The organism is Enterococcus sp. DIV1726a (assembly GCF_051710985.1).
In the GTDB taxonomy this organism is placed as follows: domain Bacteria; phylum Bacillota; class Bacilli; order Lactobacillales; family Enterococcaceae; genus Enterococcus_B; species Enterococcus_B hirae.
The window spans coordinates 2350343-2455000 of the sequence record NZ_JBIOLS010000001.1 but is presented as its reverse complement, the minus strand read 5'-3'; the positions used below and the strand labels follow the sequence as shown (position 1 = coordinate 2455000).

94 protein-coding genes, 1 rRNA gene, 1 other RNA gene, 3 pseudogenes and 1 other annotated feature are annotated in these 104658 nt (G+C 37.0%); of the genes and pseudogenes, 71 read left to right on the top strand and 28 right to left on the bottom strand.

Going from position 1 to position 104658, the window contains the following annotated elements:
* Nucleotides 1-40: 40 nt before the first annotated feature.
* The 5 genes and pseudogenes from rrf (at nucleotide 41) to IGJ27_RS11135 (ending at nucleotide 6012) form a co-directional block, all read left to right on the top strand.
* Nucleotides 41-156: ribosomal RNA gene (gene rrf, locus IGJ27_RS11155) — 5S ribosomal RNA — on the top strand.
* 624 nt (nucleotides 157-780) lie between these two features.
* Nucleotides 781-2001, top strand: coding sequence for a metallophosphoesterase family protein (locus IGJ27_RS11150; protein ID WP_096708720.1), 1221 nt, complete (start codon nucleotides 781-783; stop codon nucleotides 1999-2001).
* A pseudogene (locus IGJ27_RS11145) lies at nucleotides 1998-4717 on the top strand (AAA family ATPase). The gene IGJ27_RS11150 and the pseudogene IGJ27_RS11145 overlap by 4 nt, the downstream one beginning before the upstream one ends.
* A complete protein-coding gene (locus tag IGJ27_RS11140; RefSeq protein WP_178306373.1) occupies nucleotides 4701-5645 on the top strand; it encodes a 3'-5' exoribonuclease YhaM family protein in 945 nt (314 codons plus the stop codon). The pseudogene IGJ27_RS11145 and the gene IGJ27_RS11140 overlap by 17 nt, the downstream one beginning before the upstream one ends.
* 151 nt (nucleotides 5646-5796) lie before the next feature.
* The gene (locus IGJ27_RS11135; RefSeq protein ID WP_010720908.1) at nucleotides 5797-6012 is read left to right on the top strand and encodes a hypothetical protein; all 216 of its coding nucleotides are present in this window, start codon (nucleotides 5797-5799) and stop codon (nucleotides 6010-6012) included.
* Nucleotides 6013-6184: 172 nt separating this feature from the next.
* On the opposite strand, the gene IGJ27_RS11130 is transcribed toward IGJ27_RS11135, so the two are convergent.
* The 3 genes from IGJ27_RS11130 to IGJ27_RS11120 all read right to left on the bottom strand — a co-directional run bounded on the left by IGJ27_RS11130 (nucleotide 6185) and on the right by IGJ27_RS11120 (nucleotide 8137).
* Nucleotides 6185-7195, bottom strand: coding sequence for a peptidylprolyl isomerase (locus IGJ27_RS11130; RefSeq protein WP_178306374.1), 1011 nt, complete (start codon nucleotides 7193-7195; stop codon nucleotides 6185-6187).
* Nucleotides 7196-7371: 176 nt separating this feature from the next.
* Nucleotides 7372-7710, bottom strand: coding sequence for a YtxH domain-containing protein (locus IGJ27_RS11125; RefSeq protein ID WP_010720906.1), 339 nt, complete (start codon nucleotides 7708-7710; stop codon nucleotides 7372-7374).
* Complete coding sequence (locus IGJ27_RS11120; protein WP_010720905.1) at nucleotides 7703-8137, bottom strand: HIT family protein; 435 nt, start codon at nucleotides 8135-8137, stop codon at nucleotides 7703-7705. The genes IGJ27_RS11125 and IGJ27_RS11120 overlap by 8 nt, the downstream gene beginning before the upstream one ends.
* A gap of 135 nt (nucleotides 8138-8272) precedes the next feature.
* On the opposite strand from IGJ27_RS11120, the gene IGJ27_RS11115 reads away from it, so the two are divergent.
* From IGJ27_RS11115 to trmB, 4 genes are all read left to right on the top strand, one after another.
* Nucleotides 8273-9010 (top strand): ABC transporter ATP-binding protein, encoded by a 738-nt coding sequence (locus IGJ27_RS11115; protein ID WP_438791704.1) that lies wholly within the window; start codon nucleotides 8273-8275, stop codon nucleotides 9008-9010.
* On the top strand, nucleotides 9003-10214 hold the full coding sequence (locus IGJ27_RS11110; protein ID WP_010720903.1) for an ABC transporter permease: 1212 nt from the start codon (nucleotides 9003-9005) through the stop codon (nucleotides 10212-10214). Before IGJ27_RS11115 ends, IGJ27_RS11110 begins: the two co-directional genes overlap by 8 nt.
* A gap of 179 nt (nucleotides 10215-10393) precedes the next feature.
* On the top strand, nucleotides 10394-11176 hold the full coding sequence (locus tag IGJ27_RS11105) for a phosphotransferase family protein (protein WP_010720902.1): 783 nt from the start codon (nucleotides 10394-10396) through the stop codon (nucleotides 11174-11176).
* A 138-nt stretch (nucleotides 11177-11314) separates the two neighbouring features.
* Nucleotides 11315-11968 (top strand): tRNA (guanosine(46)-N7)-methyltransferase TrmB, encoded by a 654-nt coding sequence (gene trmB, locus IGJ27_RS11100; protein WP_010720901.1) that lies wholly within the window; start codon nucleotides 11315-11317, stop codon nucleotides 11966-11968.
* A 115-nt stretch (nucleotides 11969-12083) separates the two neighbouring features.
* Here trmB and ade read toward each other — a convergent pair whose 3' ends face one another.
* Nucleotides 12084-13814 (bottom strand): adenine deaminase, encoded by a 1731-nt coding sequence (gene ade / locus IGJ27_RS11095; RefSeq protein WP_178306376.1) that lies wholly within the window; start codon nucleotides 13812-13814, stop codon nucleotides 12084-12086.
* 130 nt (nucleotides 13815-13944) lie between these two features.
* Here ade and comGA point away from each other — a divergent pair, with 130 nt between their 5' ends.
* The 11 genes from comGA (at nucleotide 13945) to IGJ27_RS11040 (ending at nucleotide 24164) form a co-directional block, all read left to right on the top strand.
* Complete coding sequence (comGA, locus tag IGJ27_RS11090) at nucleotides 13945-14874, top strand: competence type IV pilus ATPase ComGA (protein ID WP_178306377.1); 930 nt, start codon at nucleotides 13945-13947, stop codon at nucleotides 14872-14874.
* Complete coding sequence (comGB, locus tag IGJ27_RS11085) at nucleotides 14831-15880, top strand: competence type IV pilus assembly protein ComGB (RefSeq protein WP_010737072.1); 1050 nt, start codon at nucleotides 14831-14833, stop codon at nucleotides 15878-15880. The genes comGA and comGB overlap by 44 nt, the downstream gene beginning before the upstream one ends.
* The gene (comGC, locus tag IGJ27_RS11080) at nucleotides 15877-16173 is read left to right on the top strand and encodes a competence type IV pilus major pilin ComGC (RefSeq protein ID WP_010720897.1); all 297 of its coding nucleotides are present in this window, start codon (nucleotides 15877-15879) and stop codon (nucleotides 16171-16173) included. The genes comGB and comGC overlap by 4 nt, the downstream gene beginning before the upstream one ends.
* The gene (comGD, locus tag IGJ27_RS11075) at nucleotides 16154-16612 is read left to right on the top strand and encodes a competence type IV pilus minor pilin ComGD (protein ID WP_010720896.1); all 459 of its coding nucleotides are present in this window, start codon (nucleotides 16154-16156) and stop codon (nucleotides 16610-16612) included. Before comGC ends, comGD begins: the two co-directional genes overlap by 20 nt.
* Nucleotides 16613-16640: 28 nt before the next feature.
* Nucleotides 16641-16913 carry a hypothetical protein gene (locus IGJ27_RS11070; RefSeq protein ID WP_014834442.1) on the top strand — a complete coding sequence of 91 codons (273 nt, stop codon included), beginning with the start codon at nucleotides 16641-16643 and terminating at the stop codon, nucleotides 16911-16913.
* Nucleotides 16888-17322, top strand: coding sequence for a competence type IV pilus minor pilin ComGF (comGF, locus tag IGJ27_RS11065; RefSeq protein WP_178306378.1), 435 nt, complete (start codon nucleotides 16888-16890; stop codon nucleotides 17320-17322). The genes IGJ27_RS11070 and comGF overlap by 26 nt, the downstream gene beginning before the upstream one ends.
* Entirely contained in the window at nucleotides 17291-17662 is a 372-nt protein-coding gene (gene comGG / locus IGJ27_RS11060) for a competence type IV pilus minor pilin ComGG (RefSeq protein ID WP_010720893.1), read from the top strand. Before comGF ends, comGG begins: the two co-directional genes overlap by 32 nt.
* Before the next feature lie 165 nt (nucleotides 17663-17827).
* Complete coding sequence (locus tag IGJ27_RS11055) at nucleotides 17828-18835, top strand: class I SAM-dependent methyltransferase (protein ID WP_010720892.1); 1008 nt, start codon at nucleotides 17828-17830, stop codon at nucleotides 18833-18835.
* Between the two features lie 24 nt (nucleotides 18836-18859).
* Nucleotides 18860-20044, top strand: a complete 1185-nt coding sequence (locus IGJ27_RS11050) for an acetate/propionate family kinase (RefSeq protein WP_010737077.1) — start codon at nucleotides 18860-18862, stop codon at nucleotides 20042-20044.
* A gap of 223 nt (nucleotides 20045-20267) precedes the next feature.
* Complete coding sequence (locus IGJ27_RS11045; protein WP_178306379.1) at nucleotides 20268-21482, top strand: immunoglobulin-like domain-containing protein; 1215 nt, start codon at nucleotides 20268-20270, stop codon at nucleotides 21480-21482.
* A gap of 243 nt (nucleotides 21483-21725) precedes the next feature.
* Nucleotides 21726-24164: an immunoglobulin-like domain-containing protein gene (locus tag IGJ27_RS11040; RefSeq protein WP_178306380.1), complete on the top strand. Its 2439-nt coding sequence runs from the start codon at nucleotides 21726-21728 to the stop codon at nucleotides 24162-24164.
* A gap of 184 nt (nucleotides 24165-24348) precedes the next feature.
* On the opposite strand, the gene IGJ27_RS11035 is transcribed toward IGJ27_RS11040, so the two are convergent.
* From IGJ27_RS11035 to IGJ27_RS11020, 4 genes are all read right to left on the bottom strand, one after another.
* Nucleotides 24349-24816: a universal stress protein gene (locus IGJ27_RS11035; RefSeq protein WP_010720888.1), complete on the bottom strand. Its 468-nt coding sequence runs from the start codon at nucleotides 24814-24816 to the stop codon at nucleotides 24349-24351.
* 70 nt (nucleotides 24817-24886) lie between these two features.
* Complete coding sequence (locus IGJ27_RS11030) at nucleotides 24887-25174, bottom strand: hypothetical protein (RefSeq protein ID WP_010720887.1); 288 nt, start codon at nucleotides 25172-25174, stop codon at nucleotides 24887-24889.
* A 114-nt stretch (nucleotides 25175-25288) separates the two neighbouring features.
* Nucleotides 25289-25483, bottom strand: a non-coding RNA gene (gene ssrS / locus IGJ27_RS11025) — 6S RNA.
* Nucleotides 25484-25544: 61 nt separating this feature from the next.
* Entirely contained in the window at nucleotides 25545-26840 is a 1296-nt protein-coding gene (locus tag IGJ27_RS11020; RefSeq protein WP_053766267.1) for a replication-associated recombination protein A, read from the bottom strand.
* A 265-nt stretch (nucleotides 26841-27105) separates the two neighbouring features.
* On the opposite strand from IGJ27_RS11020, the gene IGJ27_RS11015 reads away from it, so the two are divergent.
* The 13 genes from IGJ27_RS11015 to IGJ27_RS10955 all read left to right on the top strand — a co-directional run bounded on the left by IGJ27_RS11015 (nucleotide 27106) and on the right by IGJ27_RS10955 (nucleotide 43860).
* On the top strand, nucleotides 27106-27615 hold the full coding sequence (locus tag IGJ27_RS11015; protein WP_053766268.1) for a DinB family protein: 510 nt from the start codon (nucleotides 27106-27108) through the stop codon (nucleotides 27613-27615).
* A gap of 224 nt (nucleotides 27616-27839) precedes the next feature.
* Nucleotides 27840-28481, top strand: coding sequence for a DNA-3-methyladenine glycosylase (locus IGJ27_RS11010; protein WP_053766269.1), 642 nt, complete (start codon nucleotides 27840-27842; stop codon nucleotides 28479-28481).
* Entirely contained in the window at nucleotides 28478-28966 is a 489-nt protein-coding gene (locus IGJ27_RS11005) for a DUF3013 family protein (protein WP_094940554.1), read from the top strand. The genes IGJ27_RS11010 and IGJ27_RS11005 overlap by 4 nt, the downstream gene beginning before the upstream one ends.
* Nucleotides 28967-28978: 12 nt before the next feature.
* Nucleotides 28979-29926 carry a 50S ribosomal protein L11 methyltransferase gene (gene prmA, locus IGJ27_RS11000; RefSeq protein ID WP_010720882.1) on the top strand — a complete coding sequence of 316 codons (948 nt, stop codon included), beginning with the start codon at nucleotides 28979-28981 and terminating at the stop codon, nucleotides 29924-29926.
* Nucleotides 29927-30679, top strand: coding sequence for a 16S rRNA (uracil(1498)-N(3))-methyltransferase (locus IGJ27_RS10995; protein ID WP_178306381.1), 753 nt, complete (start codon nucleotides 29927-29929; stop codon nucleotides 30677-30679).
* A 206-nt stretch (nucleotides 30680-30885) separates the two neighbouring features.
* Nucleotides 30886-33099 carry a RelA/SpoT family protein gene (locus tag IGJ27_RS10990; protein WP_010720880.1) on the top strand — a complete coding sequence of 738 codons (2214 nt, stop codon included), beginning with the start codon at nucleotides 30886-30888 and terminating at the stop codon, nucleotides 33097-33099.
* A gap of 11 nt (nucleotides 33100-33110) precedes the next feature.
* On the top strand, nucleotides 33111-33557 hold the full coding sequence (dtd, locus tag IGJ27_RS10985) for a D-aminoacyl-tRNA deacylase (protein WP_178306382.1): 447 nt from the start codon (nucleotides 33111-33113) through the stop codon (nucleotides 33555-33557).
* Between the two features lie 304 nt (nucleotides 33558-33861).
* A complete protein-coding gene (locus IGJ27_RS10980; protein ID WP_178306383.1) occupies nucleotides 33862-35121 on the top strand; it encodes a cytochrome P450 in 1260 nt (419 codons plus the stop codon).
* A gap of 552 nt (nucleotides 35122-35673) precedes the next feature.
* Nucleotides 35674-36621: an aldo/keto reductase gene (locus IGJ27_RS10975; protein WP_178306384.1), complete on the top strand. Its 948-nt coding sequence runs from the start codon at nucleotides 35674-35676 to the stop codon at nucleotides 36619-36621.
* 188 nt (nucleotides 36622-36809) lie between these two features.
* Nucleotides 36810-37019, top strand: a binding site (T-box leader).
* Between the two features lie 55 nt (nucleotides 37020-37074).
* Nucleotides 37075-38367, top strand: coding sequence for a histidine--tRNA ligase (gene hisS / locus IGJ27_RS10970; protein WP_010720876.1), 1293 nt, complete (start codon nucleotides 37075-37077; stop codon nucleotides 38365-38367).
* Nucleotides 38368-38381: 14 nt separating this feature from the next.
* Nucleotides 38382-40148, top strand: coding sequence for an aspartate--tRNA ligase (gene aspS, locus IGJ27_RS10965; protein ID WP_034699943.1), 1767 nt, complete (start codon nucleotides 38382-38384; stop codon nucleotides 40146-40148).
* A gap of 447 nt (nucleotides 40149-40595) precedes the next feature.
* Nucleotides 40596-41471: a YitT family protein gene (locus IGJ27_RS10960; protein WP_010720874.1), complete on the top strand. Its 876-nt coding sequence runs from the start codon at nucleotides 40596-40598 to the stop codon at nucleotides 41469-41471.
* 442 nt (nucleotides 41472-41913) lie between these two features.
* On the top strand, nucleotides 41914-43860 hold the full coding sequence (locus IGJ27_RS10955; protein WP_010720873.1) for an acyltransferase family protein: 1947 nt from the start codon (nucleotides 41914-41916) through the stop codon (nucleotides 43858-43860).
* A 113-nt stretch (nucleotides 43861-43973) separates the two neighbouring features.
* Here IGJ27_RS10955 and IGJ27_RS10950 read toward each other — a convergent pair.
* The 6 genes and pseudogenes from IGJ27_RS10950 to IGJ27_RS10925 all read right to left on the bottom strand — a co-directional run.
* Nucleotides 43974-44240: pseudogene (locus IGJ27_RS10950) on the bottom strand (transposase); the annotation flags it as partial.
* A gap of 18 nt (nucleotides 44241-44258) precedes the next feature.
* Complete coding sequence (locus IGJ27_RS10945) at nucleotides 44259-44537, bottom strand: hypothetical protein (protein WP_081128426.1); 279 nt, start codon at nucleotides 44535-44537, stop codon at nucleotides 44259-44261.
* A gap of 46 nt (nucleotides 44538-44583) precedes the next feature.
* Nucleotides 44584-44973, bottom strand: coding sequence for a hypothetical protein (locus tag IGJ27_RS10940; RefSeq protein WP_096708731.1), 390 nt, complete (start codon nucleotides 44971-44973; stop codon nucleotides 44584-44586).
* 268 nt (nucleotides 44974-45241) lie between these two features.
* Nucleotides 45242-45349, bottom strand: a pseudogene (locus tag IGJ27_RS10935) (transposase); the annotation flags it as partial.
* Between the two features lie 227 nt (nucleotides 45350-45576).
* The gene (locus IGJ27_RS10930) at nucleotides 45577-45858 is read right to left on the bottom strand and encodes a GIY-YIG nuclease family protein (RefSeq protein ID WP_010737093.1); all 282 of its coding nucleotides are present in this window, start codon (nucleotides 45856-45858) and stop codon (nucleotides 45577-45579) included.
* Nucleotides 45848-46582, bottom strand: coding sequence for a tRNA1(Val) (adenine(37)-N6)-methyltransferase (locus IGJ27_RS10925; protein ID WP_010737094.1), 735 nt, complete (start codon nucleotides 46580-46582; stop codon nucleotides 45848-45850). The genes IGJ27_RS10930 and IGJ27_RS10925 overlap by 11 nt, the downstream gene beginning before the upstream one ends.
* Nucleotides 46583-46710: 128 nt before the next feature.
* On the opposite strand from IGJ27_RS10925, the gene IGJ27_RS10920 reads away from it, so the two are divergent.
* From IGJ27_RS10920 to IGJ27_RS10905, 4 genes are all read left to right on the top strand, one after another.
* Entirely contained in the window at nucleotides 46711-47337 is a 627-nt protein-coding gene (locus IGJ27_RS10920; protein WP_010720870.1) for a lysophospholipid acyltransferase family protein, read from the top strand.
* Nucleotides 47338-47537: 200 nt separating this feature from the next.
* Nucleotides 47538-48665 (top strand): exonuclease SbcCD subunit D, encoded by a 1128-nt coding sequence (locus IGJ27_RS10915; protein ID WP_010737095.1) that lies wholly within the window; start codon nucleotides 47538-47540, stop codon nucleotides 48663-48665.
* Nucleotides 48665-51799, top strand: a complete 3135-nt coding sequence (locus IGJ27_RS10910; RefSeq protein WP_178306385.1) for an SbcC/MukB-like Walker B domain-containing protein — start codon at nucleotides 48665-48667, stop codon at nucleotides 51797-51799. Before IGJ27_RS10915 ends, IGJ27_RS10910 begins: the two co-directional genes overlap by 1 nt.
* A gap of 15 nt (nucleotides 51800-51814) precedes the next feature.
* Nucleotides 51815-55009, top strand: a complete 3195-nt coding sequence (locus IGJ27_RS10905; RefSeq protein WP_178306386.1) for a DEAD/DEAH box helicase — start codon at nucleotides 51815-51817, stop codon at nucleotides 55007-55009.
* 119 nt (nucleotides 55010-55128) lie between these two features.
* Here the strand turns inward: IGJ27_RS10905 and IGJ27_RS10900 are convergent, their stop codons facing one another.
* Entirely contained in the window at nucleotides 55129-55836 is a 708-nt protein-coding gene (locus tag IGJ27_RS10900; RefSeq protein WP_010720866.1) for an HAD family hydrolase, read from the bottom strand.
* A 778-nt stretch (nucleotides 55837-56614) separates the two neighbouring features.
* Between IGJ27_RS10900 and spxA the strand changes: the two genes are divergently transcribed.
* From spxA to IGJ27_RS10875, 5 genes are all read left to right on the top strand, one after another.
* Complete coding sequence (gene spxA, locus IGJ27_RS10895) at nucleotides 56615-57013, top strand: transcriptional regulator SpxA (protein ID WP_002296384.1); 399 nt, start codon at nucleotides 56615-56617, stop codon at nucleotides 57011-57013.
* Between the two features lie 390 nt (nucleotides 57014-57403).
* The gene (locus IGJ27_RS10890) at nucleotides 57404-58051 is read left to right on the top strand and encodes an adaptor protein MecA (protein ID WP_010720865.1); all 648 of its coding nucleotides are present in this window, start codon (nucleotides 57404-57406) and stop codon (nucleotides 58049-58051) included.
* Nucleotides 58052-58152: 101 nt separating this feature from the next.
* Entirely contained in the window at nucleotides 58153-59148 is a 996-nt protein-coding gene (locus IGJ27_RS10885) for a competence protein CoiA (protein ID WP_178306387.1), read from the top strand.
* Between the two features lie 123 nt (nucleotides 59149-59271).
* Nucleotides 59272-61086: an oligoendopeptidase F gene (gene pepF / locus IGJ27_RS10880; RefSeq protein ID WP_178306388.1), complete on the top strand. Its 1815-nt coding sequence runs from the start codon at nucleotides 59272-59274 to the stop codon at nucleotides 61084-61086.
* Between the two features lie 542 nt (nucleotides 61087-61628).
* Entirely contained in the window at nucleotides 61629-62096 is a 468-nt protein-coding gene (locus tag IGJ27_RS10875) for a DUF4809 family protein (protein WP_010720861.1), read from the top strand.
* 221 nt (nucleotides 62097-62317) lie between these two features.
* Here IGJ27_RS10875 and IGJ27_RS10870 read toward each other — a convergent pair whose 3' ends face one another.
* From IGJ27_RS10870 to IGJ27_RS10860, 3 genes are read right to left on the bottom strand one after another with little or no spacing between them, the layout of a single operon-like run.
* On the bottom strand, nucleotides 62318-63505 hold the full coding sequence (locus IGJ27_RS10870; RefSeq protein WP_096708737.1) for a galactokinase: 1188 nt from the start codon (nucleotides 63503-63505) through the stop codon (nucleotides 62318-62320).
* Between the two features lie 2 nt (nucleotides 63506-63507).
* The gene (locus tag IGJ27_RS10865) at nucleotides 63508-64542 is read right to left on the bottom strand and encodes an aldose epimerase family protein (protein ID WP_178306389.1); all 1035 of its coding nucleotides are present in this window, start codon (nucleotides 64540-64542) and stop codon (nucleotides 63508-63510) included.
* A 15-nt stretch (nucleotides 64543-64557) separates the two neighbouring features.
* Nucleotides 64558-66015, bottom strand: coding sequence for a glycoside-pentoside-hexuronide (GPH):cation symporter (locus IGJ27_RS10860; protein ID WP_034699920.1), 1458 nt, complete (start codon nucleotides 66013-66015; stop codon nucleotides 64558-64560).
* A 194-nt stretch (nucleotides 66016-66209) separates the two neighbouring features.
* Between IGJ27_RS10860 and IGJ27_RS10855 the strand changes: the two genes are divergently transcribed.
* From IGJ27_RS10855 to IGJ27_RS10840, 4 genes are all read left to right on the top strand, one after another.
* Complete coding sequence (locus IGJ27_RS10855) at nucleotides 66210-67115, top strand: AraC family transcriptional regulator (protein ID WP_178306390.1); 906 nt, start codon at nucleotides 66210-66212, stop codon at nucleotides 67113-67115.
* A 77-nt stretch (nucleotides 67116-67192) separates the two neighbouring features.
* Nucleotides 67193-67864: an NAD(P)H-dependent oxidoreductase gene (locus IGJ27_RS10850; RefSeq protein WP_178306391.1), complete on the top strand. Its 672-nt coding sequence runs from the start codon at nucleotides 67193-67195 to the stop codon at nucleotides 67862-67864.
* 1 nt (nucleotide 67865) lies between these two features.
* The gene (locus IGJ27_RS10845) at nucleotides 67866-68036 is read left to right on the top strand and encodes a hypothetical protein (protein WP_178306392.1); all 171 of its coding nucleotides are present in this window, start codon (nucleotides 67866-67868) and stop codon (nucleotides 68034-68036) included.
* A gap of 113 nt (nucleotides 68037-68149) precedes the next feature.
* Nucleotides 68150-69040: a LysM peptidoglycan-binding domain-containing protein gene (locus IGJ27_RS10840; protein WP_161652040.1), complete on the top strand. Its 891-nt coding sequence runs from the start codon at nucleotides 68150-68152 to the stop codon at nucleotides 69038-69040.
* A 232-nt stretch (nucleotides 69041-69272) separates the two neighbouring features.
* On the opposite strand, the gene IGJ27_RS10835 is transcribed toward IGJ27_RS10840, so the two are convergent.
* On the bottom strand, nucleotides 69273-70646 hold the full coding sequence (locus IGJ27_RS10835) for an amino acid permease (RefSeq protein WP_010737111.1): 1374 nt from the start codon (nucleotides 70644-70646) through the stop codon (nucleotides 69273-69275).
* A gap of 246 nt (nucleotides 70647-70892) precedes the next feature.
* Here IGJ27_RS10835 and IGJ27_RS10830 point away from each other — a divergent pair, with 246 nt between their 5' ends.
* The 6 genes from IGJ27_RS10830 (at nucleotide 70893) to IGJ27_RS10805 (ending at nucleotide 77036) form a co-directional block, all read left to right on the top strand.
* Nucleotides 70893-71639 carry a metal ABC transporter ATP-binding protein gene (locus IGJ27_RS10830; RefSeq protein ID WP_178306393.1) on the top strand — a complete coding sequence of 249 codons (747 nt, stop codon included), beginning with the start codon at nucleotides 70893-70895 and terminating at the stop codon, nucleotides 71637-71639.
* Entirely contained in the window at nucleotides 71636-72487 is an 852-nt protein-coding gene (locus IGJ27_RS10825; protein ID WP_178306394.1) for a metal ABC transporter permease, read from the top strand. The genes IGJ27_RS10830 and IGJ27_RS10825 overlap by 4 nt, the downstream gene beginning before the upstream one ends.
* Nucleotides 72488-72534: 47 nt before the next feature.
* Nucleotides 72535-73485, top strand: a complete 951-nt coding sequence (locus tag IGJ27_RS10820; protein ID WP_178306395.1) for a metal ABC transporter substrate-binding protein — start codon at nucleotides 72535-72537, stop codon at nucleotides 73483-73485.
* 303 nt (nucleotides 73486-73788) lie between these two features.
* The gene (locus IGJ27_RS10815) at nucleotides 73789-74535 is read left to right on the top strand and encodes a hypothetical protein (protein ID WP_010720849.1); all 747 of its coding nucleotides are present in this window, start codon (nucleotides 73789-73791) and stop codon (nucleotides 74533-74535) included.
* A 24-nt stretch (nucleotides 74536-74559) separates the two neighbouring features.
* Nucleotides 74560-75732: a tRNA epoxyqueuosine(34) reductase QueG gene (gene queG, locus IGJ27_RS10810; protein WP_178306396.1), complete on the top strand. Its 1173-nt coding sequence runs from the start codon at nucleotides 74560-74562 to the stop codon at nucleotides 75730-75732.
* Nucleotides 75733-76436: 704 nt separating this feature from the next.
* On the top strand, nucleotides 76437-77036 hold the full coding sequence (locus tag IGJ27_RS10805) for a LysM peptidoglycan-binding domain-containing protein (protein WP_010720847.1): 600 nt from the start codon (nucleotides 76437-76439) through the stop codon (nucleotides 77034-77036).
* Nucleotides 77037-77172: 136 nt separating this feature from the next.
* On the opposite strand, the gene IGJ27_RS10800 is transcribed toward IGJ27_RS10805, so the two are convergent.
* Nucleotides 77173-78279 (bottom strand): NAD(P)/FAD-dependent oxidoreductase, encoded by a 1107-nt coding sequence (locus IGJ27_RS10800; protein ID WP_088775362.1) that lies wholly within the window; start codon nucleotides 78277-78279, stop codon nucleotides 77173-77175.
* Nucleotides 78280-78357: 78 nt separating this feature from the next.
* Nucleotides 78358-79731, bottom strand: coding sequence for an MFS transporter (locus tag IGJ27_RS10795; RefSeq protein WP_178305708.1), 1374 nt, complete (start codon nucleotides 79729-79731; stop codon nucleotides 78358-78360).
* A 213-nt stretch (nucleotides 79732-79944) separates the two neighbouring features.
* Between IGJ27_RS10795 and IGJ27_RS10790 the strand changes: the two genes are divergently transcribed.
* The 5 genes from IGJ27_RS10790 to IGJ27_RS10770 all read left to right on the top strand — a co-directional run bounded on the left by IGJ27_RS10790 (nucleotide 79945) and on the right by IGJ27_RS10770 (nucleotide 83429).
* A complete protein-coding gene (locus IGJ27_RS10790; RefSeq protein ID WP_178305709.1) occupies nucleotides 79945-80583 on the top strand; it encodes a GyrI-like domain-containing protein in 639 nt (212 codons plus the stop codon).
* Between the two features lie 72 nt (nucleotides 80584-80655).
* Nucleotides 80656-81111, top strand: coding sequence for an arginine repressor (locus tag IGJ27_RS10785; RefSeq protein ID WP_010737119.1), 456 nt, complete (start codon nucleotides 80656-80658; stop codon nucleotides 81109-81111).
* 18 nt (nucleotides 81112-81129) lie between these two features.
* The gene (locus IGJ27_RS10780; RefSeq protein WP_178305710.1) at nucleotides 81130-82665 is read left to right on the top strand and encodes a phosphomannomutase/phosphoglucomutase; all 1536 of its coding nucleotides are present in this window, start codon (nucleotides 81130-81132) and stop codon (nucleotides 82663-82665) included.
* A gap of 2 nt (nucleotides 82666-82667) precedes the next feature.
* Nucleotides 82668-82874 (top strand): hypothetical protein, encoded by a 207-nt coding sequence (locus IGJ27_RS10775; protein ID WP_010720841.1) that lies wholly within the window; start codon nucleotides 82668-82670, stop codon nucleotides 82872-82874.
* A 153-nt stretch (nucleotides 82875-83027) separates the two neighbouring features.
* On the top strand, nucleotides 83028-83429 hold the full coding sequence (locus tag IGJ27_RS10770; protein ID WP_010720840.1) for an organic hydroperoxide resistance protein: 402 nt from the start codon (nucleotides 83028-83030) through the stop codon (nucleotides 83427-83429).
* Nucleotides 83430-83711: 282 nt separating this feature from the next.
* On the opposite strand, the gene IGJ27_RS10765 is transcribed toward IGJ27_RS10770, so the two are convergent.
* Entirely contained in the window at nucleotides 83712-84542 is an 831-nt protein-coding gene (locus tag IGJ27_RS10765; RefSeq protein WP_010720838.1) for a manganese catalase family protein, read from the bottom strand.
* 227 nt (nucleotides 84543-84769) lie between these two features.
* Here IGJ27_RS10765 and IGJ27_RS10760 point away from each other — a divergent pair, with 227 nt between their 5' ends.
* The 8 genes from IGJ27_RS10760 (at nucleotide 84770) to IGJ27_RS10725 (ending at nucleotide 92778) form a co-directional block, all read left to right on the top strand.
* On the top strand, nucleotides 84770-86095 hold the full coding sequence (locus IGJ27_RS10760; protein WP_063627526.1) for an ABC transporter substrate-binding protein: 1326 nt from the start codon (nucleotides 84770-84772) through the stop codon (nucleotides 86093-86095).
* A gap of 40 nt (nucleotides 86096-86135) precedes the next feature.
* Nucleotides 86136-87047, top strand: a complete 912-nt coding sequence (locus IGJ27_RS10755; protein WP_010737122.1) for a carbohydrate ABC transporter permease — start codon at nucleotides 86136-86138, stop codon at nucleotides 87045-87047.
* Nucleotides 87044-87898, top strand: coding sequence for a carbohydrate ABC transporter permease (locus tag IGJ27_RS10750; RefSeq protein WP_034699894.1), 855 nt, complete (start codon nucleotides 87044-87046; stop codon nucleotides 87896-87898). The genes IGJ27_RS10755 and IGJ27_RS10750 overlap by 4 nt, the downstream gene beginning before the upstream one ends.
* Nucleotides 87899-88513 carry a DUF624 domain-containing protein gene (locus IGJ27_RS10745; RefSeq protein WP_178305711.1) on the top strand — a complete coding sequence of 205 codons (615 nt, stop codon included), beginning with the start codon at nucleotides 87899-87901 and terminating at the stop codon, nucleotides 88511-88513.
* A 176-nt stretch (nucleotides 88514-88689) separates the two neighbouring features.
* The gene (sapR, locus tag IGJ27_RS10740; RefSeq protein WP_010720833.1) at nucleotides 88690-89364 is read left to right on the top strand and encodes a two-component system response regulator SapR; all 675 of its coding nucleotides are present in this window, start codon (nucleotides 88690-88692) and stop codon (nucleotides 89362-89364) included.
* A 17-nt stretch (nucleotides 89365-89381) separates the two neighbouring features.
* A complete protein-coding gene (gene sapS / locus IGJ27_RS10735; RefSeq protein ID WP_010720832.1) occupies nucleotides 89382-90407 on the top strand; it encodes a two-component system sensor histidine kinase SapS in 1026 nt (341 codons plus the stop codon).
* Nucleotides 90408-90495: 88 nt separating this feature from the next.
* A complete protein-coding gene (locus tag IGJ27_RS10730; RefSeq protein WP_034699888.1) occupies nucleotides 90496-91362 on the top strand; it encodes a GRP family sugar transporter in 867 nt (288 codons plus the stop codon).
* Nucleotides 91363-91398: 36 nt separating this feature from the next.
* Complete coding sequence (locus IGJ27_RS10725; protein ID WP_010720830.1) at nucleotides 91399-92778, top strand: APC family permease; 1380 nt, start codon at nucleotides 91399-91401, stop codon at nucleotides 92776-92778.
* Between the two features lie 222 nt (nucleotides 92779-93000).
* Here IGJ27_RS10725 and IGJ27_RS10720 read toward each other — a convergent pair whose 3' ends face one another.
* Together IGJ27_RS10720 and IGJ27_RS10715 are read right to left on the bottom strand one after the other, a co-directional pair.
* The gene (locus IGJ27_RS10720; RefSeq protein ID WP_010720829.1) at nucleotides 93001-94188 is read right to left on the bottom strand and encodes a toxic anion resistance protein; all 1188 of its coding nucleotides are present in this window, start codon (nucleotides 94186-94188) and stop codon (nucleotides 93001-93003) included.
* A 169-nt stretch (nucleotides 94189-94357) separates the two neighbouring features.
* Complete coding sequence (locus IGJ27_RS10715; protein WP_010737126.1) at nucleotides 94358-95023, bottom strand: 5-bromo-4-chloroindolyl phosphate hydrolysis family protein; 666 nt, start codon at nucleotides 95021-95023, stop codon at nucleotides 94358-94360.
* A 225-nt stretch (nucleotides 95024-95248) separates the two neighbouring features.
* Here IGJ27_RS10715 and IGJ27_RS10710 point away from each other — a divergent pair, with 225 nt between their 5' ends.
* The 4 genes from IGJ27_RS10710 to IGJ27_RS10695 are packed head-to-tail and all read left to right on the top strand — an operon-like array spanning nucleotide 95249 to nucleotide 97378.
* Nucleotides 95249-95812: an NUDIX hydrolase gene (locus IGJ27_RS10710; RefSeq protein WP_010720827.1), complete on the top strand. Its 564-nt coding sequence runs from the start codon at nucleotides 95249-95251 to the stop codon at nucleotides 95810-95812.
* Between the two features lie 12 nt (nucleotides 95813-95824).
* A complete protein-coding gene (macP, locus tag IGJ27_RS10705; protein WP_010720826.1) occupies nucleotides 95825-96109 on the top strand; it encodes a cell wall synthase accessory phosphoprotein MacP in 285 nt (94 codons plus the stop codon).
* 16 nt (nucleotides 96110-96125) lie between these two features.
* Nucleotides 96126-96818 carry a 5'-methylthioadenosine/adenosylhomocysteine nucleosidase gene (locus tag IGJ27_RS10700; protein ID WP_010737128.1) on the top strand — a complete coding sequence of 231 codons (693 nt, stop codon included), beginning with the start codon at nucleotides 96126-96128 and terminating at the stop codon, nucleotides 96816-96818.
* A gap of 11 nt (nucleotides 96819-96829) precedes the next feature.
* Nucleotides 96830-97378 (top strand): cysteine hydrolase family protein, encoded by a 549-nt coding sequence (locus tag IGJ27_RS10695; RefSeq protein ID WP_178305712.1) that lies wholly within the window; start codon nucleotides 96830-96832, stop codon nucleotides 97376-97378.
* Nucleotides 97379-97634: 256 nt separating this feature from the next.
* Here IGJ27_RS10695 and IGJ27_RS10690 read toward each other — a convergent pair whose 3' ends face one another.
* From IGJ27_RS10690 to IGJ27_RS10675, 4 genes are all read right to left on the bottom strand, one after another.
* A complete protein-coding gene (locus IGJ27_RS10690; protein ID WP_178305713.1) occupies nucleotides 97635-98219 on the bottom strand; it encodes a biotin transporter BioY in 585 nt (194 codons plus the stop codon).
* The gene (bioD, locus tag IGJ27_RS10685; protein ID WP_034699883.1) at nucleotides 98206-98883 is read right to left on the bottom strand and encodes a dethiobiotin synthase; all 678 of its coding nucleotides are present in this window, start codon (nucleotides 98881-98883) and stop codon (nucleotides 98206-98208) included. The genes IGJ27_RS10690 and bioD overlap by 14 nt, the downstream gene beginning before the upstream one ends.
* Nucleotides 98873-99838: a biotin synthase BioB gene (gene bioB / locus IGJ27_RS10680; protein WP_034699881.1), complete on the bottom strand. Its 966-nt coding sequence runs from the start codon at nucleotides 99836-99838 to the stop codon at nucleotides 98873-98875. The genes bioD and bioB overlap by 11 nt, the downstream gene beginning before the upstream one ends.
* A gap of 746 nt (nucleotides 99839-100584) precedes the next feature.
* Complete coding sequence (locus IGJ27_RS10675; RefSeq protein WP_178305714.1) at nucleotides 100585-102492, bottom strand: M13 family metallopeptidase; 1908 nt, start codon at nucleotides 102490-102492, stop codon at nucleotides 100585-100587.
* A gap of 179 nt (nucleotides 102493-102671) precedes the next feature.
* On the opposite strand from IGJ27_RS10675, the gene IGJ27_RS10670 reads away from it, so the two are divergent.
* Both IGJ27_RS10670 and IGJ27_RS10665 read left to right on the top strand, forming a co-directional pair.
* Nucleotides 102672-103520 (top strand): dihydrolipoamide dehydrogenase, encoded by an 849-nt coding sequence (locus IGJ27_RS10670; RefSeq protein ID WP_178305715.1) that lies wholly within the window; start codon nucleotides 102672-102674, stop codon nucleotides 103518-103520.
* Nucleotides 103521-103601: 81 nt separating this feature from the next.
* Nucleotides 103602-104576 (top strand): ribose-phosphate diphosphokinase, encoded by a 975-nt coding sequence (locus tag IGJ27_RS10665; RefSeq protein WP_010720818.1) that lies wholly within the window; start codon nucleotides 103602-103604, stop codon nucleotides 104574-104576.
* Nucleotides 104577-104658: the final 82 nt, after the last annotated feature.

Sequence of the window (104658 nt, the reverse complement as noted above, 5' to 3'; positions counted from 1 at the left end):
TGAGTGAGCAAAAGCAAACTCAATAATGATAACACCACAGTGTGGTGGCGATAGCGAGAAGGATACACCTGTAACCATGCCGAACACAGAAGTTAAGCTTCTTAGCGCCGATTGTAGTGAGGGGTTGCCCCTTGTGAGAGTAGGACGTCGCCACGCAAATGGTGAAAAGCAGATGAATTTAATTCATCTGCTTTTTTGTTTGCATAAATTAAGAGAAAATAAAAAGTTAGGAATAATCGTATTTGGGATTGTTCCTAGCTTTTTTACAAACAAAGGTATATTAAAACAATGAAGATGGACAAGCGAGGCATTCCTCCTATTTAGCTGGTTTTTAGTAAAAGATAAAAGGTGACAAAATTAAATATAGTTAACAGGTTGTTTGACGAAGTGAGGCTGCCAAGTAAAAAAATTGCACTGAAATTTGCAAACAGATTAAAGATAGACAGCTGGAAATACAAGTTACGCTACATATCAAAAGACAGTGTGTTAATTCCCCATTTTCTTTTTCTATCCTTTTAGAGAAAAAGGAGTAAATAATCCTCATGCTTCTACTTTTACCATAAAATACAAAAAAGTTAGGCATAAAGCAAGGGGAGAATTGGTCGGAGTAATCTATTCGAGTGAATGCGAACAAATTTTCGGTTTTTGATGAAAAAAAGCAATGAAAATGGTATGATAAAAGGGCATATAATTTTATAAAGCAGTACCTATTTTATAAAAATTATTCAAATAAAGCCGGATAAGGCATAAATTCATCTTGAGTAAAAAGGAGGACACTCGATGGTTAAATTCATCCATGCAGCTGATTTACATATCGATCGCTCTTTTGAAGGACTAGTAAATTTAGATAAATCGGTACAGGAAAAATTATTAGAGGTTAATTTAAAAGTTTTAGCAAATATTGTAGACAAGGCTATAATAAATGAAGTTGATTTTGTTTTACTTGCGGGAGACACCTTCCATCAAAATCGTCCTTCATTAAAAATCCAAAAACATTTTTTTGATCAAATCGAACGATTGAATGAAAAAGAGATTGCTGTCTATTTGACATTTGGAAATCATGATTATTATCAATCAGAGCGCTACTGGTTTACTTTTCCCGAAAATGTCCATTTATTTACTTCGGAAGAGGTAGAAACAAAGACATTTTTATCTAAAAAAGGGGAAAAGGTCGCCATCAGCGGGTTTAGTTATTTACACCAATGGATACAGGGAGATAAAGTTGCTGAATTTCCTTTACGACACTCAGTGGATTATCATATCGGTCTGTATCATGGCGAAATAGGGAGCAATCAGAGGGGAAACTATGCACCTTTTCAGCCGTCTAAAATGCAGGAAAAAGGCTATGATTATTGGGCATTAGGACATATCCATGTGCCAATGTCTTTAAACGAAAAAGAAACAATGAATTATCCAGGGGCACCTCAAGGCCATACCCAAAAAGAGCAGACAGCTAGAAATGTTTTATTGGTTGAATTGACCTCCAGTGAATGCCAGACGATTCCGCTAGAGGTCGCAGAAGTATACTGGGAGAGTAAGACCGTGTCTTTAAAAACTGCTCGGACTACGCAAGACGTGTTACAAGTGATCCAAGAGCAGTTAACTATGGGAAATCCAAAACTGACGTTGTTAGATTTAAAGGTAACAGAGTATCATCACTTGAACCAAGAAGTGATTGATCGAATCTATTCTGGCGAATTACTTGAGTATTTAATGGAAAAAATAGCCAACCTATCTACAAATTTACTTATTTGGCGTATATCTATTAAGGAAGATGAAAGAATGAATCGAGTATCGTTGAAGGTCTCACAGACATTAGTTGACCAACTCTTTGAAACTTATCGGGTAAGTGAAGATTTCCATCAGATTTTAGGTGAGATGTACAGTCATCCTGATGCGGTTCGCTTGATGAATGATTTACCTGAATATCAGGAAGGTACCTTGACTAAAGCCAAGTCAATACTGGAGCAAGATTTTGTGTTTGAGGAGGAAAGTATATGAGAATCCTTCGAATCGAAATAGCTGCATTTGGTAAGTGGAGACAAAAAACATTTGATTTTATTTCTGGAAATCAATTGATCTACGGTGAAAATGAAGCAGGCAAGTCAACGATTTACCAATTTATTCAGGCTGTATTATTTGGCTTCCCTTCAAAAGGAAAGAAGAAAAAAGACTATACGCCGAAAGATGGGGCTGCCTATGGTGGGAAAATTTGGTTAGAACATCCAGTTCATGGAGAAATACTAGTTGAACGTTACAAACAGCAAAATCGTGGGAAATCCAAAGTCCTTTTTAATGAGCAACAGGGAAGTGATGAATTATTAGAGAAATTACTTTCTCCACTAACAAAGGATTTATTTCAGCAGGTTTTTACTTTTCAACAAGAACAGTTAACTGAACTAGATCATCTACGAGAAAAAGAATTACATGATGCACTGATCTCATTAGGGATTACGGGTAGTTCGTATGTTTTTCAAAAAAGACAAGAATATTATCAGCAAGCCCAACAGCTTTTTAAGAAAAAAGGGCAGAAACTGCTTATCAATCAGAAATTGAATGAGTGGAAGAACCTTCAAGAAAGAGTCCATCAAAAACAAGAGCAGGAATCTTTTTTCGGTGAACTCGTTCGACAAGAACAAGCCTACAGTCAAGATCAAAGAGAGCTACAAAAAAAACTCCAAGAGATAAACGAAAAAATTTCTCAGATCAAGCAGCAAGAGCTGAATTATTCTTTATACGAAGAGTGGCAAACACTTAAAGCCAATACCTTACCACAAGTTCCTGAAGAACAGTTGCTTTTAGACTTAGAGGAATTCACTAAACGCTATCAGCAGATGACGGAACGCCTAGATGAGCTCGAAGCTACTTTAGAAAAACATAGCGGAATGGATCAACAGTCGGCACGATATTATTTCTATTTGGAACAAGAGCAAGTACTAAAAGAATTGCAACAACAGCAAACACAAATCGAACATTGGCTGAATGAATGGCAAAGACTCCAAGTGGAAGAACGAGAAATTGATTCAGAATTAAAAATTTTAGAACAAAGCTGGCAATGGCAACGGACACAAGAGCCACAAGAATTTTTGCATACTGAAGAGTGGCAACAACTATTTTCTGAAAATCGTTTGTTGAAAGAACAAGTCAATCAATTATCAATCAGATCAGAAATCGTCTTAGAGCAGCAGCGGACGATTGAAGCGGAGATCAACCAATTAGAAGCCACATATCCAGAATTATTACAGTCGGCACCTTCAGAAGTTCGTTCAAAGAACAAAACACCGTTTGCTATTATCGGCGGATTCTTTTTTGTGGTGGGGATCTTCCTACCAATGCCTTGGAAACTAGGAGTCTTTTTATTAGCCTTAGGTACATTGGGGTATTCATTTTATGAAAGGAAATCACTGAATGGTCAGAAAAGTGATTTATCAGAAATCAAAGGTAAGTGGCAAGAAAAACTGGGACAATTAGACAATACGTTAGCCCAAATCGAAGAAATCAATCAAAGTAAAAACAAGCTAGTGATTGAACAACAAAAAATCCAACAAAAAGCTTTCGATTTTACAAAGGTCCATCACTTAGGAACGATGAATACCTTAGAAGCGATGAAGGAATATGGGCATGAAGTATCCGATTATCAAGACTTGTATAGCCGCTTGATCAAGAAACAAGAACGAGCAAATGAGATTCAACAAAAGTTGGTACAGCTTGATCGTCAGTTTGAATTGATTAAGGAATGGTTACCGTTACAAGATAAAGGAATCGCTGAAAAAATGGTGCTTTTAACGAACTTCATCCAAGAAATGGAACAATTGAAATTCGCTAGAAGTTATCAACAAAATACACTATTGAAACAAGAAATCAACCAATTGAAAAAGAAACAAAAAAGTTTGATCGAACACTATAGCGGACAGATGGAACAGGTCGGACTTGCTTATCCATCCGAAGTAGCTGCTTATTTGCAAAAAGCGCAACAAACAAAAACACAACTTCAACGACTAAAAGAGTTGGATGAGATTCTCGCGCCACTTTTTCCAAAAAAACGGACACGGGAGCAATTAAGTACTGAACTGTATCATAATCAAGAGAAACAACGGCAGTATCAGTTTGAAGAAAAACAATTGATCGAACAACTTCAGCGGTTAAAGATCCAAATCGAGGAATTACAAAAAGATGGTACGTTGGATGAGATGTACCAAGAAGAAAGTTTATTGAGAGCACAACTGCAACAACTGATGGAACATTGGGGCGGTCTAATGGTCGCTGGGACTTTTTTAGGGGATCTGTCTACAGAAATGAGTGAACGTCAATTACCACAATTGTTAAAAGCTGCTGGTCACTATTTAGGAGTCTTAACACAAAATCATTACCAAGAGATTTTATTGAGAAATGATACTTTGACACTAACAGACGGTGTAACTGATTTTCCCATTTATGAATTATCTACAGGAACGAAAGATCAACTGATTATGGCCATGCGCTTTGCCTATCTATCGTTAGAATCAAAACGTTCGATTTGTCCAATCATCATTGATGACGGTTGGTTGCATTATGACCATCAAAGAAAATATCAATTAGCGAAATTGTTAGCTGATTTTGGTCAAAATTATCAAGTTATTTGTTTTTCTTCTGACCAAGAAATGGTAAGCTATTATCAGGAGCTTCAACAATCTGTGAATATATTAAAGGATGTATAAAGAATGAAAAAAATTCGTGAATTAGTTGTCGATGAACAATTTGAATTGTTTGTTTTAATTAAAAATGCTGATGTCAGAGTTGCGAAAAACGGAAAAAAATTTATTGCATTTACTTTTCAAGATACGTCTGGAACGATTGATGGCAAATATTGGGATGCTTCTGAAGAAGAGATCAACAAGTTTACTGCTGGGACAGTTGTTTTCTTAAATGGGAAGCGGGAAATCTATCAAGGAAACCCACAAGTAAAGATTTTGCATATGCGATTGACTAAACTTGAAGAGCCAAGTGATCCTAGTTTTTATATGGAAAGGGCTCCTTTGAAAAAAGAAGAAATGGAAGAAGAAATCAATCAATTATTATTTGATATAACAAATGCTCATTGGAATCGGATTGTCCGTCATTTACTAAATAAATATCAAAAGCAATTTTTTGAATTTCCCGCAGCAAAACGGAATCATCATGCTTTTGCGAGTGGATTAGCTTACCACACATTGACTATGTTGCATTTAGGTAAAGCGATTGCTGATGAATATCCAGAATTGAATCGATCGTTGTTATACGCAGGAATCATTTTACACGATCTCGGAAAAGTGATTGAATTATCTGGACCGATGAGTACGGAATATACTTTAGCGGGTAATCTAGTGGGGCATTTGGTACTAGTAGATGAAGAAATCACGAGAGCATGTATCGCATTGAAAATAAATGAAGCAGATGAAGATGTTTTGGTATTAAGACATATGGTCTTAGCACATCACGGCTTATTAGAATACGGGTCGCCGGTTCGACCACGGATCATGGAAGCAGAAATCTTACATCAGATCGATAATCTCGATGCTTCAATGCAAATGATGTTGACGTCGATTCGTCAAGCAGAACCTGGAAAATACACTGAACGGATTTTTGGAATGGAAAATCGTAGTTTCTATGTTCCCAAAGAACTATAGATAACTAAAGGCACGTAGCCTAACACGAACTACTTGTGAGCCTACGTGTCTTTATTATTGGAAAATTTATTTTGTTATTGATAAAAATCTACAATAGTGTAAGATTGTAGTCAGATGAGAAACCGTTTTACTAATAGGGGGAAAATAGTTAATGAATCATTATATCCAATCTCTTGGCGTTCAAAGAGATCCGCTATTTTTCTGGGTATTGGGAATTTTCTTCTCAGTATGTTTGTTGTATATGGCTTATAAATTGAGAAACAAATCCAAGATTGCTTTGATTACTTTAACGACTACGGGCGTCTTTATTTGTATTTTTGCTATGTTTGCAACGATCGTTACACTAATGACCAGAATCAGTTACTAAAAAACAGCTCTTTGTCAAAGTGAATAGGTAGCGAAAAAACATCAAAGTCAATCATTTACTTTGGTGTTTTAATCTATGCTTATCTTTTATAAAAATAAGGTGGAAATTACGATCCTTCTTAGAAATTATAGCGTCAAAAAAAACAGACCAGGATAGGTCTGTTTTTTTCATCTTATTTGCTTGATGATTCAGTTGTTGATGATTCAGAAGATTTTGTTGATTCAGTTGTTTTAGATTCAGAAGATTTTGTTGATTTTGTTTTAGACTCAGATGTATTGGTATTAGCTGTTTCCATAGTAAATGGCGTTAATACATTTTTAAAGGCATCATCTGTGACTTTTACATTTTCTTCTTTTAATACTTTAGCGATAATTTCTTTTTGTAGGTCTTGATCACTTTCTTTTGTATCTCGGGCGATTGATTCTAATTGTTTCTTGTATTTATTCATGTCATCGCCTTTATTTTGGTTTTTGACCATTTTTACAACATAATAATCTGTTGAGTATGAAGTTGTATTTGTCGCTGAGATAACGTCAGATACTTGACCGTCTTTTAATTTGAAGGCTGCTTCTTTCACTTCAGTTGGAACATCTGTCGTTTGAGAATCAAATTTGATTTTTCCGCCATCTTTTTTAGTTGCTTCATCGGTTGATTTTTCTTTTGCCAGTTTCGCAAAATCAGTTCCATCATCTGCTGATTTTTTCACTTCTTTTGCTTCATCTTCACTGCTTACTTTAATGATTTGTGCTTCAACTTCTGGATGGAAAGTTTTCCAAGCTTCTTTTAAATCTTTTTCTGTCACTTTGACGTTAGCACTTATACCAGCTTTTAATACTAAACTGCTTCTAAGTGCTTGTTTATATGAGTCTTCTGTATAACCAGCTGCTTCTAATTGTGATTTAAAGGTGTCACCGTAAGTTTCTTCATTCTTTTTGTATTCAGCATTGACATCTTTATCCGTTACTTTATCGCCATATTTATTTTCAAAGGCTTTGTAAATAATCATATTTTGAACTAATTGTTGGTTGTTTTGCGTATGTTTTGCTTCATTATAAAAATCTTCAACCGTGATAGTTCCGCCTTTCATTGTGGCGATGTCTTTATTTGTACTACCTGAACAAGCAGCTAATGCTAATACAGCTAGCGCACTAGTTGCAGCTAAAATTATTTTTTTCTTTTTCATTAAAATTGCTCTCCTGTGATTTATTATTATTCTTACAATAATAACTATACCATATCTATTTATTAATAAAAACGTTCTCGTGATAGTTTCAAATAAAATTCAAATTTTGATCACATTCCTAACTAAAAATTAAAAAAACAATAAAATTAAAATCAAAAGTGTTATAAAATTCCGCATTATTGCATGTCTTGTGGCAAATCATTTGTTAATTTTTCAACTTGTTCTTGGATTTGTGCAATTCTTGGTTCTGCTTGAAATTTAAAATTTTCAATATCTTTTTTCATTGATTCTTGAAAAGCGGGGATCAAAGTATTAGCTGTTTCTTTTGTGTCAACTAATGCTTGTTTGAAATTATTAAGACTGTTATTTAAATCATTTGTTAATTCCGTTGCTTCGTCTAGTTCAGCGATCAATTTTTTTCTGGTTTCGTTCCCGCTTCTAGGAGCAAATAACAACCCGGATATAGCTCCAACGGTCGTTCCAAAAACGATTCCTTTTAAAAAGTTTTTAATCAATGTTCTTCACCTGCTTTACAATGGTATGTTGAATTTGTTGCAATTCTTCCGCACTATATTCTGACTGATGGTTACCAAAGTGGATCGAAAAATCATCTTCTTTACTATAGCGAGGGACCAAATGGACATGTGAATGAAATACAGATTGATAAGCCAATTCACGGTTATTATTCAAGATATTCAGTCCTTGCATCTCAGGAAAAGCTTCTTCAATTGAACGAGCGATTTTAGGGATACGTGAAAAGACATCAGCTGCTAGTACTTCGTCATATTCAAAAATATCAGAAACGTGTTGTTTTGGAATAACTAGTGTGTGTCCTTTTGTAGCTTGGGATATATCTAAAAATGCATAGACTTTTTCGTCTTCGTAGATTTTATAACTAGGGATTTCTTGCTTAATAATTTTACAAAAGATACAGTTTTCCATAGGAAACATCCTTTCCATCAAAAATATTATTTATGTTAACTTTACCATATGTTCAAAGATTTGTATGAAAAAAAATAAATTGACTTCGTTTTCTTCATGGTATAATAAAAACAATCGAACGACGGAGGAAAAATTATGAGTCTAATTGTGGAACATGTAACAGGTGGCTATGGACATCTACCTGTTTTAAAAGATACTAGTTTTAGTGTACAGCCTGGCGAAATGGTGGGATTGATCGGTTTAAATGGCGCTGGAAAAAGTACAACGATCAAACATATCATTGGCCTCTTAGAACAAAAAAAAGGATTTATCACGATTAATGATCTGAGTTTGAAAAAAAATACTGAAGAATACCGAAAACAAATCGGTTTTATACCTGAAACGCCTTCTTTATATGAAGAACTAACTTTAAGAGAACATATCGAAGTGACTGCGATGGCCTATGATATTCCAATCGATATAGCGATGCAACGAGCTGAGAAATTGTTACATACGTTTCGTTTAGAGAATCGTTTGGAATGGTTGCCAGCCAATTTTTCAAAAGGGATGAAACAAAAGGTGATGATCTTGTGTGCTTTCTTGATCGAGCCTTCTTTGTACATTATTGATGAGCCTTTTTTAGGATTAGATCCATTAGCAATCAATGCTCTTTTAGAACTAATGGTAGAAATGAAAAATGAAGGTTCAGGGATCTTGATGTCTACGCATATTTTAGCTACGGCAGAAAAATATTGTGATCGTTTTGTAGTTCTGCACAATGGAGAAATACGTGCAGATGGAACCTTAAAAGACTTACAGGAGGAATTCCGACTACCTGATTCTTCACTGGATGAAATTTATATCTCCTTGACAAAGGAGCAGGATCATGAATAATTTCTTTCAATTGCGATTAGCAAAACACCAGAAAAAAATGATGAAGTATTTGCGTTATGTACTAAATGATCATTTTGTATTGGTTTGCTTATTTCTATTTGGCGGAGTCGGCTTTTACTATTCAAACTGGTTAAAAACGTTAACGACTCCTTTTCAAATGGGTGGGATTATCCTTACGATCTTTTGGTTTATTTGTTTGTTTTTTGGTAAATTTGCCACTTTCACGCAAGCGGCCGATCTGGTTTTTCTACTACCGAAAGAAAAGGAGATGCATCAGTATCTCCAACGAGCTTTTCTTTATTCCAGTCTATTTCCTTTTCTGTTCTTAGGACTAGCTTGTGGCTTTTCAATGCCCCTCGTGGTTGTGACAACCGGGCAGCCTTTTTCTTTTTATTTCGTTTATTTACTGATTCTCTGGGGATTGAAGAGTAGTCAACTACAAATCAAACGAGTGGAGCTTTTCCGAATTGAAGAGAAAAAATTGATGGTATGGAAAGCTTCTTGGTATCTTTCGACATTGCTGATCTTGTTGCTTACGGTCTATGGATGGCTCTGGCTTGGATTGTTAGCTATGTTGATTCAATTAAATATTTACTTTTGGTTTTTATGGAAAAATATGACGTATCGGTTGGATTGGGAAAAAATGATACAAAAAGAAGAGCAACGTTTACATCAAATCTATCAATTCATCAATCTTTTTACTGACGTGCCGGAAATCACTTCTAAAGTCAAAAGAAGAAGGTATTTAGACCCGTTGCTTCAACATACGAAGAAAACGAAAGATAATACTTATTATTATCTTTATGTCAGAAGATTTATTAGAGGTTCTGATTTCAGTGGTCTTTTCTTACGCTTAGTGTTGATTGGAAGTATCTTGATTGCAGGTATTGAAGATGTTTATTTTATAACTGCTATTGGTGCGCTTTTTATCTATTTGATCGGATTCCAAGTGATTCCTTTATACAATCAATTTCGTTACATGACACTTGTCCAACTTTATCCAATCACGGAAAAGCAAAAAGAAGTTGCGCTGCAAAAGTTATTGTTAAATCTTTTGCTGATTGCCGCTAGTCTTTTTGGATTGATTGGTGCGATCGTATTAAATGGTCTAGACAAACTCATACCGATTATCAGTTATTTGATCGTCATCGGCTTGTTTATTAAAATCTATACACCGACTCGAATCAAGAAAATGAACGAATAAAAGAGGTGAAAAAACGAGAGAATAAGGCAGATTTGCTTTTTCTCTCGTTTTTTTGATAAAAGATGGTTTTTTAGAGAGGAATACAGGAAAAAAGAACGTATATGTGCTTGACGTTCGGGGCTTAGGCGACTAGAATAATAAGTACTGCAAATCATAGAGTTTAGAGGACGGGAGAATGCATGATGGAGTTTCAGTTAGACCAAGAATGGCGTTTACGCCCAATCAAAGGTGATACGGGAAAAACATACATAGGCATGCGCGATGAAGATAAGGTCTTTATTAAACGCAATACGACTCCAATGCTTGCTGCACTATCCCGAGAAGGAATTACACCAAAACTGGTATGGACGAAACGGACAGGAAATGGCGATACCTTAACAGCACAGGAATGGCTAGAAGGACGTTTATTAACTCCGACCGAGATCGGCCAGCGAAATGATGTTATTGATGTCTTGTATCATTTGCATCATTCTGCTTCACTTAAAACGATGTTGACTCGGATCGGTGGTAGAGTGATGACACCAGAAAAAATGTTGCAACAATATGAACTGGAGTTACCTGAGACACTCAGAAAGAATCGATTTTTACAAATCGTTCACCAGTTTTTGCGTCAACAAATTCCACAGATGGATAAAGAGAACTTTGCAGTTGTACACGGAGATGTCAATCATCGGAACTGGTTAGTGTGCAAAAATTATTTGTATCTAGTTGATTGGGATTCAATTATGTTTGCTGATCCAGCGGTGGATATTGCCACGATTTTAGGGAATTATGTTCCATTATCTAATTGGAATCAATGGCTCGTTACTTATGGGATTCGCCCAACGGATGAGATATTAGAAAAATTACATTGGTATGCTGCGATGAATCTTTTACAAGAGATTACCCGATATTGTCAGCGTGAAGATCATCGACGAATGAATGAAGAGATCTTACAGTTGAAAAGAATTTTTAGTGGTTGAGCAAAGAGTCAAAAAGAATGAGTACGGTGTACGAATAAAGCATTTATTGTCGATTATTTATTCAGAGTTAAGATCAGAAGAGTAGAACATCACTTGTCTGATCTTTATTTTTTTAGGAAAGAAAGGAATGGAGTTTTCATGCGTGTACGTAATCGCCCAGGTGCTGCTGAAATGCTAGCAGCGCATCCAGATCTAGTAATAAGTGAACCAACCAAGTGGAGAGGTAAGTGGAACGAACTATTTGGCAATGAGCAGCCGATTCATATTGAAATTGGTATGGGAAAAGGTCAGTTTATCACAGGAATGGCTAAGGCTCATCCTGAAATCAATTATATCGGGGTAGAAATGCAAGTCAGCGTTGTATCAATTGCTTTAGATAAATTAATTGAACAACCATTACCAAATTTAAAACTATTGCATGTTGATGGTTCAGCGTTGACGGAATATTTTGCAGATAGTGAGATTGATCAAATCTATTTGAACTTTTCTGATCCGTGGCCTAAAAAAAGACATGAAAAACGCCGGTTGACGTATCATACATTTTTAGCGGTGGATGAACAAATTCTACGCCCTAAAGGAGAAATCCATTTTAAAACAGATAACCAAGGACTATTTGAATATTCATTAGCTAGTTTTTCTCAATACGGCATGATCATCAAACAAGTATGGTTAGATTTACATCAAAGTAAATATGAAGGAAATATCATGACTGAATACGAAGAAAAATTTTCTTCAAGAGGTCAAAGAATCTATCGTGTTGAAGCTCAATTTCCAGATAAAACGAAGAAATAATGACTTCATTTAATCAAAAGCAACCGAAACATTTTTGTTTCGGTTGCTTTTTTGGTTGTAGATGCAGCTGTTCGAGCAAGGAAAAATTGTAGGACAAAATATTTTCGTATTTATTTTATATAGAAGGTTCAATCAAGTTAAATTTAGAAAATGAAAATAAGCCTTTATCTGTGATCTTTAATTCGGGGATGACAGATAATGTTAAAAATGAAAGTGTTAAAAATGGATCGAATGATTGACTGGCACCTAACGCATGTGCTTCTTTAGTTAAGGAAACTAACTGTTCATTCACAGCTAAAAAAGGTTCTTGAGACATTAAGCCACCGATTGGTAAGGGTAAACAAGCCAACTCTTGACCATCTGCAACAGCGATCATTCCGCCACCTTTTTTGATTAATTGGTTTGCTGCTATTAACATATCTTCGTCATTCGTTCCCACCACGCCGATGTTATGAGAATCATGCGCAACAGTTGTTGCAAGAGCTCCTTTCTTTAGTTGAAATCCCTTAACGATCCCAACGCCAACATTTCCTGTTCGATGGTGACGTTCGATCACAGCAATTTTTAGTTGGTCGTTGGCAATTGAAGGAACAAAGACACCGTTTTTTGTGTCTACTTCTACGAGACAATCATTGGTCAATAAACTATTAGGAATGACTTCGATCATGTGGGCTTTTTCAGTACAAAGTGGTAAAGCAAAAGAATCGACCGTTAATGGTTTCACATCCATTTTTGGTAATTTTTGAGCATAAGTATTTTTTTGTCTCGGAAATTGTTCCAGATTCAATTGTGCATTCTCTACCACGATTTTTCCATTAGAAAAGACAGTATTGATTGGAAGAGTCGATAAATCATTGGTTAAAAAGAAATCAGCTTGATAGCCAGGTGCGATGGCGCCTAGCTGACTTAAGCCAAAACATTCTGCCGCGTTTAGTGTGGCCATTTGAATAGCTTGTAATGGTTCCATTCCTAAATGGATTGCTTGGCGTATGATGTGATCGATAGAGCCTTCTGCAACCAGATCATCGATCAGTTTATCATCCGTGACAAATAAACAACGTCGTGAATTTTCTGGTGTTACAACGGGCAGGAGTGCTTCGAGGTCTTTTGCAACTGTCCCTTCTCGAATCATTAAATACATCCCTAAAGCTAGACGTTCTTTTGCTTCTTGTGCGTTAGTCGCTTCATGGTCGGTTTTTATACCAGCCGTCAAATAGACGTTTAGCTCATCTCCTTGAATACCAGCTGCATGACCATCGATTTTCATATTTTTCTCATGCATCAATTGTAATTTATCAATGATGGTTTTTTCGTTATTTGCAACAGCTTGGTAGTTCATCACTTCAGCAAGTCCCAACACTTCAGGACGATCAAGAAAAGGAATGAATGATTGGGCGTCTAGCACTGCGCCGCTTGTTTCAAAAGGTGTTACAGGAACGCAGGATGGCAGCATGATAAAAATATTCATTGGCACGGATTGGGCATCTTCAATCATAAAATCAAGCCCAATACTTCCTGCTACGTTTCCTATTTCATGAGGATCAGTAATTACCGAAGTGACGCCATGTAATAAAGAAATTTTTGCAAACTCGCTTGGAGATAAAAGTGAACTTTCGATATGCACATGCCCATCAATAAGTCCTGGTACGAGGTATTGATTTTTTGCATCATAGATTTCTTTGCCTTCGTATTGACCGATCCCTACGATTTTACCGTCACAAATCGCAACATCACCGGTTAGGATTTCTTTTGTAAAAACGTTGACGATTTGTGCATGTTTGATTACCAGATCAGCTGGTTCTTTTTTCCCAGCGACTAAAATATGCTTTGTTCGTAATGATTCCACCATGTTCCCTCCAAAATAAATTTTTAATAGTATAACATAAATTCGGATTTTGCCCATCTTTTAGCATTTAATGATACAAAAATAAAATAGTATTAGAAAAAAGACGTATGTTTTTTATGGAGGGGATAAGATGGATATAAAGGAGATATCAGATGATCTCATTAATGAAAGTTATAAAAATCGTGTTCAAGATATCTATATAATGCCTAATCAAACTGATTTCAATATTTATTACCGCTATAGTAAAAAACGAACATTCCAAAAAAGTATTGCATCAGATATTGGACAACAATTAATCTCACGCTTTAAATATTTAGGAGAGATGGATATCGGTGAGAGAAGAAAAGCGCAATTAGGTGCAATGACTTACGTCTTAAAAGAAAAAGAGGTCAGACTGAGACTGTCTTCTGTAGGTGATTACTTACAAAGAGAAAGTTTGGTGATTCGATTACTTTATGATTTGTCTGAAAAACAGTTCCGCTGTTTTTGTCCTGATGATTTAAAGGTGATCAATGAGCGGAGTAAAAATCGTGGGCTCTATTTGTTCAGCGGACCAGTTGGATCAGGAAAAACTTCTTTGATGTACTATTTGGCACAAGACAAAGAGGTACAAGTAATTACAATAGAGGACCCAGTAGAAATTGAAGAAACAGCCTTTTTACAATTACAAGTAAACGACAAAATCGAACAAACGTATGAGGAATTGCTGAAGCTTGCATTACGTCATCGTCCAGATTTATTGATCATTGGAGAAATCAGAGATAGCAAGACAGCGAATGTAGCAATTCGAGCAGCGTTGACAGGTCACCGTGTATTTGCGACGGTTCATGCCCGCCATTTAGATGGAACCGAAGCGAGAATTCTTGAATTAGTTGGCAGAAGCGATGAGTTTTTTGAATGTTTATCTGGCGTAATCTACCAAGAAATCCTTTTAGACCAAACACAAGCAGCAGCGGCTTTATGGGGTTACAACTTTACCTACAATGATTTTGAGAGGAAAGGGTGGGACCAAAGCTATGAAGAAGCAAAAAATAGTCGCTGGCGATCGTTTGCCTTCTAAGAAAATGTCACTGAACCATCAAGCAAAGTATATTCGACTGATGGGGGAGTTACTTGACCATGGATTTAGTATTCAAGAAGCAACGGAAATATTGTTGAAGATCACACCTGTCCCCCATATTTATTTACAGCAAGGACATCGTTTATTGCAAGAAGGACATTCTTTTTATGAGGTTCTACAAGCATTGGGTTTTACTCAAGACAAGCTTGTGCAAATCGAATTAGCCAGTGCGCATGGGAACTTGATCCAAACATTGAATGGGATGGCAGAACAATTTCGTCTCGTAGCAGAATTTCGAAAAGAATTAAAAAAGATGATCAGTTACCCGTGTTTACTGTGTTTGTTTTTATTAGGGATCTTAGTTGCATTACGCCAATTTATTTTGCCACAGTTATTAACTTCGGAAATGGTCATGGATACGCATTGGGGAATCCGATTCTTGCAGTCCTTTCATTGGTATGTTCTTCTTGTTTTACTATCTGTTGGTTTATTATGTCTGTTTATCAAGATCAGACTCCTAAAAATGGATATGATTCAACGAGGGGAATGGTTCAGCAACAAACCATTGATTGGTTCTCTTTTTTCCCTCTACCAGTCTTCTTATATCGCTTTAGAATTTGGAAAATTATTCTACGAGGGATTAGAATTGCGCCAAATTATTTTTTGTTTGAAAGAAACAAAACAAGGGAGTTTGATCCAACTATTAGCATTTCGTCTGACAAAAGGGTTAGAATCAGGAATTTCTTTAGCACAGCAGTTTGAGACTTATTCATTTTTAACGGCTGAATTTAGTCAAATCGTTTTACAAGGGGAAGCAAAAGGAAACTTAGGTAAAGAACTTTTGTTTTACAGTAAATTAGCAAGACAGCATTTTTTCCAAAAGGTGAACCGTGGACTTTCATGGATACAGCCAGTCCTTTTTCTAGGAATTGCCAGCTTGATTCTATTGATTTATGCAGCAATTTTACTGCCGGTTTATGGCAACATTGAGGAGGTTTTATTATGAAATATCTAGTCAATTTTAGACGAAAACAATTAAGAAATGTTGAAAGTTTTACGTTGATCGAAATGCTGATCGTCTTATTAGTGATCAGTGCATTAGTTCTCTTGTTCATCCCTAATATTTCCCGCTATCGAGATCATGTCAATCGAGAAGGCAAACAAGCAGTGATGCAATTGGTCGATGCTCAAAAAGAATTGTACTCTTTGCAAAATAATGGGAAAGTCCCAACGATCGCAGAACTCTTAAAGGAGGGATATATAAAGCAAGAACATGCAGATGCCTATAACCGCAAATAAACCAATTTGCTTTACTGGTTATACTTTGATTGAAACCTTATTTGTTTTGACGATCACTTTAGGATTATTTCTATTCCCTTCACTTTCGGTTTCAGCTTGGCAAAAGCAGATGACAATAGAGCAATTTTTTGCACAATTTGAAAGTCGGATATATGCCACTCAGAAAATAGCCATTGTCAGCCAACAAGCTACAAGAATCTTTTACGATCAATCAAAGAATCAAATTGTTTTTGACGTACCTAATCCCAATCTCGGTTGGTCAACTTTAGAGGTGCCAGATGAAATCACTGTCCAACAGATGGAAAAGCTCATATTCGCTTCGGGAACCGGCAATGAAAGTTCATTGCAAGCCTATCGGTTCTATTGGACAAATAAAAGACAAACAATCGTTTATCAATTTCAGCTAGGGAGTGGCCGATATATTAAAAAAATCGAATAGACATGCTTTTATTCTATTAGAAACAGTAATGGCTTTATCCATTACCTTATCGTGTATCTTTCTTGTCAGTCACGGGAATTTGTATTTATTAACTGCAGAAAAGCAAAATAATCAGGAAATCTTATTACTTCGCAGACTATATGAAGATGTAAAAACCTACCGAATGTATGAACAAATACCGAACCGAACGTTAAATGGACCAGATAGTCAGACAACCATAACCGCTAAAAAGAAAAAGATCGAAAAAGTGAAGCTCACACAAGGAGACAAAGTGATTGAGATTACCAAAATACCAGAATAAAGCTGCCTTTACACTGATTGAATGTTTGATTTCGCTTGCCATTTTAAGTGCTGTTTTACTTTCAATCAGTCTTTTAATCACGCAAACAACGAAAGTGGAACAATATTTACAACGAAAGGATCAAAAAGAGTGGCTGATTTTTTTAGCTCAGTTTGAAGAAGAAATAAAAAAAGGAAAAAATGTCGTCATTAAAGATAACCGTATTTATTATGAGTTGGAAAAGAAAACCTATTTATTTGAGCAATATCATGCGTTGATACGTAAACGAGAAGTATCAGGGGGACACCAACCTGTGTTGATACAAGTCAAGCATTGGGAAGTGAGAGATTCTAATGCAGCTATCACATTTTTAATCGAATTTATAAACGGAGAGAAGTATGAGGGGATTTGGACCAAGCCACTATCATAAAAAGCATAACAAGGGGTTCAGTAGTAATATCTTATTCTCAACCTTACTATTGTTTTTAGTTTGTAGTTCCTTATTGTCGATCATTGTACAAACTTATCGCTCGACAGTAGATTTGAATCAACGCACCAAAAATTATTATGTAGCAAAAATAATCAAACAAATGGTTTTATCTGAAAGTAACGAGTTGAAAGAACAGGGAATGTATCAATATAATTTAGGAAAGGTTCATTACAAAAGAAAAGCGAATCAGCTAACGATCGAAATTCAGATCGAATCTCAGCATTTTCAGTTCATGGAAATGCTTAACAGTGATACAGAAAGTAACACAGAAAGTGAGTGAATCCATGAAAACGCACTCTTTTCTGTGTTACCGCTGTTTACATAACGTTTATGTTTTTTATTTCACAAACAAAAAAGTGTGAAAACGATTGAAATTTTGCTCATAGTTCGTTAAAATTAAACAGGTAAAATAATTGTTATAATATATCTAGAAATGAGGTGCACCATGTTACCAGAAAAAATGGAACAGGGGTTTGAACAAAACCTAAAAGCGATTCAGCTTTTACAAAATGCATTGGGAACTTCCTTTTTAGAAGCCTATGTCGAAAATGCTGAAAACTTAATCGACAACTATCAAGTACGAGTGGTAGATGGAGTACCGTCTGAAGAAATCAAGCAACAGATTTCTGCTTTGTATAAAGAACTCAGTCAACTTTCCTTTGAACCAGAAGAGTGGCGCCGTCTGTCACAACTACTGTTACTAAAGGGGAGTCAGACAGAACATCTTCAAGCGAACCATCAACTTACTCCAGATAGTATTGGTTTTTTATTTGTCTTTTTAATTGAACAGCTATTCACAAATAAAGAAGAGCCAATCAAGATTTTGGACATTGCAGCAGGAATGGGCAACTTGTTATTAACAGTTCTTTTAAACCTATCAAGTGCGGGATACCAAGCGGAAGGGATGGGTGTAGATATTGACGATACGTTATTAGCGGTTGCTGCTTCAACAAGTGATCTGACTCAGGCGAATGTTCAATATTTTCACCAAGATGGCTTACAAGAATTACTGATTGATCCAGTGGATGTAGCTATCAGCGATTTACCGATTGGTTATTATCCGAATGATCAAAAAGCAAAAGAGTTTTTAACAAGCACCACACAAGGGCATAGTTATGCCCATCATCTGCTATTAGAACAGGCAATGAAGTATGTCAAACCAGATGGATTCGGTCTGTTTTTGATGCCAAGTAACTTCTTAGAAACAGAACAAAGTGAAGAAGTCAAAAGATGGTTTAAAGAAGAAGGATATCTTCAAGGAATGATCCAATTACCAGATGAATTATTCCGTAACAAGCAATCACAAAAAAGTATTTTGATCTTGCAGAAAAAAGGAACAAAGGCAAAACAAGCACAAGAAGTATTACTTGTAAAACTTGATTCACTAAAGAAACCAGAGAAGGTGACTGAATTTTTTAAAGAATTTGAAACATGGAAATCGTCTTCTCTTTAATCACGCACTAAGAAGGAGAATTATATGTCTAAAACAATTGCTATCAACGCTGGAAGTTCAAGTTTAAAATGGCAGCTATATCAAATGCCAGAAGAAACCGTAATTGCTAAAGGAATTGTCGAAAGAATCGGTTTAGAAGATTCAATTTTTACGATCAAATATGGTGAAGATCAAAAATTTGAGAAAATCATGGACATCGATGATCATGAAGTAGCAGTAAAAATGTTGTTAGATCAACTGATTGCATTACAAATCTTAAGCTCTTACGATGAAATCACTGGTGTAGGACATCGTGTGGTTCATGGTGGAGAAACTTATGCTGATTCTGTAATCGTGGATGAAGCTGTGATGGATCGCATTGAAGAATTGGCAGAGTTTGCACCATTGCATAACCCTGCTAACTTAATGGGTATCAAAGCATTTAAAAAAATCTTACCTGATATCCAAAGTGTGGCTGTGTTTGACACGTCATTCCACGCAACAATGCCAAAAAGCAGTTATTTGTATAGCTTACCTGTTTCTTACTATGAAGATTTCAAAGTAAGAAAATATGGCTTCCATGGTACAAGTCATCGCTATGTAGCAGAACGTGCGGCTAAGATGTTAGAGAAACCAATCGAAGAGTTGAAATTGATCACTTGTCACTTAGGGAATGGTGTTTCAATTACGGCAGTAGATGGTGGAAAATCAGTTGATACTTCGATGGGATTCACACCACTGGCAGGTGTAACAATGGGAACACGCTCAGGGGACATCGATCCAGCTGTTTTACCTTATCTAATGGAAAAATTAGAGATTGATATTGATGAAATGGTCAACATTTTAAACAAAAAATCAGGTTTGTTAGGTCTAACAGGTTTATCAAGTGACATGCGTGATCTTGAGAAAAACTATGAACAAGAGCATATCCATTTGGCATATGACATCTTTGTAGACCGTATCCGTAAATATATTGGTGGATATGTGACAACGATGAACGGCGTTGACGCAATTGTTTTCACTGCTGGAATTGGCGAAAATGATGGGCACGTCCGTAGTGAAATCATTAAAGGGATGACATGGTTTGGTTGTGAAATTGATCCTGAAATGAATAAAAAACGTGGGGAAGAATTAGATATCTCCACAAAAGATTCAAAAGTCAAAGTACTTGTCATTCCAACTGATGAAGAATTAATGATCGCTCGTGACGTGGAACGTTTACGTAAATAAATATTCTAATGAAATAGTTGTTAGCCTTTTTTAGGTATGAAATAGTGTAACGAACGTATCATAATTTTAAGAATAAATTTTTTCCGAAGTGAACATTGTTCACTTCGTTTTTTTGTTTTGTCTATAAAAAGTGATTGATTGAAAAAAAGAAATGTTCTTTTTTAAATCAATAAAAAATATAGAAATAAAATAAAGTATTATGAAAAAAAGGGAGGAGATTGAATTGATAAAAACAAATCGATTAACGATAACGATTATGAGTGTACTAATATTAGCTAATTCATCTATAACTGCCAGTCCATTTGTATACGCAGAACAAAATGAAGTCTCAGGAAAGAAAACAATGAAAAGTGAAATCAGCCAGGCAAATATTTCAGGTGAACATTCAGATGTGAAACAAACGAACATTCCTAATGATCAAAACGTTAAGAAAGCGACTGAGGCAGTGAAACTTCTGTTTGATGAAACAGGAGCAAAAACAAGTAATACCCAAGCAAAAATTAATGAAGTAAAGCTACAAGTAATGGAATTAACAGAAAGTGTACAAAAAACAAAATTATTTGAAAAAATTGTTCAAGCGCAAGAAATGTATGATTCAAAACAGACTAAAATGACAAATTCTAAAGAAAAAAATGGACAAAAAGAATTTGACGAAAAAACTCCTTCCTGTACAATCGACCCCTATATTTATGGAAACGTATATATGACTGGTGCTTATGAAGGGGAAATCAATCAATTTAAATTGATTGTTGGCGATAAAGAATATACCCCAGGTTTTACTTTGTTACCAAATAATCAGTTCAAACTTTATATTGGAAAGAAAATTCCGCCTTCAATTTTTTCAGTCACAGTAAAAATCTTTGATAAAAAAGGAAAAGAGACAAGTTCTCAAAACGTTTCAGTTCAAGCACCGAAACTCACCATTAACAATTACACATTAGGAGAAAACTATGTCAAAGGTGAGTTTATTGGTGATGTTGCTAAATTTAAATTGAGGGTGGGGACCACAGGAAGCACGAAAGAATACACTCCAGGTTTTAGACGATTAGCGAATAATCAATTTGAAGTCTATGCGAAAGATAAAATATTACGTGGAAGTAAAAGAGTCGTTTTGGTTGCTCTGAATTCAGAAGGAGATTTGTTAAAATCTGGTTTAGTTAGAGTCCAATCTCCCTACTTAGATATAAATGACTATAAATTAGGAAATGAATATATTACAGGTACCTATGCTGGGGCAGTAAAGAAATTTAAGTTAGTAGTGGATGGAAAAGAGTATTTTCCAGGATTTAAATTGTTAAAGGATAATCAATTTGAAGTCTACGCGAAAAACAAGGTATCGGCGCTAACTAAATCTATTACTTTGATTAGTTTAGATGAACAAGGAAAAGAAATCGTTAGTAAGCAAGTGGTTTTCATTGATTCAACGAATAAAGACTGACTATTTTTATAGCTGAAGCATTAACGACTCGTATAAAAAGTTACTTGAATAGAAATAGAAGAACAGCCAGTGTCACAAACAAAAATTTTTTTACCGAAGTGAGTAACTTTAACATTGTTTTTTATTTTATAAAATAGTCTATTTAAAAAAATGACATTTTTTTTTAAATAATTAAAAAAAATAGCGAGCCCGAATAGGTTATTATTTCCTTAAATCAAATAAACAAAAAAGGGTGGTTTTTAATTGAAAAAGGGGAACTTGAAAAAGAATTTAGTGTCGTTTTCAACTACGAGTGCATTAGTATTATCTAGTTTATCTGGAGTAGTGACACCAATGGTCCATGCAGATCAAAATGGGGCGGGAGAAGGCATCACTATTACTACTTCGGAAAAAAATGAGAAAAAAGAAGAAGCAAATCAATCAAATCAATCAAGTCAGGCGAGTGAAACAAGTCAAACACACGCTTCAGAAGAAAAAGAAAATAAAAAAGTAGAAGAAACAACAACATCTTCCACTACAAAAGAACAGAACGCATCAAGTGTGCCAGTACCGGAACAGAAGAATACACTTGCAGATGAAGTGATTCAACATGCTACTGATGCAGTCAATAATCTATTTGATGGAAATGGAGCAAAAGTAGGCAATACTAAAGCTCAAATTGATGCGGCGAAACAACAAGTCGAAAGCTTACCAGATAGTGATCAAAAAACAGCGTTGTTGGAAAAAGTCAATCAAGCACAAAAAGCATACGATACATTGATGCAAAAATGGCAAGTTGCGAATGAGACGATGGATAAACACTTTATTGATGGAGATATCGGTAATCCTAAAGGTAGTTTTACAACAGAAGAAATGATCGATCTTGCAGAAAAACTAGGTGAACTTCCTTATATAAACATTCCATTTTTAGAAGGCTATACGACCAATGAATTGCATGAAAAATACGATCAGTTAATTGCTGTATCAAACGCAACGCCAGTGGTGGATCGTCTGTTTTTTAATGGTAAACCAAGTACAAACAATACTCAAAATGATATTAATACTGCATTGAATCTTGTCCACCGTCTTGTGGATGGACCTTATAAAGACAGACTATTAGCGAAAGTACAAGAAGCACAAAAAGCTTATAATGATGCACATATTGTCCAAGATCCTGCAGAAAAACAAGCGGTAGAAGCTGTAAATCAGCTCTTTAATGGAGACACTCCCAAAGAAAGTAATACTCAAGAAGCAATAGATGAAGCTAGAAGAAAAGTAGATGCGGTAAATAATATATCTCCTGTTAAAGCACAATTATTGAAAAAATTAGAAATCGCTCAAGCAGCTTTGGATGATAGAGTAAATGCATTCAAAGTGGATGTTTATCATTATGGAAATGTCCATATGACGGGAGAATACAGTGGGAAAATCAAGAAGTTCAAGTTGATTGTTGATGGCAAAGAATACACACCAGGATTTAAATTATTAGCAAATAATAAATTTCAACTTTATATTGGGAAAAGGATTCCTTCGACAACAAAAACAGTTACAGTGAAAAGTTTTGATTCAAATGGAAAAGAAACAGGTACAAGAGAAGTTGCTGTACAATCACCTAAATTAACGGTGGAAGAATATACAGTAGGTAAAGATTACATCAAAGGTCAAATTGCAGGTGAGGCTAAACAATTCAAATTGATTGTTGATGGCAAAGAATATACACCAGGATTTAAACTTTTAGAGAATAATAATTTTGAAGTGTATGCAAAAAATAAAGTAACAGTAGATTCTAAAAAAGTGATTTTAAAAGTTTTAAATGCTGAAGGTATAGAAATCGGCATGCAAGAAATCACCCTTAACGCTCCAAGCTTAGTTGTAGATTATTATAAAGTAAACACTGATTATATTACAGGAAGCGTGACCGGCAATGTCAAGAAATTCAAATTGATAGTAGATGGAAAAGAGTACTTCCCAGGATTTAAGTTGTTAAAGAATAATCGATTTGAAGTATATGCAAAAAATAAAGTATCAGCAACGTCTAAAACAATTACTTTAGTGAGCTTAGATGAACAAGGGAAAGAAATTTTGAGCAAACAAGTTTCTATCTTGAATTCAGCAATCGAAGATGCTTTAACGATAGTAAATAATTTGTTTGATGGAAATGGAGCAAAAGTAGGCAATACTAAAGCTCAAATTGATGCGGCGAAACAACAAGTCGAAAGCTTACCAGATAGTGATCAAAAAACAGCGTTATTGGAAAAAGTCAATCAAGCACAAAAAGCATACGATACATTGATGCAAAAATGGCAAGTTGCGAATGAGACGATGGATAAACACTTTATTGATGGAGATATCGGTAATCCTAAAGGTAGTTTTACAACAGAAGAAATGATCGATCTTGCAGAAAAACTAGGTGAACTTCCTTATATAAACATTCCATTTTTAGAAGGCTATACGACCAATGAATTGCATGAAAAATACGATCAGTTAATTGCTGTATCAAACGCAACGCCAGTGGTGGATCGTCTGTTTTTTAATGGTAAACCAAGTACAAACAATACTCAAAATGATATTAATACTGCATTGAATCTTGTCCACCGTCTTGTGGATGGACCTTATAAAGACAGACTGTTAGCGAAAGTACAAGAAGCACAAAAAGCTTATAATGATGCGCACATTATTGTACTTCCTAAAGGAAATAAATAGGCGAATTGATGACAAAGAAATATTTTTATCATGAAATCGATTAGGTTAGAAAAAATGATTGATTGGATAAATAATCTAAAAAAGAGCTTGGAACAAAAGAACGTGCCAAGCTCTTTAGCATATGTAAAAATAAATAAAAGCGGTTGTGACATACTTTTGTCACAACCGCTTGTTTAGTAATTAATCATTCTTTTTCAGGTAATTTATTCTCTAAATCAGTACGTACCACTAGAACATCACAAGTGGCGTTACGAATCACATATTCTGAAACAGAACCAATAAATAGACGTTCAACAGCATTCAATCCTGTTGCACCTAACATGATTAAATCTACATGGTTATCCTCAGGAATTTCTTTAGCGATGATTTGTTTCGGCGAGCCGTATTCAATCACGGTAGTAACATTGTTCAATCCCGCTTTTTTAGCATTTGCTTCATAATCAGCTAGCGTTTGCTTCGCCATTTCAGTTGCTTGCTCTGCCAACATGCCATCAAATGATGAAACGGTTTGGAAAGAACGAGTATCAATCACGTGTGCTAATAAAAGTTCTCCATTATTTCTGATAGCAACGTTTACGGCTTTTTTAAAAGCTAATTCAGCTTCATCAGAGCCATCTACGGCAACCATAATTTTTTTGTACTGTTGTAACATAAGCATTCACTCCTTCAGATAAATCAATCATTTATAATTCTATTGTAAAACAAGTTGAACAAAAAGAGAATTATTTACTGTTTGGTTTGACCATTTTCCGAGCGAAAGTAAAACTGAAGACAGAAGCAACAATAATGACCAAGAGCAGGTAAGCCAAAGCAATAAATCGTTGATTGAAGAAGGCGACAAAAATACCTAACACCCCTAGGAAAGCGTAAATGGCACCATAGAATTGTAAATAGCCACGATTTTTCTCTGTTTCTTCTATTAATACGAAAAAGATGGGTTGTTTTTTTAATAAATAATAGCTAACAAATAATAATAATAATGCGGCAATGCCCATTAAAAGTTGAATCATAGAAATTCCTCCAAAAGTCTAAAGATTGGTCAAATAATGTTTTTCAAGGGATCTACTCGAAAAAAAAGGAGCTGTACCAAGTAATTGGCATAGCCCCTTAATCTTCAAAAAATGGTAATCTCCGTTAATGCCGTTGTTCGTCCTGTAGTATTGATCCCGCGAATTCAAGCAGGTGGGTCCCACGGTCGTAGCCTCGAACTACCAAATGATAAGGCATGTTACCAGCAGTGACACAAGACGGGTCCCAAGATATCAATAAAAATGTTCGGTCAACACACAAAGAGGACAATTCGAACATCACAGATTTCCCACCTCTATAGTAGCATATGGAAATAAAAAGAGCAATGAGAGCGCTCATGGAAAATCAAGTCTATGTCGTTGGCTTATTGCCTCCTGATTTTTTCCATTCTTTGATTCGCTGATATTGTTGCCCAAGGGCTTGTTCATATTTTCCTGTAGTCTTCGGATGATAATAAGACGCTTGTTTTAATTTGTCGGGTAAATATTGTTGGTTCACCCAGGCTTGATCAAAATTGTGAGGGTATTGATAACCAATCCCACGATTCAATGCCTTGGCTCCTTGGTAATGACTGTCTCGTAAATGATCGGGCACTTCGCCAGCGTTGCCTGAGCGGATATCAGCAATCGCTTCATCTAAAGCGGCATAAGCAGAATTTGATTTAGGAGAGAGACAAAGATCAACTACGGCATCTGCTAAAGGAATCCTTGCTTCGGGAAGTCCTAGACGTTCAGCAGCTAAGACAGCATTGACAGTTCTAGCTGCGGCAGCAGGGTTTCCTAGACCAATATCTTCATAACCAATCACCATCAAGCGCCGACAGATACTTGCCAGGTCACCAGCTTCAACCAAACGGGCTAAATAATGAAGTGCTGCATCAACATCGCTTCCTCGGATCGATTTTTGAAATGCTGAAATCACATCATAATGAGCATCTCCGTCTTTATCATGAGTGAGGGCTTTTCGTTGGATACATTCTTCAACGATCGTTAGCGTCAAGTGAATGATGCCCTGTTCATTTGGCTCGGTCGAACGAGCCGCTAATTCCAAGCCGTTAAGTGTGCTTCGAAGATCGCCGTTCGTTGCGCGTGATAGATGGAGCAAGGCGTTTTCGTCTAGTTGAATAGCTAGATGACCAAGTCCACGCTCTTTATCACTTAGTGCTGATCGAACCGCTTGCTGGATATCTAATTCGTTTAAGGGTTTTACTTCAAAAATCTGTGTTCGACTGCGAATAGCAGGATTAATCGTGATATAGGGGTTTTCAGTTGTTGCGCCAATCATGATGATCCGTCCATTTTCCAGATGAGGGAGCAAAAAATCTTGTTTCGTTTTATCAAGACGATGGATTTCATCAAGTAAGAGAATGACAGTGCCACTCATTTTGGCTTCTTCGGCAACTACTTGTAAGTCTTTCTTGGAATCAGTTGCTGCATTGAGCATGCGAAAGGCAAATTTGGTTGAGCCAGCAATCGCACTAGCAATACTGGTTTTACCAGTTCCTGGTGGACCATATAAAATCATGGAAGACAGCATTTTGGCATCAACCATTCGCCGAATAATTTTTCCTTCACCAACTAAATGTTCTTGTCCTACGACTTCATCGATCGTTCGTGGACGCATCCGATAAGCTAAAGGTTGCTGCATAAAACGGCCTCCTTTTTTTATTTTTCGTTCGTTAATTATACCATACATTAAGACAATCCACTTTATGGTAACGCTAATTTAGAACGCCGTAAACTGTAAAAGTGAAAGGAAACGAGTTTACTCATATTCAAGCTAAGTTTAACAGAGAGGATCCTTATTGAAAGGACTGGGGGACTTTTAAAATAAAGCACCAGCTTCCTCGTTTATTCTGATTTGAGGTAAAATAAAGGGAGTGAAGACATAGATGGCTTGGAGGAGGAAAAAAATGAAAGCGACACGATTATTGAGTGAAACATTGTTACGAGCACAAGAACGGTTTGAAGAAACGTTAGACCAGCTAGATGTAGCAGAAGCAAATACGATGCCGGCACCTTTGATCAAATCAGTAACTTGGCTGATCTGGCATACTGCTCGAGAATTAGACCTTCAAATATCCGATTTGAAAAATAGTGAACCACTGTGGTTTAGTCAAGACTGGTCTGGAAAATTTGCATTAGATCTGCCTGATGATACGCAAGATTGGCAACACACACCTGCGGAAGCAAAAAAAGTCGTCGTAACAGACAAAAAACTACTTACAGATTATTTAGCTAATAGTGTTTCATTGACGATTGAGTACTTGGAACAAGTCGATGAAGGAACACTTGATGAAGTCATTGATTCCAACTGGACACCTCCTGTCACACGTGAAGATCGTCTCGTGTCGATCATTGATGATGCAGTGATGCATTCTGGTCAGGGGATCTATACTCGCCGACTGGTGCTCGGTAAATAATGAATGCTAAACCTTGTTCTGGTTTGAACGGTCTATGTAAAATCCTATAAAAGGCTGTGACAGAAGTGTCTAGTTCTGAAAAATAAGCCGGAGAATCCGAAGATAGTTCTTCCTATTTTTGGGATTTTTCGGCTATTCTTATCTGCCTGTCTATTGCTGTAGGTTTTTCTTGGTTTCCATAGCTTATGCTTTCAATATTGTGTATGATAAGGGTGGTGAATAAAATGACAAATAAAGAGCAATTAGATGAACTTTTATTGAATAAAACAACACCCGAAGTTGCCAGAGATCTTTTAGGGATGTATTTAGAATATGTTACGCCAACTGGTACCGTTGGTGGTTACATCGTTGATGCAGAGGCATATCTTGGTCCAGAAGATGAAGCGGCTCATAGTTTTGGGATGCGCAGAACCCCACGAGTGGCAGCGATGTATGAAAAGCCAGGAACGATTTATCTTTATACGATGCACACCCACCGTATTTTAAATATTATTACGCAACCTGAAGGGATTCCACAAGGGGTAATGATCCGTGCAATCGAGCCTGCAACTGGTGTGGCTCAAATGAGCATTAACAGAGGTGGGAAGACTGGTCCTGATATTAGTAACGGTCCCGGAAAATTGGTAGCGGCATTAGGATTACCACAAGAACTTTATGGACAATCGATTTTAGACAGTCCGTTGCATTTTGTTTTTGAAAAAACAAAAATACCTAAGAAAATCATGGCTTTGCCAAGGATCGGTATTCCTAACAAAGGAGAATGGACAGACAAACCATTACGTTTTGTAGTGGCTGGAAATCCATATCTATCATTACAAAGAAAGAACCTGGTGGAGGAAGACTGGGGCTGGAGGAAGAAAAAATGAAAAAAACAAACTTACTAGACTACTTAGACAAAACAATCGAAAAAACGATCACTGATTATGATGTGGCATTAGACTGGGATACGAAAAACCATACGATTGAAATCATTGTCCGACTATTTGCAGAAAATAAAGCGCATTTGGAAATCGATGATGCCGAAGGTGTAGTTTCCGAAGAAGAAATCATTGAATTTGAAGATGGTATTTTATTGTTCAATCCACAAAAATCCCATTTTGATGAAAAAGATTATTTAGCGGTTATTCCTTATGAAGGAAAGAAAGGGATAGTCAAATCGGTCATTGATGCATTGATTGAGTATTTGAACGAAGTATTAGCGCAAGGGCAAAGTGATCTCTTAGATTTTCTTGATGCAGATGATGAAACAGCAGTGTTTGAGTTGAATTGGGACAATCAACAGTTAGCAAAACTAGTCGAAGAAAAACAGCAAAATGAGACGGACGTCTATTTGCCTTATCCAAGTTATTAAGGAGTGAATGTCATGAAATGGAATGAAGTAAAAGTTGAAACCGCCAGTGAAGCAGTGGAAGCTGTGGCTAATATACTAATGGAAGCAGGAGCAAGCGGTGTTGCGATTGAAGATGCTTTAGACGTTGAAAATTTCAAGTCTGATCAATATGGGGAAATCTTGAATAAAGAAGATTTTACTTCATTAACAGAAGGCGCACTGGTGATGGCTTATTTCCCTGAAACGATTTTTTTACCAGAGATTTTGCCTTTTATCAAAGACCGTGTAGCCCAACTCCCAGAATTTGGCTTGGCGATCGGTAAAAATATCATCACCGTTAGTGAAGTGGAAGAAAGCAACTGGGCAACTGCTTGGAAAAAGTATTATCACCCAGTACGGATCACCAGAATGTTAACGATCGTGCCTAGTTGGGAAGCGTATCAAACAAGTGATCCATTAGAAAAGATCATTACATTAGATCCTGGAATGGCATTTGGAACAGGGACACATCCAACTACCTCTTTAACATTGCAAGCATTAGAAACGGTATTGCGTGGCGGAGAAACACTTTTAGATGTAGGAACTGGTTCTGGCGTCTTAAGTATCGCAGCAAAATACTTAGGAGCCAAAGATGTTTATGCCTATGATCTGGATGAAGTGGCTGTTCGTGCAGCGAAAGAAAATATGGATATGAATGAAGTAGCCAAAGATGTTCACGTAGCTGCTAATGATTTATTGAACGGCATCACAATCGAAAGTGATGTTATCGTGGCGAACATCTTAGCAGATATTATTTTGTTGATGATCCCTGATGCTTGGCGCTTATTAAAACAAACGGGGCGCCTGATCGTATCTGGTATCATTGAAGAAAAAAAACAAATGGTCATTGACGCCATGAAAGAACAGGGCTTTGTCGTTGATCAAATTTTCCAACAAAAAGATTGGTATGCAATTATCTTGAAAAAGCCTGAGGTGGAATAAATGCAACGTTACTTTTTAGAAGAGGCGTATCAACCAAATACACGCTTCGAACTTTCGGGAGAGGCATTTCATCATATCGTACGGGTCATGCGCATGGCGCCAAAAGATCAAGTCTATTTAGCATTCAACGATCAAGTATCGATTCGTGCGGAAATCACAGAAATCAGTGAAGATACCGTTTATTTGAGCGAGCTTGAAAAAGAAAAAAGCCAAAAGGAATTACCCAATAACATCACGATTGCCAGTGGTTATCCAAAAGGGGATAAACTAGACTGGATCGTTCAAAAAGGAACAGAATTAGGTGCGCATGGATTTATTGGCTTTCCAGCTAAAACATCTATTGTAAAATGGGATGCGAAAAAAAGAAACAAACGTCAAGAACGTTTGAACAAAATTGCTCAAGAAGCAGCTGAACAATCTCATAGACAGATTGCGCCCCAAGTGGAATTATTGGAAAGTCAGCAAGCTCTTTTTGATCGACTATCTGCTTATGATGTGTTGTTGATTGCTTATGAAGAGTCAGCAAAACAAGGAGAACTAGCCAATTTAGCTAAGGTATTCCAAGAACTCACTGATGGTAGTCGGATTTTAGCCGTTTTTGGTCCTGAAGGAGGTCTTGCTCCTGAAGAAGTCGAAGCCTTTGTTGCAAAAGGTGGAATCTTATGTGGATTAGGACCACGGATTTTACGTACGGAGACGGCACCTCTTTATCTTTTAAGTGCGGCAAGTTATCAGTGGGAGCTCACTCACTGATAATAACTGAATAAAATCAGGAAAAATTGAAAAAATTCCGAACAATCTGTATAATAAAAACAATTATTTTATTGTAAACAACGGATGACATCAAATGAATGGTGTGCATGAGTTTGTTTCTAGTTATGTTATAAAAAAGAAGAATGGTTTTTAATATTATTCGGAGCAACAGCTGTTGTTCGTAACCTTTGAAAGGGGGATGTTCCATGCCAAAAGAAGAATTATTGACAGGTCCTGGAGTGATTAAATTGGTTAGCCAATACATGGGACCTGATCATGTAGCATTTGTTCAAAAAGCTTGCGATTATGCAACGGCTGCTCACGATGGCCAGTTTCGTAAATCAGGCGAACCATACATTATCCATCCTATCCAAGTTGCTGGGATCTTAGCTGATTTAAGAATGGACCCCCATACTGTTGCAACTGGTTTTTTGCATGATGTTGTAGAAGACACCGACGTTACTTTGGATGATTTGAAAGAAGAATTTGGTCCAGACGTTGCAATGTTAGTTGACGGTGTAACGAAACTAGGGAAAATCAAATACAAATCACATGAAGAACAATTAGCAGAAAATCATCGAAAGATGTTATTAGCTATGGCGCAAGATTTACGTGTAATTATGGTGAAATTAGCTGATCGACTACATAACATGCGTACGCTAAAACATCTTCGTGAAGATAAACAACGTCGAATCGCCCAAGAAACTTTAGAAATTTATGCACCATTAGCTCATCGCTTGGGGATCAGTCGAATCAAATGGGAATTAGAAGATACCGCACTTCGCTATCTCAATCCTAAACAATATTATCGAATCGTGCATTTGATGCAAACGAAACGAGAAGAACGAGAAAAATATGTCAACGCCACAGTCGAAGATATTCGTCTAGCAACAGAAGAACTAGATATCTATGCAGAAATCTATGGACGTCCTAAACACATTTATTCCATTTATCGGAAAATGAAAGACCAAAAGAAACAATTCAATGAAATCTATGATTTACTTGCAATACGGGTAATCGTTGACTCTATCAAGGATTGTTATGCTGTTTTAGGAGCAATCCATACCAAATGGAAACCAATGCCAGGGCGGTTTAAAGATTATATTGCTATGCCTAAAGCAAATATGTATCAATCCTTGCATACAACAGTCATTGGACCAGCTGGAAATCCGGTAGAGATCCAGATACGAACTCAAGAAATGCACGAAATCGCCGAGTTCGGGGTGGCTGCACATTGGGCATACAAAGAAGGTAAAAATGATAAGGTCGAACCAGATGGTATCACGAAACAATTAAGCTGGTTCCACGAAATCATTGAACTGCAAGATGAAAGTTATGATGCTTCAGAATTTATGGAAGGTGTCAAAGGAGATATCTTTAGTGATAAGGTCTATGTTTTCACTCCTAAAGGGGACGTGACAGAACTGCCAAAAGGTTCTGGACCTTTAGATTTTGCTTATAGTATCCATACTGACATTGGAAATAAAACAACGGGTGCCAAAATCAACGGCAAAATGGTTCAATTAGATTATAAGTTGAAAAATGGAGACATTATTGAGATTTTGACTTCACCTAATTCGTTTGGTCCAAGTCGAGATTGGTTGAAATTAGTTGCTACGAGTAAAGCTCGCAATAAAATCAAACGTTTCTTCAAAGCGCAAGACAGAGAAGAAAATATCATCAAAGGACATGAAGCAATCACAAAATGTATCATCGATCTAGGCTTTGCACCTAAAGAAATTTTAGCAAAAAGTAAGCTGCAAGATGCTTTAGAAAAGCTGAATTATCAAACGGAAGATGATATGTATGCAGCTGTGGGTTATGGTGAAGTCAGTGCATTGACGATGGCGAACCGTTTGACTGAAAAAGAAAGAAAAGAACAAAAGATCGAGCAACAAAAACAAGAAGCTGAAGAAATCATGAACCAACCGAAAAAAGAACCGGAAAAAATGAAGGTTCGCCATGAAGGTGGTGTCGTGATTCAAGGTGTCGATAACTTGTTGATTAGGATCAGTCGTTGCTGTAACCCGATCCCTGGAGATGATATCGTGGGTTATATCACTAAAGGAAGAGGAATCTCGATTCACCGAAGAGACTGTCCGAATGTCCAAGTAGACAAGCCGAATGTGGCCGAACGCCTGATCGAAGTTGAATGGGAAGATACCTCAAATACCAGAAAAGAATATGATGCTGATCTGGAAATTTATGGTTATAATCGTTCCGGCATGTTAAATGATGTCTTACAAACGGTAAATACCATGACTAAAAACTTAAACAGCGTGGAAGCGAGAACCAACAAAGACAAAATGGCAACGATCCATTTAACAGTAGGGATCCAAAATCTTGCTCACCTAAAGAGCATCGTGGATAAAATCAAAGCTGTACCAGATGTGTATAGCGTGCGACGAACCAATGGTTAGGAGGAAAACACGTGAGAGCTGTTGTCCAGCGAGTAAGTAAAGCTTCAGTGACGATCAATCAACAAGAAGTTGGGAAGATCGATCAAGGGCTGGTTATTTTACTAGGTATTCATGAAAAAGATACGCAAGATGATGTTGATTATTTAGTAAAAAAAATTGCACAAATGCGTATTTTTGAAGATGAACAAGGAAAAATGAACCGTAGTGTAGAAGATGTCGAAGGACAAATTTTGAGTGTGTCCCAATTTACGCTGTTTGCAGATACTAAAAAAGGAAATCGTCCAAGTTTCATCTCAGCAGCTCGTCCCGAAACAGCTATTCCACTATACGAGGCTTTTAATGAAGGGATTAGAAATAGAGGGATTACCGTAGCAACCGGCCAATTTGGTGCTGACATGGCAGTATCTTTGATCAATGACGGTCCGGTTACTATTATCATTGATTCTCAAAATAAATAAGAGATATTAGTGTATTCATAATTGATTGGAATAAGATAAGCATGTCTCGTCAAGTCCAACCGATCCTCAGAGATTCGCACAAGTGATGAATCTTTGAGTGATCGGTTTTTTACGTGCTTACTCAAAAAGTGTCATACAGATGGGGGAACCTATTTTTTAAGGAAAAAAGAGTGATTTTAGAGGAGAAATAGTTCTAAAATCGAGTCCATTTGGTCTTTTTGGTTTTAGAACACTTTTTTTGTCAGCTATCTAAAAAAAAGATAAGCTAATAATAGATGAAGTGTTCTATTGGAGGAGATAAAAGATGAAAGAGGTACCAGTAGTCGATATAAAGATAACCGAGATTAAAAAACGATATGAGCAAGGTTATCACTTGTTAGAGGAATTACGTAAAGAGGCAAATGCGCCAGTAGTGAAAGCAAAAATCTTCAATAAAGAAGCGATTGTGATCTATGGAAAAGAAGCCGCTCAAATTTTTTATGATCCAAGGAATTTCAAACGAAAAGGAGCAATGCCTAAATTAGTATTAAAAACGTTGTTTGGGAAAGATGGTGTTCAAACACTAGACGGTGCCCAACACCATCATCGCAAATCGATTTTTATGGATTTGATGACACCGGAAAGAATGGATACGTACCATCAAATTTTAGAAAAAAATTTGTCTCAAGCGTTAAACGAACAACATGGACAATTTGAATTATTTGATTTAAGTAAACAAGTACTATTTACTTCGATTTGTGAATGGTCAGGAATCAACTTAGCAGAATCGACCGATGAAGAAATCAATCAGTTCGCTGATTACCAAATTTCTATGATCAGTGGGACATTTACGTCGCCAATCGATCATATCAAAGGGGTTGAAAATCGTAAAAAATCTGAACAATGGGCTCAAAGGTTGATTGAGGATGCACGAGCAAACCCTGTTCCAGGTAAAGAAGATGTCGCTTTATATGCTTTTGCCCAAGCAACTGATCTTGATGGTAATTTGTTGCCAATCGAAGTGGCTGCGGTGGAATTGCTCAATATTATTCGACCAACTGTAGCATTGACAGTCTGGGCAGCTTTGATGGGACATGCTTTATTCAGTCGACCAGACTTAAAACAGCAGTTAAAAAATGACTTTACAGAACTTCAAGATCCGTTTATTCAGGAAATGCGTCGTTACTATCCATTTTTCCCAATGTTGCCAGCAATTGCTTTAAAAGATGTGTCAGTTGACGGCTATCTTATTCCTAAAGATAGTTGGGTTATTTTGGATCTATACGGGACGAATCATGATGAGCGTACAATCGATGCGCCAGATTCATTCATAATCAAACGTTATTTAGGGAAAGCAAAAGATCTTTCTTACGAAGAGGAATATGAGATGATTGCTCAAGGTGGAGGAGACTTTCGACAAATGCATCGCTGTGCAGGAGAATGGATCACTTTACACAGTTTACGGGTCTTTTCTGACCAATTAGTCAACCATTATGAATTTTCAGTACCTGAACAAGATTGGACGATCCCTAGTAATCAATTTCCAACTTATCCTAATAGTCGTGTACTCTTATATAAAGAATAGTGCGTAGAAAATAAAAAGTCTGAAATATAAATCTCATTCTGTAGCGCCCCCCCAAAAAAAAGTTAGACTAAAAAAACTAACTTTTGGGGGGCGCTTTATTTTTTATTCTAAAACAAGTAAACGGTGTTCAAAGAGCTGACCTTCGGCGATAAGTCAAAAAATCTCAAAACATGGGGAGCTGTTTCGAGATTTTCCTCCTTAACGCTCAGGTCAAAACGCTCTTTTCACAACCTCTAATTCACGGTGTTCAAGAAGCAACTCCTCAGCAATAAGCGATGATTTTCTAAAATATGAGAAGCTATTTTAAAAAATCCTCTCTTATTCGCTCGTAGCTGATCGCTTCTTTCACAACCTCTTGTTTTAAACGGTGTTCAAGCAACAGCTCCTTGAAATAAGCCTGAATTTTTCAAAATATGAGAAGCTGTTTTAAAAAATCCTTTCTTATTGTCATCGGAGCTTCCCGTTGCTTTCACAACCTCTTTTTTCAAAAGTTCTTTTAGTTTAGCTTTTTTTCTTTTTGTTTTAGACTAAAGAAAAAAGGAGGAATTGCGAATGGCAGAAATAAGAATTGGACATTCACAAGTTTACGCTGAACAACTTGGCTTAGGAGCGAATGCGATCGGTGGTCATAATCTTTTTGCTAACTTAAAAGATGAAACTGGGAAAGAAGTTGTACGAACCGCTTTGCAAAACGGCATCAATTTAATTGATACTGCTTATGCTTATGGAAATGGACGTTCAGAAGAACTGATCGGTGAAGTCTTGCAAGAAAATGAATTTGATCGTTCACGGGTGATCATTGCCACTAAAGCTGCCCATGTTCCTGGGCAAAAAGGGGTATTCAATAATTCACCAGAATTTTTGACCCGTTCTGTAGAAGAAGCACTCCGACGTTTACAAACTGATTATATTGATATTTTTTATATCCATTTTCCAGATAAAGAAACGCCAAAAAATGAAGCAGTCGCTGCGTTGCACAAACTAAAAGAAGCAGGGAAGATCCGTGCAATCGGAGTCTCTAATTTTTCAATGACTCAACTGAAAGAAGCAAATCAAGATGGCTATGTTGATGTTGTTGAAGATAAATTTAGTTTGATCCATCGTGAAGCTGAAAAAGAACGTTGGCCTTATCTTGAACAACATAACATTAGTTTTGTCCCTTATTTTCCACTTGCTTCCGGCTTGTTAACGGGAAAATATCATTTAAATAGTCTTAAAAGTATGGCGCCAGATGACCCTCGTAAGAAGAATCCGGATTTTCAAGGAGAGAGGTTTGAAAAAATCATTCAGGCTGTCGAACAACTTGCACCGATTGCGAAAAACAATCAAGCTAGTATTGCTCAACTCGTTTTAGCTTGGTATATGAAAAATCCACGGATTTCTGTCGTGATACCTGGAGCGAAAAAACCGGAACAAGTTAGAGATAATGCTCGTGCATTAGATATTCATTTATCGTCCACTGATTACCATACCATTGATCAACTCTTTAAAGATTTTTAGAAAAATACAGAGAAGGTCGTGACAGAAGAAGTTAGCTCTGAAAAAATGAGCGTGTGCTGGAATGAAGGATGCTAGTAATTAAGGAGATGTTTTATTCAGCTAGTTGGTTAGCGCTTATTAATTCTCAGTTGATTTACAGATTTTTCTTGACTTTACGCCTTGTTTTTAGTAGGTTATAGGTAATATTGAAAATATCAATGAAAGAGCGAGTAAGTTTCTGAAGCTTTACAAGAGAGGATCATCAAGGCTGAAAATGATCTAAAGTTTTAGGTTCTAAAAGACACTCTGGAGATGGACGAGTGAAAAGCCGTCCCGTGTACGAGCGTTAATCGTTAGAGGAAAGAGCAATCTTTCAAAAATAGGTGGTACCGTGTATGAATTAGTCATTCACCCTTGTTCGTAATGAATAAGGGTGGATTTTTTTTTACATAGAAAAGTAAAGGGGAGAAAAAAATGAGTTTCCAAAGACCAAAAGGAACAAATGATATTTTACCTGGTGAGTCAGAAAAATGGCAGTTCGTGGAAGAAACAGCGCGTTTATTGTTTAGAGATTATCAATACAATGAAATCCGCACGCCTATTTTTGAACACTATGAAGTCATTTCTCGAAGTGTAGGGGATACAACGGATATCGTGTCAAAAGAAATGTATGATTTCTATGACAAAGGGGAACGCCACATCACTTTACGTCCAGAAGGAACAGCACCGATCGTTCGTTCTTTTGTGGAACATAAATTATTTGGACCAGAATATGCAAAACCTTATAAAACATTTTATATGGGACCAATGTTTCGTTATGAACGCCCTCAAAAAGGTCGTTTACGTCAATTCCATCAAATAGGAGTAGAAGCTTTTGGTTCTGACAATCCAGCAACTGACGTGGAAAGTATGGTTATGGCCCTTGATTTCTTTAAACAATTAGGAATCACTCAAATTCGATTAGTGATCAACTCGCTAGGAGATAAAGAAACGCGTCAAGCATATCGTCAAGCATTGATCGACTATCTTTCACCATTTGAAAAAGAGTTGAGTGAAGATTCACAACGTCGTTTGCATGAGAATCCGTTGCGGGTGTTAGATAGTAAAGACAAACGTGATCAAAAGTTTGTTGCTGATGCACCATCGATTTTAGATTTCTTAAGCGAAACAGCACAAAAACATTTTGATATGGTCGTTGCTATGTTGGATGCACTTAATATACCTTACGAAATCGATAGCACGATGGTTCGAGGGTTGGATTACTATACACATACAATCTTTGAGATTATGAGTGATGCACCAAAGATGGGCGCACAAGCGACAATTTGTGCAGGTGGACGTTACGATAATCTGGTTGAAGAACTAGGCGGACCTCAAACACCCGGTTTTGGTTTTGCGATGGGGATCGAACGCTTGCTGTTAACAATGGAAGCAGAAGAAGTCGTGATTCCGGCATTTAATGAATTAGATGCTTATGTTGTGGCTTTAGGCGAAGAAACGAATATCGAAGCATTGAAACTGGTGCAAACGATCCGCAATTTTGGGTTTTCAGCTGATCGTGATTTTATGGATCGTAAAGCAAAAGCACAATTCAAAACGGCTGATAAAGCGAATGCTAAATTAGTGTTAGTTATTGGCGGAGATGAGCTGGAAAACCAAACGGTCACAGTCAAATCAATGGCTAATAGAAAAGAAAAAAGCTTTAGTTTAACAGAAGTTTATGAACATTTTGATGAAGTCTATGATGAAATGACTTTATTCGAGTAGGAGGAAAAAGAAAAATGGCACAAAGAACAACTTATTGCGGTTTGATTTCAGCAAAAGAACTAGATCAAACTGTTACATTAAAAGGGTGGGTACAAAAGCGAAGAGACCTAGGGGGAGTAATCTTTATTGATTTACGTGACCGAGAAGGAATCGTCCAAATCGTTTTCAACCCTGAAGTCAATAAAGAAGCATGGGAAATCGCGGATAAATGTCGGAGTGAATACGTGATTGAAATCACTGGTGTGGTTCGTAAACGTGAGGAGCTAGCCATCAACCCTAAAATGGTCACTGGTGAATATGAAGTATTCGCAAACGAAATTGTTATCTTGAACAAAGCAAAAACACCACCGTTTTTGATTGAAGACGATCAAACAGTCGGAGACGAGATCCGTATGAAATATCGTTATTTAGATTTGCGTCGTCCAAAAATGACGAAAAATATCAAAATGAGAAATGAAACAACGAAAGCAATCCGTCATTATTTAGATGATAATGATTTCATGGATATCGAAACACCTTATTTAGGAAAATCAACGCCAGAAGGGGCTCGTGACTATCTTGTTCCTTCGCGTGTTTACCCAGGGCACTTTTATGCTTTACCTCAATCACCGCAGTTGTTTAAACAATTATTGATGAACGCAGGGTTTGATCGTTACTACCAAATCGTTCGTTGTTTCCGTGACGAAGATCTTCGTGGTGATCGTCAGCCAGAATTTACTCAAGTAGATATTGAAACGACATTCTTGACGGCAGAAGAAATCCAAGATTATACCGAAGGCTTGATTGCGAAAGTGATGAAAGATGTTCGTGGAATCGACGTTACTTTACCGTTTCCTCGCATGACGTATGACGAAGCAATGAATCGCTACGGTAGTGATAAACCAGATACACGTTTTGAGATGGAGTTGATCGACTTAAGTGAAATCGTCAAAGATGTTGATTTCAAAGTCTTCCAAATGGCTCTTGAAAAAGGTGGCGTCGTCAAAGTTTTAAATGCTAAAAATGCTTCAAGCAACTACTCTCGTAAAGATTTAGATAATCTTGGGCAATACGCTAGCCAATTTGGTGCGAAGGGATTAGCTTGGCTAAAAGTAGAAGAGGACGGCTTGAAAGGTCCAATCGCTAAATTTATGGGAGATGCAACAGAAGCAATCGTTCAAGCGACAAACGCTGAAGTTGGAGACATTTTATTATTTGGTGCGGATACAAAAGAAATCGTAGCTGCAACACTAGGTGCAATCCGTACACGCTTAGGAAAAGAATTAGGCTTAATTGATGAATCAAAATTCAATTTCTTGTGGATCACAGAATGGCCACAATTTGAATATTCTGCAGAAGAAGGACGCTACGTATCCGCTCATCATCCATTTACGATGCCAAAAGAAGAAGATCTTGAACGCTTGAGTACAGATCCAGCTAGTGTCTATGCAGAAGCATATGATATCGTATTGAATGGCTATGAGCTAGGCGGTGGTTCAATCCGGATCCATACTCGTGAAATCCAAGAAAAAGTCTTAGAAACTTTAGGCTTTACGAAGGAACAAATGGAAGAACAATTTGGTTTCCTATTAACTGCATTGGATTATGGGTTCCCACCACATGGCGGTATTGCTCTTGGCTTGGACCGTTTTGTGATGTTACTTGCTGGTGAAGAAAACATTCGTGAAGTTATTGCTTTCCCTAAAAATGGTAGAGCAGCAGATGTCATGAGTGATGCACCAAGTACGGTATCAGATGCCCAATTATTTGACTTGAATATTGATGTAACCAGCATGGACTAAGTTTATTCGTATTGAACAAAAGACTAGTAACTCAATTCTATTGATCGTTTTATAAATAATAAGTACGGGAGTCTGGACTAGGTGTAAAAAGACTCTCGTACTTGTTTATGTTGTCTTGATTTAATTCCAAAACGATTTATAATTAAGCCATAGCGTATAATGTCAGTTGAGTTTTAACCCATATTTTCAATGGATGCTACGTTTAGTGATGCGATAGGCGAAGAATGAATCCTTCTTTTTGGTTAGTGTAATGATGGATCATTATAGAGTAGTCACTGAACGTAATCGTTCGTTCTTTCATTATATACTACGTATCTTTACTCACTATCCAAATTAAAATTAAGAAAGGAAATTCCGGGAAAAGAGAGAAATTGACTTCCAGCCAATGATTGTCTCTTCATACGAATTCATATGAAAGTACGAGATCGTAACCGGAAATACAAAGCAATGAAAAAAACTTTCGAAAATTGGGCGCATCATGATTATACGACCAAGCTTTCGGTATCTATCGTTTATGCATTGATTGCATCAGTAGCACTAAACTTTTTTTATCAACCAGGACATATTTATTCAAGCGGAATCACTGGCTTGGCACAAATACTGACTACTTTATCTAAATCGTTGATTGGATTCGAAGTACCCGTCTCAACGACTTTATACTTATTGAATATTCCTTTATTTGTTCTTGCTTGGGTGAAAATCGGTAAGAAGTTTACGATTTTTACATTTATCACCGTGACATTGACGTCACTTTGTATCCATATCCTTCCTCTAACGGTTCTTTCAACTGATCCAATCATCTGCGCGATTTTTGGGGGAGCTGTGATGGGGTTAGGGATCGGGTTAGCCTTAAGAAATGGCTTATCCTCAGGTGGTTTGGATATCGTCAGTATCACTATTCGTAAAAAGACAGGAAAATCGATTGGTTCAATTTCGATTTACTTCAATGCATTGATTGTTTTCGTAGCTGGTATCCTTTTTGGCTGGCAATACATGTTTTATAGCGCACTTTCGATCTTTGTCAGTGGGAAAGTAACCGACGTGATGTATACGAAACAAAAGAAAATGCAAGTGATGATCGTAACGAAGCATCCCGAACGAGTAGTCAATGAAATCCAAAACTGTATGCGTCGTGGAATCACGATCATCAATGAGGCAGAAGGAGCTTACAAGCACGATAAACAAACGGTGTTGATGACGATCGTTACACGCTATGAGTTGCCTTTGTTAAGAGAAGCGATGAAAGCTTCTGATCCACAAGCGTTTGTCAGTATCGCCGAAAATGTCCAAATTCTTGGTCGGTTTTATGAAGAGGGCGTTTAGTGCAAGTGCAACTTATTGACAGAAAAAGTGACATATCCAAATAAATGAATCGATCAGTGTGGCTGGAAACAACTTTATTCTACAAATCGTTTGATAAAGTTGGGCATTGTGTAGCTTGATTTGTATCTGGAGGGTGAGAATCTTCAAACAGTTTATCCTGTTTTGAGATTTTCACCCTTCATTTTGCTAAATTTGTCGTAACGATCTTAGTAAAGTGATTCTTTCAGTTAGATGTAATCTTACTGAGACTTCAAGGTTATTTTTAGTTATACGTTGTCCATAGTTGAATTTTTATTAAAGTTGCGGAAAAAGTTATTCTTTTTTTCAAAGTTTTATGGGAAGATAGAAATGATAGCGAAAATCACATGAATTTTTCTTGCTATTTTTGTGCAATACACGTATATTACAAATGAAAAAAGTTTATGAAAAGTTGGAATATTGAATGGAAAAACAAAAAAGGTTAAAAAATAGTCGCTACATTACTGGTTTTGACGGTATTCGTTCTTTGGCAGTAGTAGGAGTGATTTTGTACCATTTGCTCCCTACAAGTTTGAAGGGTGGTTATTTGGGCGTCCCGATATTTTTTGTTGTATCAGGCTATTTGATCACTGATTTATTACGGCAAGAATGGGAACAAAATGGCAAAATCAATATTTGGCAGTTTTATGTCCGACGAATGAAAAGGTTATATCCAGGATTAGTGTTTTTACTAATCACTGCATCTGCTTATATTACGTTATTTCAACGAGGGTTATTGAATAACTTACGAGGAACAGTCGTTAGTAGTTTATTGTATGTCAACAACTGGTGGCAAATAAAAAATGGTTTGTCTTATTTTGATCGATTTGCCAATGAATCACCGTTTACCCATATTTGGTCATTGGCGGTGGAAGGTCAAAACTACTTAGTTTGGCCCATTCTTTTTGTTTTGTTAATGGTTTTTGTACGTAAAAAGAAGTGGATCGTTTATACAGTCCTAGGAGGATCACTTATTTCTGCGATCCTCATGATGATCCTGTTTACGCCAGGCGGCGATCCAACTCGAGTATATTATGGAACAGATACGCGATTGTTTTCAATTTGGTTAGGAAGTGCTTTGGCTTTTGTCTGGCCAAGTACCCGATTGAAAAAAAATATTCCGAAGCAAGCAAAACGGGTGTTGAATCTAGCCGGATTGATTTCACTGATCGCATTGATCCTCTTCTTTTTCTTGTTAGATGATCATTATAGTTTTGTCTATTATGGGGGCATGCTGTTAGTTAGTCTCTTCTGTGTCGTTTTAGTTGCGGTAACAGCGCATCCAGGCGCAAGTGTGAACAAATGGTTAACCAATCCCGTGTTTTCTTGGATCGGTAAACGAAGTTACGGCATCTATCTGTATCAATTTCCAGTCATGATTTTTTATGAAGCAAAAGTTGCGAATATTGCGGATCATGTTTTGCTTCATACATTGATCGAGATTTCATTGATCCTGATTATTAGCGAACTTTCTTATCGCTACATTGAACGTCCTTTGGCACGATTCGATTATGGACAAACGATTCAAGTAGTCAAAGGCTGGTTCACTAAGCCGATTATCAGCAAGCAAAAACCTTGGGTTATTCCGGGAACATTGATGGTGTTGATCGCTCTTGTTGGTTTTGTTACAGCACCTAAGAATTCAGTGACTGCGGATCAAAAAAAATTACAAGCACAAATTGCTGAAAGTAAAAGATTGGCGGAGGAAAGCCAGAAAAATGAAGATAATAATTCCAACACCGTTGATCAAGCAGTTCTTGATAAATATGGGCTAACAGCTAAACAAGGAAAGAAAGCGCAGAAATTAGAATTGACAGCATTTGGGGACTCAGTCATGTTAGATGCAGCGACTGATTTGAAGGAGTTATATCCTAAAGTTGTTGTTGATGGAGACGTTGGTCGACAATTATATGCGAGTGAGCCATATATTGAAGAACTGAAAAAACAAAACTTATTGAAAGATACGGTTTTGATTGGCTTAGGAACAAATGGAGCCTTTTCTGAATCGCAATTTGATAGCATCATGAGTGCCTTAGGAGATCGTAAAGTTTACTGGGTAAATGTCCGCGTTCCTACAAAACGTTGGCAAAACGATGTGAATGCCTTGTTAGCACAAATGGCTAAAAAATACGATAATCTTACATTGATCGACTGGTATGATTATAGTAATAGCCACAATGATTGGTTTTATGATGACCAAGTACATCCAAATCCAGAAGGAATGAAACACTATATCCATTTAGTAAGTGAAACTTTATTAGGGAAAGATAAAACGAAGAAAACTGTTTCAAGTGAATCAACCCAAAATGATACAAATACTAATAGTGGTAGTGTAGCTAGTTCTGCTAATGGAAATGGTAGTACGGAATAGTTGAATAAGAGATAAGACATCTTGATTTTCCGGCTCTTTGTCAATAAGGACTGATGAGTGGTATAAAATCAAATACGGGTCAGAATGAACCTCATTCTGACCCGTATTTTTTGTTATTTCATGTTAATTAATTGATTGCTCAAAAAGATCCTAATATTCATGTTCTCAAATGATTTAAATCCGTAAGCTACACGTTTGACTGTCTTTATGTGGGGATTCTTTGCTTCTATTTTTCCATTAGAGTAAGGGTAAATCAGCGCATTGGTAATTCCTTCTTCATAAGAAAGAAGGTTTTGAAGTTTCGCTCGAAAGCGATCATCCAGCGCTTCTGGAAGTTTTTTTAATAAGGAGAAGAATAAGATAGAATCTTTGAGATGAAACATCTTCTTCTTCCTAGGTCAATTAATAGTTGAAAAAATAATAAATAAAATCAAAAGTATAATTTCAATCAGTGGTTCAATCCAAATTTTTTCTGAATTTATAAATACATTCTTTTTATTTTTAACTAGTCCACCACCATATTCTTTTGGAAGTATTAGTTCCAAGAGAAAACCAAATAATAATGGTATTAAAAATACATACTTAGATCCTTTTATTAGTAAGTAGACAGAAGAAAAACTAAGTAAGAACTGTATTACTTTGACTATTCTAATAGAACGAATCGTTTTTAATTTCAATATACTGTCACCTTTCGTTTATATAAGAATCATAACTTTATCTTTCCTATAAAGTTAATACGCCAGTGTATTGATAATATGCACCAATATGCGTGCCGTTTTTATACTTACCCGTCCACTTCACATAGCCTTGGTATTTTTTTCCGTCTTTATATTTAACTTGCCAAATTTTTGTCAAGCTTGGAATCCAACGACTTGATCCATGTGGTTTGTTTTGCATATAAACATACTCAGAAAAATTAAGCGTGCTGGCGCTACTATGTATCATTAATCCTGACATGTCATACTGTATATTATTAGTGGGTTCGGCTATAACTTCTTCAGTACCAGCCATAGTGTTTTCACTGGCAAAAGCAACTTCACCTATAATAATCATTGAACACGTCATTACCATGTATGTAGTTAAAATTAAGCCTTTTAGTATCACTTTTTTCATTATTCTTCACCTCCTTAAATTAATTTGACACCATACTTCCTATTTCAATTTATCACGTTACCTTTAAATGCTGCCGATATTTTCACAAAGTATCGTTTTAAACTCATAACTGCTAATAATTTTTGATTTTTGGTTGTAACTTTATGTAAAAATCATCAAATCCATAAAACGCCTCAACATTATTTTAATTCTTTGTCAATAAGAACCGATGAGTGGTATAAATTCAAATCCGGGTCAGAATAAACCTCATTCTGACCCGGATTTTTTGTTATTTCACGTTAATTAATTGATTGCTCAAAAAGATTCTAATATTCATGTTCTCAAATGATTTAAATCCGTAAGCTACACGTTTGATTGTCTTTATATGGGGATTCTTCTGGAAGGTTTCGTAAGCAACCTCGATACATCATCAGTCCCATAAATAATAGAGCCGATTTTCCTCTATCAATAAGTGCTGAACTCATTTGAAAGGATCTCAAGATGTCTTTTCAATTGTTTGAAGTAGGTAACAATCAACAGCCAAAAAACTAATTTTTGTGTTTTTGTTTCGTTCTCGTACATTCCCTTAAAAGGTCGATTCAGCCCCAGTAATATTGACCCAAATTATTGTTCTGGCAACATGTGAGAGGGCTGTGTCTTCAAATACCGTTCTTTTTGAGTGCGCGTGAGTTTTTTAAAGGCTGCTTCGGCTTTTGTTGCGTCACTCCTAGTTGCAAACACCTCAGCATGGATCATTTTGACGGGGCGCCTTTTTTGTAATCGGGTATATTTAGCTCCTGTCCCATGATTGTGTTCTGCTAATCTTCTTGAAAGATCTGTCGTATAGCCTCCATAAAACGTGCCATCCTTACAAGCTAAGACATAAAAATAATGCTCATTGGCCATAAAGAATTTCTCGGATTTCATTTGTATAGTTCCCATCAGGCATGTATGTGATCAACGGTGCAGCAACTTTAAAGCCATCTAACTTGCCTTCTTTGATTCCTTCGATCAACAAAATATTTGCCTCTTTCCCCATTTTTGGATAAACGAATTGAATTTTTTTAGGGGCGATACGGTGCTTTTCTAGTAACTGAATAATTTCTAAAAAGCGGTCTGGGCGATGGACCATTGCAAAGCGTCCATTGGTTTTTAATAATTTACTAGAAATTTGGATCACATCTTCAAGAGTAGTATGGATTTCATGTCGAGCAATCGCTAAATGCTCATTTGGATTTTTTTTATTGGTTGGTAATCCCTTAAAATAAGGGGGATTACAGACGACTAAATCACATGAATTATGACGAACAACGGATAAACTTTCTTTTAAATCAAGCGTATGGATGGTCATTTGGTGTGTTAGCTCGTTTAATTGGATACTACGTCTTGCCATATCCGCTAAACGTGGTTGAATTTCGATTCCATCAATCAACGCATTCGTTCGCTTGCTCAAAAAAAGACCGACTGCACCATTTCCTGCACAGAGGTCAACGATTTGTCCTTTTTTCGGTACACGTGCAAAATGAGCAAGTAAAACAGCATCTAGTGAAAAAGAAAAAACGTGAGGACTTTGAATGATTTTAATATCATTTGCATATAATTGATCGATCCGTTCATCTTCGTGAAGCATGGGTTCCCTCCAAAATGAAAAAACTAAGTGATTGTATTATACTATTTTTATAAAAAAGAACCAAGGTACCTTGTAAAGTTTCCTAAATTTAGGCATACTATGACCATACACCTAGAAAGGAAGAGACTATGTTCTATCGATTTATGAGAGGGCTAGTCCGAGTGATCTTAGCAGTGATCAACGGCAATGCCCGATATGAAAATAAAGAAGTTTTACCACAAGATGAGAATTATATTTTGGTAGCGCCACATCGAACTTGGTGGGATCCTTTATATCTTGCTGTAGCAGCTTCGCCTAAAGAATTTAGCTTTATGGCAAAAGAAGAATTATTCAAAAATCCAGTATTACGCTTTATTTTGACACATGCCCATGCGTTTCCAGTAAAAAGAGAAAATCCAGGACCTAGTGTCATCAAAACGCCAGTTAAAATTTTAAAATCTACTCATTTAGGTTTGATTATGTTCCCAAGTGGAACAAGACATGCAACGGAATTAAAAGGCGGAATGGCATTGATTTCTAAAATGTCAAAAGCAAAAATCGTTCCTGCTGTCTACCAAGGACCATTAACTTTGGGTGACTTATTCAAGCGAAAACGGGTGGTTGTGCGTTTTGGTGAACCAATCGATTTGTCTGATATCAAAAAAACGGACAAAGAAGGAATGGCAGAAATCGAACGTAGAACACAAGCCGCTTTCGATCAATTAGACAAAGAAGTCAATCCTGACTTTAAATATGAAATCAAAAATAAAAAGTAAATGATTCTTTTTCAATAAAAATCAAAGCGCAAGGTAATGATAAAAGTTGCGATTCTTTCTAAGCATGGGATTATCTATGTTTATACGGAATCAGCAACTTTTTTTCATTGCCTATTTGTTTTAGTCCGTAATGATCCTAGGTATCATGTAATGAGGGGAAGTGTTATAATAATTAGAAGGACATTTTTTGAGGTGATGAGATGCGTTTTTTACATACAGCTGATTGGCATATTGGAAAAAAACTACAAGGATACGATCGAATCAAGGAACAAGAGCATGTTTTAACCCAGATCTTAGCAATTGCAAAAGAAGAAAATGTTGATGCAATCGTGATTGCGGGAGATCTTTATGATCGAAGTGTTCCGTCAGTGGATGCCATTGAAGTGTTCAATCAATTGATGGTCGAATGGAATCTACGGGAAGGATTTCCGATTTTTGCGATATCCGGAAATCATGATAGCGGTATTCGTCTTTCGACAGGAACACCTTGGTTCAGTCAGTCCGATTATTATTTACAAACTAGATTGGCAGAAGCCTTTCAACCAATCATATTCAAGGATACGCAATTTTTCCTTTTGCCTTATTTTGAACCAATCTCAGCGAGGATATATTTTGAAGATGAGCAGATACGCACCATTCAACAAGCAATGGAAAAAGTCATTGAGAAAATGAAAACGCAGTTTGACTCAACGAAAAAACAAGTATTAGTGAGTCACTTTTTTGTGACCGGGAGTATGAAATCAGATTCAGAAACCAAAATTGAAGTAGGCGGATTAGATGCTGTTCCAGGAGATTTACTTGAACCATTTGATTATGTCGCATTAGGACACCTCCACAATCAAGCAGCATTGAATCAAAAAAATGCCCGTTACAGTGGGTCGCCTTTAAAATTTTCATTGTCAGAAATCAATCAAAAAAAAGGTGTTTGGATCGTAGATTTAGAAGAGGACGTCTCTTTGAATTTTCGAGAACTGACCCCGTTATATGATATTGAAGAAATAACAGCAAGTTTTAAAGAGCTGTTGAATCCAGATTTTTATCAGACGATCAATCGTGAAAATTATCTCCAAATTTATTTGGAAGATCGAACAATTATCCCTAACATGATGAATCAATTAAGAAAAATCTATCCACGGATACTTGGTGTGGAACGTTCAAACGGTCGAGTAGAACTGAAACAGGGAAAACAAAAAAAGATGATGACAAAGGATCCACATAAGATCGCACAAGGCTTTTTCAAAGAAATGACCAAGGAACAGTTGACGAACAAGCAGGAAATCTGGTTAAAAGAAACGCTACAAGAACTCACGGACAGGAATGATCAGTAATGAAACCCAAGAAATTACGACTAAAAAATTTTGGTCCTTTTATTGACGAGACAATTGATTTTGCGAAATTGACCGAAGCACCACTATTTTTGATTACTGGAAAAACAGGTGCAGGAAAAACGACTCTTTTTGATGGAATGACTTATGCATTGTTTGGTGAAACTTCTGGCAGAATCAGGACTGGTAAAGAAATGCGGTCTCTTTTTGCTACGCCTGAAGAAGAAACGTGTGTCTTTTTTTCATTTGAGCATCAGCGACTGAATTATGAGATTGAACGTAAGCCAGAACAACTCTTGGCCAAACGTAAAGGTGAAGGCAATCGAAAGCAAGCAGCAAAGGTTTCTTTGACGATCTTTGATGAAGCGGGCAAAGAAATGCGCCAATACACGAAACGTAGTGAAGTGGATCAATTAATCAAAGAATTAATGAATCTGGATGCGAAACAGTTTTCTCAGATCGTTTTACTACCTCAAGGAGAATTTCGTAATTTTTTAATTTCATCAAGTAGTGAGAAAGAAATTGTCTTACGTAATTTGTTTGGTACGCAATTTTTCCAACAACTTAATGAACAATTGAAAGAAAAAGCCAAAGAACATCAAAAAAAATTAGATCATCTTGAGCAAGAATTGAGTTTGCTGCAAAAACGGTTTATCCCTTTGGACACAGGAACGGTTCCTGAAACCTTAAGTTTTGATGCGTTATTCACTTATTGGCAGGCAGAGCAAACAACATTACAAGAAAGACTTCTCCAAGAAAAAAATAAACTGGTTCATTTACAAGAACAACAAAAGCAATTAGAAGATACCTATTATCATTCGCAAACATTGCAAACACGTCAGGAAGAAAAGCAAAAATTAGAGCAAAAATATGCAGAATTGATCCAGCAAGAAAGTGAAATCAATGAAATAAAACAATGGATTACTCATTATGAATTTGCTGAACGACTGGTCGATACGTTGACACGAAGCCAAGAATACCAGAAAGAACAAGCAGAACTGATTGATAAAGAACAGACTTGTTCTGAAACATTCGTTCAACAAGAACAAGCGTATGCACAGTGGCATAAAGATGAACCTGAAAGAAAAAATGCCCAACAAGAAATGGAACATGCAACGAATCGTTTGCAAGTCATGAAGTCATTGATCCCAATTGCGGAAGAATGGCAAAAAAAGCAAAATGAAAGTGAAGAGTTACAAAAGGCTAAGAAAAAAGCAGAAGAAAAAGAACAAAAAATTCTTCAAGAACAAGTCCAGTTAAAAGAAGAAGAACAAAGACTAGCCGAACAGCTGCTTGACCAAGATCGCTTGCACAGTGATCAATTGTGTTACGAACAACTTCGGCATGAGCAAGAAAAGTACCAAACTATCCTTACAGAAAATCACCAGAATACAGAACAGTTAAAAGTGAATCAAACCAAGTTGTCCGAACTGATCACGCAACTCCAAGCTCAACAAGTAATGTTAAGCAAACAAAATAATCAAGTTGATCTTTTAAAGAGTCAATGGGCAAGCCAACAAATTGCGAAGTTGCAATTGCTATTATTACCGGGGCAACCTTGTCCAGTTTGTGGGTCAACGGAGCATCCTAAACAACAAAATGAGCATGTATTGCCTAATCAAGAAGAATTTGTCCAACTGGAAGCAAACTTAGCCGAGGCAGAAACAAATCTTGAACAAATCAATCAAGAAATAGGACGTAGTGAAGCAGAAAAAGCACAAATAGAACAAAAAATAGCTGACTTGGAAAACTTCGGAACAGAAAAACAAGTAGAGATCCAAAAAAGCAAAGAACGATTACAACATTTGATCCAGCAATCGTTTAAATTTGCCATAGGAGATGATCCTCTTGTATCCTTAGAAAAAATCCAGCATGATTTGGCGTCGCGTGCAGAGGCCATCACACAGGCAAAAATCGCTACTCAAACACTAACTGAACGTTTAAGTCTTATAGAAGATCAGCGAAAGAAGATCACCGAACAAATCAGCCAAAACAAAGAAGAGCTCCAACAAGTACAAGGGGAGCTTGTTACCTTGACGAAACAGTTAGAAGGACAAAATACTCAGACTTTGATTGAGGATGTCAACCAATTAGAAGAAAATGTTGCGATGAAAGCCCAATGGTTAGCAGAAGAAAAAACAAAAGAACTTCGTTTTTCTCAAGAAATCAGTTTGTTAAAAGCGCAAATGGCTAATATTCATGAGCAACAGGCAAAAATTGAAAATAAAATTCAGCGTATCCAAGAGCAAATTTCAGCAAAAATAAAAGAGCAAGCTTACTTTAAAGAAGCAGATGAGGTATTGACATTTGCTAAACAAACAGTTGAATACCAAGAGAAGAGTCAACTGGTCAACGAATATGAGAAAGAACGATTAATCGTTGAAGACCGCTTAAGCCAGTTGAACCATTTTGCTTTAGCTGAAACACTTCCTGATTTAGAACAATTGGAGCAACAACTAGATGAGCTAAAAGCTGCGGTTCAAACACAACAGGAACATTGTTATCACTTGCAAGAGCAAGAACAGCAGAATCAGCAAATCATCGAAGAATTTTCTTCGATTTATCAAGCGAGTCAAGAACAATTAGATGAATTGATCCAACTACAACAATTATCGCAAACGATGAATGGGGAAAACCCTAGAAAAACCAGCTTGGAAAGATACGTACTACAAGTGTATTTACAAGAAGTACTACAAGTGGCAAATGTGCGATTGCAACGTCTGACGAAAAATCGTTACCAATTTGAGCTTGCAGATGAAGTGGGAAGTTACCGTGGGAAAACAGGGTTGGAGATCAATATCTATGATGATGAAGCAGGTCTGACACGTGGGGCTCATACGCTATCTGGTGGTGAAAGTTTTATTGCAGCTTTATCCTTAGCGTTGGCTTTAGCTGAAGTGATCCAGACACAAGCCGGTGGTGTGTTGATCGAAGCGTTATTCATTGATGAAGGATTTGGATCGTTAGATGAAGAAGCACTTGAAATGGCGATTGAAGCATTAGAAACAATTGAAAGTGAAGGCCGTATGATCGGGATCATCAGCCATGTGAGAGAATTAAAAGAACGAGTAGTACAACAAATCAGAATCGAAACAGAAGGTAGCGGACAAAGTAAAGTACGCTATCATCTTGGATAAGAGGGGGATTAACTGATGAAATGGAGCATTCCAGAAAAAGTCATTGCAAGAGGACGTCAATATCTGCAAGAAGGACGGGTATTATCGGTTGTCCCTGACCAAGAAGAAAAAGTTTGGCATGCGGAAGTTTTAGGCAGCGAATTGTATATGGTCGATTTAGATGGGACAGCCAAAGAAGTCGATTTCTGCCAATGCCCTTATTGGGAAGAACATCATTATTGTAAGCATACAGTGGCAGTGGAACTATACTTGCGTTCTAAGAATCTTTCACGAATAATCAAGGCAGATCAACCAGCGTTAGAACCCGTCAAAAAAAGTAGCGAAGGTGAGATTTTAACGAAAGGTTTTTCAAGATTAACTGTCAAAAACCATTCACCACGGATGCAACCATTAATTGTGGAATATCAAGTAGAAACGATTGAGACCAATCATTATCATCCGGAATTAGCTATTTTAGCCGTTTATTTGCGGATTGGCTATTTAGATCAGCCAAAGAAAACGTATATCGTTAAAAACATTTTTGATTTTTTACATTCCTATATGGAAAATGAACGTTACACTGTGAATAAACAATACCAGTTCCATCTAGATCAACGAGCTTTTCAAGGAGAAGATCAAGTAATCTTAAAAACGTTAGCTGAGTGTGCCCAAACGCAACTTCTTTTAGGTGCAAACGGCCTACAAGTCAAAGGGAAATTAGATAAACGTTATTTGTTATTACCGATCGAACAAGCAAAAACATTGTTAGAACAGATGAACCAAACGACAAAACTCCAAATGAAGATCGGAGAAGTGAATTATCAAGGGGTTCGATTTTCTGATAATGAGCCTTCCTTAGAATTTGAAGTAACAAAAAAAGAAGAGGCCTATCAATTAAGCGCACTGAATGACTTTGAGTTGTTCTTTACTCATTATCAATGGGGAATGATCCAAGGAACTTTTTATTCATTAACAAAACGTCAACAAGCAGTCTATTTAACTTGGAAACAGCTTATGAGAAGATTTGAGAAACCCGAAGTATTGTTTCTTAAGCAAGAACTATCCTCATTATTCAAAGAAATCATTCCATTGCTATCTGAAATTGGTCAAGTCAGCATAGCGGATGAAGTGAAAGCAGAAGTTGCTGACGTGCCAGTGGAATTTATTTTCTTCTTTAGAAAATCGAAAGGCAAGATCCAGGCTCGTGTTGATTTTGTCTATGATGAAGTCGTTTTTTCAACAGATAAAAAACATGAAGTTATTGCTGAAAATGCTTCTGAAGTGTTAAGAGACAAAGCCCAAGAACAACGTGTATTAGACTTGTTCAAAATGTATCGCTACCAACGAAATGATACAGGCTATGAACGTTTATTGCCAACAGGAGAAGAGTTGTATACTTTTTTCCGTACGGAGTTAGCCGTTTTTCGTCAGTTTGGTGAGGTCCGCCTTGGGAAAAAACTTCGGGAATTGTATTTAGATGCACATCGACATCAACCGAAGATCGAAGTGGAAGAAACCAGTTCATGGTTAGATATTCGTTTTGATGTGACTGGGATTGAGGAACAAGAAATCAATCAGGTCTTACAAAGTTTGTTGCGAAATGATGCTTTCTATACGTTAGAAAATGGGCAAGTACTGTCCTTTGATTCCGAAGAGTTTCAGCAAACAAGCCAAATCTTGCAACAATTCCGTGAATCGATCCGTTCAGAATCTGGAACGATCCATGTGCCTAAAAACCAAGGATTGATCATTCAAGATAAGTTAGCAGGAAGTTCAGCAACTTTTGGTGACTCCTATCAAAAAATGATCCAAGATCTAATACAACCTGAACAATATCAAGTATCCTTGCCAGCAGGTCTACAAGCTGAATTGCGTGATTACCAAAAACAAGGATTTCGATGGTTGAAAATGCTGGGAAATTACCAGTTTGGCGGAATTTTAGCAGATGAAATGGGTCTAGGAAAAACCCTTCAGACAATTGCCTATTTGCTTTCAGAAAAAGAAGAAAAAGGCGAACTCTCTGCTTTGATCGTCGCTCCTGCTAGTTTGATCTATAACTGGCAAGCAGAAGTGAAAAAATTTGCTCCTTCTTTGAGCATCCAAGTAATCAACGGGAATAAAAAGGAACGAGAAGAACTATTAGCTCGTAAGGCAGATATCAGAGTCACTTCTTATGCTAGTTTAAGACAAGATTTAGCAGATTATCAAAAACATGCGATTAATTATTTGATCCTTGATGAGGCTCAGATGGTTAAAAATAGTAGTACTAAAACAGCTCAAGCGCTACGAGAATTAAGCGTACCGCAACGTTTTGCCTTAAGCGGGACGCCAATTGAGAATAATTTAGAAGAACTATGGTCGCTCTTTGCGACGATTATGCCGGGATTTTTCCCGAATAAGACCCGCTTTAGAGAGCTGGCACCTGAAGAAATTGCCCGAATGATTCGTCCATTTGTGTTACGAAGGGATAAGCAAACCGTGTTAAGCGATCTGCCAGAAAAAACCGAGATGAATCTTTATTCTGCATTGACAGAAGAGCAAAAAACCGTGTACTTGGCTTATTTACGTCAGATGCGAGAAGAGATTTCTACTATGGACTCAGAAGCTTTTAAAAAGAATCGCATCGGTATTCTAGCTGGTTTGACACGATTACGCCAAATTTGCTGTGATCCAAGATTATTCTTGGAGAATTATGAAGGTGGCTCAGGAAAGCTAGAACAAGTCAAAGATCTACTGGTCGCAGCCAAAGAAAACAATCGGCGGGTTCTGTTGTTTTCTCAATTTACAGGTATGTTGACCATCTTACAAGAAGAACTAGCAGAATTAGGAATTTCTACTTTTTACTTAAGAGGAAGCACCAAACCGCAAGATCGTTTAACGATGGTAGATGCATTCAATGAAGGAGAACGAGATGTCTTTTTGATTTCATTGAAAGCTGGCGGAACCGGACTCAACTTAACGGGAGCAGACACGGTAATTCTGTATGATTTATGGTGGAATCCAGCCATTGAAGAACAAGCGGCAGGACGTGCGCACCGTATCGGACAAAAAAATGTGGTCGAAGTTTGGCGCATGATTGCAGAAGGAACGATTGAAGAGCGGATGGATTCGTTACAACAAGAAAAAAGAGAGTTATTCCAAAAAGTCATCCAAGGAAATGAAGACCAATTAACCAAATTAACGGAAGATGATATCCGGATGATTCTGAGTGTCGGAGACCTGGAAGACTAAAAATTTTGAAACAAAAAATAATTAAATCTTAAGACTCAATAATAAAAAACTCTCGAAACAAGATTATGTTTCGAGAGTTTTTTAGTTATTTGTTTTGCTAGGAGCTGTGCATGGATGCTTTAGCTGAAAATTACTTTCATCGTTTCTAATAATTGATCAAATGAGGTGATTTCGATGTCACAGTTCAATGGACCATCAACTTTTCGTTCACGATGGTTAAACCAAAGCGCTTGCCAACCAGCTCTTTTAGCACCTAATACGTCATTGTCGTAGTTATCGCCTACATATAGAGTTTCTTCTGCAGTTAGATTGAAACGTTCTTCAGCAAGTTGAAAAATCTCTTTTTCTGGTTTCTGAAATCCTGTTGCTTGCGAAACGATCATATGCTGTGAAGGAATCCAGTTTGCTAATTGAAGTTGATTCAATTTTTTTGTTTGATGATCGGTGGGACCATTGGTAATGATTCCGAGAGGGATATTCATTTCAGTCAAGAAGTCCAATGTTTTCTTTACTTCCTCATGAAGACAGATATTATCTAATTCTTCTTCATAAACTTGTTGGAAATAAAGACCTTCTTCTTCAGTAATATGTGGATAATCTAAGTCTTTTAGTGATTGGCTGATTCGATGTGCACGCATATACTCCAAGGTCCATTTTCCTGCCATCACTTTAGGGAAATTTTCATCACTGTGATGACGGAACCGGAGATATAATGGTCCCATATCTATATCTGAAACAAGCGGCACTACTTTTTTTACCGCATTTCTAAATGGCTGTTGTTGATCGTACATCGTATCATCAACGTCAAAAACAACTGACTTAATCAAATTCTACACGCCTTTCGGTTTTCATCATTTTTTTCATAAATCCTCGACTATTGTATCAGAAAAATACCGGTTAAAACGTTGTTAAATAAAGGTTTTTATTACTATATTTCGCTTTTCTTGACAGAATAAGCTTTTTAAGTTTCAGTTTTTTTCACTAAAATAGTAAAATTGAATATCATTTGATTATCTGATGAATAAATTAATCCTCAATGAAACGAAATTCTGACTAATTTTAATAGAATAATCCTATTTTACTTGATAAAGAATGTTTTTTTTAATACAGAAAAACGAAAATGATTAAAATATAAAATAACACTTAGTGATGACGATAAGGCGTTTTGTAGTGATTTTCATTTTATAACCATTGTAATATAAAAGGGTGCTTAATTAGCGGACAAAATAAGGGTTAGGTTCAATTAAAAGGACTGTTGTAATAGCAAACAAAATAAAGCAGACAGAAATAAAAAACATAATTTTTTCAAAGAAACCGTTTTTTTGTGGGGTGAGTAATAAAATAATAGTACAACTTTAAAGCCTGTTTCAATGGCAGGTTATATTTGAATTAAATTTGAAAACTCTCATTTTTTAATTGCTAACTAAACGTAAAGTGTTGGTTTTACGGAATATAAATCTTAGATAACTTTCATTTTTTTGATAAAATATTATGAAAAAAGCTAGCTATTTAAAAGTTGATTATGTATAATAGAAACAGATGGAAGATTATAATGATCTTCTGTTACAAAAAAGTGACATTAGTCATGAAAAGGAGTGGTGCACGTTGTTAACACTATATACTTCCCCAAGTTGTACTTCCTGTAGAAAGGCCCGTGCGTGGTTACAAGAACATCAAATTCCATTTGTTGAACGAAATATCTTTTCTGAACCATTAAATAGTTCAGAATTAAAGGCAATCTTACAAATGACTGAAGATGGCACAGAAGAAATTATTTCAACACGTTCAAAAGTTTTCCAAAAACTAAACATGGATCTTGATGATTTACCATTGCAAGAACTGTTAGAACTCGTTCAAAATAACCCTGGATTGTTGCGTCGTCCGATTATGATCGATGACAAACGCCTACAAGTTGGTTTCAATGAAGATGAAATCCGTCGTTTCTTACCACGTGATGTACGTCAATTGGAATTGCGTCAAGCACAATTAATGGCTGGATTATAGAAAATAAACGTTAACTTAGAAAAACTATTTTTGTAGTTTTTCTAAGTTTTTTTTTTTACCAGAATAGAAAGTACATATAACTAGATGTAACATGCAAAGGAATTTTACTCTTTGGGTGGTAGCGAGATTTGAGAAGACCAAAATACTTGGTATCAAAAATTCGATTTATTGTTAAGGATTACTTTTTGAATGCCGTTTATTCGTTCTCGCATTAGGAGTGGCTTTTTGTCCTAAGCTCTTTTTTACGTTTAGCTAAGTGAAAAAAATGATGTCAAGGTTAAATTAAAAACTTATTTTGATTTTAAATGGTAATTTTTTTTCTTTACATTTAAGCTTATTTCGCTACAATGAAGTTATATTGATAGTTGTGGAAAAGTGAGGTGTAGCCAGATGGAAATGGAACATATTAATGAAAATACGATCCGAGTAATGATCGGTCATGAAGATTTAGAAGAGCGAGGCGTCTCATTTTTAGACTTGCTTGGTAACCATAGAGAGATCGAAAATTTTTTCTACAGTATTTTAGAAGAAGTTGATATTGAAGATGAGTTCCGCAGTAGCGAAGCTGTTACATTTCAAGTGCTTCCTAAAGGAGACGGGTTAGAACTTTTTATTAGTAAAAACTTACCGAATGAAGAAATGCTCCAAGAAGACGAAGACTCTTTAGATTCTGATGATGTAACTGAATTTATCCAGCAACAAATCTTAAATAATGAAGAAGAAACGACTGAACGCATTTCCGATGAAACAGAACACCAAGCGATTTTTGCTTTTGAAGACTTTGAACAAATGATTCAACTAGCCAATGATGTCGAGTTGGAATCAGCCTGGACAGATTTGTATTTACTAGATGGTATCTACTATTTAGCCGTACATTTTTGGATGGAAGATTTAAACCAAACAGATGTCGCTAATGAAGTAGCTCGAATTTTAGAGTTTGCAGAAAGAAGCGATCGGACCATTGAAACATTGAACGAATATGCGCAATTACTTATGGAACGAAATGCTTTGGAACGTACAAAATTTTATTTTGCTTAAGCAGCAAATAATCAAAGAAACAATTTGAAGAATCTGATCAATGAAAATGATCAGGTTCTTTTTTTTGACGTATTTTCTTTTAGAAGGGGGGCAGCTAATTTATGATGGTTGCAATCGATAAACATGGAAAAAGATTTCTGGCTACAACATGTACGAAACGGCAAAGTCTTTTCTGCCCAGCTTGTAAGGAACCAGTGATATTAAAAACTGGGCAGCAAAAAACAGCACATTTTGCTCACAAAAATTTACAGGATTGTTTTGGTTTTAGTGAGAAAGAAACAACGGAGCATCTCCAACTCAAAAAATATTTTTTTGAGTGGTGTAGACAATTTGTTACTCATCCGCCTGTCTTAGAAGCCTATTTACCAGCCCTTCGACAAAGACCAGATATCCTTTGCGGGGATCTAGCCATAGAAATTCAGTGTTCAGTTCTCGCTTATGAACGGATGAAAGAACGAACAAAAGGATATCTAAGCAAAAACTATCGTGTTTGGTGGATCTTAGGCTCTGCTTTTTTCAAAAATGATCGTTTAAAAACGAGAGAAAAGTACTTTTGTATGTACAATGACACCATGGGTACTCATTTATGGAAAATCGATTGGCTGGAAAAAAGATTATATTTGTTTTATCATTTGGCAGAATTATTTTCTGGAACAGTAACCTATGAAACAATCAGCTGGCCTTTCTTTAGTGAATCTCCTGTAAGTCTATTAGAAAAACAGTGGGAGAATCAAAATCGGCAAAAAGTTTTTACTAATGTTGGCTGTCAAAAATGGTTACAAAAAAAGTTATACTATCGTCAGTCTAAATACGTTCATTTACAAAAACAATTCTATCTTAGAAAAAAACATTTACTTTATTTATCTCCGTGGATGTACGCAGAAAGTCGATTTTTTTTTATTTTCAAGAAAAAGTTTTCTTTTATCGTCTTTTATTTGAAGAAATCATCAGTGAACAAGCAGGCAGAAGCAAACAATGGAAGTATCTCAATTGGCTCCAAAAAATTGAACCAAATAAAACAACTTGGCTTTATCCAGTGGTTGATAAGAAAAAGATTTTCCGATTACTTTACCAGGAGTGTGAGGAGATATTCTTGATGTCAAACAGAAATAAATTATGATACACTAATTAAGAGTAGCTGATTTTAGTAGGCTTATTCATTTTTCTATTTTCAATATGAATTAGAAAAAAAGAGTGAAAACAATAAAGGAGTGTATTAAATGAGTGAAACGACCCAATTACCAAAACGAGAAGAATTGCCTGAAGAACTGACTTGGGATCTCACCAAAATCTTTTCTAGCGATCAAGAATTTGATGAAAAATACCAAGAATTAACAGAAGAATTAAAAAATTCCGATCAATATAAAGGAACATTAGCAAAGGGTGCGACAGAATTTCTGAATGCGCTTGAATTTGTTTTAGATGTTTACCGAAAAGTGGAACTCATTTATGTCTATGCTCATTTAAAAAATGACCAAGATACAGCAAATACGACTTATCAAGCGTTATATGCGAGAGCAGGAAGTTTATTTTCTAAAGTAAGTGAAGCAGTCTCTTGGTATGAACCAGAAGTCCTTCAACTTTCGGATGAGCAGATTTGGCAGTATTTTGAGCAAGAGCCGAAGTTAGAACTGTATCGTCATTACGTAAAACAAATGGTGGACAATCGTGCGCATATATTATCTGCAGAACAAGAATCATTACTAGCTGGAGCAGGAGAAATTTTTGGCGCTTCCAGTGATACATTTGCTGTTTTAAACAATGCCGATCTAGAGTTTCCTACGATCGTGGGAGAAGATGGGAAAAAAATCCAGCTTTCTCATGGTGTCTATGGTCAATTGATGGAAAGCACAGATCGTACAGTTAGAGAAGCTGCATTCAAAGGGCTTTATAGTGTCTATGATCAATTTAAAAATACGTTTGCTTCAACTTTGAGTACCCATATCAAAGGGCACAATTACAAAGCAAAAATTCGCCACTATCATTCTGCTAGAGAAGCTTCTTTGAGCAACAATCATATCCCAGAAAGTGTTTATGATACATTGATTGAAGTAGTCAATAAAAATCTTCCGCTATTGCATCGCTATATGGAATTACGCAAACGTCTTTTAAATGTAGAAAAACTGCATATGTATGATCTATATACACCAGTATTAGGAGAAGCTCCTATCAAGTTCACTTACGAAGAAGCGAAACAGAAAGCTTTGGAAGCTTTGGCACCAATGGGGGAAGAATATCTGTCAGTGGTAGAAAAAGCTTTTGCTGACCGTTGGATCGATGTGGTCGAAAATAAAGGGAAACGAAGTGGCGCTTATTCTTCAGGAAGCTATGATACCAATCCTTATATTTTAATGAACTGGCATGATACGTTGGATCAATTATTTACGCTCGTACATGAAATGGGACATAGTGTGCATAGTTACTTTACTCGTTCAAATCAACCGTTTGTTTACGGTGATTATTCCATTTTCTTAGCAGAGATTGCTTCAACAACTAATGAAAATATTTTGACAGAATACTTGCTTGAAACTGAACAAGATCCACGTGTTCGTGCATATGTCTTGAATCATTATCTTGATGGATTCAAAGGAACGATTTTCAGACAAACACAATTTGCAGAATTTGAGCATTTCATGCATGAAGAAGATGCCAAAGGTGTACCTTTGACCAGTGAATATCTAAGCGACAGTTATGGGGAATTGAATGCCAAATATTATGGATCAGCGGTAGAAAAAGATCCGGAAATCAAATATGAATGGTCTCGTATCCCACATTTCTACTATAATTATTATGTTTATCAATATGCAACAGGATTTTCAGCTGCCTCTGCTTTGGCGCAGAAAATTTGGGGTCAAGAGCCAGATGCTCTAGAAAAATACCTTACTTATTTGAAATCAGGAAATAGTGATTACCCAGTTGAAGTCATGAAAAAAGCAGGCGTCGACATGACAAAAGCTGATTATATCGAATCAGCTATGACTAAGTTTGAACAACGATTAAATGAATTAGAGGAACTAGTTGAAAAATTGTCATAAGTGTTCGAGACAAGCATGCGTTGATTATCAAGAGATAGCTTCTGTTTCTTTTATCTGATCTAAATAGCTGAAACCCACAAAAGTCCTATGTGGATTTCTGTGGGTTTTAGTTATTTACCTCATAATTAAAATAAATAAGAGCATTTTATTTTTTTATAGTTGCTTGTTTATATTGACGTAAATTTTATTTTTTCTTATGCTATAGAAAATAATTTGTCTGATAGATGTTGGGGATGCCTATCAATACTTCTAAAAATACATAGATGGTATTCAAGTGTCAACTCTATGAAATAAGCCGAAATTTTTCTTATTGTCAGAGAAGTTGCACAATATTTTTGTACCATACACATTCAAAAAAGAAATGGAAGGATGAATATGTCTTTTTGGGGATTTGAACAAGAGTCAGATGAAGTAGTGTTAACTTATGTCAATTGTCATGTACGTTGTCTGCGAGAAGCTGCTCGCTTGGAAATGAAGAAAAGAAGAGCAAAGAACGCGAAGAATAAAAAACAGAGCTATAATAGGAAGAAGGTGTCCCAGAAATGATGGAAGTACAAATCACTAGAAAAAGTGAGTTAACAGAAGGTGGTTGTAATGCCTGTGGTATCGTAGATGCTGCGATCTATTCGCTGCAATTAGGAACGAAAACAGCAATCATCGCTGATTTGACTGTGGGTTCGTTAGTTGATAGTCTAGCACTACTAGAAGGATATGAAGGTGAGGACATCTATGAAATGTTAGGAGAAGTTCGCCAGTTGAGTAGAGCGGGCAAGACGATCAATGTTTCTGAAGAATTAGGGAATGTGACTTTTTGTACAGCTGATCAGCAACTGACCGTCAAAAATAGGATGGAGCGTCCAGCTTTATTTGAGCAAGTGAATCAGATCCTTCAACAGTTTTTTGAATTAGGACCATACAAATTTAAAGAAATAGCCACTGTACCAAAACATGATCCTGAATGGCAAAAACGAATCGAAGATCAAACGGATCATGCGTATTTATTTCAATAATAGTAGATGTTTTATTGAAATGGATATGGTGAGAAAATTAGCTGCAAAAAGACCGACCGCCAAAAGTTGTTTAAATGAACTTTTGACGGTCGGTCTTTATTTTGACACTTATTTTCAGGTAGCATTTCATGTTTATTTGTTTTTTTGAAAAGTGACGATCTTAATTTTGCTTTATTCTTTTGAAACGTAACGTTGAACTACCTTACATTTCTTTCATTGGATTAAGCTGAAACACTTTCTTCCATAATCTTTGTAGTACCATTGCCGATGTGTGCCACATAAAATTCTGGGGCGTAGCCAACGACGTCTAAGTATTCATCATAGACCTTGTTTTTAAAGTTAGGGATATTTTCTTCTTTGACTAATGCGATCGCACAGCCACCGAAGCCAGCTCCTGTCATACGGGCGCCTAGAACACCTTCTTGTTTTTGAGCTGCATCGACTAATGTATCAAGCTCGATACCAGTTACTTCATAATCATGTCTCAACGAATCGTGTGAAGCATTTAATAATTGACCAAAAGCAGCCAAGTTTCCTTGTACCAGTTCAGCTTTAGCTTCTAATGTTCGTTGGTTTTCAGTAACTGCATGACGAGCACGACGAATCAATGTGTCATCACCAATCAAATCAATGTTTGCTTCAAATGTTTCTTCGTCTAAATCACCTAATGCTTGAATAGCTAATTTTTGTTGGAGACGTTTTAGTGCTTCTTCACATTCACTACGTCGTTCATTATATTTAGAATCAGCTAATTCACGACGTTTATTTGTATTCATGATTACTACTGCATAGCCATCTAATTTTACTGGAACCATTTCATATTTTAACGTATTTGTATCAAGTAGAATAGCTTTGTCTAATTCGCCAAAGCCAATCGCAAATTGGTCCATGATCCCCGAGTTGACACCGATAAATTCATTTTCTACTTTTTTACCAATTTGAACTAATTCAAGTCGATCAATGGATAAATGGAATAAGTCTTCTAAGGCAACACCGACTAACAATTCTAAGGAAGCGCTACTTGAAAGTCCTGCACCGTTCGGGATCGTCCCTTCAACTAAGAGTTCAAAACCATGTCCAATTGGGTAGCCTGCTTCGTTTAGTTTAACGATCATACCTTTGACATAGTTTGCCCATCCTGCTTGTTTGTCGTAATCAAGTTGGTCTAAAGTAAAGCTGATGACACCGTCGTCTTCAAAGTTTGTTGAGTAGACCAATACTTTATTATCCTCACGAGGTGCGGCAACTCCTTGTGTGCCATAAGTGATGGAGGCAGGGAAAACATGACCACCGTTATAATCTGTATGTTCACCAATCAAGTTGATTCTGCCTGGAGAAAAATATTGTGTGGTTTTTTTAGGTCCAAAGATTTCTGCGAATTTTGTATTTAAACTGCGTTTGATTTCCATAGTTAGATATCCTCTCTTGTGTCGATTTTAAATTCTGTAGTTGTTTCAAATGGTGTGTGTGCTGCTAAATGAATATTTCCAAAAGCTGGATACTGTTCTGCTCCGGGAGCGATTTGAGTCTCAAACGTGATACCACCGTGGTTGGCTAGTTTCTTTCCATGCATTTCTGGGGTATCTTGCCCAAAGTTAGCAGTGAAGATCACGACACTAGGTGAATCGGTCATGATGCTTACTTTGATTTGTTCATCGGGACTTAATAAATAAGCCGATACATGATTCATATCTGGGTTATTTAAAAAGAAAGGATGATCGATCCCATCAACAAGTTGTTTTTGTTCAAATTGACTAGTAAAGACGGTGGCTAATTTTTGAGGTGTTTGAAAATCAAAAGGTGTTTGAGCAACACTCGCTTTTTCGCCAGTTGGTATACTATCAGGTCGTAATGGAGCGAAAGACTCACTGTCTAGCCAAAGTGTATGTTGATCAATTGATTCTTCTACATCGCCACTTAAATTGAAATACACGTGGTTGGTCGGATTGAAAAGCGTATCCTGATCACTGATTGCTTGCGTTCTAACACGCCAAATGTTGTCTTCTGTCAAAGTATAACAAACTTCTACGGATAGATTTCCAGGAAAACCATGTTCTCCGTCGGGACTGGTAGTAGTAAATGTGACTGAGCTTTCTTCGTCTGTTTCACTTAGTTGATACGTCCATTTTTTCTGTTCAAATCCTGGTGTACCTCCATGAAGTGAATGCCCTGTCTGAGGATCGACACTCAATTGATAGGTTTGATCATTCAAAGAAAATTGTCCTTTTTCAATCCTACCTGCTGTTCGTCCGATCGTTGCTCCGATATAGGCATCTTTTGTCAAATATTCTTGTGCGGAGTCAAACCCTAAAATTAATTCCCGATCATTAGCAGTTAGTTGAACGATCCGTGCACCTAAGTCAGTGACGGCTAATTTAAGTCCGTGAGTATTGGATAATGTGATCAAATGGTACCCCTGACCAAAGTCTTTTTCTGTAATCGTCATAATATAATTCCTTTCTTAATGTTGTGGAATGATAAAGTCATCTTCTAATTCAGATGCGAGTTCTTCATGTGAAGCTAATTTATTTTCTAGTTCTTTGACGATTTGCGCATGTTTTTTCTCTGTCAAAGTGATCTTCCAAGCAAAAATGATGGCAGAAAAGAACATCAATGCTGCAGGAACATAAAATGCATACGCTTTAAAAGTCATGATCCCATGATTGGTAATATCAGCAGCAGAAGCATTTCCAGTCATACCAGCTGCGATTGCGACAAACCCAACGATCCCATTAGATAAAGCACCTGCAATTTTATCGAGCAGTGGGCGAATCGATAAAGTCACAGCTTCGTTACGAATCCCATTTTTCCATTGTCCATATTCCACAGAATCAGTGATTGTCATCAAGGCAGATAAAAAGATCAACTGTTGTGGGAAGTAAAATAAAACAAGACCAACGATCACGATCGGTAAGCTGGTGCCTGCGATAGAGAAGAAGAAGTAAGAACTGATCATCATCGCAATACCGCCGATATAGACATAGCGTCTAGAAATCAATCGTGTCAAAGCAGGGAATAAAGGCACAGCAACTAGTCCAAGCAAAGCTGCCACTAAACCGACAATCCAGAATTGAGTTGGTTGACCTAAGACATATTTGAAAAAGTAGAATAAAACGGCAGTTGTTGCTACATTGGCAATAGCATAAGCAATATAAGAAAGTGCTAACCACATTAATTGGTCATTTTGGGCAATTGCTTTGAAGACATCTTTGATACTTGCTTTTTCATTTTGTTGACGAATCGCCGTGTCGACTTCTTTTGTTCCTAAAGCTGTAATAATTGCAGTTCCTCCAGAGATCACAGCGGTAATCACACCGAACCAGAACCAACCTGAAGCGCCTTCAACATGATGAGCAGTAACTAAATAAGTGAAAAATGTGACGATTGGTACGACGACCAAAGTGGTCCCGTTTGCTCCTAAGGAAGAACCGAATCGAGCAAAAGTCGCGAATTTTTCTCTTTCTTTGGTTTCAGTACTTAAAGCTGGAATCATTGACCAAAAAGCAATATCTTTAAATGAATAAAAACTATCTAATAATACAAAAACAATGGTAAAAAGGATGATAAACAAAGTTGTATTGTGAGTAGCAAGGCCAAAGAAATTAGTAAAAAGAAAAATCAAAAGGAATGAACTAACTAAACCACCAATGACCAGCCATGGTTTAAATTTTCCATATTTTGTCCGAGTATTATCAATAATCCCGCCAATCAATGGATCGAAAACGATTTCAATCAAACGAATACCAACGACTAAACTGGTCACCGTAGCGATCATTCGAGCAGTAGTTGCTTTATCTGTACCTGCAAACATCTCGCTTGTTACAAAAACCATAAAATAAGTGCTGAGAGTAACATAAAAAGTATCATGACCGAATGCGCCTAAAGCATAAGAAACCCGTTGTATCATTTTGTTCTTCATAGTATCTAATCCCTTCTTTGTTAAATATACAATAAAAAGTTAACCGGTTACAATAAATAAAAAAAGTTCTTTTTCTACTATTGACTTTATCAAGAAAACGCTTCCTGATGAATATATTTTTGTGACTAATATTTAACTTTTTGTTGCACGTTGTAGAACAAGAAGAGTAAAGTAAAAACAAAGGAGTGAGAGCGATGGAGCAAGCAATATTTTTAAAAAAAGAACGTCAAGAATTAGTTAAAGGGTGTTATTTTGACTTTTGTGGATTTTCAAAAACTTTGCCATATCATTCTTTCGGTCCAGCAATCAGACAAGATTATGTGTTACATGTCGTGATGGAAGGTAAAGGAACTTACCATGTGAAAGAACAGCAATATCAATTGCAAAAAGGGGATCTGTTTTTGATCCGGCCAGGGGATTCTACTTTTTATTTAGCAGATGGTGAAGAGCCTTGGGTCTATTGTTGGTTGTCTTTTGGTGGGCCATTAGCGAAAGAGATCATTGAACGTTCCTTATTCAAAGAAGATCAGTATACAATGGTTTCTGCAGGTATTTCGGCATATATAGATATTATTTTGGACTGTCTTCATTATTCACAAGACGGTTTAGCAGATGAATTAGAATTGACGGCTTTGACTTATCGCTTTTTATCCGTATTACTAAAAGATGGCGGGAAAATCGGTTTGGGAAATCAAAAAGTCTCTTCGCCACTAGCAATCGAAACAGTGAAGTATATTGAAGAACACTATCCAGAAAATTTAACAGTAGAGGAAATTGCTCGACAACTGTCAGTCAACCGGAGTCATCTATCAAGAGTCTTTAAAAATCAATTAGGAACGAGTATTAAAGAATATTTGATTGGCGTGCGAATCAACCGAGCAGCATTTTTATTATCGTTGACTGATGATTCAGTGGAGAGTATTGCTTATCAAGTTGGTTTTAATAGTTTAGTTGTATTTAGCCGAATGTTCAAAAAGACAACTGGAGAAACAGCAACAAATTATCGGAAACGGATGAAAAATGAAGCGTCCAAAAACCTTTCATTAGGTGCTTTGAAGAAAGAATTAGAAGAACAAGAGATTGTTTCCTGGTCTACCTAACCATAAGGCAGGAGACTAATGACATTTTGTGTTCTGTGCTAAACTAGGAAATAGCAAGAATGAAGAGGAGTCAAGAAATGAGAACTTTGATTATCGTTAGTCATCCTACGATTGAGACATCATTGAACCAACAGTTTTTCAAAGAAGCAACTGAAAATTTAACGGTTACTTGGCATCATTTGGAAAAACATTATCCAGATTGGACGATTGATCGTGATACAGAACTTGAATTATTAAAAACACATGACCGGATCATCTTCCAATTCCCTTTGTATTGGTATAGTGCGCCAGCTCATTTAAAACTATGGGAGGACACTGTATTGGAACACGCTGACGAATTTCTTAAAGGCAAAGAATTAGGGATTGTCGTAACAACTGGCGTTTCTGAAAAAGAATATCAAGCAGGCGGGAAAGAAGAATATACCATTTCTGAATTATTAAGACCGTATCAGCGGGTTGCCCACAAGTTTGAAATGACTTTTTTACCTCCATTTGTGATGGCGCAATTCATGTATCAAACAGAAGAAAAGCGTTGGGAGCGTTTAGTGGCGTATCAACAATACCTGACATTAGTAGGCAAACCGACCTTGATCAAGCGAATAAACTGGTTTATTGAGCGACTAAGCAGCAATCATTCTTTACAACAACTAGATCAGACTAAGCAAGCATTCTTAATCGACTATTTAGAGAATGAAAAAGAAGAGATTGAAGACCTCACATTTATCTTACAAGAATTAAAGGAGCAATAAAATGGCGGAAGAATGGTTTGTACGACAATTGGAAGAATTAAGTACATCGGTAGATTATGAAACAAAAGCTGTGTTGCATGAAACAAAAAAACTTTTACTGGAAATTTCAGAACGAAAAGTCCAATTACAAGGAGAAATCGATGGAGAATCCTGGAAACATCAAAAATGGTGAGTTTTGTTTATAAATAACACAGTTTAAAATGTTCAGAATGATGATTATTTGCTACAATGGGATTAAAGTAGGATTGAGAACGCTATTTTATATACTAATGGGTGGTGAAAGAAATGAACGAAGAAAACGAGCAAAGAGTCAATGTCCGAATGGCTCGTAGACAACAACAGAAAAAAGAAACGCAACGCCGATTGATCAAAATTGGTTCGGCTGTTGCTGTTTGCTTAGTCCTTCTAGGTGCTGTTACAGCTCTTTATTTTCATGGAAAGAATAGTTCGAGTGCAGAAAGCTCGGTCGCAAAAACAAGCGAAACTACCACAAAAAAAGCTTCTTCCACAACGAAACCAAAAAATAAAGAAACTGCAAGTTCGACTCAAGAATCGAAAACAGGCACACTGACGGATCAGTTACAAACGATTATGACAGATTATACAAAGAAATTGGAAGAACAAACACCTCGTTTGATCGAAGAATACCAAGCTGAGATTCAGAACAATCAAAACGGTGTGATGGGGTTGTCTGCGATTGCTAATCAAAAGGCTCGAGCGCTACAAGCTATTTCTGATGAAGGGATCAGCAAATTACAAGCAACGTATCAAGCAGCACCAACCAAAGAAGGCGTAGATCTTGCAAATTGGATCAACCAACTTTCAGCAGATTATACGGAACAAGTAGCTAAAATTTCTGATATCTATCTCCGAACAAGTGCTTCGGTACAAGCAGAAACGTCAAGCAGTCAAACAACTAGTGAAACGGAAACTAGTGTTTCTCAGACGACTGACTCAACGACACAATCTTCCAGTCAAGCTACCCAAGGAACCGAAGGACAGACAGCAAGTGCTACTTCAAATGAACAAGCTGCTACTACTGTCGTTCAACAAGGAGAAGGTCCAAACCAGATTGCAGAACGTACAGGGATACCAGTTGATAAGCTTTTATCATTGAATGGGATGACGATGGACAGCTATTTCTTCAGTCCTGGAGAAGTATTGAAATTGAATTAAGCCACTGACAAGATGCCTTGATCAGCAAAAATAAGCTAGCGACCAATCAATTGATTGGACACTAGCTTATTTTTTTGAATTGAAATGGTTTGTTTAAGTTCATCGTGAACTGAATAAAAGATATAGATAATAGTAAGATAGTGATACATAAATAATCGTAGAAATTTTTTTATTTTAGACCATAAAAAAGCAGGGTCCCATTTGATGGGGAGCCCTGCTTTTTTGATGAAGATTAGCGACTTTTCAGTCTTCGTTCACGTAGAAAATAATGAATCGTCATGTAGCACAAAAACACGAGACCAATAATCAATGGAATTCTTGTTTCTTGATTGATAAACATAAAAATCAAGACAATGGCTAAAAATAATAAAGTAAGATAATTGGTATAAGGTGATAATGGCATTTTAAATGGATGATCTCTCATTTCTTCTGGGTGTTGTTTTTTAAATTGGATCTCACTAAGTAAGATAACTACCCAAGGAACCATCCCCGGTAAAATACTGGAACTATAGACAAAAACGAAAATATTTTCTGCATGATTCACAAACAAAGGTAACAGGTAATTTAAAACTAGGCCAATCAATATCCCGCTAGAAATCGCTACGACTGGATAAAAAGGTACGCCATGACGGGTTAGTTTTAAAAATTTCCTCGACATTTTTCCATTGATTGCTAAGGTGTAGATCATTCGACTGGCACTGAAAATACCAGAATTACACCCAGATAAGGCAGCCGTCAAGACGACGAAATTGATCAATCCGGCAGCAAATGTGATCCCGATTTTAGAAAATGTTTGAACAAATGGGGAACCTATTGTGCCTAATTGATTCCATGGATAGATACTAACGATAATAAAAATAGCACCAATGTAAAAAATCAAGATTCGTCCAATAGTTGATTGAACAGCTTCAACGATCGTTTTTTTCGGATTTGCAGCTTCTCCAGCGGCCATTCCGATCAGCTCGATTCCTTGATAAGATGCAACAACAATGGATAGCGCAAAAAAGAAACCTTTTACTCCGCCGGTAAAGAAACCGCCGTTTTTCCAAAGATTAGAGATCCCGACTGCTTGGCCTTGATTTCCTAAGCCAAATAAGATGACACCTAGCCCTACCAGAATCATCAAAACGATCGTGCCGACTTTAATCATTGAAAACCAAAATTCTAGTTCACCAAAAGCTTTAACAGAAGCTAAGTTGGCAAGCATCAAAAAGAGGATGACAACAATCCCAGGAATGATTGTTGGCAGATGAGGCCACCAATAATTCATATATTCACCGACTGCAATGACTTCACTGATCCCGACAACAATAAACTGAAAGATGTTACTCCAAGCAGTTAAATAACCAGCGACAGGATGAAGATAATTACTAGCATAATTCGCAAAAGAACCCGTTGAAGGATCGACATAAAGCATTTCGCCAAGTGCTCGCATGATCAAATAAAGAAAGAGACCTGCGACAGCATAGGCAACCATTACTGAGGGACCTGTCCAACGAATGGTTGAGGAAGCACCCATAAACAATCCTACGCCGATCGTTCCTCCTAGTGCAATCATCTGAATGTGACGGGCACTAAGGCTTCGAGTTAATTTTTCTTCTTCCATACTAAAACTCCTTTCATTTTTGAGTAAAACAAGCAAATACGAATAAATGATAGACATTAATAACAAATAAATGGTCAATAAAGACAATTTGCTTTTAAAACTCTTGATGTGATTTTACAGAAAGTTCTCACAAATTGCGAGCCTTTCTTGTAAAAAAAATCATGCGGGATACTTGAAAATGCTTTCGTCTTTAGTTAAACTATAGTTAAATAAAAAGTTAGGTAAACCTAAAAAGGAGTGGAGAATGTGTCAGAAGCGATCATTAATATCCAGCAATTAACCGTTGCTTATCAAGGGAAGTTAGCGCTAAACGAAGTTGATGTAATGATCCAACCCAAAAAAATCACTGGGATCATCGGTCCAAATGGTGCGGGGAAATCAACTTTTATGAAAGCTATACTGGCTTTGATTCCCAAAGTATCTGGAGAAATTTCTTTTGGCGGTTCATTGCTAAAAGAAGCACGTAAAAAAATCGCTTATGTTGAACAACGAAATGAATTGGATCTCTCTTTTCCAATTGATGTGTTAGGTGTGGTCTTATTGGGGACTTATCCATCATTAAGGTTGGGACAACGTCCGGGAAAAAAAGAAAAAGAACGAGCACAGCAAGCATTAGAAAAAGTCGGTATGGCTTCGTATGGGAAGCGACAAATAAGCGAATTGTCGGGTGGACAGTTACAACGTGTTTTTATTGCCCGCGCATTGGCGCAACAAGCAGAATGGATTTTTCTTGATGAGCCATTTGTGGGGATTGATGCCGTAAGTGAGAAAAAAATTTTTTCAATATTGAAAGAATTAAAAGCAGCAGGTAAAACGATCATCATTGTTCATCACGACTTGCACAAAGTAACAGAATATTTTGATGAAGTGATTTTATTGAATCAGCAATTGATCGCTGCCGGACCTATTGCAACGACATTTACTTCAGAAAATCTGAAGATTGCTTATGGTGAAGTGATCGGGCAATTAGTGAAAGGAGCAAAAGAAAAATGATCCAATCGTTTATTGAAGGAATGATGAACTACCAGTTTTTACAATATGCATTGTTCACATCAATGCTCGTTGGTTTGGCTTCCGGGGTGATCGGATCTTTTATCATCTTACGAGGGATGTCGTTGATGGGAGATGCTATTTCACATGCGGTCTTACCAGGAGTAGCAATTTCCTACATGTTTGGCTTTAGTTATATTTTAGGTGCAACGGTCTTCGGCATGTTGACGGCAGGGCTCATTGGTTTTGTCACCCAACGAAGTCGATTAAAAAATGATACAGCAATCGGTATCGTCTTTAGTTCATTCTTTGCATTAGGAGTCATTTTGATTTCTTTTGCCCAAAGTGCTACGGATCTGTACCATATATTATTTGGAAATGTGTTAGCGGTGAGAGAAAGCGACCTGCAGATGACGGCGATCGTTAGCGGTATTGTGTTATTGTTTGTGTTCATTTTCTATAAAGAACTCAAAATTACTTCTTTTGATCCGATGATGGCTAAAGCTTATGGGCTAAATATTACCTTGATCCACTATTTGCTCATGTTTTTCCTGACGTTAGTCGCAGTGGTTAGTTTACAGACAGTAGGGACGATCTTAGTGATTGCGATGTTGATCACACCAGCTGCTACAGCTTATCTATTAACGAATAGTTTAGTGAAAATGATTGCTATCTCATCAACAGTTGGTGTATTAAGTGCAATCTTGGGGGTATTTTTTAGTTATAGCTATAACTGGCCTTCCGGTGCAACCATCGTTTTAGCTTGCGCGCTATTCTTTCTGTTGGCATTTTGCTTTTCACCTTCTAAGGGAATCTTTTTTGCTCATAAACGAGTCATAAAAAACGAGTAAAAAGAATGATCATGTAAAACAAATCATTTGAAAAAAGGAGTAATGAGATGAAAACTAATAACTATCGGATTTTTTGGATAATGTTCGCAAGTTTCTTTTTGTTAGTGGGCTGTGGCAGTCAAGAAAAGCAGGAAGCTAATAAAGAAACGACTAAAGAAACATTGAATGTTGTAGCAACCAACTCTATCTTAGCGGATATGGCAAAAGAAGTAGGAAAGGAACATGTAGCTGTTCATAGTATCGTGCCTGTAGGAACAGATCCTCATGAATATGAAGTGTTACCAGAAGACATCAAAAAAGCGAGTGATGCCGATGTGATTTTATATAATGGGCTAAATCTAGAAACTGGTAATGGCTGGTTTACAAATTTAATGGAAACCACACATAAAAAAGAAGAGAAAGATTATTTTGCAGTGAGTAAAAAAGTAACACCCATTTATTTATCAGGTGGGAGTTCCAAGAGTAAAGCTGACCCTCATGCCTGGTTAGATTTATCGAATGGGATGAAGTATGTAGAAGAAATTACCCGTATTTTTTCAGAAAAAGATGCTGAAAATAAAGCAGTCTATGAAGAAAACGCAAAAAAATATATTGAAAAGTTGAGCGAATTGGATGAAAAAGCTAAAACAAACTTTCAAACAATTCCTGAAGATAAAAGATTATTAGTAACGAGTGAAGGAGCGTTCAAATATTTTTCCAAAGCTTATGGAATCCCAGCAAGTTATATTTGGGAAATCAATACAGAAAGTCAGGGAACTCCTGAACAAATGAAACGAATCATCAATCAAGTAAGAGACTCTGCAGTACCCGCTTTGTTTGTCGAAACAAGTGTTGATCCTAGAAGCATGGAACGTGTAGCGAAAGAAACAGGAGTAGCTATCTATGATCGATTATATACAGACTCTATCGATAAGGAAGGCAAACCAGGAGATTCTTATTATAAGATGATGGACTGGAATATCCGAACGATCCATGATGGGTTGACTCAAGAAAAATAAATGGTACAAAATAACTTTCATTCAAAAAAACTAGAAAAGAATGCGTGCTAATAGCCAGCCGAAGAGATCAAAATCAGTTCGTTAGATTTTGATTTCTTCGGCTTATTTATGCTAAAAATCAAGATTAAAAAAACAAGAAGCAGGAGGATTCATTTACCCTGATTTATGTGGAAAGGAAATCAAGCGAAGGCTCACTTATTTTGCAAGTAAAAAAATAAAAAAAACGTCTGCTTTTTGTTAGTTTCGGATACCTTTTTTTGTTGTTTTCCGTTATAGTTAAAGATAAGAAAGGAAGGTAAAGCTATGAATTTTACGCGTAAAGATAAACAACTAATCAAAGAAGAAATCCTTAAAGTGATCGAACAACAGGATAGCTCTGATAAAGATCAAGACCTTCAATTTCTTGAAACAGAAATGGCTAAATTATTCATAGCAAGTCCAAGTGAATCGGATGTAGAAGAACGTTATCCGGGGAAATGGCTTTTTGATGAATTTCAGCCATTAGATGAACAGACTGGAATTGGTTATTTTGTCTCGATTTCTTCTGTTGGATTTATTCCAGGAGTATTAGTGAAACAAAATAATGAAATCAATATCAAGGCATGGCCAGCATTATTTTCCACAATGGGGACAGAAGGGGTCATTGAAAAAATTCAATCGGCTTATTATAAAAGTTCGTTTATTGCAAATAGTAAACTAATGAATACATTCTATAATCGTTTGGTTTTGATTGCCCGCCCAGGAGATATTCCACAAACATTTACCTACTCGCAGCAAAAGAATCTCTACGAAGAAACATTATATTCCAGAGATTTATCCACTTTTTCTGCAGTAGAACAGGTTCGATTGCATGAATTGTTGCATACTAAGCCAGTATCGCTCAACTTTTTTCAAGCGCTAGATAACCAAAGAAAATGGTTGTCTCTCAACTATTGGGAAATCTTTGCTACTAGAAAAAGATGGATGGAAGAACGAAAGATCGCAGATCAACAGATCCAATTTGTCCAGCTAAAAAGAGATCGGCTTTATTACGGAATTTATAGTCGCTAGCAATTATTTGAATAGGTGGAAAAGATGACAAAAACCTTAAAAGAAGAAATCATTGAAGAAAGCAAACGTTTAGGTATTGATAAAATCGGATTTACGACGGCAGAACCCTTTGATTATTTAAAAGAGTCTTTAGAAGAACAAAAAGCCGCTGGACATACTTCGGGATTTGAACATCCAGTAATTGAAGAACGTTTATATTTAGAAAAAACTTTTGATCGCCCACAATCGATTATCGCTATTGCTTTAGCTTATCCAACCAAGATCCATGAAGAGGTCCCAAAAGATGAAAAAAGAGGACAATTTGCACGGGCATCTTGGGGAATCGATTACCATGATATTTTACGTGACCGTCTCAATCAATTGATCACTTTTATCCAAAGCAGAGCAAGTGTCTGGCAACAAGAAGAAGCTTGGCGGTTTGCCCCACAAGTGGATACTGGAGAATTAGTAGATGTGGCTGTTGCACAAAGAGCAGGACTAGGATTTATTGGTCGAAATGGGTTGCTGATCACAGAAGAATACGGTTCATTCGTGTATCTTGGAGAAATTGTCACCAATATCGTATTTGAACCTGATGAACCAGGTGTTTTTGGCTGTGGTGATTGTACTCGTTGTGTGACAGCTTGTCCGACAAAAGCTTTGTTAGGCGATGGCAGGATGAATGCACAAAGATGTTTATCTTATCAGACCCAAACCAAAGGGCTAATGCCAAATGAGTATCGGAAAAAAATGCGAAATGTCATTTACGGGTGCGATATCTGTCAGTTAGTCTGTCCTTATAATCAAGGGAAAGATTTCCATTTCCATGAAGAAATGGAACCAAAAGTAGAAGAAGTCTATCCGAAATTAAAACCAATGCTTTCTTTATCAAATAAAGAGTTTAAACAACAGTTTGGGCATTTAGCTGGTTCATGGCGAGGGAAAAAACCATTGCAAAGAAATGCTTTGATTGCTTTAGCAAACCTTGGGGATACTTCGGCTTTACCTGAGATCGAAAGCTGTTTAAGTGATGTTCGACCGGTTATTCGAGCAACCGCTGCTTGGTCGATTGGGCGTTTAGGTAGAAAAGAACCAGAAAAATGGTTGGAAACTTTAGAGCGAATGAAACAACGCGAAGAAGACCAAGAAGTGATCACAGAAATTATAGAAGCGCAAGAAATGTTAGCCAAGAAAACGAAGCGAAAAAAGAGGACATGAAAGAAGCGGTCAGCTCCGAGCGAATAAGAGAAAATTTTATGTACAAGATTCCTTTCACTTCTATAATAAGAAAAAAATAGAGTATTATGCTAAAACAAGCGTAGTACGACAAAGAGACTAGGACAGTTAGTTTGTTCTAGTCTTTTTATTGATTAAAGTAAAATAATGGATCATAACTAAATAATAAAAAGAATCTGTATTAGAAAATTTCAATACTTAGAGTAGTATAATCCACTGAATGTTCGACTTGTTTATAATTGAAGCAGTTCAAAAAATAGAATACTATCGGTTTTTTTAGCAAAAAATCTAGAAATACCAGAAATTTCAAAAATATTAAAAAACTTATCCTAAAATTTTTTAGTAAAGGTTGTAATAATTACTCAATTTTTTGTCGTTTTGACACATAATTACTAAAAAAAAGGATAAATTAAATAAAAAAATCAAAAAAGTTAAAAAAAAATACTAGAAATATTACAAAATATAAGATTTTCTAAACTTTATAAGAAAATGTTAAAAAACGGTTTCTTTCTTATGAGATAAGGGTTCTAGGACTTTAGTCGTACTTTTTTGTCCAGAGTTATGTTACAAATGTTAAAAATTAGGGTATTTTGTCATTAAATGTCATATTTCTTTTACCTATGAAATATTTCTAAATGATAAAGTTAATGACGTTGATAAATACATGGAAAAAAAAGGAGATAAACATGAATTCAATTAAGAAGATCGTTTTAGGAACAACTTTTGCTGCTGGTGCAACTGCAATGTTTGTAGGAACAACTGCTCATGCTGACGAAGTCTATACAATTAAATCAGGTGATTCATTATCAAAAATCTCACAAAAATTTGTTGGAGATAACTCATTAATCAATGCAATCGCTGAAAAAAATGGTATCAAAGACATCAACCGCATCTATGTTGGCGAAGAATTAACGATCCCGACTTCAAGTGATGCTTCAGCAAAAACAGTCGAAGCACCAAAAACAACTGAAACAGTAACGGAAGAACATACATATGTTGCTCCAGTTAAAACAGTTGAAGTAACACCTGCTGCTCCAGCTGCTCAAACAGCAACAGCTCCAAGCAATTCAAGTTCTGCAAAAGAATGGATTGCGAATAAAGAATCAGGCGGTTCTTACACAGCAACTAACGGCCGTTACATCGGACGTTACCAATTAGATGCATCATACTTAAATGGTGACTATTCTGCTGCAAACCAAGAACGCGTAGCTGATCAATATGTATCATCACGTTATGGCTCATGGGATGCTGCTCAAGCATTCTGGTTAGCAAACGGCTGGTACTAAGTCGATTATTGAATACTAATAAAAAGACAAAACCAAGAAATCGTGTCATTCGATTTCTTGGTTTTTTTGCTGTTTAGGGATGAGACGGTAATGACGAAAAATAAAGATGAATGAAATAGTTATCTCTTTGTTCATCTTAGGTTTTCTTGATGTAGTTATGGAGATCTTTTTGATAGTCCGTTCCATGCCACGTACCAGTGTTTATAAATTCAGCTAAAAGATAACCGATATAAGGACCAGTCGTTAAACCAGAAGAACCGAGTCCACTTGCGACAATCAGATTTGGTTCATCGAATAAAGGACCAAAAAACGGAGCAAAATCAGACGTATATGCCCTCGTTCCTACTTGTAACTGATAAGGCTGTGAAAGTAATTTTTCTGGTTGTACAAAAAAAGCTTTTGTCTGTTCAGTCAACTGTAAAAATGCTTCATTAGTAGGAGTCAGATCCCATCCTTGTTCATTTTCATGTGTAGCGCCCAATAAGATTTTTCCGTCATTGAAGGGAATGAGGTCTGCTTCTCCATCTAGCATGGCAACAGGCCATTTTTGGCTTTGGAGCTGATGAGTAGTAAAAGCGATCAACTGCCCTTTTTGAGGACGAAGATCGACCTGATAGCCTAATGGTTCCAATAAAGGCTTCAAGGAAGGACCAGGAGTCAAAATGACCCGGTCAAACGGTTCTTCACCAAATTCTCCGAGGATCAGCCAATCATCATTCCTTTTTTGTAGGCGAATCTTATCGTTTATTACTGTTACACCAGCCCTTTTCAAGCGTGCCGTTAAATAATGAAGGTAAGCTTTTCCGTCCAAACGGCCACCACCAGTGATGAATAAAGAGGGGGTCGGTTTTAATAAAGGAAGTAAATCAGCTGTTTGATCCGCTTTTAATAAATGGATTTCTCCGATCTCAGGTGCCTCTTTTTTTCGTTCTTCTGCAAGATCAAGTAATTCTGCTAATTGTTCTTTTTGTCGAAGCAAGAGTGTACCGGAACGAGCATAAATGGTCGGATCAAGTGCGAAATCTTGCACTAATTTTGGGAAAAATGCCGCACCGTCTTTGGCTAAACGATACCATGTTTTATTTCTTCTTTTGGATAACCATGGAGAAATGATTCCCGCACTTGCTTTGGTTGCCTGACCGATTCCATGGTCGAATAAGGTGATGCTGTATTTTGTGGTATCTACATAATTGGCTAATGTCATACCGATGATTCCACCACCGATAATGGCGATTTTTTCCATGTTTGATTCCTCCTTTACTTACAAATTGTATTTTTGCACAAAAAAACGGCAGTTGCAAACGACTGCCGTTTCAATCAATCATGAATGTTTTGTAGTTAAACTATAACGAATAAATAAGATAAAGCTGATAACTAATAGAAGAAGTAATACACCTAAAGCAACTTGTGAACCGAATGTCGTGGCGACTTTATAGCTCAAATCAGCATGCGCTTGAATAAGGTTGATAATGATTGCCACTAATGAAGTAGCAACGGCACCAGAAAATTGTTGTAAGGTATTAAAAACAGCATTGCCATCACTTTGATAGTCATCCGTTAAAGCATTCATCCCAGTGGTCATCATATTGCTATAAGACAAACCAATCCCTATCATATAGATTACGTGGCAAGTAATCAACAATAGCAATGAAACATGTCCTAGAAGAAAGACTAGCGCGGACCAACCAACAAGAGCAAGGAGTAATCCGGCAAAAATCGGTTTTTTAGGACCGTGTTGATCAAGCAGTTTTCCAGAAAACGGCGATAATACAGCGCCAATCGTAGCTCCTGGCAGCATGGCGATTCCAGCGATGAAAGGACTGTTTCCTTGAACAATCTGAACAAAATTTGGTAAGACAAAAGAAACGCCTAGCAATAAGAACTGGTAGATTAAAAAGCTAAATAAGAACAAGCGAAATGTTTTATTAGAAAAAATGGTTAGTTGGATCAATGGATAATCGGCTTTTTTTGTTCGTTGATAAAAAAGGATCCCACCAATAATCGCTATTAGTAACGCAAACCAACTAAGCGTTTGTCCTAGCATACTCAAAAACGTTAAGCTGCCGCTAAATAATAAACACAAACTAAATACACTCAACACATCCAAACGTCCACTTTTTTGAACGGGCATTGAAGGAATAGCAACTAAGCCGATCCCAAGAGAAAGAATCAAAATAGGAATCAAGAAAAGAAAGATATGATTCCAAGTGAAATTTGAAGTTAAGATTCCCCCATATGTTGGCCCGATAGCCGGAGCAATTGCTGTGGTCAGTGTTCCCACCCCCATCATCGCGCCGCGGCGGTTCATAGGCGCAAAGGTCAAAATAATATGGAACATTAGTGGTAAAGCAATCCCGGTAGCTGCCCCTTGTAAAAGCCGACCAAGTAATAAAATGAAGAAAGTCGGAGAAAAGAAGTCAACAATGATTCCTGCTAAAAAAAGCAGGTTTGAAAGTAAAAAGAGACTTCTAAGGCTAAAATTTCGTGTTAAATAGGTCGATAATGGCACGATGATCGAGATCATCAGCAGGTAAATCGTTGTCACCCATTGAACTTGTGCAGTCGTTAATTGAAACTGGTTGATCAACGTTGGAAATGTGACGTTCATTGCTGTTTCGATCAACACTCCCGCAAAAGACATCATACCGGTTGCAATAACTGCTGGTACTAAGAGTAATTGTTTTTGTTTTGTCATGTCCTCACCTCAAAAAATTTCGTAAAAAAAGAGAGTGATTTCTATTATAAAAATAGAAACCGCCTCTCTCTCGACACGTAATATACGTGTTATCTGTACGATTTATTTCCATCGCTTATTCTAGCATAGAGGTAAAAAAAGTGTCAACCAGGTTAGCCAAGTCTTTTGAAAAGAGTTATGATAGTAGAGAATAAATCATCGCAGGAGGAAAAAATGGCTACGATTGATTGGAAAAAAACGGAACCAGCTTATAGTAGTAAGAAAAAGCCACAGATCTTAACGTTATCTCCACAGAATTTTTTTAGCATAAAAGGAGTGGGAGATCCAAATGAAGCTGATTTTCAGCGTCGGGTAGCAGCTTTATATGCTGTTAGTTATGCGATCCGAATGGCACCAAAGAAAAATTGGCAGATTCCCAACTATCTTCCTTACACTGTTTATCCATTAGAAGGACACTGGGGATTACAAGAAGCCTATTTGCAAGAAAAAGTAATGAAGAAGAGTCATTTTGCTTATCAGATCATGATCAAACAACCTGAATTTGTGACGAAAGAAGTTGCACATGAGGCTCTACTACGTGTAGCGGACAAAATTCCCAATGATTTGTTCGACCAAGTAGTATTTAGTAGCATGGATGAAGGATTAGTCGCTCAGATGCTTCATGCGGGACCATATGAGGATGAGCCACAAACCTTTGAAAAATTAACAACGTTTATCGAAGAGCAGGGGTATCAACGGATAGCTAAAGAACATAAAGAAATTTATTTAGGGGATCCGCGCAGAGCCAACCCAGAAAAACTGAGAACGATTTTGCGTGTCAAGATTGCGCCAAAAAATCAACTAAAAAAATAAAAGTAAAAAATACCAAAAAAGGCAGAAAAACGATTATTTTTTTGCTATAATCAAAGACAAGAGGTGTCTGCTATGAAAAAAATCCAACGACAAGCATTGATTCGTCAGATCATCACAGAAAAACCAATCAGCACACAAGAAGAACTATTGCTTTGTCTTCAAGACGCAGGGGTGACAGCCACTCAAGCAACTATTTCGCGTGATATCCGTGAGCTGAAGTTAGTGAAGTCTACGGATGAAAATAAGCAAGTTCGTTACAATCTATTCAGTCAGCCTGCTGAAACGTTACATGAAGAACGACTACAAGCAGCTGTTAAAAGAGAAGTTTTGAAAATACAAGTTGTTCAATTTATGATCGTGGTGCTAACAGAAAAAGATGGGGCGGATGTCGTAACCAATTGGCTAGATGAAGTCGCTTATCCAGAAGTTGTTGCAACGATTGCTGGAGTGGATACATTTATTGTGATTTGCCGTTCGGAAGAAGAAGCACAAGATTTTGCAGAAAAATTAGAAAGAATGAGGGAATAAAAGAAGGGAGAATGATTTATGTCTTTGTTGAAAGCGCTACAAAACGGATCTGATATTCGAGGGATTGCCATGACGACGGAAACACATTCAGCTAATTTGACACCAGCTGAAATCCAAAAAATAAGTTGTGGCTTGGTTAATTGGTTAAAAAGGGATCATCCACGCAAATATCAAGAAGGTAAATTAACGGTAGGAGTGGGGCGGGATAGTCGAATCAGTGGTCCAACGTTAGAAAAAGCGCTGATTGACGGATTAATCGAACAAGGCATAAATGTTCTTGATTTTGAGTTAGCTACGACACCGGCGATGTTTATGGCTACTCAGTTTTCTCAATTCCAGTGTGATGCAAGTGTGATGCTAACAGCTAGTCATTTGCCGTTTTACTTTAACGGCATGAAGTTTTTTACAGCTAATGGCGGCGCAGAAAAAGAAGATATCGCATTTATTTTATCAGAAACAACACCAAATAAAACCAATCATAAGGGGACAGTCCAAAAAGCTGATCTGTTAACACCTTATGCAGAAGACTTAGTTCAAAAAATCAAAAATGGTATTAGAAAGAAAGGAATGTCTGACACAAAACCGTTAGCTGGCTGGCGGATCATCGTAGATGCAGGAAATGGCTCCGGTGGTTTTTTTGCTGAAAAAGTACTACAACGATTAGGGGCAGATACGACAGGTTCGCAATTTTTAGAGCCCGATGGTCATTTTCCGAACCATATCCCGAATCCAGATAATGCTGAAGCCATGGCAAGTATCAAGCAAGCTGTTTTAGAAAGTCAAGCCGATTTAGGAGTGATCTTTGATACGGATGTTGACCGTTCGGCAGTAGTCAGTGCAAGTGGTCAAGTGATCAATCGTAACAATTTGATCGCCTTATTAAGTACGATCGTGTTAAAAGAATACCCTGGAGCGACGATCGTAACTAATTCACCAACGTCTAATCACCTAGAAACGTTTATTGAAGAAAAAGGTGGCAAACAAGATCGTTACATTTCAGGTTATCGTAATGTCATCAATCGTGCAATTGCATGCAATAAAGAAGGAATCAATGTTCCATTAGCGATTGAAACAAGTGGGCATGCAGCATTCAAGGAAAATTATTTTTTAGATGATGGTGCCTATGTCATTGCAAAAATTTTGATGCTTTTGCCAGAACTGAAACAAACAGAACAAACGTTGGAAGAGATTATCCACGACTTAAAACAGCCACAAGAAGTACAAGAAATTAGGTTAAGGCTTAGTGGAGAGGATCCGAAAAAACAAGGGGCAACAATTATTCAAGGGCTAGTGAACGAATTGAACGAAGAGGGGCTGGTATTTCATCCGGAAAATGAAGAAGGAATTCGTTACGATCTAAAAGAACCATATGGGAATGGCTGGTTTTTATTACGAGCAAGTTTGCATGAGCCATTACTGGTGCTCCAGATCGAAAATGATGAAGTTGGAAAAAATCAACACGTTTTACAGCTACTTGCGGAACATTTAAAGAAATACTCAAATGTTGAACCACTGATAGTGGATACTAAGGAAGCGAAGGGAAATGAAAAGTAAAAATGGTTGCGAACATAGTAATTTTTTTGACTGTATTAGTTTATGGTGTTAATTTTTTAGTTTTTCTTTATCTTAGAATCAATCATATCAAAAATTGTGTAGAGAAATTAGCTATTTATTTGGGAACAAACATGACTTTATTATTTACGAGTGGTATTTTTCTCTTTTTTGGAAAAATCATTGAAGATGGCATCCTTGTTTTTGAATAAGTAACTTTCATGAGAAAATAAACTAAAATGCTCATGTTAATCAAGAAGTCCTCAATCGTTGCAGTATGAATCTAGGAGCAGAATTTTTGAACAAATTGCTAGATATGCTTACACTGGTAATAGACGAAGTGTCATATCGAAAGGAGCAGTACAATGAAAAAATTATACGAAACAGCGATGATCAATCATGGTGGACGAGAAGGCGAAGTAGCAGCACCAAATGGTTCGATGCAAATGAAGATCACTCCTCCAGGCATCCATGCTGAAGGAACAAATCCGGAACAACTATTTGCTGCGGGCTATGCCTCATGTTTCAATGGTGCACTGCAACATATGATCAAAGAAGCTAATTTGTCCGTAGACTCCACAGTTAAAGCACGGGTTTCACTTTACACACTTGATGAGGGGGGTTATAAAATCGGTGTGGTCTTAGAAGTACATGTTGACGATGTGAGCGAGGAACAAGCCAAGCAATTAGCGGAAGATGCCCATGATTACTGCCCTTATTCAAAAGCGACAAGAGGAAATATTGATGTTGAGGTAGTGACAGTTTAAACGATTTTTCTATCTAAGGAAGAAGTAAGTACCTTTAGATAACTACTTTTTTTATAAAAAACAGGACCGGTAGAATTTTCTATCGGTCCTAAAAATGATGGTGACGAGTCTCAAACTATTCTTGGCTTATAAATGCCAATAGAAGCTAAAAAATGATCGACCAGCAAGCATTTCTACTGTCTTTAGTAGGATAGCAAAGGCTTGCAGGTCGATCATTCTTATTTTTATTCTGTTGAGTGGTAAGGACCCAAAGGATGTTGGACATAACCACTTTTGCATGCTTTATTTTTTACTTGGCGGTGTTCCATACATTTTTGGTGTAACCCGTTGTAATTTTGGTTTATCACCTTCAATTTTTGGTTCTGCTAACCATTGGTATTCGCCTTCACCATCTAAGGCTTCGCCACTTGCCCAAGAGCCTTTACTGCTTTCATCACCTTCTGAGAAATTATAAAAGTCATAGGCGATATCTTTTCGTTCGTTTTCACGATTGAACGTACTTGGTACAAGAATGGAGCCTTCATTTTCTTCTAATTCTTTCACGGCACTTGCCCATAAGTTTTGATGATAACTATCTCTTGCAAGCAAGACTGCTAATAAGTCTTTGACGCCACGGTCATCGATCATTTCATAGATACGAGCGACTTGTAACCGTCCCTGAGATTCAGCATTTAGATTGGCACGGAAATCAGCTAACAAGTTTCCACTTGCAACGATATAACCGCCACTCCAAGGGTTGCCAACACTATCAGCAGGGCGTGGTCCTAAGCCAGCGACAATTGCATGCTGAGGATTCATACCAGAGATGATTGCGCCGATCGTAGGATCTTTTTTCATTGCTTCTTCTTGGTCTTCAACTGGCGCATCTTCTAATAATCGTGCGACCATCGTTGCTAACATTTCGACATGTCCAAGTTCTTCTGTTGCGATATCCATTAACATGTCTTTATATTTTTCTTCTCCTCGGCAGCTCCAACCTTGAAACAAGTATTGCATTGCCACACTCATTTCTCCGTATTGTCCACCGATAAGCTCTTGTAAATATTTTGCGATTAACGGATTCGGACGATCTGGTTTTGCTTCAAACTGTAGTTCCTTTTGGTGTCTGAACATCAAAAATTCCTCCTAATCTTTTATTAATACATTTACATTCTGCGCTTTAAAATGAGAAAACACAAAGGAAATGCTTAGAAAAAATATAGTGGTAGATTTAATCTGATATATGAGTAGACGCGCCTAATGAATTGTTATTTTCTGATTAAAATGATATCGTTATATTAAAATGTTATCGGTTGCAAATGGCGAAAGATAACCTTTTTATTAAAAAATGGAGGGATAAAATGAAGAAGTTGTTAGTTACTGGGGTGCTGGCAAGTACAGCATTATTTTTGTTGGGAGGTTGTGGTTCAAGTAGTGCAAAGTCAAACGCAGCTAGTTCATCTGAAAAAACAAGTGACGGGAAGAAAACTATTGATTTCTGGTCATTTTGGGGATCAGGAGCACGTAAAGAAGTGATCGAAGAGATCATTGACGATTACAATCAATCACAAGATAAGATCCAAGTAAATTATAAATACCAACCGTGGGGGGATATTTGGACCAAATCATTGTCAGCGATTACAGCGGGGAATGCACCAGACGTGATTGTTCAAGATATCAATTCAGTTGCTCAAAGAGCTGAAGCGCAACAGGCCACAAACTTATCTAAATATGTAGATGAAGAGACCTCAAAAGATTTTTATCCACAATTGTGGGATACAGTGGAGTACAAAGGTGATCCATATGCGATTCCGTTCAACACAGATACTCAAGTTATTTTTTATAATAAAAAATTATTTAAAGAAGCAGGAATCGCTGAAAAAGATTTACCAACTACATGGGATGAATTAGAAAAAACCGCCCATCAATTGGATAAAAAAGATAAAAAAGAATTCACACGAATTGGATTTTATCCTTTATGGAATTTAGGGGCAGATGTCTGGGCATTAAATGCAGATAATGGGACAAGCTGGTTTGATCAAGACGGCAAAATCAAAATCGATACGAAGAATAAAGTTGAAGCATTAGAGTGGATCCAAGATTGGCAAGACTATTATGGGAAAGATACGATCAATAAATTAGAGGCAGAATTTGGCTCAGGTGTTTCTGATCCATTCATCTCAGGTTTAGTCGCAATGCGTGCCCAAAATATCAATTATTATTCGAGCTTGATGGAAAATGCTCCAGAAGATTTTGATTTTGGTGTCATTCCGCTTCCAGAAAAAGAAAAAGGTTCTGGTCATTGGTCATGGGGCGGCGGCTTTGTACTCGAAGTACCTTATGGGGCAAAAGATCCAGAAGCTTCTTATGACTTTATCAAGTATCTTTCTTCACCAGAAGTTCAAGAAAAATTTGGCGAAAAGAGTTTTGATATCATGGCAAGTAAAACAGCCAATGAGAACTTAGTGAAGAATGAACAGCTAAGTGACAAGGGACGAATGATCTATCAAATGGCTGATGAGAATTTCAAAAATACGGTCATTACACCTGTCCCATTAGCAGCACCAGATTATACGACACTAGTGAACGAACAAATCGATCAAATTCTCTTAGGAACAAAAACACCAAAAGAAGGTTTAGCTGATGCTCAAAAAGCGGTGGAGAATCTAGTAAAACAAAATAACTAATCAACTGTTGACTAATTGAAAGAAAAAAGGAGGCAAGAAAATGAAGCGTTTATCAATCCGAAAGAAAAAAGAGGCAAGATGGGCCTATTTATTTATCTCGCCTTTTATTATTGGCTTTGTCGTCTTTATGTTAGGGCCCATGCTTTTTTCTGTTATCGGAAGTTTCACTGATTATAATTTGACTTCTAAAATGAATTTCATTGGATTAGCTAATTTTAGACGGATGTTTCTACACGATGATCTTTTTTGGAAATCATTATACAATACAGTGTATTTCGTCCTATTCAATGTTCCTTTAACCACAATGTTTAGCGTATTTCTAGCAACGATTTTAAATCAAAAGATCAGAGGTATCAGTATTTTCCGAACGATGTTTTATTTACCTGCAGTCCTATCTGGTGTTGCTGTTTATATTTTATGGATGCAGCTGCTTTCACCTTCTGCCGGGTTGATCAATACGTTTCTAGGTTGGTTCAATATTTCTGGACCAGCCTGGTTGTTTGATCCTAACTGGACAAAGCCAGCTTTGATTTTAATGAAAATCTGGAGTTCTGGCGGAGCAATGTTGCTTTATTTAGCGACTTTGCAAAACGTTCCACGCTCTTTATACGAATCAGCAGCGATTGATGGTGCTGGCGTATGGGGGAAATTTAAAAATATCACGTTGCCATTGATCACACCGATTATCTTTTACGATGTGATTACTTCAACGATTGGTTCTTTTCAAATTTTTCAAGAAGCTTATGTGATGACTAAAAATGGAACAGGTGGACCAGCTAACTCTTTACTATTTTATAATCTTCACATGTGGAATAAAGCTTTTGTCGCATTCGACATGGGGTACGCAATGGCGATGTCAATGATCCTATTTTTAATTGTGTTAGTGTTGACTTTTATTAATTTGAAACTGGCACCTAGATGGGTCTATTACTCTGGAGGTGATGGCAAATGATGGAATATTTCAAAAGAACAAGTGTTAATCGTCAAACCAAAAAAATCATTAGTTATCTCCTTATGACTGCTATCGGGATCGTATTGATCACACCATTATTGTGGATGGTATTTACTTCTTTAAAACCAATGGAAGAGATCGTACGTTATCCTCCAACCTTTTTTCCAGAAAAAATTGTTTGGCAAAACTATCTGGATACCATTACTGCTTTCCCCTTCTGGCGTTATGCAAGGAATACTTTATTGATCACAGTCTTAGTGGTATTTGGCAATGTTCTCTCGAATTCCTTCATTGCTTATGGGTTTGCGAAATTAGATTTTCCAGGAAAAAAGCTAATGTTTGCTTTAGTCCTTTCTACGATGATGATTCCAGGTTTTGTGACCATGATCCCCCAATATGTTCTATTCTCAAAAATAGGCTGGGTAGGAACTTATTTACCATTGATCGTTCCATCATTTTTCGGCAATGCATTTAATATATTTTTGATGCGTCAATTTTATTTATCCATCAATGATGAATTAATTGAAGCGGCAGAAATCGATGGAGCAAATCATTTCTATATTTGGAGCCGTCTGATGCTGCCGCTGACTAAACCAGCGTTAATCACGATTGCGATCAATTCATTCAATGCGGCTTGGAACGATTTTTTAGGGCCGTTATTATACATCCAAGATCAAGAGAAGTATACTCTACAGATTGGGTTGCAAGTTTTCCAAAATCAGGCGACGACTCAATGGAATTATTTGATGGCAGGAGCCACACTTGTTTTGATCCCAACGATTTTGATGTTCTTCTTTGCGCAACGTTACTTTATTGAAGGAATGGATTTGACAGGAGGGTCAAAAGGCTAAATGAATAAAATTCATAGTGAAAAAATCAATCAGCATTTTTTGACAGTCATTGAATGGATTCCGTCATTGCTTATTTTGCAATCCTTATGGCTATTAACTAGCTTACCGCTGTTGACGATTGGCAGTGCTAGTCGTACGGTTATGTCTACCATTTATCACTACCACAAAAACGAAGAGAAAAAGATCCATACGTTGTTTTGGCAGGAACTTCGTCATAATTTTTTGACCTATCGTAAGCAAGACCTCATAGTCAGTTTCTATTTATTGCTTTTACTGATTGATAGTCGTATTTTTCTTTACTGGGGCGGAGCATGGGGATTGATATTGATGTATGCTTCGTTAAGTATCCTTTTTTTAAGTATCGTGATGGTTAGCTACCGTATGTTGCTCCAACTAGAGAGAGCAAACGAAGTCCCTTTTTTTACTGCTTTTATTTTATTTTTTTATCAATGGAAAAACGCTCTCCTACATTTAGGGGGAACCCTGCTACTACTGCTTTTTTTATTCTTCCTGGGACCTATTTATGTGGTTTTAGTCGGAGGAAGTTCATTGCTTTATTTACAAACTTTTTTGTTTTTTGGACGGAAAGAAATAAAGAGCCCTTCTAAAGTTTAAGAATAGTCAAAATATTTGCGATGAAAGAATCAACTACCTGACTAAATATTGAGGAATAAACCCATCGTTTCAGATGTAAGGCGTATGGAGAGAGAAATAGTTGAAAATATGGTTACTTGTCACGTTCGGCCTTCTTTGTTATGGTTATAGCAAGAAAGAAGTAGGGGGACAACAAGATGGCAAAAATTATGGTTGTAGAAGATGAAGAAATCATCCGCCAACTCATCATGGAAGAACTGGAAAAGTGGCAGTTTGAAACGTTCGGTACCTCTGATTTTAATCAAGTATTTGCAGACTTTGAAAAAGAAGAACCTCAACTTGTTTTATTAGATATCAATCTTCCGGTCTTTGATGGCTACTACTGGTGTCAAAAAATTCGAGAAGTCTCCAAAGTGCCGATTATTTTCATCTCCAGTCGAAATACCAATATGGATATGATCATGGCGATGAATATGGGCGCAGATGATTTTGTCACCAAGCCTTTTCAAATTGATGTGCTGATTGCCAAAATCAATGCTTTATTGCGACGTTCATACAATTATGGGGAACTGTCGAGTGAAGTCATGAGTCATAATGGGATCACGTTGAATGTTGATAATGGGAGTATGGAAATCAACGGTGAAATCATCGATTTGAGTAAGAACGAATACCGATTATTATTTATCTTGATGAAGCAACATGGGAAAATCCTTAGCAGAGAAAAGTTATTGAGAGCATTATGGGATGATGAGCGGTTTGTTGATGACAATACATTGACAGTCAATATCAATCGTTTACGTCGGAAAATCGAACAAGCAGGGATCAAAGGATATATCGAAACAAAAGTCGGGCAGGGCTATATTGTTCCCTGAAAGGATGAAAATAAATAATGAATTTCTTTAAATACTTAAAGGATCAATGGTCGTTGCTCTTAGGCTGGCTCTTTTTTGTCTTGCTAACGATTTTTGTCATGTGGTTAGCACCTAATATTTTAGTCGACTGGACGATGGTTGGCTATCTGGCGCTTATTCAAGCCGTATTTTTGTTTTTTTATTTACTTGTCCGTTATTTAAGCAAACGTCATTGGTGGGAAAAACTTGCCGATCTCAAACAAATATCTCCGCTACAAAGTTATTTGAGTGGCGGTCATACAGAAGAAGAAAAATTAGTCGAAGATTATATCAATCAATTGATCCGTGAGCACCAAGAAGTCATGCAAGAGGCGATTAGTAACCAACAGGATCAAAAAGATTACATTGATTCGTGGGTCCATGAAATCAAGGTGCCTTTAGCAGCCTCTGAACTCTTGGTGCGTTCGATTGAATTCGATATTGATGATCAAAAATATACCCTACTAGAAAACGAACTAGCTAAAATCGATGAATATGTAGAACAAGTTCTTTATTATGCTCGGTTGGATAGTTTTTCGAGAGATTATTTAATTCAAGAGTATGAATTAAAAAGCATCATTCAGCCAGTGATCCGCAGTCAGGCGAATTACTTTATTCAAAAAAATCTTCGGTATGAGATTATTGGAGAAGATCAAAGAGTTTTAACAGATGCCAAGTGGGTAGCTTTTATATTCAAACAAATTTTGAGCAATGCGATTAAATATACACCTGACCATCGAGAAATCATTATTTCGATCGAAAAGAACCAACAAGGGATCTCTTTAGCCATCAAAGACTCGGGCATCGGTATTCCTAAAGAAGACTTGTCGCGGATTTTTGACAAAGGATTCACAGGTTCTAATGGACGATTGAGTAAAACACATTCTACTGGTTTAGGGCTTTATTTGGCTAAATCCTTAGCTGAAAAACTTGGGATCCAACTACTTGCTGAATCAATTGTAGGAGAGGGAACAACGATGACCCTGTTTTTCCCAATCTTAAATTTCTATAATGAGAAACGTTAGAAAATAGTTAGAATCGAAAAAAACTTCTTGTATTGTGAACGTTTTCGCTGATAAGTTTCATATCATGTGAAATAAAAGGAGATTAGTTATGGAAATTTTAATAGCATTAATCCCTATGGTAGCATGGGGAAGTATTGGTTTAGTAAGCGGGAAAATTGGTGGTGATGCCAATCAACAGACATTAGGGATGACGATTGGTGCATTTATCTTTTCATTAGTTGTCTTTTTCATCGTTAGCCCAACAATCACACCATGGATTTTCTTGATTGGATTCCTCTCTGGGTTAGCTTGGAGTGTTGGTCAAAACGGACAGTTCCATGGAATGAAATTTATGGGCGTTTCTGTTGGTTTGCCTTTATCGACTGGTTTTCAATTAATTTTGAATACGATTGCGGGAGCCGTTTTCTTTCATGAATGGACACAAACGAAAGATTATGTATACGGTATCCTAGCTTTAGTACTTCTTGTTAGCGGTGCCTATTTAACAGCACGCCAAGATGATGAAGGAAAAGTTGATACTGACAATAAAATGCTTGATTTTGGTAAAGGGTTTAGAGCATTGATCTATTCAACGATTGGTTATGGTGTTTATACGATCATTGTGAACTGGGCTAACTTGGATGCGATGTCAATCATCTTACCTCAAAGTATCGGAATGATCTTAGGTGCAAGTTTCTTTGCCTTTCGTAAAGTGAAAGTGGATCAATTTGTTTGGAAGAACATGATTTGTGGTTTGCTATGGGGAATTGGGAACGTGTGCATGCTCTTAACTGTTAAATCACTTGGTTTAGCTGTTGGATTTTCATTATCACAGATGGGGATTATCATCTCAACTTTAGGTGGTATTTTCATTTTGGGAGAAAAGAAAACGAAAAAAGAACTTGTTTACGTTATTGTCGGTTGCCTTTTAGTCATTTTAGGTGGTATCATTTTAGGGTATATGAAAACGGCTTAATGGCCGTTTTCCAACCTAAAATAGGGAGGTACTGCCATGGATTTGTTTCGTAAGAAAGAAATCAATCTCAACCACACAAGTGGGATGAAGAAAGATCTGAAAACGTCCGATTTAATTATGCTTGGAATTGGCGCAATTATCGGCACAGGAATATTTGTAGTGACAGGGGTTGCGGCCAATCAAAATGCGGGTCCAGCACTGTCACTTTCATTCGTTTTAGCTGCAATCGTTGTCATTTTATCGGGGTTAAGCTTTGCTGAGTTTGCCTCACGTGTGCCAGTCATTGGTGGCCCGTATGCGTATCTTTATGTTGTTTTTGGTGAATTTGCCGCCTGGTTAACAGGTTGGTTGTTGATTGGCGAATTTCTATTAGCAGTTTCGTCGGTTGCTTCCGGCTGGTCTGGTTATGTTCAAGGGTTCTTGGAAGGATTTGGAGTCCATTTACCACAAGCCTTGACCAGTGGTTATAATCCTGACAATGGCACCTATGTCGATTTGATCGCAGTGTTCGTTGTCATATTTGTGACATACATCGTTTCTTTAGAAGCCAAAAAAGCATTAAGATTGAATAATATCATGGTTTTTGTGAAATTCGGTATTATTGCATTATTTATCGTTGTAGGGATTTTCTTTGTAAAACCTGAAAACTGGCAACCATTTACACCATTTGGTTTTTCAGGCGTTTTAGATGGAGCAGCTCTAGTCTTCTTCGCTTTCTTGGGATTTGATTCAGTTGCAATGGCAGCCGAAGAAGTGAAAGAGCCACAAAAGGACGTTCCTCGAGGGATCATTGGTTCGATCTTGATTGCCACAGCTTTATACATCGTAGTTACCTTGATTTTAACGGGGATTGTTCCGTTTACTGAATTAGGGGTCAGTGACCCAGTTGCCTTTGCGATGCGTTACGTTGGTCATGGAACAATCGGAGCTGTGATTGCAGTCGGTGCCATTTTGACGCTCTTGACCGTAACGATTTCTATGATGTATTCGCTAGCTCGGTTATTGTTTGCTGTAAGTAAAGACGGTCTTTTACCTAAATTTATGACAGAGATCGATGAAAAGCATCGGACGCCTAGAAAGGCGACTTTTGTAGCTGGGGTAGCGGCTTTATTTTTCGCTGGTTTCTTCCCATTGAATATTCTCGCTGAACTAACAAACATCATGGCGTTGACCTATTTGATGTTAGTCAGCTTAGGATTACTTAAACTAAGAAAAATGTTTGGTAAACCAAAAGCCGGTGAATTTAAAGTGCCATTTGTACCGATATTACCGATCATATCTATCGGTACATGCTTGGTATTGATGCTTCGTTTACAACCAGTCACATGGATCGTCTTCGGTATCGTGATGGCGATTGGATTAGTGATTTACTTTGGTTATGGGTACCAACATAGTAAAATGAATCAACAAAATTGATGATTCGTGCTTTTCAAACGACCTAGGTTTAGAACCTATAGCGTAATTTGATAAGACGAGTGTAAGACATCTTGAGTCCTTCGATGAATTGGTTAGCCAAATTCATTTTGAAGGATTTCGAGGTGTCTTTTCTATCCTTTTAAAGCATAAAAAAGATGTTGGCGAATTTCACCAACATCAAAAAGTATAGAGCCTTTTTTGATTGATCCATGCAAAATAGTCTTATTGTGTTAAATCGAGTAATTTTTGTTTCAAGTCGTCTTCCATATGACCAAGTTCGACTTCTGCATGACGACGTTTTTCTTTTCCTTCTTTTTGGATGCGTAATGTTTCTTGGATCGTTTCGATCAAATCATTTTGAGTTGTTTGTAAGGTTTCAATATCAACGATCCCACGTTCATTTTCTTTTGCTGTTTCAATAGCAGAGATTTTCAACATTTCTGAATTTTTCTTCAATAGATCATTGGTTGTCTCAGAAACTTGACGTTGGGCAGTTACCGCATCTTTTTGGCGAAGTAACGTCAAGGCGATCACTACTTGGTTTTTCCATAGAGGGATCGCTGTTGCGATTGATGCTTGGATTTTTTCTGCTAACGCTTGGTTAGTATTTTGGATTAAACGGATCTGTGGTGCTTGCTGGATAGTGATCTGTCTTGCCAAACGTAAATCATGGGTTCGTTTGTCTAAACGATCTAGAAATTGAGTATAATCATTTGCAATTTGAACATCCATTTGATCGCCTGTTTCTTCGGCTTTTTTCATTGCTTTAGGAATGATCGTTGTTTGAAGTTCTTCCATCTTCAATTCGCCAGCTGCGATATAAATATTCAGTGCATCAAAATAATCTTTGTTTTTTTGATAGAGTTGTTCGAGCATCAAATTATCTTTTAAAAGCCCGTCTTTTTCTTTTTCTAGTTTAACAGAGATTTTATCGATTTGGGCACCGATCTTTTGATATTTTGCAGTCACTTCATAAATCGATTGTTTTACTTTGCCAAACATCCGTTGGAAAATATTGCCTTCGCCAGCTCGCAATTCATCAGGATTTGCTTCTTGCAGACGATACATCAATTCAGTCAATGAATCTCCGACAGGACCAATATCTTGTGCCTGTACATGATTTAACATGGATTGTGAAAATTCACTTAACTTCGTTTGAGCAGCAGAACCGTAGCTGATCACCGACTGTGCATCTGAAACATCGATTTTAGCTGCTAGCTCTTTGGCTTGCTCTTGTCGTTCAGCAGGTAGTTTATCAATCAAGCGTGCAGCGGTTTGTTGTTCTTGCAAAGCATTGATTTCTGACTGTTGTGTTTGGGTTAATTTATCTGTTGGGGTAGAGAACGGATTATTTAACAAATCATCTAACGTGTCATTTACAGGTGTTACCTCTTTAGGTTTATTATCCATTTAAAACTCCTCCTCGTGGTTCAATGTGATGCGATAGGTTCAATGTTATCATTTTTGTAAAAAAACAGTTGTTCATCTTATTCATCTATTATAAAGGATAAACAAAAGAAAGGATAAGCAAAAGGAGTGTCTAAGAAACAAAACACTCCTTTATGATTCTATTAACCGATCATTGAGATTGATTGTTATCATCAGATAGATTCTCTCGTTTTAAGCTTTGTTTCGCAACTGATATTTCTACATCTAGATCATCTAAATCTTCAGAGACAAATTGTTGATAGTCTTGAGCAATCAGATGTGCTAGTTGATCAATGATTTGTGAACTTTCTTCGAGCTTTTCATAAGTCTGTTTGTTTTTGATTTCATGGTCGTTGATCTCAATATATTTATTGGTCAAATCGACTAAGTTTGGTAAGTGAGTATAAAGAAATTGACTTGCTTCGTGTAATCGGTTGGGCTCTTTCACCAATGCTTTGAAGAGTGCTTTGGCCGCCTTCACTGTATCGTGACGAAGATCGACAGCTTTTAGTTTGGCTGTTTGTTGCATGTTTTGTTGCAATTGTTCAATTTCGACTTTCGTTTGATTCATTGTCTGTCTAAAGAAAGTAATCTCACTAGGTGTCATCCCGCTTTTTGTATAATGTGATTCAAGTTCATCAGATAAATCGGGCATTTCATTTTTTGCTGATTTTTTCTTGCCAGAGCCAAAGATTCCCCAAATCACTAAAGCTGCGCCGATAATCAAAATGACTGTTACTAAAGAAAAGTGACCTTGACGAATCAAAAGAAACACCAACAATAGACCTAAGATCCATCGCCAATTTAATTTTCGCATAATAAGCCCTCCATATATATTCCATCCATTTTAAGTAATGAAGCGTTGTTCTCATTTCCACCCTTATTTTAGCACACTCAACCTAAGAAAGAGTATGGGACTAAAGGAGGATTTTGTAGATTTAGAGAATTTCTAAGGTTTAGTTATGGTAAACTAAAAGAAAACTCTAGAAAAATTGAAAAGTAAACGAAAAGCGGGTATTATTACAAAGAAAGTGGGAGAAAGATGCTTGAATATGAGCAATTTGAAGAAAAAACGATCGAACGAAAAGAAATCTATCACGGAGCAATCATCGATGTTGCAGTAGATGACGTCCGCCTGCCAGATGGGAAACTTGCCAAACGTGAATTAGTGTTTCATCCGGGTGGTGTAGGGATCATCGCATTTGATGATCAGGATCGTTTATTATTAGTGAAACAGTTTCGGAAACCATTAGAAAAAGTGATTTTGGAGATCCCTGCTGGGAAAATCGATCCAGAAGAAAGCCAAACACCGGAACGTACCGCTGCAAGAGAACTGGAAGAAGAGACTGGGTATCGGGCAGGAAAGCTCAAACATGTTTCATCTATGTATCTTTCACCAGGATTTGCAAATGAGATCATGCATATTTATCATGCGATTGATTTACAGAAAGTAGAGAATCCGTTGGCTCAAGATGAAGATGAGGTGCTTGAATTATATGCACTGACTTTCGCAGAAGCTAAACAAGCAATAGATGATCAACTGATCTGTGATGCGAAAACCATGTATGCGATCCAATATTGGGAGCTATTGATTAAAGGAAAGTAGAGGGATCGGCTGATGGCCAAAGGACCGCTGATTACGAGAAGTGAATTACGTAAACGACAGCAGGCGCAAGCCCAAGAGTCATTAAAACGGCAAAGAAAAGAAGAGGCTGCTTATCAGCAAGAAGAAAAGAAAATTGCTAGTTTTTATCGAAAGGAACAAAAACGGAACAAACCTATCACAAAAACAAGAATCGGTGAACGTGAAAAAACGACGAAGTGGAATTCATTTTTGATGAAATCCTTGATTATTGTTATTCTATTATTGTGTGTCGTATTTTTTGCGGTCGCATTTATTTAGAAAGAAGGAAAAAGCTATGAAAATCGGTATTATCGGTGCAATGGAAGAAGAAATCAAAATTTTAAGAGAAAAGCTAAGTGAACCCTTGTCATGGGAACGAGCAGGAGCATTGTTCATTTCAGGCTCTTTAGGAAGACATGAAGTAATTGTGGTTCGTTCAGGAATCGGTAAAGTTTTGGCATCAGTCACTACTAGTTTATTGATCCAACAATATGGTGTAAATATGGTCATCAATACAGGTTCAGCGGGTGGTATCGGACAAGGGCTACAAGTAGGCGATATCGTAATCTCTGATAAAGTAGCTTATTTCGATGCAGATGCAACCGGATTTGGCTATAAGCCAGGACAAATACCAGGGATGCCGCTTTATTATGAAGCAAGTACGTATCTTCGCACAGAGATGGCAAGAGCAGCCAAAGCGATAGATCTGAATGTGAAAGAAGGCTTGATCGTTACTGGAGATACGTTTGTTGATTCTTCCGAAAAAGTAGAAGAGATTTTAACAAACTTTCCAGATGCGTTGGCTTGTGAAATGGAAGGAGCGGCTGTTGGACAAACGGCTCGTCAGTTCAATATTCCTTTCTTGATCGTTCGTGCGATGAGTGATACTGCTGATCATGCAGCGACACAAACCTTTGATGAGTTTATTGAAGATGCAGGGAAACGTTCTGCTGAGATGGTAATCGAATTTGTCAAACATCTTGTATAAGGAGCCCATTAATGAAAGCATTGATCTCGATTGATTACACGTATGATTTTGTGGCAGATGACGGGAAATTAACGACAGGTAAAGCTGGGCAAGTGATTGAACAAGCAGTGACGACTCACACGAAAAAGTTTATCGAAGAGGGAGACTTTGTGGTGTTTGCGATTGATGCGCATGACCCATCCGATAACTTCCATCCTGAAAATAAACTATTTCCTCCGCATAACGTGATTGGCACCAATGGTCGTGCCCTTTATGGTTCGCTACAAGCTGTTTACGAAAGCGCCCAAGAACAAGCCAATGTCTATTGGATCGATAAGCGGCATTACTCTGCTTTTAGTGGAACAGATCTAGATATTCGGCTCCGTGAGCGGGGGATCACTGAACTCTATTTGACTGGCGTATGTACGGACATTTGTGTGTTGCACACAGCTGTTGATGCATATAATTTAGGCTATCAACTGTTTATTTTTGAAGATGCTGTAGCTAGCTTTGATCCAGTCGGTCATGACTGGGCACTACGTCATTTTGAAACAGTCCTCGGGGCAACGTTGATCAAGTAAATATATAATAAGCTTGTTAATGATTTGTGGGCCTCACTGGTTCATGAAGTAACCAGATCGTTCTGTTGTACATTCTGTCGTACGATAGAGTAAGTCAATACGGAAAAATAAACCGATGGGGGACTGGGACAAAGTTGTCTCAACCTCTTCTTCGGTTTATTTTCTTTCATAATTTTGTAAGATTTTTTAAGTCAATCAGTATCCATTTTAAGCCGATGGTTCGATTCTTTTCCAATCGCTGAAATAGCGGCTTTTATTAGGAGATAAAGAGTTGGTTTGCTAGTTTGTGCTTATGAATGAGTGGCAATAACTTATAGGTAAGCAAACTAGCTACGAACACAAGTAAGATATCGCAACTTAAATCAATCAATGTCGAAACTGCTAGCACACTGTAAAGAACATTCGTTTCTTTAAGGTAAAAGAATAAAATCAAGCATTTATACAACAGACCGATTAAATAGAGATAAAGTAATCCTGAATAGTTAATGATCAGGATTTTTTTTAATGGGAGCCATTTTCTGCGCCAGAACAATTTTGACAGTGTAGCTTGAATCAGTGGGAAAGTTGCAAAAGATAGTAGAAAGCCAAAACTAGGTTTAAAAATATAAAAAATCCCTCCGCCACTAGCGAAAATCGGTAATCCAATGAGCCCTAGGATCAAATAACTGAATGTGACAATGAGCCCGTATTTTGTTCCTAATAAAGGATAAAGCAGATAAATCGTTATAATTTGTAAAGATAAATAATCGAATAGTGGTAACGGAATCACTAGTTTTGCTGTGATGATCAATAATGCCATCATCATCGCCATCATGGTGATATCTCGCCTATTTGTATACATTTAAATGCCACTCCTTACTAAGTTCTCTTTTTTTTGTTCTCGATTTTAACCAATGAGTTAAATCCTCTAAATAGGGTAATTTGCCAATTTGTGTGATTCCTGTCTTATCTGTCATCCATTGGCTTAAATCTTCCATGTCATTCTTTTCATTTGCTTTACTTGAATTAAAAACCAGACCTGCTATTGGAATGTTTTCGCTTTGTAATAAACTAGTCGTTAGCAACGTATGATTGATTGCACCTAAATAATTATCCGAAACGAGAATAACCGGTAATTGCAAAAGTTTGATCATGTCTAACATGGTTTGCGAGTCATTAATGGGAGAAAGCAGACCACCTGCTAATTCAAAAATCGTGGGTCGATTTTTTTTCAAGACAACATTTGCTTTTTCCTTCAAGACAAGTAGATCGATCCATTGATGTTCTTTTCTGCTAGCGATATGTGGAGATGCTTCTAATGACATTGAATAGAAATGAACAATATTTTGTTTCTCAATATGGCAGGCTTGATAAAAATCTGTATCAGGAAACGGTCCTGTTTGGATCGGTTTCACGAGTAACGGTTCCTGATTTGTCAGATCACGTAAATATTCATAGAGTAAGACACTGATCACTGATTTTCCACAATCGGTATGAATCCCGCAAATAATATAATTATTCTTCATCACAGACACCAGCCACAACTAAACCTAAACGATCAAGCATTTTTTGATCTTCAGAAATAGGTGCTCCTTTCTCTGTCAAATAGTTGCCTAAAAAAATAGAATCCACGATCAATAAAGCAAATGGTTGGAGTTCTCCTAAATGAAACTCTCTTCCGGCACTTACCCTAAGTTCTGTAGTAGGGAATAGTAACCTCAGCATGGTTAAGATTTTTAAACATTTCATAGGGGTTAATTCATTGTGTTCCTCAAACATTGTTCCAGCAATTGGAAGTAAAAAATTGACTGGAACGGAATAAGGCTCTTGATCTTTTAAGTCAAAAGCCAGATCGACTAATTGTTCATCTGTTTCTCCCATGCCACAAATAAAACCAGAGCAAATATTCATTTTGTGCTGACGAAGTTTGTTTAATGTTTCTAACCGATCATCATAGGAATGGGTTGTTGTGATGTTTGGGTAATTATCTCGACTAGTATTAAGATTATGATTCAACCGATCTACTCCACACGATTTTAAATAATCAATTTGTTCCTCTGTAACTAAGCCAATGGATAAACAAATCTCAATCGACATTATGCTTTTGATCGTTTGAATTGCCTCACCTAAAAGGTGGATTTCTTTTTTTGATGGGCGTGTTCCGCTTAACGCAATACAAAACACACTGGAATGATTCTTTTTAGCAATCAACGCTTTACGAATGATTTCTTTTTTGGGTAATAATCCATATGTTTCAATCGTTGCAGAACTTTTTTTTGATTGCGCACAATAACCACAATCTTCTCTACACAAGCCGCTCTTAGCATTCAGCAATGTATTCAGACGGATGATATTTTGTGACTTGTTTGTTTTGAGCTGAAGGGCTTGTGCATAATACCCCCATAAATTAGTTTTGTCTTTTAGTATCTCCAGACATGTTGTTTTTGTTAGCGGAACACAAGGTTCGAATAGATTTTCCATAAAAACACCTCTTTACTTTCGTTAACTAATTTTATTACAAAGGTTAACGAAAATAAAGGGGTAAATGAAATGATGCAGTTTTATGACTATTTATGGTCGGAAAGAGTAGATAACACTAGAGAACAGTGAAGGAAGATGGAAGGATTTATTTTTCTTTATTAAGTGGATTTGGTTTGTGGGTAGTCAAAATGAGCTTGGTAGAAAAGTAAATGATAATATTAAGAGAGGTTGAGACAAAAGTGTTCAGCATCAAGAAATAAGAAGGAATTTCCGAAGATGCTACTTTTGTCTCACCGTGAACAAGAGGTCGTGAAAAGAGTGTGTTGACCTGAGCGCTCACCAAGTAAAAACTGCGACGAGTAATCGCAGGAGCATTAAGGATGGAAATCTCGAAACAGCTTCCCATGTTTTGAGATTTTTTGACTTATCGCCGAAGGTCAGCTCTTTGAACACCGTGAATCAGAGGTCGTGAAAACATCGGGTAGCTCTGATGACAATAAGAAAGAATTTTTTGAAACAGCTCCTCATGTTTTGAAAAATTCAGGCTTATTTCAAGGAGCTGATGTTTGAACACCGTTTATCCGTTTTTAGAGATACTAGAAAAGACTGAGACAACTTTTGTCTCAGTCCCTCGTAAAGAGAAAAATAGTGTTCAAACAACCGCTCCTTGAAATAAGTCAATTTTTTTATATGAGAGGTTGTTTCAAAAAATTTTCTTATTGCCATTGGAGCGTTTTTTAACTGTATTACCAGATATGCACTCGTTTTTCAGGTGGAAGATACATCGCGTCTTTTTCAGTGATCGCAAATGTGTCATAAAATTCCATCAAGTTTTGGGGTTGGATATTGGCACGTAATTTAGCAGGGGCATGAACGTCGATTTGTAACAACAATTGTTGGTATTCTTTTTTTGCTTTTGTCCGCCAAATCGTCGCCCAGCTGATGAAAAAGTCTGCTAGTGAGTGATCTGCTTCGGTTTTTGCTGCTTCTAAAGCACAACTTAGACCGCCCGCATCTGCTATATTTTCTGAAACAGTAAGCTTACCATTAACAGTACCATCAGCAAATGATAAGCCATCAAATTCTTCGATCATTGCTTGGGCTTTTTCTTGGAAGTGCGCTAGATCTTCTTCCGTCCACCAGTTATTTAAATTACCATATTCATCGAATAAGGCACCATTATTATCGAAGGCATGAGAGATTTCATGGGCGATGACGGCACCGATCCCACCGTAGTTTGCTGAACTTGATTGTTCTAAACTATAAAATGGTGCTTGTAAAATAGCAGCTGGAAAAACAATGACATTTCTGAAAGGGTGGTAATAGGCGTTGACTGTATCAGCACTCATTTCCCATTCCGTCCGATCAACAGGTTGATTCCAGCGACCAAAACGTTCTTTCAATTCGATTTTGCTGAAGGCTAAAGCGTTGGAAAGCAAGGTTCCGCCTTCTTCTTGTGTCACTGTGTGGTACTTCGTATATAACGCAGGGATTTGGTCTGGATAGCCGACCTGAACTCCTAGTTTATCTAATTTGATGATCGCTTTTTTTCGAGTAGTATCGCTTAACCAGTTGTTTTTTTCTAAACGATCTTTATAGACAGAGATCATTTTTTCGATCATATGCTCAACATCTTTTTTGGCCGCTTCACCAAAGTATTTTTTGCCATAATAATCGCCAACGACTTGGTCAAATTGACCTGAAGCTAAGTAATAGGCAGCTTTTTTCTGCGGCATGGCTTCATCTGTGCCTGAGAGTGTCCGTGAGAAGATTCCGCTGATTTGTCTAAAGTCTTCTGATAGATAGCTACTCAACGAACGAATCGTTCGGACGATCATCCAGCTTTTGATCAATTGAAAATGTTCTGTGGTTAGTAGTTCGCCTAACTGTTCAAAATAAACAGGATCCGTCACGATTACTTTATCCGGTGTGGTACCAATCAATCCGACTGTCAACTTTTCCAGATCCAGTTTATCGGTATAGTGGATGAAGGTGTCAAATGACCGGGGATTGTACATTTTGCTATAATCCGCTTTTTCTTCCGCACTTTTAACATGAGGCGCAACCAATCGATCAAATTGGATGGCTTGTTCAACGATTGCCTCTGCTTGGCTTTTTTCTTTTCCGGTTAATTCAACGAGTTGGACCATCATATCAAAGAAAACGCCTAATAGTTGCGCACCATTTGGATGTTCTGCAGTATAGTAAGTTTTGTCAGGTAAAAATAATGAAGGGGGATAGGCAAATAATGCGTTTGTTTGTGCATTTTTCATATCCGCATCGACATCTAAGCTAAACGGTAAAGGTAAACTATCCAATGTCCAAGTAGGAAATTGTTGGTTCAAGTCTTCAAAAGAATCGATTTTTTCAATTCGTTCAATTAAAGGAAGCAATGGTTTAGCAGCTAACTGGTTTCTTCGATCATAATCATTAGCTAATTGATAAAAATGAAGAAAGTGACGCATCATATCTGATTGGACTTTATCAGGTTCAGCCAGCATATGATCAATATCTGTCATCAAAAGATCATCGATACCGTCAACTAAGTCCTGGAAACCGCCAGTGGCTGGTTTATCAGCGGGGATCTTGGCTGTTTTTAGCCATTCTTCATTCACAGCTTCAAAAAAGTCTTGCTTTATAAGTTCTTTGTTCATTCGGTTATCGCTCCTTTTTATCTAATGTTCCTATTATCATATAAAAACAGCGAATAAACAAATAGAAAGAGGAAAGAAGCACTTGTTGGGGTCTTGCCGTAGGCACAGCAGAACTAGTCTATCTGATTTGTTTTTCTCCTTATTTCACTTATAATAAAAAAGACGGAGGTGATTCGTTCTTGAAAACTGTATTTGAACAATCAATCGAATGGAATCTAGATGGTATCAAGAAACGGTTAAGCGCTGTGGAACAGTTGGCGATGAAGGATGAAGAAAAGAGTTACGCTTTAATTTTTGAAGATGGTAGTTATGTCATCCTAGATCAAAACAAACAACCAATAGAATACGGTCCTGCGAGCCACTCCTACCCAGATGCAAGAAAAGCTTATCAACTCGTACCGATGACTGAAGCAGAAGTCACCAATATTTCTCGTTGGCTTGCAGATAATCGTGAAAAAGCTTTGATTGCGCCAAAGGAAAACGGACAAGAACTTTTGGATTGTTGGGTGGGATTGCCTGAACAACGGTTTTTAAACTATAAAAATTGGCGGACACCGTCTGGCTATCTTTGTGGGACCTATGCTGCAACTGTCCTTATTGCTTATTACCAAGATTTTCAAAACGAATTGTTTTTCTCTCCAACGTTACGTGAAAAAGGAACGAAAGACCATGCGCAACTAAGTGAAGCATTACGCCAAGCGATCCAGCCGCTAGGACTTCCGACGGTTCCCGGTCAAGTCAGTCATGGTATCACGAAGTTTTTAAAACATACAGGAAATCGAGTGTCTGCTAGAAGTACGATGCTTGGTTCTTGGCAGCGAGCGACTAAACGGATTCGCCAAGGAAAACCTGTGATCTTAGGGGTGTTGAAAGTATTAGGGAGCACCTATGGCAATCATTGGGTCACTGCATATGCATATTATCAATCCTCTTCTGGAGAACGCTTTTACAAAGTTCATGACAACTGGGGCAACACGGATCAATTGATTCCTGCTAGTTGGTGTAATGGAACTGTTTCGCTGCCTTAAAAATTATTTACAGAAATTACCAGAAAAACTGGAAAAAATATGTTAAACTATCGAAGAAGAGAGAACAATAGGGAGGACAACATGAGTAAAAAGTATCAGGATGACACATTGAAAATCTTTAGCTTGAATGGGAATCGACCACTGGCAGAAAAAATTGCCAAGGTGTTTGGAACGGAGCTAGGAAAAAGTGTCGTAAAACAATTTAGTGATGGAGAGATCTCAATCAATATCGAAGAAAGTATTCGTGGGGATCATGTTTATATCGTGCAATCAACCAATCAGCCAGTTAATGATTATTATATGGAATTATTGATCATGATCGATGCGATGAAACGTGCCAGTGCAAAAACAATCAATGTTGTGTTACCTTATTACGGTTATGCCAGACAAGACCGTACAGCAAAACCACATGAACCGATCACAGCTAAATTGATTGCTAATTTGATCCAAGAAGCTGGCGCAACTCGTGTGCTGACATTGGATTTGCATACAGTTCAAGTCCAAGGATTCTTTGATATCCCTGTAGATAACTTATTCACAATGCCATTGTTTGCTCACTATTACCGAGAACTTGGTTTAACAGGTGACGATATTGTTGTCGTTTCACCAAAAAATAGTGGTGTCCAACGTGCAAGAAGTCTTTCTGAATATTTGAATAGTACATTGGCGATCGTGGATCACGCCGATGATGCAGATGAAAATAGTGGATATGTGATTGGCGATGTCCAAGGAAAAACATGTATCATGGTCGATGACATCTTGAATACTGGTGCAACGCTTGCTCGAGCTGCTAATGTTTTGAAAGAAAACGGAGCAAAAGAGGTTTATGCTTGTGCTTCACACGGCTTGTTGTCTGTTCCTGCAAAACAAATTTTAGATGATGCACCGATTAAAGATATCTGCATCACTGATTCTGTATTTACTCAAGAAGAACGTCATCCTAACAATTTAACGATTGTTACTTGTTCAGAGTTGATGGGAGAAGCGGTTAAACGAATTCATGAAAATACACCAATGAGTCCATTGTTCCGTCTAGAAGAAAAAGTATTTGATTAATCATTTTTTGTTAAGTGATGAAATAAAATTCGTTCGACAATCGTGGTAGCACGAATTGTGGAACGAATTTTTTTCTAAAAGT

What these genes read in the sequence shown, in the direction of transcription:
- IGJ27_RS10815 (WP_010720849.1), top strand. Translation starts at nt 73,789, where the DNA reads ATGAATTTTACGCGTAAAGATAAACAACTAATCAAAGAAGAAATCCTT.
- queG (WP_178306396.1), top strand. Translation starts at nt 74,560, where the DNA reads ATGACAAAAACCTTAAAAGAAGAAATCATTGAAGAAAGCAAACGTTTA.
- IGJ27_RS11030 (WP_010720887.1), bottom strand. Translation starts at nt 25,174, where the DNA reads ATGATTCAACTTTTAATGGGCATTGCCGCATTATTATTATTATTTGTT.
- comGD (WP_010720896.1), top strand. Translation starts at nt 16,154, where the DNA reads ATGCCTATAACCGCAAATAAACCAATTTGCTTTACTGGTTATACTTTG.
- IGJ27_RS10760 (WP_063627526.1), top strand. Translation starts at nt 84,770, where the DNA reads ATGAAGAAGTTGTTAGTTACTGGGGTGCTGGCAAGTACAGCATTATTT.
- IGJ27_RS10860 (WP_034699920.1), bottom strand. Translation starts at nt 66,015, where the DNA reads ATGAAGAACAAAATGATACAACGGGTTTCTTATGCTTTAGGCGCATTC.
- IGJ27_RS10790 (WP_178305709.1), top strand. Translation starts at nt 79,945, where the DNA reads ATGGCTACGATTGATTGGAAAAAAACGGAACCAGCTTATAGTAGTAAG.
- IGJ27_RS10755 (WP_010737122.1), top strand. Translation starts at nt 86,136, where the DNA reads ATGAAGCGTTTATCAATCCGAAAGAAAAAAGAGGCAAGATGGGCCTAT.
- IGJ27_RS10920 (WP_010720870.1), top strand. Translation starts at nt 46,711, where the DNA reads ATGTTCTATCGATTTATGAGAGGGCTAGTCCGAGTGATCTTAGCAGTG.
- IGJ27_RS10770 (WP_010720840.1), top strand. Translation starts at nt 83,028, where the DNA reads ATGAAAAAATTATACGAAACAGCGATGATCAATCATGGTGGACGAGAA.
- IGJ27_RS10805 (WP_010720847.1), top strand. Translation starts at nt 76,437, where the DNA reads ATGAATTCAATTAAGAAGATCGTTTTAGGAACAACTTTTGCTGCTGGT.
- IGJ27_RS10835 (WP_010737111.1), bottom strand. Translation starts at nt 70,646, where the DNA reads ATGGAAGAAGAAAAATTAACTCGAAGCCTTAGTGCCCGTCACATTCAG.
- IGJ27_RS10870 (WP_096708737.1), bottom strand. Translation starts at nt 63,505, where the DNA reads ATGGAAATCAAACGCAGTTTAAATACAAAATTCGCAGAAATCTTTGGA.
- IGJ27_RS10995 (WP_178306381.1), top strand. Translation starts at nt 29,927, where the DNA reads ATGCAACGTTACTTTTTAGAAGAGGCGTATCAACCAAATACACGCTTC.
- IGJ27_RS10750 (WP_034699894.1), top strand. Translation starts at nt 87,044, where the DNA reads ATGATGGAATATTTCAAAAGAACAAGTGTTAATCGTCAAACCAAAAAA.
- IGJ27_RS11020 (WP_053766267.1), bottom strand. Translation starts at nt 26,840, where the DNA reads ATGCAGCAACCTTTAGCTTATCGGATGCGTCCACGAACGATCGATGAA.
- IGJ27_RS10720 (WP_010720829.1), bottom strand. Translation starts at nt 94,188, where the DNA reads ATGGATAATAAACCTAAAGAGGTAACACCTGTAAATGACACGTTAGAT.
- IGJ27_RS10960 (WP_010720874.1), top strand. Translation starts at nt 40,596, where the DNA reads ATGAAAAAAACTTTCGAAAATTGGGCGCATCATGATTATACGACCAAG.
- IGJ27_RS10850 (WP_178306391.1), top strand. Translation starts at nt 67,193, where the DNA reads ATGAGAACTTTGATTATCGTTAGTCATCCTACGATTGAGACATCATTG.
- IGJ27_RS11130 (WP_178306374.1), bottom strand. Translation starts at nt 7,195, where the DNA reads ATGAAAAAGAAAAAAATAATTTTAGCTGCAACTAGTGCGCTAGCTGTA.
- IGJ27_RS10700 (WP_010737128.1), top strand. Translation starts at nt 96,126, where the DNA reads ATGAAAATCGGTATTATCGGTGCAATGGAAGAAGAAATCAAAATTTTA.
- IGJ27_RS11115 (WP_438791704.1), top strand. Translation starts at nt 8,273, where the DNA reads ATGAGTCTAATTGTGGAACATGTAACAGGTGGCTATGGACATCTACCT.
- IGJ27_RS10845 (WP_178306392.1), top strand. Translation starts at nt 67,866, where the DNA reads ATGGCGGAAGAATGGTTTGTACGACAATTGGAAGAATTAAGTACATCG.
- IGJ27_RS11135 (WP_010720908.1), top strand. Translation starts at nt 5,797, where the DNA reads ATGAATCATTATATCCAATCTCTTGGCGTTCAAAGAGATCCGCTATTT.
- IGJ27_RS10915 (WP_010737095.1), top strand. Translation starts at nt 47,538, where the DNA reads ATGCGTTTTTTACATACAGCTGATTGGCATATTGGAAAAAAACTACAA.
- IGJ27_RS11010 (WP_053766269.1), top strand. Translation starts at nt 27,840, where the DNA reads ATGACAAATAAAGAGCAATTAGATGAACTTTTATTGAATAAAACAACA.
- IGJ27_RS10765 (WP_010720838.1), bottom strand. Translation starts at nt 84,542, where the DNA reads ATGTTCAGACACCAAAAGGAACTACAGTTTGAAGCAAAACCAGATCGT.
- IGJ27_RS11015 (WP_053766268.1), top strand. Translation starts at nt 27,106, where the DNA reads ATGAAAGCGACACGATTATTGAGTGAAACATTGTTACGAGCACAAGAA.
- IGJ27_RS10710 (WP_010720827.1), top strand. Translation starts at nt 95,249, where the DNA reads ATGCTTGAATATGAGCAATTTGAAGAAAAAACGATCGAACGAAAAGAA.
- IGJ27_RS11150 (WP_096708720.1), top strand. Translation starts at nt 781, where the DNA reads ATGGTTAAATTCATCCATGCAGCTGATTTACATATCGATCGCTCTTTT.
- IGJ27_RS10715 (WP_010737126.1), bottom strand. Translation starts at nt 95,023, where the DNA reads ATGCGAAAATTAAATTGGCGATGGATCTTAGGTCTATTGTTGGTGTTT.
- IGJ27_RS10695 (WP_178305712.1), top strand. Translation starts at nt 96,830, where the DNA reads ATGAAAGCATTGATCTCGATTGATTACACGTATGATTTTGTGGCAGAT.
- IGJ27_RS10990 (WP_010720880.1), top strand. Translation starts at nt 30,886, where the DNA reads ATGCCAAAAGAAGAATTATTGACAGGTCCTGGAGTGATTAAATTGGTT.
- IGJ27_RS10745 (WP_178305711.1), top strand. Translation starts at nt 87,899, where the DNA reads ATGAATAAAATTCATAGTGAAAAAATCAATCAGCATTTTTTGACAGTC.
- IGJ27_RS10905 (WP_178306386.1), top strand. Translation starts at nt 51,815, where the DNA reads ATGAAATGGAGCATTCCAGAAAAAGTCATTGCAAGAGGACGTCAATAT.
- comGC (WP_010720897.1), top strand. Translation starts at nt 15,877, where the DNA reads ATGAAATATCTAGTCAATTTTAGACGAAAACAATTAAGAAATGTTGAA.
- IGJ27_RS10875 (WP_010720861.1), top strand. Translation starts at nt 61,629, where the DNA reads ATGATGGAAGTACAAATCACTAGAAAAAGTGAGTTAACAGAAGGTGGT.
- IGJ27_RS11110 (WP_010720903.1), top strand. Translation starts at nt 9,003, where the DNA reads ATGAATAATTTCTTTCAATTGCGATTAGCAAAACACCAGAAAAAAATG.
- IGJ27_RS10955 (WP_010720873.1), top strand. Translation starts at nt 41,914, where the DNA reads ATGGAAAAACAAAAAAGGTTAAAAAATAGTCGCTACATTACTGGTTTT.
- IGJ27_RS11005 (WP_094940554.1), top strand. Translation starts at nt 28,478, where the DNA reads ATGAAAAAAACAAACTTACTAGACTACTTAGACAAAACAATCGAAAAA.
- IGJ27_RS11035 (WP_010720888.1), bottom strand. Translation starts at nt 24,816, where the DNA reads ATGTTACAACAGTACAAAAAAATTATGGTTGCCGTAGATGGCTCTGAT.
- IGJ27_RS10785 (WP_010737119.1), top strand. Translation starts at nt 80,656, where the DNA reads ATGAAAAAAATCCAACGACAAGCATTGATTCGTCAGATCATCACAGAA.
- trmB (WP_010720901.1), top strand. Translation starts at nt 11,315, where the DNA reads ATGCGTGTACGTAATCGCCCAGGTGCTGCTGAAATGCTAGCAGCGCAT.
- pepF (WP_178306388.1), top strand. Translation starts at nt 59,272, where the DNA reads ATGAGTGAAACGACCCAATTACCAAAACGAGAAGAATTGCCTGAAGAA.
- IGJ27_RS10780 (WP_178305710.1), top strand. Translation starts at nt 81,130, where the DNA reads ATGTCTTTGTTGAAAGCGCTACAAAACGGATCTGATATTCGAGGGATT.
- IGJ27_RS10940 (WP_096708731.1), bottom strand. Translation starts at nt 44,973, where the DNA reads ATGAAAAAAGTGATACTAAAAGGCTTAATTTTAACTACATACATGGTA.
- IGJ27_RS10690 (WP_178305713.1), bottom strand. Translation starts at nt 98,219, where the DNA reads ATGTATACAAATAGGCGAGATATCACCATGATGGCGATGATGATGGCA.
- IGJ27_RS11055 (WP_010720892.1), top strand. Translation starts at nt 17,828, where the DNA reads ATGTTACCAGAAAAAATGGAACAGGGGTTTGAACAAAACCTAAAAGCG.
- comGA (WP_178306377.1), top strand. Translation starts at nt 13,945, where the DNA reads ATGGATATAAAGGAGATATCAGATGATCTCATTAATGAAAGTTATAAA.
- IGJ27_RS11105 (WP_010720902.1), top strand. Translation starts at nt 10,394, where the DNA reads ATGATGGAGTTTCAGTTAGACCAAGAATGGCGTTTACGCCCAATCAAA.
- sapR (WP_010720833.1), top strand. Translation starts at nt 88,690, where the DNA reads ATGGCAAAAATTATGGTTGTAGAAGATGAAGAAATCATCCGCCAACTC.
- IGJ27_RS10800 (WP_088775362.1), bottom strand. Translation starts at nt 78,279, where the DNA reads ATGGAAAAAATCGCCATTATCGGTGGTGGAATCATCGGTATGACATTA.
- IGJ27_RS10975 (WP_178306384.1), top strand. Translation starts at nt 35,674, where the DNA reads ATGGCAGAAATAAGAATTGGACATTCACAAGTTTACGCTGAACAACTT.
- IGJ27_RS10890 (WP_010720865.1), top strand. Translation starts at nt 57,404, where the DNA reads ATGGAAATGGAACATATTAATGAAAATACGATCCGAGTAATGATCGGT.
- IGJ27_RS10840 (WP_161652040.1), top strand. Translation starts at nt 68,150, where the DNA reads ATGAACGAAGAAAACGAGCAAAGAGTCAATGTCCGAATGGCTCGTAGA.
- IGJ27_RS10865 (WP_178306389.1), bottom strand. Translation starts at nt 64,542, where the DNA reads ATGACGATTACAGAAAAAGACTTTGGTCAGGGGTACCATTTGATCACA.
- IGJ27_RS10820 (WP_178306395.1), top strand. Translation starts at nt 72,535, where the DNA reads ATGAAAACTAATAACTATCGGATTTTTTGGATAATGTTCGCAAGTTTC.
- bioD (WP_034699883.1), bottom strand. Translation starts at nt 98,883, where the DNA reads ATGAAGAATAATTATATTATTTGCGGGATTCATACCGATTGTGGAAAA.
- IGJ27_RS10925 (WP_010737094.1), bottom strand. Translation starts at nt 46,582, where the DNA reads ATGCTTCACGAAGATGAACGGATCGATCAATTATATGCAAATGATATT.
- IGJ27_RS10675 (WP_178305714.1), bottom strand. Translation starts at nt 102,492, where the DNA reads ATGAACAAAGAACTTATAAAGCAAGACTTTTTTGAAGCTGTGAATGAA.
- IGJ27_RS10910 (WP_178306385.1), top strand. Translation starts at nt 48,665, where the DNA reads ATGAAACCCAAGAAATTACGACTAAAAAATTTTGGTCCTTTTATTGAC.
- IGJ27_RS10665 (WP_010720818.1), top strand. Translation starts at nt 103,602, where the DNA reads ATGAGTAAAAAGTATCAGGATGACACATTGAAAATCTTTAGCTTGAAT.
- IGJ27_RS11120 (WP_010720905.1), bottom strand. Translation starts at nt 8,137, where the DNA reads ATGGAAAACTGTATCTTTTGTAAAATTATTAAGCAAGAAATCCCTAGT.
- comGB (WP_010737072.1), top strand. Translation starts at nt 14,831, where the DNA reads ATGAAGAAGCAAAAAATAGTCGCTGGCGATCGTTTGCCTTCTAAGAAA.
- hisS (WP_010720876.1), top strand. Translation starts at nt 37,075, where the DNA reads ATGAGTTTCCAAAGACCAAAAGGAACAAATGATATTTTACCTGGTGAG.
- IGJ27_RS10725 (WP_010720830.1), top strand. Translation starts at nt 91,399, where the DNA reads ATGGATTTGTTTCGTAAGAAAGAAATCAATCTCAACCACACAAGTGGG.
- sapS (WP_010720832.1), top strand. Translation starts at nt 89,382, where the DNA reads ATGAATTTCTTTAAATACTTAAAGGATCAATGGTCGTTGCTCTTAGGC.
- bioB (WP_034699881.1), bottom strand. Translation starts at nt 99,838, where the DNA reads ATGGAAAATCTATTCGAACCTTGTGTTCCGCTAACAAAAACAACATGT.
- IGJ27_RS10930 (WP_010737093.1), bottom strand. Translation starts at nt 45,858, where the DNA reads ATGGCCAATGAGCATTATTTTTATGTCTTAGCTTGTAAGGATGGCACG.
- prmA (WP_010720882.1), top strand. Translation starts at nt 28,979, where the DNA reads ATGAAATGGAATGAAGTAAAAGTTGAAACCGCCAGTGAAGCAGTGGAA.
- macP (WP_010720826.1), top strand. Translation starts at nt 95,825, where the DNA reads ATGGCCAAAGGACCGCTGATTACGAGAAGTGAATTACGTAAACGACAG.
- IGJ27_RS10980 (WP_178306383.1), top strand. Translation starts at nt 33,862, where the DNA reads ATGAAAGAGGTACCAGTAGTCGATATAAAGATAACCGAGATTAAAAAA.
- IGJ27_RS10825 (WP_178306394.1), top strand. Translation starts at nt 71,636, where the DNA reads ATGATCCAATCGTTTATTGAAGGAATGATGAACTACCAGTTTTTACAA.
- IGJ27_RS10730 (WP_034699888.1), top strand. Translation starts at nt 90,496, where the DNA reads ATGGAAATTTTAATAGCATTAATCCCTATGGTAGCATGGGGAAGTATT.
- IGJ27_RS11070 (WP_014834442.1), top strand. Translation starts at nt 16,641, where the DNA reads ATGGCTTTATCCATTACCTTATCGTGTATCTTTCTTGTCAGTCACGGG.
- IGJ27_RS10775 (WP_010720841.1), top strand. Translation starts at nt 82,668, where the DNA reads ATGGTTGCGAACATAGTAATTTTTTTGACTGTATTAGTTTATGGTGTT.
- IGJ27_RS11140 (WP_178306373.1), top strand. Translation starts at nt 4,701, where the DNA reads ATGAAAAAAATTCGTGAATTAGTTGTCGATGAACAATTTGAATTGTTT.
- comGG (WP_010720893.1), top strand. Translation starts at nt 17,291, where the DNA reads ATGAGGGGATTTGGACCAAGCCACTATCATAAAAAGCATAACAAGGGG.
- IGJ27_RS10795 (WP_178305708.1), bottom strand. Translation starts at nt 79,731, where the DNA reads ATGACAAAACAAAAACAATTACTCTTAGTACCAGCAGTTATTGCAACC.
- IGJ27_RS10855 (WP_178306390.1), top strand. Translation starts at nt 66,210, where the DNA reads ATGGAGCAAGCAATATTTTTAAAAAAAGAACGTCAAGAATTAGTTAAA.
- IGJ27_RS11050 (WP_010737077.1), top strand. Translation starts at nt 18,860, where the DNA reads ATGTCTAAAACAATTGCTATCAACGCTGGAAGTTCAAGTTTAAAATGG.
- aspS (WP_034699943.1), top strand. Translation starts at nt 38,382, where the DNA reads ATGGCACAAAGAACAACTTATTGCGGTTTGATTTCAGCAAAAGAACTA.
- IGJ27_RS10885 (WP_178306387.1), top strand. Translation starts at nt 58,153, where the DNA reads ATGATGGTTGCAATCGATAAACATGGAAAAAGATTTCTGGCTACAACA.